This window comes from Neisseria sp. P0009.S010 (assembly GCF_051958545.1).
In the GTDB taxonomy this organism is placed as follows: domain Bacteria; phylum Pseudomonadota; class Gammaproteobacteria; order Burkholderiales; family Neisseriaceae; genus Neisseria; species Neisseria subflava_A.
On record NZ_JBQCVH010000001.1, the window covers coordinates 1 to 113560 of the forward strand.

At 49.2% G+C, this 113560-nt stretch carries 103 protein-coding genes, 2 tRNA genes, 2 pseudogenes and 1 riboswitch (1 of these 108 cut by a window edge); of the genes and pseudogenes, 58 read left to right on the forward strand and 49 right to left on the reverse strand.

All coding sequences use genetic code 11. From position 1 onward, the window contains the following. Nucleotides 1-190 precede the first annotated feature (190 nt). From ACTHSN_RS00005 to metK, 6 genes are all read right to left on the reverse strand, one after another. Nucleotides 191-1015 carry an undecaprenyl-diphosphate phosphatase gene (locus tag ACTHSN_RS00005; RefSeq protein WP_107792448.1) on the reverse strand — a complete coding sequence of 275 codons (825 nt, stop codon included), beginning with the start codon at nt 1013-1015 and terminating at the stop codon, nt 191-193. Between the two features lie 44 nt (nt 1016-1059). Continuing rightward, nucleotides 1060-1701 carry a thiol:disulfide interchange protein DsbA/DsbL gene (locus ACTHSN_RS00010; RefSeq protein ID WP_107810874.1) on the reverse strand — a complete coding sequence of 214 codons (642 nt, stop codon included), beginning with the start codon at nt 1699-1701 and terminating at the stop codon, nt 1060-1062. 11 nt (nt 1702-1712) lie between these two features. Continuing rightward, on the reverse strand, nt 1713-2801 hold the full coding sequence (locus ACTHSN_RS00015) for an SPOR domain-containing protein (protein WP_107810865.1): 1089 nt from the start codon (nt 2799-2801) through the stop codon (nt 1713-1715). Nucleotides 2802-2955: 154 nt separating this feature from the next. Further along, a complete protein-coding gene (locus ACTHSN_RS00020; protein ID WP_295710140.1) occupies nt 2956-4452 on the reverse strand; it encodes a YifB family Mg chelatase-like AAA ATPase in 1497 nt (498 codons plus the stop codon). Nucleotides 4453-4465: 13 nt separating this feature from the next. Beyond that, nucleotides 4466-4786: an accessory factor UbiK family protein gene (locus ACTHSN_RS00025; RefSeq protein ID WP_003684455.1), complete on the reverse strand. Its 321-nt coding sequence runs from the start codon at nt 4784-4786 to the stop codon at nt 4466-4468. Between the two features lie 109 nt (nt 4787-4895). Further along, a complete protein-coding gene (gene metK / locus ACTHSN_RS00030; protein WP_049351011.1) occupies nt 4896-6065 on the reverse strand; it encodes a methionine adenosyltransferase in 1170 nt (389 codons plus the stop codon). A gap of 173 nt (nt 6066-6238) precedes the next feature. After that, nucleotides 6239-6349, reverse strand: a riboswitch (SAM-I-IV-variant riboswitch). Between the two features lie 108 nt (nt 6350-6457). Here metK and ACTHSN_RS00035 point away from each other — a divergent pair. After that, entirely contained in the window at nt 6458-7339 is an 882-nt protein-coding gene (locus ACTHSN_RS00035) for a lysophospholipid acyltransferase family protein (RefSeq protein ID WP_440364980.1), read from the forward strand. A 48-nt stretch (nt 7340-7387) separates the two neighbouring features. On the opposite strand, the gene ACTHSN_RS00040 is transcribed toward ACTHSN_RS00035, so the two are convergent. Beyond that, a tRNA-Pro gene (locus ACTHSN_RS00040) sits at nt 7388-7464 on the reverse strand. Between the two features lie 199 nt (nt 7465-7663). On the opposite strand from ACTHSN_RS00040, the gene recC reads away from it, so the two are divergent. Together recC and ACTHSN_RS00050 are read left to right on the forward strand one after the other, a co-directional pair. Continuing rightward, nucleotides 7664-10963, forward strand: a complete 3300-nt coding sequence (gene recC / locus ACTHSN_RS00045; protein WP_440364981.1) for an exodeoxyribonuclease V subunit gamma — start codon at nt 7664-7666, stop codon at nt 10961-10963. Nucleotides 10964-10966: 3 nt separating this feature from the next. Beyond that, nucleotides 10967-11473: a thioredoxin family protein gene (locus ACTHSN_RS00050; RefSeq protein ID WP_070645421.1), complete on the forward strand. Its 507-nt coding sequence runs from the start codon at nt 10967-10969 to the stop codon at nt 11471-11473. A gap of 114 nt (nt 11474-11587) precedes the next feature. Here ACTHSN_RS00050 and lapB read toward each other — a convergent pair whose 3' ends face one another. Both lapB and ACTHSN_RS00060 read right to left on the reverse strand, forming a co-directional pair. Further along, nucleotides 11588-12757, reverse strand: coding sequence for a lipopolysaccharide assembly protein LapB (gene lapB, locus ACTHSN_RS00055; RefSeq protein ID WP_440364982.1), 1170 nt, complete (start codon nt 12755-12757; stop codon nt 11588-11590). A gap of 25 nt (nt 12758-12782) precedes the next feature. Next, entirely contained in the window at nt 12783-13106 is a 324-nt protein-coding gene (locus tag ACTHSN_RS00060) for a LapA family protein (RefSeq protein ID WP_070589943.1), read from the reverse strand. Between the two features lie 218 nt (nt 13107-13324). On the opposite strand from ACTHSN_RS00060, the gene ilvE reads away from it, so the two are divergent. Both ilvE and ACTHSN_RS00070 read left to right on the forward strand, forming a co-directional pair. Next, nucleotides 13325-14323 (forward strand): branched-chain-amino-acid transaminase, encoded by a 999-nt coding sequence (gene ilvE / locus ACTHSN_RS00065; protein WP_285070809.1) that lies wholly within the window; start codon nt 13325-13327, stop codon nt 14321-14323. A 1067-nt stretch (nt 14324-15390) separates the two neighbouring features. Further along, the gene (locus ACTHSN_RS00070; protein WP_440365024.1) at nt 15391-17631 is read left to right on the forward strand and encodes a right-handed parallel beta-helix repeat-containing protein; all 2241 of its coding nucleotides are present in this window, start codon (nt 15391-15393) and stop codon (nt 17629-17631) included. A gap of 92 nt (nt 17632-17723) precedes the next feature. Here the strand turns inward: ACTHSN_RS00070 and metE are convergent, their stop codons facing one another. The 3 genes from metE to iscX all read right to left on the reverse strand — a co-directional run bounded on the left by metE (nt 17724) and on the right by iscX (nt 21340). Next, on the reverse strand, nt 17724-20000 hold the full coding sequence (gene metE / locus ACTHSN_RS00075) for a 5-methyltetrahydropteroyltriglutamate--homocysteine S-methyltransferase (RefSeq protein WP_293206156.1): 2277 nt from the start codon (nt 19998-20000) through the stop codon (nt 17724-17726). 89 nt (nt 20001-20089) lie between these two features. Then, complete coding sequence (gene metF / locus ACTHSN_RS00080) at nt 20090-20971, reverse strand: methylenetetrahydrofolate reductase (protein ID WP_049323818.1); 882 nt, start codon at nt 20969-20971, stop codon at nt 20090-20092. Between the two features lie 171 nt (nt 20972-21142). After that, nucleotides 21143-21340: a Fe-S cluster assembly protein IscX gene (iscX, locus tag ACTHSN_RS00085; RefSeq protein WP_003682097.1), complete on the reverse strand. Its 198-nt coding sequence runs from the start codon at nt 21338-21340 to the stop codon at nt 21143-21145. Nucleotides 21341-21652: 312 nt separating this feature from the next. On the opposite strand from iscX, the gene ACTHSN_RS00090 reads away from it, so the two are divergent. Further along, nucleotides 21653-22273, forward strand: a complete 621-nt coding sequence (locus ACTHSN_RS00090; protein ID WP_440364983.1) for a hypothetical protein — start codon at nt 21653-21655, stop codon at nt 22271-22273. A 75-nt stretch (nt 22274-22348) separates the two neighbouring features. Here the strand turns inward: ACTHSN_RS00090 and fdx are convergent, their stop codons facing one another. The 3 genes from fdx to hscA all read right to left on the reverse strand — a co-directional run bounded on the left by fdx (nt 22349) and on the right by hscA (nt 25083). Continuing rightward, on the reverse strand, nt 22349-22690 hold the full coding sequence (gene fdx / locus ACTHSN_RS00095; protein ID WP_003686005.1) for an ISC system 2Fe-2S type ferredoxin: 342 nt from the start codon (nt 22688-22690) through the stop codon (nt 22349-22351). A 92-nt stretch (nt 22691-22782) separates the two neighbouring features. Then, nucleotides 22783-23145 carry a TIGR02328 family protein gene (locus tag ACTHSN_RS00100; protein ID WP_440364984.1) on the reverse strand — a complete coding sequence of 121 codons (363 nt, stop codon included), beginning with the start codon at nt 23143-23145 and terminating at the stop codon, nt 22783-22785. A 78-nt stretch (nt 23146-23223) separates the two neighbouring features. Further along, entirely contained in the window at nt 23224-25083 is a 1860-nt protein-coding gene (gene hscA, locus ACTHSN_RS00105; RefSeq protein WP_440364985.1) for a Fe-S protein assembly chaperone HscA, read from the reverse strand. Nucleotides 25084-25328: 245 nt separating this feature from the next. On the opposite strand from hscA, the gene rpsF reads away from it, so the two are divergent. From rpsF to mltB, 5 genes are all read left to right on the forward strand, one after another. Further along, a complete protein-coding gene (rpsF, locus tag ACTHSN_RS00110) occupies nt 25329-25700 on the forward strand; it encodes a 30S ribosomal protein S6 (protein ID WP_003686150.1) in 372 nt (123 codons plus the stop codon). Continuing rightward, entirely contained in the window at nt 25697-25999 is a 303-nt protein-coding gene (gene priB, locus ACTHSN_RS00115; RefSeq protein ID WP_440365025.1) for a primosomal replication protein N, read from the forward strand. The genes rpsF and priB overlap by 4 nt, the downstream gene beginning before the upstream one ends. Before the next feature lie 6 nt (nt 26000-26005). Next, nucleotides 26006-26236 (forward strand): 30S ribosomal protein S18, encoded by a 231-nt coding sequence (gene rpsR / locus ACTHSN_RS00120; protein ID WP_003678863.1) that lies wholly within the window; start codon nt 26006-26008, stop codon nt 26234-26236. Between the two features lie 16 nt (nt 26237-26252). Then, nucleotides 26253-26705, forward strand: a complete 453-nt coding sequence (gene rplI, locus ACTHSN_RS00125; protein WP_003678862.1) for a 50S ribosomal protein L9 — start codon at nt 26253-26255, stop codon at nt 26703-26705. 207 nt (nt 26706-26912) lie between these two features. Next, a complete protein-coding gene (gene mltB / locus ACTHSN_RS00130) occupies nt 26913-27992 on the forward strand; it encodes a lytic murein transglycosylase B (protein WP_070461317.1) in 1080 nt (359 codons plus the stop codon). A gap of 60 nt (nt 27993-28052) precedes the next feature. Here mltB and ACTHSN_RS00135 read toward each other — a convergent pair whose 3' ends face one another. After that, complete coding sequence (locus ACTHSN_RS00135; RefSeq protein ID WP_070461503.1) at nt 28053-28766, reverse strand: aldose epimerase family protein; 714 nt, start codon at nt 28764-28766, stop codon at nt 28053-28055. Between the two features lie 198 nt (nt 28767-28964). Here ACTHSN_RS00135 and dnaX point away from each other — a divergent pair, with 198 nt between their 5' ends. Both dnaX and ACTHSN_RS00145 read left to right on the forward strand, forming a co-directional pair. Further along, the gene (gene dnaX / locus ACTHSN_RS00140) at nt 28965-30956 is read left to right on the forward strand and encodes a DNA polymerase III subunit gamma/tau (RefSeq protein WP_107792444.1); all 1992 of its coding nucleotides are present in this window, start codon (nt 28965-28967) and stop codon (nt 30954-30956) included. Between the two features lie 90 nt (nt 30957-31046). Continuing rightward, nucleotides 31047-31382, forward strand: coding sequence for a YbaB/EbfC family nucleoid-associated protein (locus ACTHSN_RS00145; protein WP_003678854.1), 336 nt, complete (start codon nt 31047-31049; stop codon nt 31380-31382). Nucleotides 31383-31531: 149 nt separating this feature from the next. Here ACTHSN_RS00145 and ACTHSN_RS00150 read toward each other — a convergent pair. After that, nucleotides 31532-31607: transfer RNA gene (locus tag ACTHSN_RS00150), tRNA-Asn, on the reverse strand. Nucleotides 31608-31746: 139 nt separating this feature from the next. Further along, the gene (locus tag ACTHSN_RS00155) at nt 31747-32232 is read right to left on the reverse strand and encodes a NemA protein (protein ID WP_293194735.1); all 486 of its coding nucleotides are present in this window, start codon (nt 32230-32232) and stop codon (nt 31747-31749) included. A gap of 180 nt (nt 32233-32412) precedes the next feature. Here ACTHSN_RS00155 and dapF point away from each other — a divergent pair, with 180 nt between their 5' ends. From dapF to ACTHSN_RS00175, 4 genes are all read left to right on the forward strand, one after another. Next, nucleotides 32413-33264 (forward strand): diaminopimelate epimerase, encoded by an 852-nt coding sequence (gene dapF, locus ACTHSN_RS00160; protein WP_440364986.1) that lies wholly within the window; start codon nt 32413-32415, stop codon nt 33262-33264. Continuing rightward, on the forward strand, nt 33261-33863 hold the full coding sequence (locus ACTHSN_RS00165) for a hypothetical protein (RefSeq protein ID WP_440364987.1): 603 nt from the start codon (nt 33261-33263) through the stop codon (nt 33861-33863). Before dapF ends, ACTHSN_RS00165 begins: the two co-directional genes overlap by 4 nt. Before the next feature lie 106 nt (nt 33864-33969). After that, complete coding sequence (gene cysK / locus ACTHSN_RS00170) at nt 33970-34902, forward strand: cysteine synthase A (RefSeq protein ID WP_440364988.1); 933 nt, start codon at nt 33970-33972, stop codon at nt 34900-34902. Between the two features lie 154 nt (nt 34903-35056). Then, complete coding sequence (locus ACTHSN_RS00175) at nt 35057-35557, forward strand: membrane lipoprotein lipid attachment site-containing protein (RefSeq protein ID WP_371444493.1); 501 nt, start codon at nt 35057-35059, stop codon at nt 35555-35557. 84 nt (nt 35558-35641) lie between these two features. On the opposite strand, the gene ACTHSN_RS00180 is transcribed toward ACTHSN_RS00175, so the two are convergent. After that, entirely contained in the window at nt 35642-36025 is a 384-nt protein-coding gene (locus ACTHSN_RS00180) for a YkvA family protein (protein WP_039861948.1), read from the reverse strand. A 464-nt stretch (nt 36026-36489) separates the two neighbouring features. Here ACTHSN_RS00180 and sdhC point away from each other — a divergent pair, with 464 nt between their 5' ends. The 16 genes from sdhC to ACTHSN_RS00260 all read left to right on the forward strand — a co-directional run bounded on the left by sdhC (nt 36490) and on the right by ACTHSN_RS00260 (nt 52359). After that, nucleotides 36490-36867, forward strand: a complete 378-nt coding sequence (gene sdhC, locus ACTHSN_RS00185) for a succinate dehydrogenase, cytochrome b556 subunit (protein WP_004519263.1) — start codon at nt 36490-36492, stop codon at nt 36865-36867. Beyond that, nucleotides 36861-37202: a succinate dehydrogenase, hydrophobic membrane anchor protein gene (gene sdhD / locus ACTHSN_RS00190; protein ID WP_004519264.1), complete on the forward strand. Its 342-nt coding sequence runs from the start codon at nt 36861-36863 to the stop codon at nt 37200-37202. The genes sdhC and sdhD overlap by 7 nt, the downstream gene beginning before the upstream one ends. Before the next feature lie 2 nt (nt 37203-37204). Continuing rightward, the gene (sdhA, locus tag ACTHSN_RS00195) at nt 37205-38968 is read left to right on the forward strand and encodes a succinate dehydrogenase flavoprotein subunit (RefSeq protein ID WP_070461322.1); all 1764 of its coding nucleotides are present in this window, start codon (nt 37205-37207) and stop codon (nt 38966-38968) included. 119 nt (nt 38969-39087) lie between these two features. Then, complete coding sequence (locus ACTHSN_RS00200) at nt 39088-39795, forward strand: succinate dehydrogenase iron-sulfur subunit (RefSeq protein WP_002241462.1); 708 nt, start codon at nt 39088-39090, stop codon at nt 39793-39795. A 3-nt stretch (nt 39796-39798) separates the two neighbouring features. Continuing rightward, a complete protein-coding gene (locus ACTHSN_RS00205) occupies nt 39799-40047 on the forward strand; it encodes an FAD assembly factor SdhE (RefSeq protein ID WP_003678830.1) in 249 nt (82 codons plus the stop codon). A gap of 124 nt (nt 40048-40171) precedes the next feature. Then, on the forward strand, nt 40172-41455 hold the full coding sequence (gene gltA, locus ACTHSN_RS00210; protein WP_070645446.1) for a citrate synthase: 1284 nt from the start codon (nt 40172-40174) through the stop codon (nt 41453-41455). A 209-nt stretch (nt 41456-41664) separates the two neighbouring features. Continuing rightward, nucleotides 41665-44493, forward strand: a complete 2829-nt coding sequence (locus ACTHSN_RS00215; RefSeq protein WP_107792443.1) for a 2-oxoglutarate dehydrogenase E1 component — start codon at nt 41665-41667, stop codon at nt 44491-44493. A gap of 99 nt (nt 44494-44592) precedes the next feature. Beyond that, on the forward strand, nt 44593-45774 hold the full coding sequence (odhB, locus tag ACTHSN_RS00220) for a 2-oxoglutarate dehydrogenase complex dihydrolipoyllysine-residue succinyltransferase (protein ID WP_002217383.1): 1182 nt from the start codon (nt 44593-44595) through the stop codon (nt 45772-45774). A gap of 258 nt (nt 45775-46032) precedes the next feature. Beyond that, nucleotides 46033-47466, forward strand: coding sequence for a dihydrolipoyl dehydrogenase (gene lpdA, locus ACTHSN_RS00225; protein WP_002225317.1), 1434 nt, complete (start codon nt 46033-46035; stop codon nt 47464-47466). A gap of 124 nt (nt 47467-47590) precedes the next feature. Next, nucleotides 47591-47878 (forward strand): hypothetical protein, encoded by a 288-nt coding sequence (locus tag ACTHSN_RS00230; protein ID WP_004519272.1) that lies wholly within the window; start codon nt 47591-47593, stop codon nt 47876-47878. A 71-nt stretch (nt 47879-47949) separates the two neighbouring features. Beyond that, the gene (gene sucC, locus ACTHSN_RS00235) at nt 47950-49116 is read left to right on the forward strand and encodes an ADP-forming succinate--CoA ligase subunit beta (protein WP_003675098.1); all 1167 of its coding nucleotides are present in this window, start codon (nt 47950-47952) and stop codon (nt 49114-49116) included. A gap of 10 nt (nt 49117-49126) precedes the next feature. Next, nucleotides 49127-50017, forward strand: a complete 891-nt coding sequence (gene sucD / locus ACTHSN_RS00240; RefSeq protein ID WP_002244992.1) for a succinate--CoA ligase subunit alpha — start codon at nt 49127-49129, stop codon at nt 50015-50017. A gap of 188 nt (nt 50018-50205) precedes the next feature. Next, entirely contained in the window at nt 50206-50574 is a 369-nt protein-coding gene (locus tag ACTHSN_RS00245) for a DUF883 family protein (RefSeq protein ID WP_070608049.1), read from the forward strand. A 110-nt stretch (nt 50575-50684) separates the two neighbouring features. Then, nucleotides 50685-51092 carry a phage holin family protein gene (locus ACTHSN_RS00250; RefSeq protein WP_049330957.1) on the forward strand — a complete coding sequence of 136 codons (408 nt, stop codon included), beginning with the start codon at nt 50685-50687 and terminating at the stop codon, nt 51090-51092. Then, the gene (locus ACTHSN_RS00255) at nt 51073-51339 is read left to right on the forward strand and encodes a hypothetical protein (protein ID WP_296186421.1); all 267 of its coding nucleotides are present in this window, start codon (nt 51073-51075) and stop codon (nt 51337-51339) included. The genes ACTHSN_RS00250 and ACTHSN_RS00255 overlap by 20 nt, the downstream gene beginning before the upstream one ends. Nucleotides 51340-51564: 225 nt before the next feature. Then, nucleotides 51565-52359: a phosphatidylserine decarboxylase gene (locus tag ACTHSN_RS00260; RefSeq protein ID WP_296186425.1), complete on the forward strand. Its 795-nt coding sequence runs from the start codon at nt 51565-51567 to the stop codon at nt 52357-52359. A gap of 84 nt (nt 52360-52443) precedes the next feature. On the opposite strand, the gene znuD is transcribed toward ACTHSN_RS00260, so the two are convergent. From znuD to ACTHSN_RS00285, 5 genes are all read right to left on the reverse strand, one after another. Next, nucleotides 52444-54732: a TonB-dependent zinc receptor ZnuD gene (znuD, locus tag ACTHSN_RS00265; RefSeq protein WP_440364989.1), complete on the reverse strand. Its 2289-nt coding sequence runs from the start codon at nt 54730-54732 to the stop codon at nt 52444-52446. A 480-nt stretch (nt 54733-55212) separates the two neighbouring features. Beyond that, on the reverse strand, nt 55213-55656 hold the full coding sequence (locus ACTHSN_RS00270) for a hypothetical protein (protein WP_070461331.1): 444 nt from the start codon (nt 55654-55656) through the stop codon (nt 55213-55215). Further along, nucleotides 55649-56530: a hypothetical protein gene (locus tag ACTHSN_RS00275; RefSeq protein WP_141743138.1), complete on the reverse strand. Its 882-nt coding sequence runs from the start codon at nt 56528-56530 to the stop codon at nt 55649-55651. The genes ACTHSN_RS00270 and ACTHSN_RS00275 overlap by 8 nt, the downstream gene beginning before the upstream one ends. Before the next feature lie 136 nt (nt 56531-56666). Further along, on the reverse strand, nt 56667-57152 hold the full coding sequence (locus ACTHSN_RS00280; RefSeq protein ID WP_070461333.1) for a cupin domain-containing protein: 486 nt from the start codon (nt 57150-57152) through the stop codon (nt 56667-56669). Nucleotides 57153-57252: 100 nt separating this feature from the next. Continuing rightward, nucleotides 57253-58662, reverse strand: coding sequence for a leucyl aminopeptidase (locus tag ACTHSN_RS00285; RefSeq protein ID WP_107810218.1), 1410 nt, complete (start codon nt 58660-58662; stop codon nt 57253-57255). Between the two features lie 158 nt (nt 58663-58820). Here ACTHSN_RS00285 and lptF point away from each other — a divergent pair, with 158 nt between their 5' ends. The 4 genes from lptF (at nt 58821) to hflX (ending at nt 63548) form a co-directional block, all read left to right on the forward strand. Beyond that, the gene (gene lptF, locus ACTHSN_RS00290) at nt 58821-59936 is read left to right on the forward strand and encodes an LPS export ABC transporter permease LptF (protein WP_107810858.1); all 1116 of its coding nucleotides are present in this window, start codon (nt 58821-58823) and stop codon (nt 59934-59936) included. Next, nucleotides 59933-61003 (forward strand): LPS export ABC transporter permease LptG, encoded by a 1071-nt coding sequence (gene lptG, locus ACTHSN_RS00295; RefSeq protein ID WP_070461336.1) that lies wholly within the window; start codon nt 59933-59935, stop codon nt 61001-61003. Before lptF ends, lptG begins: the two co-directional genes overlap by 4 nt. 119 nt (nt 61004-61122) lie before the next feature. Then, nucleotides 61123-62343, forward strand: coding sequence for a glycosyltransferase (locus ACTHSN_RS00300; protein WP_234396194.1), 1221 nt, complete (start codon nt 61123-61125; stop codon nt 62341-62343). A gap of 44 nt (nt 62344-62387) precedes the next feature. Continuing rightward, nucleotides 62388-63548: a GTPase HflX gene (hflX, locus tag ACTHSN_RS00305; protein ID WP_440362457.1), complete on the forward strand. Its 1161-nt coding sequence runs from the start codon at nt 62388-62390 to the stop codon at nt 63546-63548. Between the two features lie 68 nt (nt 63549-63616). Here the strand turns inward: hflX and ACTHSN_RS00310 are convergent, their stop codons facing one another. Beyond that, entirely contained in the window at nt 63617-63742 is a 126-nt protein-coding gene (locus ACTHSN_RS00310; RefSeq protein WP_003678791.1) for a hypothetical protein, read from the reverse strand. Between the two features lie 360 nt (nt 63743-64102). Between ACTHSN_RS00310 and ACTHSN_RS00315 the strand changes: the two genes are divergently transcribed. Together ACTHSN_RS00315 and ACTHSN_RS00320 are read left to right on the forward strand one after the other, a co-directional pair. Further along, nucleotides 64103-66589 (forward strand): heavy metal translocating P-type ATPase, encoded by a 2487-nt coding sequence (locus ACTHSN_RS00315; protein WP_440364990.1) that lies wholly within the window; start codon nt 64103-64105, stop codon nt 66587-66589. 37 nt (nt 66590-66626) lie between these two features. Beyond that, complete coding sequence (locus ACTHSN_RS00320; RefSeq protein ID WP_070461505.1) at nt 66627-67067, forward strand: DNA polymerase III subunit chi; 441 nt, start codon at nt 66627-66629, stop codon at nt 67065-67067. Nucleotides 67068-67145: 78 nt separating this feature from the next. Here ACTHSN_RS00320 and ACTHSN_RS00325 read toward each other — a convergent pair whose 3' ends face one another. Both ACTHSN_RS00325 and rph read right to left on the reverse strand, forming a co-directional pair. Further along, nucleotides 67146-68366 carry an aspartate kinase gene (locus ACTHSN_RS00325; RefSeq protein ID WP_107768890.1) on the reverse strand — a complete coding sequence of 407 codons (1221 nt, stop codon included), beginning with the start codon at nt 68364-68366 and terminating at the stop codon, nt 67146-67148. Between the two features lie 171 nt (nt 68367-68537). Continuing rightward, nucleotides 68538-69266, reverse strand: coding sequence for a ribonuclease PH (gene rph, locus ACTHSN_RS00330; RefSeq protein WP_107768889.1), 729 nt, complete (start codon nt 69264-69266; stop codon nt 68538-68540). 139 nt (nt 69267-69405) lie between these two features. Between rph and ACTHSN_RS00335 the strand changes: the two genes are divergently transcribed. Together ACTHSN_RS00335 and ACTHSN_RS00340 are read left to right on the forward strand one after the other, a co-directional pair. After that, on the forward strand, nt 69406-70293 hold the full coding sequence (locus ACTHSN_RS00335; RefSeq protein ID WP_440364991.1) for a YicC/YloC family endoribonuclease: 888 nt from the start codon (nt 69406-69408) through the stop codon (nt 70291-70293). A gap of 205 nt (nt 70294-70498) precedes the next feature. Further along, a complete protein-coding gene (locus ACTHSN_RS00340) occupies nt 70499-71449 on the forward strand; it encodes a bile acid:sodium symporter family protein (RefSeq protein WP_107696963.1) in 951 nt (316 codons plus the stop codon). 68 nt (nt 71450-71517) lie between these two features. Here the strand turns inward: ACTHSN_RS00340 and ACTHSN_RS00345 are convergent, their stop codons facing one another. Next, nucleotides 71518-72063, reverse strand: a complete 546-nt coding sequence (locus tag ACTHSN_RS00345; RefSeq protein ID WP_004519303.1) for a TIGR00645 family protein — start codon at nt 72061-72063, stop codon at nt 71518-71520. A 196-nt stretch (nt 72064-72259) separates the two neighbouring features. Here ACTHSN_RS00345 and ACTHSN_RS00350 point away from each other — a divergent pair. Together ACTHSN_RS00350 and ACTHSN_RS00355 are read left to right on the forward strand one after the other, a co-directional pair. Next, nucleotides 72260-72758: pseudogene (locus ACTHSN_RS00350) on the forward strand (sulfite exporter TauE/SafE family protein); the annotation flags it as partial. Then, nucleotides 72745-72915, forward strand: a pseudogene (locus ACTHSN_RS00355) (IS3 family transposase); the annotation flags it as partial. The pseudogenes ACTHSN_RS00350 and ACTHSN_RS00355, both read left to right, overlap by 14 nt. A gap of 24 nt (nt 72916-72939) precedes the next feature. On the opposite strand, the gene copM reads toward ACTHSN_RS00355, so the two are convergent. From copM to ACTHSN_RS00380, 5 genes are all read right to left on the reverse strand, one after another. Then, complete coding sequence (gene copM / locus ACTHSN_RS00360; protein ID WP_070504502.1) at nt 72940-73323, reverse strand: CopM family metallochaperone; 384 nt, start codon at nt 73321-73323, stop codon at nt 72940-72942. A 241-nt stretch (nt 73324-73564) separates the two neighbouring features. Then, a complete protein-coding gene (locus ACTHSN_RS00365) occupies nt 73565-75160 on the reverse strand; it encodes a peptide chain release factor 3 (protein WP_070645472.1) in 1596 nt (531 codons plus the stop codon). A 213-nt stretch (nt 75161-75373) separates the two neighbouring features. After that, nucleotides 75374-76516: an NADH-dependent flavin oxidoreductase gene (locus ACTHSN_RS00370; protein WP_296186744.1), complete on the reverse strand. Its 1143-nt coding sequence runs from the start codon at nt 76514-76516 to the stop codon at nt 75374-75376. Nucleotides 76517-76634: 118 nt separating this feature from the next. Next, nucleotides 76635-77699 carry a 2,3-butanediol dehydrogenase gene (locus ACTHSN_RS00375; protein WP_440364992.1) on the reverse strand — a complete coding sequence of 355 codons (1065 nt, stop codon included), beginning with the start codon at nt 77697-77699 and terminating at the stop codon, nt 76635-76637. A gap of 233 nt (nt 77700-77932) precedes the next feature. Continuing rightward, nucleotides 77933-78991: a histone deacetylase family protein gene (locus tag ACTHSN_RS00380; protein ID WP_070461342.1), complete on the reverse strand. Its 1059-nt coding sequence runs from the start codon at nt 78989-78991 to the stop codon at nt 77933-77935. Between the two features lie 177 nt (nt 78992-79168). Here ACTHSN_RS00380 and yajC point away from each other — a divergent pair, with 177 nt between their 5' ends. The 4 genes from yajC to ACTHSN_RS00400 all read left to right on the forward strand — a co-directional run bounded on the left by yajC (nt 79169) and on the right by ACTHSN_RS00400 (nt 83509). Continuing rightward, a complete protein-coding gene (gene yajC, locus ACTHSN_RS00385; protein ID WP_003678762.1) occupies nt 79169-79435 on the forward strand; it encodes a preprotein translocase subunit YajC in 267 nt (88 codons plus the stop codon). Between the two features lie 75 nt (nt 79436-79510). Beyond that, entirely contained in the window at nt 79511-81364 is a 1854-nt protein-coding gene (gene secD / locus ACTHSN_RS00390; RefSeq protein ID WP_070461343.1) for a protein translocase subunit SecD, read from the forward strand. A 3-nt stretch (nt 81365-81367) separates the two neighbouring features. Further along, nucleotides 81368-82303 (forward strand): protein translocase subunit SecF, encoded by a 936-nt coding sequence (secF, locus tag ACTHSN_RS00395; protein WP_003686183.1) that lies wholly within the window; start codon nt 81368-81370, stop codon nt 82301-82303. Between the two features lie 324 nt (nt 82304-82627). Beyond that, nucleotides 82628-83509, forward strand: a complete 882-nt coding sequence (locus ACTHSN_RS00400) for a carbohydrate kinase family protein (RefSeq protein WP_070645479.1) — start codon at nt 82628-82630, stop codon at nt 83507-83509. A gap of 79 nt (nt 83510-83588) precedes the next feature. Here the strand turns inward: ACTHSN_RS00400 and ACTHSN_RS00405 are convergent, their stop codons facing one another. The 5 genes from ACTHSN_RS00405 to rimP all read right to left on the reverse strand — a co-directional run bounded on the left by ACTHSN_RS00405 (nt 83589) and on the right by rimP (nt 92216). Beyond that, nucleotides 83589-84146, reverse strand: coding sequence for a nitroreductase family protein (locus ACTHSN_RS00405; protein WP_070645481.1), 558 nt, complete (start codon nt 84144-84146; stop codon nt 83589-83591). Between the two features lie 110 nt (nt 84147-84256). Further along, nucleotides 84257-86995 (reverse strand): calcium-binding protein, encoded by a 2739-nt coding sequence (locus tag ACTHSN_RS00410; protein ID WP_440364993.1) that lies wholly within the window; start codon nt 86993-86995, stop codon nt 84257-84259. Between the two features lie 350 nt (nt 86996-87345). Further along, a complete protein-coding gene (infB, locus tag ACTHSN_RS00415; RefSeq protein ID WP_107792455.1) occupies nt 87346-90240 on the reverse strand; it encodes a translation initiation factor IF-2 in 2895 nt (964 codons plus the stop codon). 11 nt (nt 90241-90251) lie between these two features. Further along, nucleotides 90252-91757, reverse strand: coding sequence for a transcription termination factor NusA (gene nusA, locus ACTHSN_RS00420; protein WP_440364994.1), 1506 nt, complete (start codon nt 91755-91757; stop codon nt 90252-90254). A gap of 27 nt (nt 91758-91784) precedes the next feature. Further along, on the reverse strand, nt 91785-92216 hold the full coding sequence (gene rimP / locus ACTHSN_RS00425; protein ID WP_003685973.1) for a ribosome maturation factor RimP: 432 nt from the start codon (nt 92214-92216) through the stop codon (nt 91785-91787). Between the two features lie 343 nt (nt 92217-92559). On the opposite strand from rimP, the gene serC reads away from it, so the two are divergent. Next, nucleotides 92560-93666 carry a phosphoserine transaminase gene (serC, locus tag ACTHSN_RS00430; protein WP_440364995.1) on the forward strand — a complete coding sequence of 369 codons (1107 nt, stop codon included), beginning with the start codon at nt 92560-92562 and terminating at the stop codon, nt 93664-93666. Between the two features lie 63 nt (nt 93667-93729). Here the strand turns inward: serC and ACTHSN_RS00435 are convergent, their stop codons facing one another. The 3 genes from ACTHSN_RS00435 to rnhA all read right to left on the reverse strand — a co-directional run bounded on the left by ACTHSN_RS00435 (nt 93730) and on the right by rnhA (nt 96155). Continuing rightward, on the reverse strand, nt 93730-94923 hold the full coding sequence (locus ACTHSN_RS00435; RefSeq protein WP_004519319.1) for an LD-carboxypeptidase: 1194 nt from the start codon (nt 94921-94923) through the stop codon (nt 93730-93732). Nucleotides 94924-94997: 74 nt separating this feature from the next. After that, nucleotides 94998-95396 (reverse strand): HIT family protein, encoded by a 399-nt coding sequence (locus tag ACTHSN_RS00440; protein ID WP_107810229.1) that lies wholly within the window; start codon nt 95394-95396, stop codon nt 94998-95000. A 321-nt stretch (nt 95397-95717) separates the two neighbouring features. After that, nucleotides 95718-96155 (reverse strand): ribonuclease HI, encoded by a 438-nt coding sequence (rnhA, locus tag ACTHSN_RS00445; RefSeq protein WP_107768880.1) that lies wholly within the window; start codon nt 96153-96155, stop codon nt 95718-95720. 141 nt (nt 96156-96296) lie between these two features. On the opposite strand from rnhA, the gene ACTHSN_RS00450 reads away from it, so the two are divergent. Together ACTHSN_RS00450 and tehB are read left to right on the forward strand one after the other, a co-directional pair. Beyond that, nucleotides 96297-96686 carry a PH domain-containing protein gene (locus ACTHSN_RS00450; protein WP_003678731.1) on the forward strand — a complete coding sequence of 130 codons (390 nt, stop codon included), beginning with the start codon at nt 96297-96299 and terminating at the stop codon, nt 96684-96686. Nucleotides 96687-96698: 12 nt separating this feature from the next. Beyond that, nucleotides 96699-97568 (forward strand): SAM-dependent methyltransferase TehB, encoded by an 870-nt coding sequence (gene tehB / locus ACTHSN_RS00455; protein WP_199904667.1) that lies wholly within the window; start codon nt 96699-96701, stop codon nt 97566-97568. A gap of 56 nt (nt 97569-97624) precedes the next feature. On the opposite strand, the gene ACTHSN_RS00460 is transcribed toward tehB, so the two are convergent. Both ACTHSN_RS00460 and ACTHSN_RS00465 read right to left on the reverse strand, forming a co-directional pair. Next, nucleotides 97625-98125 (reverse strand): GNAT family N-acetyltransferase, encoded by a 501-nt coding sequence (locus tag ACTHSN_RS00460; RefSeq protein WP_107768878.1) that lies wholly within the window; start codon nt 98123-98125, stop codon nt 97625-97627. Between the two features lie 13 nt (nt 98126-98138). Continuing rightward, nucleotides 98139-98675, reverse strand: a complete 537-nt coding sequence (locus tag ACTHSN_RS00465; RefSeq protein WP_107768877.1) for an isochorismatase family protein — start codon at nt 98673-98675, stop codon at nt 98139-98141. 153 nt (nt 98676-98828) lie between these two features. On the opposite strand from ACTHSN_RS00465, the gene argS reads away from it, so the two are divergent. Then, nucleotides 98829-100547 carry an arginine--tRNA ligase gene (gene argS / locus ACTHSN_RS00470; RefSeq protein WP_440364996.1) on the forward strand — a complete coding sequence of 573 codons (1719 nt, stop codon included), beginning with the start codon at nt 98829-98831 and terminating at the stop codon, nt 100545-100547. A 153-nt stretch (nt 100548-100700) separates the two neighbouring features. On the opposite strand, the gene ACTHSN_RS00475 is transcribed toward argS, so the two are convergent. Beyond that, nucleotides 100701-101057, reverse strand: coding sequence for an STAS/SEC14 domain-containing protein (locus ACTHSN_RS00475; protein WP_070461355.1), 357 nt, complete (start codon nt 101055-101057; stop codon nt 100701-100703). Nucleotides 101058-101075: 18 nt separating this feature from the next. Continuing rightward, a complete protein-coding gene (locus tag ACTHSN_RS00480) occupies nt 101076-101966 on the reverse strand; it encodes a DMT family transporter (protein WP_107768875.1) in 891 nt (296 codons plus the stop codon). A gap of 174 nt (nt 101967-102140) precedes the next feature. Here ACTHSN_RS00480 and ACTHSN_RS00485 point away from each other — a divergent pair, with 174 nt between their 5' ends. Next, nucleotides 102141-102488 (forward strand): hypothetical protein, encoded by a 348-nt coding sequence (locus ACTHSN_RS00485; RefSeq protein ID WP_070461357.1) that lies wholly within the window; start codon nt 102141-102143, stop codon nt 102486-102488. A 73-nt stretch (nt 102489-102561) separates the two neighbouring features. On the opposite strand, the gene ACTHSN_RS00490 is transcribed toward ACTHSN_RS00485, so the two are convergent. Beyond that, nucleotides 102562-103314, reverse strand: a complete 753-nt coding sequence (locus ACTHSN_RS00490; RefSeq protein WP_070461358.1) for a CPBP family glutamic-type intramembrane protease — start codon at nt 103312-103314, stop codon at nt 102562-102564. A gap of 207 nt (nt 103315-103521) precedes the next feature. Between ACTHSN_RS00490 and ACTHSN_RS00495 the strand changes: the two genes are divergently transcribed. After that, complete coding sequence (locus ACTHSN_RS00495) at nt 103522-103920, forward strand: DUF350 domain-containing protein (RefSeq protein ID WP_199901827.1); 399 nt, start codon at nt 103522-103524, stop codon at nt 103918-103920. Nucleotides 103921-104121: 201 nt separating this feature from the next. Here ACTHSN_RS00495 and ACTHSN_RS00500 read toward each other — a convergent pair whose 3' ends face one another. Continuing rightward, on the reverse strand, nt 104122-104964 hold the full coding sequence (locus tag ACTHSN_RS00500) for an outer membrane beta-barrel protein (RefSeq protein WP_003745718.1): 843 nt from the start codon (nt 104962-104964) through the stop codon (nt 104122-104124). A 406-nt stretch (nt 104965-105370) separates the two neighbouring features. Between ACTHSN_RS00500 and ACTHSN_RS00505 the strand changes: the two genes are divergently transcribed. From ACTHSN_RS00505 to ACTHSN_RS00520, 4 genes are all read left to right on the forward strand, one after another. Further along, the gene (locus ACTHSN_RS00505; protein WP_070461359.1) at nt 105371-106384 is read left to right on the forward strand and encodes an SPFH domain-containing protein; all 1014 of its coding nucleotides are present in this window, start codon (nt 105371-105373) and stop codon (nt 106382-106384) included. Nucleotides 106385-106587: 203 nt separating this feature from the next. Next, on the forward strand, nt 106588-108273 hold the full coding sequence (locus tag ACTHSN_RS00510) for a DUF4178 domain-containing protein (RefSeq protein WP_070461360.1): 1686 nt from the start codon (nt 106588-106590) through the stop codon (nt 108271-108273). After that, entirely contained in the window at nt 108270-108632 is a 363-nt protein-coding gene (speD, locus tag ACTHSN_RS00515; protein ID WP_070461361.1) for an adenosylmethionine decarboxylase, read from the forward strand. The genes ACTHSN_RS00510 and speD overlap by 4 nt, the downstream gene beginning before the upstream one ends. Before the next feature lie 201 nt (nt 108633-108833). Beyond that, nucleotides 108834-110438: an NAD(P)-binding protein gene (locus ACTHSN_RS00520; RefSeq protein WP_070461362.1), complete on the forward strand. Its 1605-nt coding sequence runs from the start codon at nt 108834-108836 to the stop codon at nt 110436-110438. A 66-nt stretch (nt 110439-110504) separates the two neighbouring features. Here ACTHSN_RS00520 and ACTHSN_RS00525 read toward each other — a convergent pair whose 3' ends face one another. Together ACTHSN_RS00525 and edd are read right to left on the reverse strand one after the other, a co-directional pair. Continuing rightward, nucleotides 110505-111143, reverse strand: a complete 639-nt coding sequence (locus ACTHSN_RS00525) for a bifunctional 4-hydroxy-2-oxoglutarate aldolase/2-dehydro-3-deoxy-phosphogluconate aldolase (RefSeq protein ID WP_070461363.1) — start codon at nt 111141-111143, stop codon at nt 110505-110507. Between the two features lie 90 nt (nt 111144-111233). Beyond that, nucleotides 111234-113069: a phosphogluconate dehydratase gene (gene edd, locus ACTHSN_RS00530; RefSeq protein WP_070461364.1), complete on the reverse strand. Its 1836-nt coding sequence runs from the start codon at nt 113067-113069 to the stop codon at nt 111234-111236. 484 nt (nt 113070-113553) lie between these two features. Here edd and zwf point away from each other — a divergent pair, with 484 nt between their 5' ends. After that, nucleotides 113554-113560, forward strand: the start of a protein-coding gene (zwf, locus tag ACTHSN_RS00535; protein WP_070461365.1) for a glucose-6-phosphate dehydrogenase. 1439 nt of this gene lie beyond the right edge of the window; 7 of the gene's 1446 nt are visible here — the first part of the coding sequence; its start codon is at nt 113554-113556; its stop codon lies off the right edge, out of view.

A 113560-nucleotide genomic window follows, 5' to 3' on the forward strand; every position in this document is an offset into this window, starting at 1 on the left:
GAGTCGTTGACGGCGGTAGTGTGCGGGAAGATGAAGGTGAAGGGAAGCTGTACGGACGGTGAGGAGATATTTAGGGGTAATGATGCGGAGTGTAAACCATTTGGCGCATAGGGTGGTCGTCTGAAGGGATAAAAGAAAAAAGGGCAAAAGAAAAGGACGTGTGTGGACACGTCCTTTGGGGGGAGAGGGGTTATTCGCTCCAGCTGACCCAGCCCAGCATCCAAGTAAGGAGAATCAGACCACCAAATACGATGCGGTAGTAGGCAAAAGGCACATAGTTTTTACTGGAGACAAATTTCAGCAAAGCTTTTACTGCCAATAAACCGGCGATAAATGCTGCGATAAAACCGATGGTAATTTGTCCGACATCTTGCAAGGTAAAGAGTCTGTAGTTTTTTAAGATGTCGTAACCTGTTGCCGCAATCATCATCGGCACGGCAAGGAAGAATGAGAATTCGGTAGCTGTTTTACGTTCCAGCCCCCACAACATACCGCCCATGATGGTACTGCCTGAACGTGATGTACCAGGGATAAGGGCGCAAATTTGGGCGCATCCTACAACAAATGCGTCGATTGGGCGCATATCATCTACATGATTGACTTTAGGTTTGGCTGTTACTTGGCGTTTTTCAACCCATAAAATGAAGAAGCCACCGAGTACCAGCATGGTAGCAACAGTAATTGGGTTGAAAAGGTGTAATTTAATTTGTTTGCTGAATAATAGACCCACAATTGCGGCAGGTATGAAGGCAATAAATAAATTCAGTACAAAGCGATTGGCTGTCCGTTCTTTACCGAGTCCTTTTATGATATGGGTAAATCGTTGGCGGTATTCGAATACGACGGCTAATACGGCACCGAGCTGGATAGCAATTTCAAATACTTTTCCGTTGCTTTGAAAGTTCATTAAGTTACCGAATACAATCAAGTGACCGGTACTGGAAATAGGGAGAAACTCGGTTAAACCTTCGATAACACCGAGAATAAGTGCTTTGAATAAAATCAGAATGTCCATAAGTTTTCAGACGGCCTTGAGGCCGTCTTTCTTTTGTTGATTAGTTAAAGTGGTTTTGAGGATTGTTCGCGGCGGACTTTGACGATGAGCTCGTCTATGGTTTTCATACCGGCTTTCCAGTCGGTACCGTTGAAATTGACTTTGTATTTACCACCGACGATGACAGTTGGTGTGTTTTCAATTCGATAAGTTTCCGTCAATTGCTGCATTTTTGCAGCAGCCGATGCGGCAGTAGGACTGTTATAGGCTTGAAGCAGTTTTTGACTGTCAAAACTCGTCTGTTTACCCACCCATGATCGGAATACATTGGTATCAGCCAGGTTGATTTTTTGTTCGTAAACTGCTTTGAAGATGACTGGATTGGCTTGATATTTCAAACCTGAAAGATTAACGGCAGCGGCTACTTTGGCCAAGCCTAACATTTCAGGCATCCAAACGACGTGTTCTGTCCGCAAGGAAACATCTTTGGCAAAGGTTTTGCTGTGTTGCAACAAAACTGGATCGAGATGGTAACAATGGACGCAGAAGTAGCCGAAAAATTCTAGCACTTCAATTTTTCCAGCTTGTTGCTGCGGAATAGGGCGACTGAGGACAGTATAGTCCACGCCCTCGGTAGCAGCCTGCGCACTCAGACTGAGCAGGCTCAGGCTGAGTGCGGCAATGGTTTGTTTTATACGCTGCTTCATCAGTGATTCCATTATTTGGTAGAACGAATCAAGCTATTGATATTATGGCCTTGCAGGTTTTTTTGCAGTTTTACAGCGGCTTCCTGCGGCATGGTGTTACTTTGAACTCGGTAAATGGTTTTGTCGCCGTTTTGCGATTCAACCACTTTGGAAGAAACACCTAAAATAGCCAGTTTGGCACGTTGTGAGTCTGCGCTGGAGCGGTCTGCATATGAACCAAGTTGCAGGAAGGCTTTTTTACCGCTGTTGGCAGTCGCTTCGGCTTTTTCTGCTGACTGTTTACTGCTTTCTTTTGTTGCAGAGGCATTTGCGGCTTTACGTGCTTTTTCGATGCTGCCGCTGTTGAGGATTTGCTCAGGTGTCGGCTTGTTTTGCTTTTTGGCTTCAGCCGCTTTTTTCTCGGCCAATTTGCGCTCGGCACGCTCTTTTTGTTTGGCAGTCAGCTGGTCGGCTGCTTTTTTGTCTTTGGTAACTTTATCGGCAGCTTCTTTTTCTGCGCGTTTTTTCTCTAACTCGGCTTTTTTCTCAGCCAGTTTTTTCTTAGTAGCTTCTTTTTCTGCTTCAGCTTTTGCAGCTTTTTCTTTGGCTTCGCGTTCGGCTTTATCGGCAGCAGTTTTGTCTGCTCTTTCTTTGGCTTCACGTTCGGCTTGTTCGGCGGCGGCTTTTTCAGCTTTTTCTTTAGCTTCGCGTTCGGCTTTATCAGCAGCGGCTTTCTCTGCTTTTTCTTTAGCTTCACGTTCTGCTTGTTCGGCTTTTTCCTGAGCTTCTTTTTCCGCTTGAGCTTTTTCTTCAGCTTCTTTGGCAGCTTTTTCAGCCTCTTCTTTAGATTTTACTTCTTTCTCTGCCGCTTCTTTTTCTGCTTTGGCTTTTTCTTCATCTGCTTGGGTAGATGAAGTGTCGGTAGCTGGGCGTTTCTCTGCTTTGTCCTGAGGTTTCAGGATTTCAGGTTCTTCGCTTTGTTTAGGCTGAGTCAGCTCTTTGAAAACGTTTTGGTTGCCTTGGTTCAAGAAGAACAAAATACCGGCAATAATACCTGTTGCCAGTATTAGGCCGAAAAAGAAACCGGACAAGCCTTTACCATATTGTGTAGATTTTTTCATGACTTACCTTGTAATAATGTGTTCAGACGGCCTGAAGTGAGACTGTCTGAGTTTGGATTCGATATTTTATCAATAACCGTTATAGACGGCAAAATCCTGATGCTTTGTTTACTCTAGTTTTACTTAAACATAAAGATTCAGGCCGTCTGACAAGTTAAAGGGCGCGACGGAAGCCGATGGCTTTCATCACATGGGTTTTGCTGACTTCTTCGTCGCCTGCCAAATCGGCCAGCGTACGGGCGACGCGCATGATACGGTGGAAACTTCGGGCGGAAAGGGACAGTTTTTCGAGCATGGTTCCCAAGGCTTCTTGCGCTTCTTTTTGGATGCGGGCTTTGCCATCGAGCTCGCCGACACTCAGTTCTGCATTGACTTTGCCTTGCCGGTTGTATTGGATTTTGCGTGCGGCGGTAACGCGTTCCAATACGGTAGCACTGGATTCGCCTGCCTCTTGTTGCATCAACTCGGCAGCGGAAAGGCTGGGTACTTCGATAGTTAAATCAATACGGTCGAGCAATGGCCCTGAAATTTTGTTGCGGTAGCGGGCAACGCTTTCAGGCGTGCAGCGGCAAGGTTTGGACGGATGGCCAAGATAGCCGCAAGGGCAGGGATTCATGGCGGCGACGAGCTGGAACTTGGCCGGATAAACGGCTTGGCGTGCGGCGCGGGAAATATGGATTTCGCCGTTTTCTAAAGGTTCGCGCAACACTTCTAATACTTTACGGTCAAACTCGGGCAATTCGTCTAAAAACAACACACCGTGATGCGCCAATGAAATTTCGCCCGGACGCGGGTCTGAACCACCACCTACCATAGCAGCCGAGCTGGCGCTGTGATGAGGGCTGCGGAAAGGACGGTTGCTGTCGAGTTGCTGTTGATGGTTGGGCAGGAGCGAACGCAATGCCCATACTTCGACTAATTCGTCTTCGGTCAAAGGAGGAAGGATGCCAGGCAAACGTTGCGAAAGCATGGATTTGCCCGTTCCTGGCGGCCCCATCATCAACAAGCTGTGTCCGCCTGCCGCTGCGATTTCCAAGGCAAGGCGGGCAGTATGCTGGCCTTTAACATCGGCTAAATCAGGAATTTTACTTTGTTCAGACGGCCTTTGCGTCAGCTTGCATTCGGTTTGTGTCAACGGTTCGATGCCGTTTAAATGCGCGGCCACTTCGCCCAAAGAACGCGCACCATAAACCGCGATACCGCGCATAACGGCAGCCTGTTCGGCATTTTCTTGCGGCAAAACGAACGAACGGCCTGCCTGCATTCCCTGCCATGCCATGGCCAGCGCGCCGCGTACGGGACGCAGCAAGCCGGACAGCGCCAATTCTCCGGCAAACTCATATTGGGTGAGCTTTTCAGGGTTGATTTGTCCCGATGCGGCAAGAATGCCTAAGGCAATAGGCAAATCGAAACGGCCGGATTCTTTTGGGAGGTCGGCCGGTGCGAGGTTGACGGTAATTTTCTTGGCGGGAAAGTCGAAGCCGCTTTGGATAATGGCGGCACGCACACGGTCGCGGCTTTCTTTGACTTCAGTATCGGGCAAACCGACGATATTGAAATGTGGCAAGCCGTTGGCAAGGTGGGCTTCCACTTCGACCAACGGCGCATTCATGCCGCTTAAGGCGCGGCTGTAAACCAAAGCAAGCGACATGTTTCAGACGGCCTTATTCGGCAGCTTCGGTTTGTTGTTTGATTTCGGCAACAGCTTCTTCCGCAGCGGCTTCGGCAGCTTTCAAAGCAGCTTCTTCAGGCTCTTGAGCAGCTTCGAGTTTGGCCAAACGGGCTTCCAATTCGGCCAGTTTGGTACGGGTTTTAATCAAAACCTGTTGTTGGATGTCGAATTCCTCACGGGTCACCAAATCCATGCGGTTGAACGCGCTGCCGAGCATGGCTTTAACGTTTTTCTCCATGTCTTTGGCAGGGCTGTTGGCGATGGTTTCGCTGATTTTGGAGCTGACTTCTTCAAAAAGTTGTTTGCCGAACATAATCCGTATCCTTTATTCAGAATGTATATAGAAATTCAAGTGGCTATTGTATAAGGAAAAAGGCCGTCTGAAAACGTTTTGCTTTTCAGACGGCCTCAAATGCGGAAGTTTACACGCCTGCGGCTGCTTTTAATGCGGCTGCTTTGTCGGTGCGCTCCCAAGTAAATTCAGGCTCCTCACGGCCGAAGTGGCCGTAGGCGGCGGATTTGCTGTAAATTGGGCGCAGCAGGTCGAGCATTTGGACGATGCCTTTAGGGCGCAGGTCGAAATGTTCGCGAACCAGGGCAATCAGTTTTTCTTCGCTGATTTTGCCGGTACCGAAAGTATCGATGGAAATCGAAGTCGGTTCGGCAACGCCGATGGCGTAGGAAACTTGGATTTGGCATTGGGTTGCCAAACCGGCGGCGACGATGTTTTTCGCAACATAGCGGCAGGCGTAAGCGGCGGAACGGTCCACTTTGGACGGGTCTTTGCCGGAGAATGCGCCGCCGCCGTGCGGAGCTGCGCCGCCGTAGGTATCGACGATGATTTTACGGCCGGTCAAACCGCAGTCGCCTTGCGGGCCGCCGATAACGAAGCGGCCGGTCGGGTTGATCAGGTATTTGGTTTCGTCGGTCAGCAGTTCAGACGGCAGAACCGGTTTGATGATGTGTTCGATCACGGCGTTTTTCAGCTCTTCGTAACCGATAGACGGATCGTGCTGGGTAGACAGGACGACGGTGTCGATGCGTTTTACTTTGCCGGTTTCGCTGTCGTAAACCACGGTCAGTTGGGCTTTGGCATCAGGACGCAGCCAAGGCAGGCGGCCGTCTTTGCGCAATTCGCTTTGGCGTTGCATCAGGCGATGGCTGTAATAGATGGCAAACGGCATCAGGGTAGGGGTTTCGTCGCAGGCATAGCCGAACATCAAACCTTGGTCGCCCGCGCCTTGATTCAAGTCGATGCCTTCGCCTTCGTTCACGCCTTGGGCGATGTCCGGAGATTGTTGGTCGTAGTACACGCCGACTGCGCAGCCGTTGGCGTCAAAGCCCAGCTCGGAGGAGTTGTAGCCGATGCGTTTGATGGTTTCGCGTGCGACTTTGATGTAGTCCACTTGGGCGGTGGTAGTGATTTCGCCTGCCAATACGCACAAGCCTGTGTTGACCAAGGTTTCTGCAGCGACACGCGCTTTGGGGTCTTGCGCCAAGATGGCATCCAAAATCGCATCGGATACTTGGTCGGCAACTTTATCCGGATGGCCTTCGGATACCGATTCGGAAGTAAACAGATATTCGCTCATTGCTATTCTTTCATTAAAAACAGGCTGCTGTGTTTTCAGACGGCCTTTTATTTCGGACAGCGGAAATCATAACAAAAACTCCGCTTTTTCTCTATACAAGTGAGAAACATTCGCACTTGTCTGCTGTTTCGGAATCCTGTTGCGCGTTTCTTACAGGCAAAAAAATTCCCGCATTAAGCGGGTTTGGATTGCTCTGGCGAGCCACATCGGTTTTTCAACCGTCCACCTTACCTTTCTTTCTGAAAAGCAGGTTGGCATGGAATTCCCAACTCTTAATGCAGCGCGGATAGTAGCAGAAAAGCAGGTGTGCCGCAATATATTTGCCCGACGTCTGTTTTGTTCAGACGGCCTGTTTCGTTTACAATCTATCCACTTCATTTTGGTAAAACCTTATGCAAACGCTTGTTACCTTTGTTTTTAAATTTTTGGCCGCGCTGCCTTTGGCTTGGTTGCACAAATTAGGCAACCTGCTCGGCAGTTTGGGTTTCCGCGTGCTGTCGAAAGATCGCCGGCGTGTTTTCGAAAACATGACACTTGCCGGTTTGAACCCGACGGACGAGGCGGTAAAAAAAGTTTTCCGTGAAACGGCAAAAGGCGGCTTGGAATTGCCGGTGGCGTTTTTCAGACGGCCTGAGGAAATTGAAAACCTGTTTGTCAGCGTCAACGGTTGGGAACATGTTCAGACGGCCTTGAGCGCGGGTGAAGGTTTGCTGTTTATCACGCCGCACATCGGCAGCTATGATTTGGCCGGCCGCTACATCAGCCAGCAGCTGCCGTTTCCGCTGACGGCGATGTACAAGCCGCCGAAAATCAAGGCATTTGATGCGGTAATGCAGGCAGGGCGCGTGCGCGGTAAAGGCAAGACTGCACCGACCAGCATTCAGGGCGTCAAACAAATCATCAAAGCGCTGCGCGGTGGCGAAGCGACCATTGTGTTGCCAGACCATGTGCCGTCTCCGGAAGAAGGGGGCGACGGCGTGTGGGTGGACTTTTTCGGCAAACCTGCCTACACCATGACGTTGGCAGGCAAGCTGGCGCAAGTCAAAGGCGTGAAGGCTTTGTTTTTCTGCGGCGAGCGTTTGCCCGACGGTAAAGGCTTTGTCTTGCATATAGAGCCTTTGCGCGGCGAGTTGAACGGCGATAAGGAGAACGATGCGCGCGTGATCAATGAAAATACCGAATATTGGATACGCCGTTTTCCGGAACAATATTTGTTTATGTACAACCGCTACAAACATCCTGAAGGCGCGCCTTTCCCGCCGCCGGAAGTATAGGCTTGCCGAATGTAAAAAACCTGCTTGGACTCAAGCAGGTTTTGTATTTGGTCGGAATGAGAGGATTCGAACCTCCGACCCCTTCGTCCCGAACGAAGTGCGCTACCGGGCTGCGCTACATTCCGAATGTGGGAAATTATAGGATAGGAGAAGCCGGTTTGTACAGGGGTCGATAAATAATTAATAATTGGCTGCCGATGGGTTTGTTTTAGGCCGTCTGAAGCGATGTGTTTCAGACGGCCTGTGTTTTTGTTTGCCGCTTCTGCTGAAGCATTTGTCCTAATGGCATTATAATGTGGGCAATTGTTTTTTAGATTGTCTGCTATGTTTTATCTTTATCAGTCCGACCGTTTGGAAGCGCTTGCCGAAATGTGCGCGCATATTCATCAGGCCTTGCCCTTGGATTCTGTATTGGCGCAGGAAGAAGTGGTGGTGCAGAGCCAGGGGATGCGGCGGTATCTGAATGTGTTTTTTGCGCGCAAACTCGGCGTGGCGGCGAATTTGAAGTTCAGCCTGCCTGCCGGTTTGGCGTGGCAGCTGATGCGCAAATTGGTTCCCGATGTGCCGCCGCTCAGTCCGTTTTCGCCTGAAGTCATGCGCTGGCGTTTGCTGGATTTGTTCCGCAGCGAAGTGTTTCAGACGGCCCCGGAATACGAAAACGTACGCCTGAAGCTGGAAAGTTATTTGCACAGCTCGGCATCGGCAGATTATCAGCTTGCTGGACAAATGGCCGATATTTTCGACCAATATTTGGTGTACCGCCCGGATTGGATTGATGCGTGGCAGGCTGGTAAGCTGCTGGGTTTGGGCGATGATGAGGATTGGCAGGCGCGGCTGTGGCGTTATTTGGACGATGGCAGCCAATCTGCGCCGCACCGCGTGGCCTTGTGGGAAAAGCTGTTGGCACAGTTGGATAAATCGGTTTTGCCGCAAAGGTTGTTTGTATTCGGCATTTCGACAATGGCACCGATGTATCTGCAACTGCTGCACCAAATTTCCAAGCATTGCGATGTATTTGTGTTTGCGCTCAATCCGAGTAGCCAATATTGGGGCGAGGTCATCGACGAGGCGCAGATTTTGAAAAGGGGCGATGAGGCGGATTTGTCGCAGGCAGGGCATCCGCTGTTGGCTTCTTTGGGCAAGCAGGGGCGCGATTTCTTTGATTTTCTGTTGGAAGTGGAAACTGAGCAGGATATTCAGGTTTATGAAGAGGGAAAAGACGATACCTTGTTGCATTGCCTGCAAAACGATATTCAAAACTTAATCATGCCGTCTGAACGCTTGTATCAACAGGAAGAAGGCGAAGCAGGCGCGCAGCCGACTTTGTTTCAGGTTCACGATGCGGACGGCAATCCAGTGTGTGTCGAGCCGGACAAGCTGCTGAACGACGGCTCGGTCAAAATCGTTGCGGCACACAGCCCTTTGCGCGAATTGCAGATTTTGAAAGAAGAGCTGTCGCTGGTGTTGCAAAAAAATCCCGACTGGCAGCCGCACGATATTGCCGTGTTGACGCCGAACATTGAGCCGTACAGTCCGTTTATCGAAGCTGTTTTCGGACAGGAGCAGGCAGGCAGCCAGGCTTTGCCGTATTCGATTTCGGATGTGAAACTCAGCCGCCGTCAGCCGTTGCTGTATGCTTTGGCGCAAACTTTGGACTTGCTGGAGAGCCGGTTTGAAGTAGACAAGGTTTTGCCTTTGCTGGAAAGCCGGTTGGTGCTGCAACGCTTCGGTTTGAGCGAGGAAGATGTGCCACTGCTGCATGAGACTGTTGCCGGATTAAATGTGCATTGGGGTTTGGACCAAACCATGCGCGAGGGCAAAGACAACCTCTTTACTTGGCAACAGGCGGTAGAGCGTTTGGCCTTGGGCTGGATGCTGCCCGAAGGCGGCAACGGCATGTGGCAGGGCGTGAGCGCGTGGCATAGCAACGTCAACCAGTTGGACGTGTTCAGCGGTTTTGCCGAATTTGTCCGTACTTTGGCCGATATGGCGGCGCAATGGCAAGAGCCTGCCAATGTGGAAAGCTGGGTGCAGCGTTGTCGCGATTTGTTGGAGAAACTGTTTGCTCCGGATACGGACGACCAATACGCCAAGCAACAGTTTGAGCAATCTTTGGCGAAATGGCAGGAAGAGGCGCAGTTGGCCGAATTTGACGGATTGTTGCCGTGTAAAACCATTATCCGCCATATCCGCCGCTTTTTGGACAGCGAAAGCCAAGCCGGATTTTTGAGCGGTGGCATCACTTTTTGCAGTATGGTGCCGATGCGCAGCCTGCCGTTTAAAATGGTTTGCCTGTTGGGTTTGAATGACGGCGATTTTCCGCGCAATACCAAAGCGGCAGTGTTCGACCTGATTGCCAAGCATCCGAAAAAAGGCGACCGCGCCCGCCGCGACGACGACCGTTATCTTTTCCTTGAAGCCTTAATCAGCGCACGTGAAATGCTGTATTTGTCTTATATCGGCCGCGATATACGCAATGATGCCGAGTTTGCGTCGTCTTCGTTAATCAGCGAACTACTGGATACCATTGCCGCCATGACAGGGAAAAGCGGGCGCGAGTTGTCGGAGAAATGGGTGAAACATCATCCGTTGCAGGCGTTTTCACGCCGTTATTTCCAAAAGGACGCGCTTTCAGAGGGCCTCTTCAGTACGCGCCAAGATTACGCCGATGCGTTGAACCAACCGCAAGCGGAAGCGCAGCCGTTTTTCCTTGAGGCTTTAAGTCAGGAAGAGCCAGACAAGACCATTCATCAAGGCGAGCTCATCAGTTTTTGGCGTAATCCTGTCAAAGTTTGGCTGAAGAAAAATTTAAGCTGGGATCAGCCGTATCTGGACGGCGCATGGGAATCTGCCGAACCGTTTGAGCCGCAACATGAAGGTCGGATTGCCGATGCCTATTTGGATGCGCGGCGCAAAGGGGAAGACTTTGAAGATACGGCCATTCGGCTGAATGCAGAAAGCCTGATGCCGGTAGGCGAGTTGGGCAGTTTGTGGCAGAAGCAGTATCAAATATCTGCGAAAAACGTGGATGCCGAGCTGATACGCAGTAACAAAAGGCCGTCTGAACCTTATGAAGAACACTTTGACGATTTGGTTTTACAAGGCACCATCGGCAATCTTTATGAGTGCGGCCGCATTGTGTTCCTAAATCAAAAAGACAATGCACCCAACCGCATTGCCCGTTTATTGGAGCATTTGATTTTTTGCGCCATCGCCCCTAAATCCGTTGAAAGCCGACAAACCTATATTGTCAGCCTGGGACAGACCGAAACCTATGCCGCCATCGGGCAAGAGGTGGCGAGGGCACTTTTGAAAGAATGGTTGGTATATTTCCGAATCGGACAAAATACCCCCTTGCCGTTTTTTGCCAAAACCAGCCTTGCCGCTGCGGAGGAGTACAACAAGAAAGAGGATTGGGATGCTGCCTTGAGAAAAGCCCATGAGGTTTTTAACGGCAACAAAATGAGCAAAGGGCAGAAAGAATATACCGAAGTGAAGCTGGTGTTTGGCCATTCGGACGAATCGCCTCTTGATGAGCCGCTATTTGAAAACCTCGTCGTCAATCTGCTTGTTCCGCTTTTGACCGGTGTGGCAGGGAAAACCGATACAACAGAACAGGAGTAAAGCATGGCCAATTATGCAGAATATTTGGATTTTGATACTGAAGAAGACAAATTGAAACAGCAGCAACTCTATCAGGCAACCGAGCTGTCGGCGCAAACGGTAGCGGCGGTCAAAAAGATCAGCCGTCTGCAAAACTGGCTGCTTGCCGCTGCGCCATATTGCCCTGATTGCCGCGTGTTTGTGCCGTTTATTCAAAAAATGACGGAGTTGAATCCCAATATCCGCGTCAACTATATTGCCCGAAACGATTTTGGCGACAGCAGCCGTTTTGAGAATCCGCGCCAACAGGAAATCGTCCGCGCCAATCAAAAAATTCCTGCGCTGTTTTTGATGGGTCATGAAGAGGAAGGGCCTGTGTTTAACGAGTTTCCGCAAGTGGTGTTAAACCAAATTGCGGCAGATGAAACCCGTCGCACAGAATTGCGCGATGCGTACCGTGCAGGCGAGTTTAATGCCGATATTGAGGCTCAGATTGTAGCGGCGTTGGCATGGGCAGGGCAGCGTTGTTGACAGATATTGCTGGTGTGTACAGCCATGTTTTGAACCGCTTTGATATTTTGTTTCGTAATAAAAAGGCCGTCTGAAAAGATTTCAGACGGCCTTTTTTTAATGCTTAACGCTTGATCAAATCTCGATTTTATTCGGCGTAAAGGTTTGCCATTTATTGCAGGCAGGGCAGTGCCAGAAGAAGACTTGGGATTTGAAGTGGCAGTTGCGGCAGCGGTACATGACGCTTTTTTGCAGCTGGCGGCCGATAATCGAACGAATCATATCGGCATCGGCTTTCCACTCCGGATTCATATTGCTGAGTTTCAAACCAAGCAGGCGGTACACGCCGTTGAGGTCGGGTTTTTGGCGGACGAGTTCGACAGCGATTTGCGCCGCTTCGGTTTCGCCCTTAAGCAACAGAGCTTTCTCGTAGATGACGTTGATCAGGTCAAGCTCGGGGAAGGTTTGCATATAGCCGATAAGGCGGTTGAGGCCTTCTTCCTGTTTGCCTTGCGCGGCATAGGCTTCATAGAGTTTCTCGCCGACCATGCTCAGATAGGCGTGGTTTTGCTGCTCGATGGCGGAATACGCTTCCACTGCGGCAGGGAAATTGCCCTGACGGTATTCGATGTCGCCGAGGATGATGTTGGCGCGTGTACATTTTTTGTTGGCTTCGAGTGCTTTGCCGATGTTGTAGCGGGCGGCATCGAAGTTGGATTTGAACAGCGCGGCTTGGGCAATTTCGCAATAGAACTGGGCGATTTCAAACTGGTAGGTTTGTTCGTCATGGCTCAAGAGCTGTGCCATCTCGATGGCTTTTTCCCAATCACGATCCTGTTGGTAAATGCTCAAAAGGTGTTGGCGGGCTTCGCGTGCCATATCGCCTTCCTGCAAACCGAGGAAGATTTGTTCGGCACGGTCCACCAAGCCTGCGCTTTGGTAGTTTTGCGCCAATTCAAAAAGCACGCGCGCGCGTTTTTCGTTGACGGTGTCGGGCGAATCGAGCAGGGCGCGGTGCATATTGATGGCTTTATCGTTTTCGCCGCGTTGGCGGTAGAGTTTGCCCAAAGTCAGGTTTAAGTCGTATGACTGCGGCTGCTGGTCAATCACTTCCGCCAATTCACGCGCGGCACGGCCGCTGTTGCGGTCAACGAGGGCATCAAGGCTTTTGTAAAACCCTGCCGGTATGCTTTTGGCCTGTTTCAGGACGGTCTTCATATCGACGCGCGCGGCAAACCAGCCCATAGCGAAGAAAACGGGGAGGAGGACGATGGGCAGTAAGATGACCCACAATTCATTGTCCATGGTATTCCTTTATTGATTGGTGGCGTTACGCTTTAGGAGTGGTTTCGGAAGTCGTTGCCGGTGTCTCGGTTTTGACTGGAGTCAGGTCTTTTTCGGAAAGGTGGGCGTGTTTTTTCACTTCGGCGCGCAGACGGTTGTTTTCGCTGCGCAGGGACAACAGACGGCCGAAGAGGGCAAACATACCGAACACGATGCCGATAATAAATGCACCGAAAAGCACGACAATCAGCGGCAGATTGATGTTTTGGCCAGGCAGGTAGAAGAAGGATACGGTGTGGGTATTGGTGATGGCCAGCAGGAGGAAAACAAGAAGAATCAGGATTTTGATGATGGTAGAGATGAGTTTCATGGGTTACTCCGGGTTGGCTGCGGTTGGGGCAGGCCGTCTGAAAAATGGTATCAGTTTAAACGATTTGCCGGATTTCGGATAGGACGGCATGTTTCAGACGGCAGGGGGACGGTGTCTTTATGCTGACGGGTACTTGTCAAACCTATATTGAAAGGCGTATTGTTCAGTCTTTAATTAATTAATTTATTTTGCACATCAGAATAAGAAAGGCAATCATCATGAGCAGACCAGTTCCAGCCGTATTCGGCAGCGTTTTTCACGCTGAAATGCCCGTTATCGCTTATCGTGAAGGTAAATGGCAACCGGTAGAATGGCAATCTTCCAAAGACCTGACACTCGCCCCCGGCGCACATGCTTTGCATTACGGCAGCGAATGTTTTGAAGGTTTGAAGGCATTCCGTCAGGCAAACGGCAAAATCGTGATGTTCCGCCCGACCGCTAACATCGCGCGTATGCAGCAAAGCGCAGATATTCTGCACCTGCCGCGTCCTAAGACAGAGGCTTATTTGAATGCTTTGATCGAATTGGTCAAACGTTCCGCCGAGGAAATCCCTGATGCGCCTGCCGCTTTGTACCTGCGTCCGACTTTGATCGGTACCGACCCTGTGATCGGTAAAGCCGGTTCTCCTTCCGAAACTGCTTTGCTGTACATTCTGGCTTCTCCTGTCGGCGACTATTTCAAAGCCGGTTCGCCCGTTAAAATCTTGGTGGAAACCGAACACATCCGTTGCGCCCCACATATGGGTCGTGTGAAATGCGGCGGCAACTACGCTTCCGCCATGCCTTGGGTGTTGAAAGCCAAAGCTGAATATGGTGCAAACCAAGTGTTGTTCTGCCCGAATGGCGATGTTCAGGAAACCGGCGCGTCTAACTTTATCCTGATTAACGGCGATGAAATCATTACCAAACCGTTGACCGACGAATTCTTACACGGCGTTACCCGCGATTCTGTACTGACTGTTGCCAAAGATTTGGGCTACACTGTTACCGAGCGCAACTTTACTGTCGACGAGCTGAAAGCCGCGATTGAGAATGGTGCGGAAGCGATTCTGACTGGTACGGCTGCGGTTATTTCTCCGGTAACTTCTTTCGTGATTGATGGCGAAGAAATCGAAGTGAAGAGCCAAGAGCGCGGTTATGCAATCCGTAAGGCGATTACCGACATTCAATACGGTTTGGCAGAAGACAAACATGGCTGGTTGGTCGAAGTTTGTTAAATAGAACGCATTCAATAAAAAAGGCCGTCTGAAATATTTTTTCAGACGGCCTTTTTTATTGGATTTTAGAGAGGGAAGATAAATAATAAAATGCTAAATTTTACAAACAAACGGTAGCATTTTAAGATAATCGGTATATAATGCGCAATTATGTTGTAAAAATACACATTGAAAATATCGAATTTTATTGATTTTTCGATGAAGTTAAAAACATTTATAGATATTTATTTTGTAAATTTAGTTAAATGGGAAATGCTAAAAACATATTGTGTTAGAATTCCCCTCCTTTTTGGCTTCGCGGTATTAACTCTGTCACGCCAAAAAGAAAAACAATGCAAGATAAAACCATTTTTATTTTGCTATAAAAATCAAAAATAACTTAACTTTGGATGAACTAATTAATTAAAAAGGGACTCTGATACATTTTCCGTCAAAAATAACCGGACACATGGTACGCGGACAGATTGCCTATAAAAGCCATCCAAGGGTTCTGTCCAAACACCATTACCGTTTTCAATCAGAAAATCGGCAGAAGGGGAAACGCTGCCGAGTTTCTCAAAGTGGCTAGCTTTATACAGGCAATTGCTGTTACGACAGAATCCGTCTTACCTCTTTATTCATCGAACTTTTTTGTTGCACGCTTGTGCGGTGGAAAAGGACGATATTTGATACAAGGAAATACGCTGATTATGTCACATAAACTTGCCCCTCTTGGCCGTACCCATATCCGTCAAGGCTCCTCAACTCCTGAAACCACTTCCGAATCATCTTCTCCTCTAAAAGAATGGATACACACCCAAAATTTTGGGGGAAGTCCGTCTGTTTTTCCTGAACCCAAGCAATTAAGCGGTAAAAATACTGTAACGAGAGATGCGGTTCATGTGGCTGAGGCGGCAAGATTGAACAGTACCTCATCATCTTCAGACGGCGTTGTAACAAAAATGCGTGTCGTACGGGCCAGTGTTGCTTCTGCAAGTAGCGTTTCTGGTAAAAATACCATTGCGTCTAAAGTAACGGACAAACAGGTTGTTTCAAAAGAGCCGGTAAACAAACCGGTTAATCAATCGATGGAAAAAATTTTGGCTGAAAAGCAAAAAAAATACGAAGAGGCTAAAGCAAAAAAAATAGCCGAAGCCGCCACAGCCAAAGCAAACGCCGTCGAGCATGCAAAAGAAGCGCATAAAGCAGCAGTCGAAAAAGCGATTGCAGAGCGTAAAGCCAAACAAGACGCTGCCCGCAAAGAAAAAGAGGCAGAAGACAGAATTGCCGAAGGAAAAAAAACAGTCGAAATTGTGCATAAAAAGATTTTGAACGATTCAGACGGCCATAACAAAGTCGTGAGCGTTTCTTCCGGCAAAAAAACAGCCATGAGTCACGATAGCCACCTCAGTTCAGTCAAAGAAAACAAAATTGACGATTATGCCGAAAGCAGGGCCGGTGTCTCTGGAAAATACCGCGTGTATCAATCTAAAGAGTATGGTAATTATGTTCGTGTGAATGATTTTGGTGCCGATGCGCAGGGTAAAAAGGACAGCCTTCAGGCATTTAAAGCGGCTTTAGAGGCGGCTCATAAAGAAAAAGCCATGGTCTTCTTGGATGGTACCTACTATATTTCCAACCAGATTGTGATGGATAAAACCGTTTCCGGCGCACGCGGTTTGTTTGGTTCGGGGATGGGTAAAACCAAAGTAACGTTTGATAAGGCGCAGACAGGCGTGTTCAATCCGAACACCAACCATGATGACATTCGCCAATTTGCCGGTATCTTGATCGATGGACAAAACAATAAAACCATTGCCAACTTGTCGGTTCAATATACCAACCCTGATTTTTACCGCAAAGGCTTAAGCTATTTTGGCAAGGTAAACGGCATTTTGGTGAACGATGCGGACAATACTTTAATCAGTAAAGTAGAGGTTTCCGGTGCCAATCGTGCTGGTGTGATGTTCACGTCGACCGCTTCTTTGGAAAAGGAAAAAGGTCAAAAGCTGACCTTTAAAGAGCGCGTACAAAGCGGCGAAATTGATGAAAAATATGAAGCGCTGCCTTTGGGTGAAAACAACCGTATTGTTGATTCGTATCTGCACCACAACCGCGTTGCCGGTGCGCTGATCGGTTTCCAACAAAACTTTATCGGCGAGGGCAACCGTTTGGATTGGAACGGCCACGAAGCGGATGGCGGTACCGGCTACGGTATGGCTGTGGTTGCGGGCAGCTACAATTACGGTGTCACATACCGTAAAAACACGACCAACCACAACTACCGCAAAGGCTTGGATGTGCATGATGGTACAGGCATTGTCATTGAAGACAATGTGTTAACAGGTGACCGGCTGTATGGTATTGCTGCTTACAACCGCCAGTTTTCTATGGATAAAGTCAAAATTACCGGCAATACCATTATCCAAGACCCGAGCTTCCGTTTGAATGTTGATGATGACTTGGGCAAGTACTATCACATGTATTCAGGGATTCAGGTGCAAACCAATACCCAATACAAAGATTTGCACTCGGCTAACAAAGGCTATTTCGATATCAGCAATAATGTCATTAAAAATCTGACGGTTTATCAAAACAATATTCAGACTTACGCGATTGAGTTCCGTAACCATGAAAGCAAAATGGATTACACGCTCAATATGGCAAATAACAAGATCAGCGGCGAATCCACCAAATATCTGATTGCCGTCATCAACGATACCTACGACCGCGTTTTATCTAAAAACGGCATTGGCAGCGGTACTATTACCATTAGCGGCAATGATGCCGATATCGGCAAGATTATGAAAGGCGCAGTACCGGTTTATGTGGAAGAACACCATGGCAATGTCGCTATGCATGGTGCGGTGACAATTCACAACAACAAAATTTCCGTGCGTGAAAAATCTGACGGCTATGTCGAATTTGCTTATTTGAAAAGCAATGCCAAAGAGTACAACATCACTAATAACACATTGAAACTTGGTGGTGCCCTAGATGATGTTTTGGTAGACGTATACAGTACCAACCCTAAGGGCAAGGCATCTTTAAATGTAGCCAACAATAAAATCATGACGGACATCAAAGACGAACTGTATGATTCATGGCTGCGCTTTGAAAATAACATCAAAACGTATTCAGAAGGCAATAGCCATAATGGTGCAGCACTGACAAAGGTGAATACGACCGGCAGTAAAGTTGCCTTGAGCGATATCTTGTCAGAAGCAAACTATATTGTCGCAACAACTAAAGATGCTGTGTATCACCATACTAAGAATGTGTATACATCAGGAGTGGAAGAGCATCATACAACGACAGGGATTTTGTAAGCTGTTGAAGCTGTAATCTTTATGGTCTAAATATCGATAAATAAAAAAAGGCCGTCTGAAAATTTTCAGACGGCCTTTTCATCTAACTCACATTATTTAGCCAGTTCGGCACGCAGTTTGTGGGTTACGTTCATCATCACTTGGAGTTGTTCCAGAGTTTCTTTCCAGCCACGTGTTTTCAGGCCGCAGTCTGGGTTAACCCACAGACGTTCAACCGGTACAACCTCGATGGCTTTGCGCAACAGGTGCTCAACTTCAGCTTCAGTCGGTACGCGTGGGCTGTGGATGTCGTAAACACCTGGGCCGATGTCGTTCGGGTATTTGAACTCGCCGAACGCAGTCAAGAGCTCCATGTCGGAACGTGAAGTTTCGATGGTGATGACGTCAGCGTCCATGGCGGCGATGGCAGGCAGGATGTCGTTGAACTCAGAGTAGCACATATGAGTGTGGATTTGGGTGCTGTCTTCGCAACCGGTAGAGGACAGGCGGAAAGATTCACCGGCCCAGTTCAGGTAGGCATCCCAATCGGCACGTTTCAAAGGCAGACCTTCGCGGATGGCAGGTTCATCAATTTGGATGACTTTGATGCCGGCTTTTTCCAGGTCCAATACTTCGTCGTTCAGAGCCAGTGCGATTTGTTTGCACACGGTAGAGCGAGGAATATCGTTGCGGACGAAAGACCATTGCAGAATGGTTACAGGACCGGTCAACATACCTTTCATCGGGCGTTTGGTCAGGCTTTGAGCGTAAGTAGACCAAGCCACAGTCATGGCTTCAGGACGGCTTACGTCACCGAAGATGATAGGTGGTTTAACGCAGCGTGAGCCGTAGCTTTGTACCCAGCCGTATTGGGTGAATGCAAAACCGCTCAACAGTTCGCCGAAGTATTCAACCATGTCGTTACGCTCAGCTTCGCCGTGTACCAGTACGTCCAAGTCCAGTTTTTCTTGCTCTTCAACCACCAAGGCGATTTCTTTTTTCATCGCAGCTTCGTAATCGGCGGCAGACAGTTCGCCTTTTTTGAAGGCTGCGCGTGCTTGGCGGATTTCGGTAGTTTGAGGGAAAGAACCGATGTTGGTAGTCGGCAGCAGAGGCAGGTTCAACCATGCTTGTTGCGCTTTGATACGGTCGGCAAATGGAGATTTGCGTTGGTCTGCGTTGGCAGGCAAATCGGCCAGGCGTTTGGCAACGTCTGCACGGTGGATTTCGCTGCTGTTGGCACGGGAGTCGGCAGCAGCTTGGCTGGCAGCCAGTTCTTCGGCAACGGAATCACGACCTTCGTTTAATGCGGCTTTCAGAACGCGCAATTCTTGGGTTTTTTGCAGGGTGAATGCCAACCAAGAGTACAGGTCAGGTTTGTTGGCTTTCAGTTTTTCTTCAACTGACAAGTCAAATGGAGTGTGCAGCAGAGAGCAAGAGCTGGAGATCCACAAACGGTCGCCCAGTTTGGCTTGCAGAGGCTCAACAGTTTCCAAAACTTTGTTCAGGTTGGCGCGCCAAATATTGCGGCCGTCGATAACGCCGGCAGACAGAACTTTGTCGTAATCGGCAAATGCGTCCAGTTGCTCAGGAGCGCGTACCAAGTCGATGTGCAGGCCGTCAACAGGCAGGGATTTCAGCAAAGCAGCGTGTTCGGCAACAGAACCGAAGTAAGTGCTCAACAGGATTTTGGCGCTTACTTTGCTCAAAGTAGCGTAAACGTCTTTGTATGCTTCTACCCATTCTTTAGGCAGGTCGACAGTCAAAGCAGGCTCGTCGATTTGAATCCACTCGGCACCTGCTTCAATCAAAGCAGTCAGGATTTCAACGTAAACAGGCAACAGTTTAGGCAACAGGCTCAGACGGTCGAATTCAACAGCGCCTTTTTCTTTACCAACCCACAGGAAAGTCAACGGACCAACAACGGTCGGTTTGGCTTTCAGGCCCAAAGCTTTGGCTTCTTGCAGCTGTTGAACGTAGTGTTTGGCGTTGGCTTTAAATTCGGTATCGGCGTGGAATTCAGGCACCAAGTAGTGATAGTTGGTGTCGAACCATTTGGTCATTTCGATAGCGAATTGGTCTTTATTACCACGGGCCAGTTGGAAGAATTGTTCCAAAGACAGGTTTTGGCTGTCGAAGCCGAAACGGGCAGGGATGGCACCGGTGGCAACTTGCAGGTCGAGGATGTGGTCGTAGAAAGTGAAATCACCTGCAGCAACGAAATCAGCGTTGGCAGCAGCTTGGTGTTTCCAGTTTTTCTCGCGCAAGTCTTTAGCAACAGCCAGCAATTCTTGCTCGCTGATTTCTTTGCGCCAGTATTTTTCTTGTGCGAATTTCAATTCGCGGAAGGCACCGACGCGCGGGAAGCCTGAAAAATGCAATGTTGTCATGTTAACTCTCCTAGTTGGAATTTTTAATCAGGCCGGTATGGCCTGAATGTTCGATATTGTAAATCAGAATGGGGAGGCCGTCTGTTTTATTAACGGGGGCGTACACCCAAAATATGGCAGATGGCGTAAGTCAGTTCGCTGCGGTTGAGGGTGTAGAAGTGGAAGTCTTTGACACCTTCGCGAGAGAGGACTTTGACCATGTCGATGGCGATGCTGGCGGCAACAAGGTTGCGCGTGCCTTGGTCGTCATCCAAACCTTCGTACATTTTAGACAGCCAGCTTGGGATTTTGACATTGGTCACTTGGGCCATTTTGGTCAATTGCTTGAAATTGGTTACAGGCAGGATGCCGGGAACGATTTCAACGTCGATGCCCATCATCACGCAACGGTCGCGGAAGCGCAGATAGCTTTCCACGTCAAAGAAGAATTGGGTGATAACGTGGTTTGCACCCGCATCGATTTTGCGTTTCAGATTGATCAAGTCGGCTTGGGCGGATTTGGCTTCCGGGTGCACCTCTGGATAGGCCGCTACGGAAATATCAAAGTCGGCCACGGAGCGCAACAGTTTGACCAAATCTTCGGCATAGAAAGGTTTTTTCTCGTAGCCGGGCGGCTCGTCGCCACGTAGGGCAACAATACGGCGGATACCGCTGTCCCAATAGTCTTTGGCAATTTGACGCAACTCGTCAGGGCTGGCATCGATACCGGTCAGGTGGGGGGCGGCGTCAAGGCCGGTTTCTTGTTTGATGCGTTTGACGATACTGTGTGTGCGATCGCGTTCGCCGGAGTTTGCACCGTAGGTTACGGAAACGAATTTCGGATGCAAGGTTTGCAGGCGATGGATGGAATCCCATAGCATAGTTTCCATTTGTTCGTTTTTCGGCGGGAAAAATTCGAACGAAACATTGATGTCGCCTTTCAAATCAGAAAGGCTGTTGTTTAAAGCAGCGATTTCTCGAGCGTGATTCATGCTTATGCACCTTCTGCATATCTTTTATTTGTTGTCAGACTGCATAATAAATTTGAGGTCAGTATGAGTCAATTTCGAAATTTTCCGAAATTGTATGAATAGATTTAATAAAGACCTCAGGCCGTCTAAAAAACAGCCTGAGGTCTTGTTTGATAGGGAAGGGGGTAAAGATTATTCTGCTTCATCTATCCATGCTTGTTGCACGGCTTCAAGAATACGCTCGCCGCAACGCGCAGGATCATCGTCAAATTCAGGCAAAGCCATAATCAGATCACGCAGTTGGGTAAAGCGTACGGTTTTCGGATCGATGCTGTCGCCGTGTAAGTCGTAGAGTTCTTCGGCGATGCGTTGGGTATCTGTCCATTTCATGATGTGTTCCTTTATTGGGTTTGGGCTATTAGTAATTATTTTAATCAAGAAGAAGTCGGACTGCCAGATTGTTTTACGGAAGATGGGCAGATAAATAATGATGTTATTTTTTAACAAAATAGCATATTTGCGTTAAAATACGGCAAAACACTTAAAAACTTACGGCATATTCTCTTTGAATCTGCTGTTTTGCACTTTCTATTCCGTTTTGAATGATTTGGTTTTCGTGCAAAATTTACATTTAGCTATGCAACCAAATTTTTTGGAATAGCTCTTAAGAAAATCCATCGCTTAAAAATAAAAGGAAAAAAGATGAATAACGCACTCAACGCCAAATTGTCCAAACTGATTTACGCGCTTGCTTCCGATGATCCGGAGTATCTGTCTAAAGCAGGCGCATTTGACCGTTTGCTGTTGTTGGTTCGCGAATTTTATCGGATGCTGGACGAAACAGAAGGTTTGAAGCAGCTGGTGTTCCGTCTGTATTACGGCAAGCACTATGGCTTAATTAAACTGGATGCCGCTTCACCTAATGACGATGTAGGCGCATTGAGGTTGAAACGTTGGATGGTTTATTCGCGGATCGCAGAGCGTATCGAAAAGTGCGGCAAGCATTTGTCGGTCGTGCTTGAAGATGCGGTGTTGGAAAATGGCGCAAACAAATCTCATTATATAGATGAAGCCAATGCCATTATCGAGCGTTTCGGTTTGGTAAGGGATGAGGCTGCACTCTCGGCCATCGAGGCAGAGGAAGCGTTGAAAACAGAGCAAGAGTTGCAGGCGACAAGCGAGCCTCAAAAATCTGCTCCTAAGCATCACGGCAATCTGCATCAAATCAGAATTCAAGAAAAAATCGAAAATTATTCTGCTACTCAGAAAGTGGCTGCCATGCAGATTTCCCGTATGCGTTTTATTTTTCCTCATATCGAATAGTTTGGGAAGTAACCAAAAGGCCGTCTGAAACCATAACCACATGGTTTCAGACGGCCTTTTTCATTAAACCTTGTTTTAATGGTCTTCACGCGCGTGGTTGATGGTGTATTTGGGGATTTCGACCACCAAGTCTTCATCGGCAACCACCGCCTGACAGCTCAAGCGTGAATCAGCTTCCAAGCCCCATGCCTGGTCGAGCAGGTCTTCTTCCAATTCGGTCGGTTCTTCCAAGCTGTCGAAGCCTTTGCGGATAATCACGTGGCAGGTGGTACAGGCGCAGGATTTTTCGCAGGCGTGATCGACTTCGATATCATGGTCGAGCAGTACGTCAAGGACGGTTTGGCCTTCCGGTGCATCTTCGATAACCGCGCCTTCGGGGCATAATGTCGCGTGTGGGAGTACGGTAATTTTTGGCATTTTTATTGTCTCGGTTGTTTAAGAGTGGTTGTGGTTAATGTGGTTTCAGACGGCCTTGGGTATTCAATATTCAGGCCGTCTGAAAAATGGGTTTATAACATGATGCCTTTACTTCTTAAATTTTCCAGACATTCGTCCAAGTAGGCATCATCATGTTCGGCATAAATCGGCGAAGTAGCTGTTTCAGTCGCGTGCGAATGGTATGGGGCAACGACTTTGCCGCGATATAGCGGGTCTTTCCATAAAACGTCAGGCTTGTAGCCGCGCTTTTCCATCTCTTCCATAATCAGTGCGTGATACAGATAGAGCTTGTAAGGCGAATGGATGAAGACATAATTCACCGTCGCGTGCGGCCTGCCCCAGCCCGCCCCGCGTAAAGCGGCGCATTCACGGTGTTGCCCCAAAAGCTGGGCGCGGGGGAGTAGGGGAATAAGGGTTTGATGCCAGAGTCTCATAAAAGAAATCGTTTCGGTTTTTGGATATTAGATAGACGACCTTTGTATCTTTCGAGGCCGTCTGAAACTGTTTAGGCATCAAATATTATCAACGCTTTGACCTGTCAGCGCACGTTGGATGTTGCGGTTCATGCGCTTGGCGGCGAAGTTGTCGGTGCTGTGGCTGAGTTTGGCGACGGCGGCACGGATGTCTTCGGCTTTGCCGTCTTTCAGACGGCCTTGCAAAGCGGCGATGTCTTGTTGAATCTGTTGCAATTCTTCGGCTTCCAATAAATCGCTGTCCAACTCAAGGGCGGCGTTGACAGCGTCGGTCAGGCTTTCGGCTTCGACTACGGCTTCGGCGCGTGCGCGTGCGGCCATGTCTTCGGCGGCGTTGCTCATGCTGTCTTTGAGCATTTGGGTGATGGTGCCGTCGTCTAAGCCGTAGGAAGGTTTAACTTCGATTTGCGCCTGTACGCCGGTGCTTTGCTCTTGTGCAGAAACGGACAGCAAACCGTCGGCATCAACTTGGAAGGTCACGCGGATACGCGCTGCGCCTGCTGCCATGGGCGGAATACCGCGCAGGGTAAATTTGGCAAGGCTGCGGCAGTCGGAAACAAGTTCGCGCTCGCCTTGAACGACGTGTATCGTCATGGCAGTTTGACCGTCTTTGAAAGTGGTAAAGTCCTGCGCGCGCGCGGTAGGAATGGTGGAGTTGCGCGGGATAATTTTTTCGGCAAGACCGCCGTAGGTTTCCAGACCAAGCGACAAAGGTGTAACGTCAAGCAGCAGCCATTCGCCGTCGGTTTTGTTACCTGCAAGGACATTTGCCTGTATGGCGGCACCGAGTGCGACCACTTCGTCAGGGTTGAGATTGTTCAGCGGAGTTTGTCCGAAGAAGGTGGCGACCGCTTGTTGGACATGCAGCATACGGGTAGAGCCGCCGACCATAATCACGCCCTTGACATCGGCCTTGGTTACGCCGGCATCTTTCAAAGCCTGTTTGACGGGTTCGATGGTTTTTTGTACCAGATTTTGGGTCAGGTTGTGAAACTCTTGGCGGGTAATGACGGTATGAATTTTATGGCCGTCTGAAAGTGTGGTTTCGATGACGGCTTCGGTTTGAGTGGTCAGTTTTTCTTTTGCGGTACGAACAAGGGAAAGCAGAAGTTGGCTGTCTTGTTCGTTGAGTTTGGAGAGGTCGTTTTGTTCGAGCAGGTAGCAGAACAAACGATGATCGAAATCGTCGCCGCCCAATGCGCTGTTGCCGCCGGTGGCTTTCACTTCAAACAGGCCTTTGGTCAGTTGCAATACGGATACGTCGAATGTGCCGCCGCCCAAGTCATAAACGACAAACGTGCCTTCTGATGCGTTATCCAGTCCGTAGGCGATTGCGGCGGCAGTCGGCTCGTTGAGGAGGCGTAATACATTTAAGCCTGCCAAGCGTGCGGCATCTTTGGTGGCTTGACGTTGGGCATCGTCAAAATAGGCGGGTACGGTAATGACGGCACCGACCAAATCTCCGCCTAATGTTTCTTCAGCACGCGATTTGAGGGCTTTGAGGATTTCTGCCGATACTTCGATAGGCGTTTTTGCACCTTGACGGGTGTTTAACTCGACCACGCGCTCATTGGGTGTAAATCGATAGGGCAGGTATTGCGCCTCTTGTGCGAGGTCGGTAAGGGTGCGGCCGATCAGGCGTTTGGCAGAGCTGATGGTATTTAGCGGATCGGTTTTTTGGGCGGAAAGGGCGTTTTTGCCGACTTCAACTTCGCCATCCAAATAACGGACAACTGAAGGCAGGGTGGCGCGGCCGTCTGAATCGGGCAGGCAGACTGCGCTGCCGCTGCGGACGGTGGCAACCAAGCTGTTGGTTGTGCCTAAATCAATGCCTACGGCGAGGCGGTGTTGATGGGGGGCGGCGGACATGCCGGGTTCTGAAATCTGCAAAAGAGCCATGATTGTGTGCCTTTTGATGCTGTATTTATTAGGATGGGGCAGATTTTAGCAGATTTTTGGCAGATAGTTGAGTGGATTGCTAGGAAATAACCATAAGGCCTAATGTTGTTTTTTGATTGAAAAGAAAGTGGATTTTGAATCCGGACTTGTATTTTTTAAGAAATGCGGATAAAATTCAGCCTCTTTGCCTTGCCTTTTACTTCGCATGGTGAAAGGCTGTTTTTAATCATCCATAAGGAGATAACATGCGTCATTACGAGATCGTGTTTATCGTTCATCCTGATCAAAGCGAGCAAGTGCCTGCTATGGTTGAGCGTTACAAAACCATGATTACTGAAGCCAGCGGTAAAATCCACCGTTTGGAAGACTGGGGCCGTCGTCAATTGGCTTACCCAATCAACAAAATCCACAAAGCACACTATGTTTTGATGAATATCGAAACTACTCCTGAAGTGGTTGAAGAGTTGGAAACTGCTTTCCGCTTCAATGATGCCGTACTGCGTCACCTGACCATCAAAACAAAACACGCTGTAACTGAAGCTTCCCCAATGCTGGGCGGCGAAAAAGCAAAAAACTTGCTGAACGGTGCAGCTGAAGAAGTTGCAGCAGCCGAATAAGATTGGACAATCTGATTAAGCTTACCGCCCGTATCTTGCAGGTTCAGCCTTTGAGATATACGCCGGCAGGAATTCCTGTTTTAGATATTGTGTTGCAACATGAATCTTGGCAGGAAGAAAACGGACAGAAATGTCTGGTCAAATTTGAAATTCCTGCGCGGATTTTAGGTAAGCAGGCTGAGGAATGGCAGTATCGGCAAGATGCCGTCATCGAGTCGGAAGGTTTTTTGGCGCAACGTAGCCAACGCTTCCCCAAGCCGGTACTACGCATACAGAACATTAAAGAATATAAAGGTTAAACGACAATGGCTCGTCAATCATTCAAACGTAGAAAATTCTGCCGCTTTACGGCTGAAAAAATCCAAGAAGTTGATTACAAACAAGTTGATTTGTTGAAAGACTTCATCTCTGAAAACGGCAAAATCATCCCTGCCCGCATTACTGGTACTAAAGCACACTACCAACGTCAGTTGGCTACTGCTGTGAAACGTGCCCGTTTCCTGGCTCTGTTGCCTTACACCGATCAACACAAATAATTTTGGAGTTTAAATCATGCAAATTATTCTGTTAGAAAAAATCGGCGGTCTGGGTAACTTGGGTGACATCGTAACCGTTAAAAACGGTTACGCACGCAACTTCCTGATCCCTGCCGGTAAAGCAAAACGTGCAACCGAAGCCAACATGAAAGAATTCGAAGCACGCCGCGCTGAATTGGAAGCCAAACAAGCTGAAATCTTGGCTGATGCTAAAGCACGTCAAGAAAAACTGGAAGGCCAAACCATTACTGTTGCTCAAAAAGCCGGTGTTGATGGTCGTCTGTTCGGCTCTGTTACCAATGCTGACATCGCTGAAGCAATTGTTGCTGCCGGTATCCAAGCTGCTAAAGCAAACGTACGTCTGCCTAACGGCCCATTGAAAGCTGTTGGCGAATACGAAGTTGAAGTGGCTCTGCACACTGACGCTGTTGCTAAAATTACCGTTGCTGTTGTTGCAGCCGCTGAGTAATTGATTCATTCAAGGCCGTCTGAAAATCAAGGGTTTCCTTGGATTTCAGACGGCCTTGTCTATGTGCTTGAGTCGAAGCAAATAGGTACCGAGTTTCTATATTTTTTGGCTGATTAAAAAGATGGCAGTTGGCATAGAGAGATGATGTGTTGGACGAATATTCTTTCGTATTCGGATTTATCATAGTATTTAATAAAGAGATTATTTATGAATAAAATCAAAATCTTTGGGATGGGTCTGGCTGCTTTGGCTCTAGCTTCATGTAGTACCCCGCAAAAGCCTGCTGTCGATACAGCGAAACCTGTTGAGCCTGTTTCTTCTGCAAAACGCCCTGTATTTGATGCAGCGGCTGAATCTGTTGCCAGCAGCGGTTTTAATGAGAACGTCAATGTTCAGCAGTTTATCCAATATGAAGTAAAAAACCGCCGTTTCAGTGCGGAAGAGTTGCGCAATTTCTTTAATGGCGTGGTGTATAAAGGCAACATTATTACCATTATGTACCGCCCAAGCACTTCGCGTCCTTGGTATGAATTCCGCACCGGTAACTCTGGTGCAGCCAAATTTAACGGCGGCAGACAATTCTATGCGGCAAACCGTGCCGTAATCGATGATGTGGCACGCAAATACGGCGTACCTGCCGAATTGATTGTGGCGATTCTCGGTATCGAAACCAATTACGGCAAAAATACGGGTAGCTTCCGCGTTGCCGATGCCTTGAGTACATTGGCCTTTGATTATCCACGCCGTGCCGAGTTCTTCCAAAACGAGTTGAGCGAACTTTTGCAGATGGCAAAAGAAGAAAAAGAAAATATCTTTGACTTCAAAGGCAGCTATGCCGGTGCGATGGGTATGCCGCAATTTATGCCTTCAAGCTACCGTAAATGGGCGGTGGACTATGATGGTGATGGTCATCGCGATATTTGGAATAATGTCGGCGATGTGGCGGCTTCTGTCGCCAATTATATGAAACAGCATGGCTGGCAGACCGGCGGTAAGATGGTTGTGCCGGTAAGTCTGACGATTACTCCGCACTTGCAGGCGATTATCGATGAGAAAACTGCCTTGACGCGCACTGTCGCAGATTTCAAAGCTTTGGGTGTCGTGCCTCAAGCTGCTGTTGCGGATAATGAAAAGGCTGTATTGTATGCTTTGGAAACCAGCCCGGGCGTATTTGAATACTATTTGGGCCTGAATAACTTCTACACTGTATGGCAATACAACCACAGCCGCATGTATGTAACAGCGGTACGCGATATTGCGAATGCAATCAATAACAATGGCCTGTAAGCCATAAGAAAACCACCCATTTGGGTGGTTTTTAAGTATTTGGGGCTTTTACAGAACATTTTAAGCCATCAGTTTGATTTTCATGGCGTAACGTTTTTTGCTGTGCCCTGAAACAAACTGTCCGCCTTTTGCAGGGGATAAAAACGCATTGCCTTCTGCGGTTGGTTCTGCACAAGTATATTGGCCGTTTCTATCGCTCCAGAGGGCATACACAGGCAGATTGTGGGTGCGGATATCCAGTTTCAAGCCGTTAAATGCAACGTGTGCATCCTGGTCGGAGGAAACAAATTCGGTATGGGAGATATAGTCGGCATCGTATGGCGCGCCGTTGAAATCAAATTGTGTACCTGCGGCGGTAAAGTAGGGGTGGAATCCCGGAGACGTGCGGACGGGCGATTCGCCGTAATTGCAGACAGTTAGGATGGCGATGGCTTCATTTTCGTTAGGCAGACTGTAATCAAGCAACCATTCGACGTGTTCATAGCCTTTTTCTGTGCTGATTAATTTCAAGCCGATATCCGATTCATTTTGATGGCGGATTTCCCAGTCTGAAGTTCTGCCGAAACCATGTTGAGCTAGATGATTTTTGCTGTCCGGTCCGAATTGGGGTAAGCAGACGTGCATGCCGCCGCGTAATTTTGTATCATCGCCCACGTGGACGCTGGTTTTCGGAAACAAGACTTCCCGTCCTTTTAGAATCAGGGAGTCAATATATCCGCCCATTGTATTGACTTGCATAGTGGCTGATTGGTTGCGTAGTATGATTTCAGGCATAATGATTTTAGCTTCAAATTGTTTATCATTTGTGTGGCATTCTAACATTGCGATGACATGCTGTCGCTGCCAGCTTGATAGAAAATCCTTAATAAAAATCAAAAAAATGCTAGAATATATGCCATTTTCTGAGGCCGTCTGAAGAGCGGATAATTCTTTTCAGACGGCCTTCCGATTTATTTCCCGTAGAGAAACAACATGGCTTATCAAGTTCTTGCACGAAAATGGCGTCCGAAAACCTTTGCCGATTTGGTCGGTCAGGAACACGTCGTCAAAGCCCTGCGCAACGCGCTGGACGAAGGCCGTCTGCACCATGCCTATCTGCTGACAGGGACGCGCGGTGTGGGCAAGACCACGATTGCCAGGATTTTGGCCAAGAGCTTGAACTGCGAAAATGCCGTGCATGGCGAGCCGTGCGGTCAGTGTGAAAGCTGTACGCAAATCGACAGCGGCCGTTATGTGGACTTATTGGAAATCGACGCGGCATCGAATACCGGCATCGATAATATCCGCGAAGTATTGGAAAATGCGCAATACGCACCGACTGCGGGTAAATACAAAGTCTATATCATCGACGAAGTGCATATGCTTTCCAAAAGCGCGTTCAATGCCATGCTGAAGACTTTGGAAGAACCGCCTGAACACGTTAAATTCATTTTGGCGACCACCGATCCGCATAAAGTCCCCATTACCGTATTGAGCCGCTGTTTGCAGTTTGTTTTGCGCAACATGACAACCCAACAGGTTGCCGAGCATTTGGCACATGTCTTGGACCGTGAAAACGTTCCTTATCAGCCGCAGGCTTTGCAGCTTTTGGGACGTGCCGCCGCCGGTTCGATGCGCGATGCGTTGAGCCTTTTGGATCAGGCGATTGCCATGGGTTCGGGTAAAGTTGCCGAACAAGATGTCCGCCAGATGATCGGAGCGGTCGATAAACAATATTTGTTTGAATTGCTTGAAGGAATCATCAATCAAAACGGTGAGGCCTTGCTGGAAAAGGCTCAGGAAATGTCCGCCAGAGCGATTGGTTTTGACAGCGCCTTGGCAGAATTGGCTATGTTGTTGCAACGTTTGGCTTTGATTCAAACCATTCCTTCTGCCTTGGCAAATGACGACCCTGAGCGTGAAACTTTGCTGCGATTAAGTCAGGCTTTGAGTGGCGAGCAGGTTCAGCTTTATTATCAATGTGCTATTCATGGTAAACAGGATTTGCCGCTGGCTCCGGACGAGTATGCCGGTTTTGTCATGACGCTTTTGCGCATACTTGCATTTGCGCCGTTGGCTGCTTCGGGTTGCGATACGCAAAGTCAGATTGAACACACGGATTTGCATTCCGACCATCAGAAAGCTGAGGCCGAAAAAAAGCCTTTTCAGCTGCCGAAATCTGAACCGATAGCAGCACCGGTGGTTGAGAAAGAGGCTGTTCCGACCAAACAGGATATCGTTGAAAGGCCGTCTGAAGAAACTATTCAGTCTGCTCAACAACAGACGGATGTACCGCCTTGGGAAGACATGCCGAGCCAAGTATCGGCTGAGCCGCCTCAAATTCAAGCGGCGCAGAAGCAAGAAGCTGCGGAGCCATTGCCTGTTGCAAAAGTTCAGACGGCCCCTGAGCTGGAAGAATATCCGCACATGGATGAGGAAATTCCGCCTCCGTATTTTGATGAAGCATATACATATGAAGATTCGCATCATGCTGATGTGATGGAAGTACCACAGCCGGTTGTGTCTGAAGAAGAGGAGGGAGATGAAGAAGAGCTTCAGTTCGCTCCTTTGCCTGAGTTTAAAACTGAGAATTGGCACAGCATTATCGAACGCTTTGCCCGTAAATTAGGCGCGGCGCAGATGTTAGCGCAAAATGCGGCATGGACGAGTTATGATGCGGAAGCAGGTTTAATCATGCTGTCGTTGACGGATGAGGCCAAAGCTACTGCCAATAAAGAGCGCTTGGACAAAATCTGCCAGACGTTGAGCGAGGCTTACCATCTTGGCAATTTAAGGCTGCAAACTGAGCCTTGGCAGGATGATAAAGGCTGGGAAACGCCGGTGATGCGCCGCAAACGTATTCAAGAAGAAGGGCGGCAGCAGGCGCAAGATTTGCTGGAAGCGGATACAACGGCGCAGAAAATCTTGCAAACCTTTGAAGCGCAATGGCTGCCGGATTCTTTAGAGTTGGCAGGACATTCTTAAAATACTGATATACAAGGCCGTCTGAAAGGCAATAGCGTTTTTCAGACGGCATGAGTGAAACCCATTTATTCAAACCCATAGGAGTAAAACATGTTCGGAAAAGCCGGATTAGGCGGCCTGATGAAACAGGCTCAACAAATGCAGGAAAACATGAAAAAGGCACAAGCCAAGCTGGCTGAAACCGAAGTTGAAGGTGAAGCAGGCAATGGTTTGGTGAAAGTTGTGATGACGTGTTCGCATGTTGTCCGCAAACTTGAAATCAGCCCTGATTTGATTCAAGAAGCCGCTGACGACAAAGAAATGCTGGAAGATTTGGTATTGGCCGCCATTAATGCCGCTTCTGAAAAAGCCGAAGAAACCACCAACAAAACCATGGGTGCATTCACCCAAGGCCTGCCTGCCGGTATGGGCGATTTCTTCCGTTGATTTAAAAATAAATAAAAGGCCGTCTGAAGCCAGATTTGGGTTTCAGACGGCCTTTTTTATTATGAGGACTCATGGGCTTTCTTTGGGAAAGAACAATCGTTCCTTATTGATGTAAAAAAGCCTGAACAGAAGTTCAGGCTTTTTAAATTTGGCTCCCCGACCTGGGCTCGAACCAGGGACCTGCGGATTAACAGTCCGTCGCTCTACCGACTGAGCTATCGGGGAATGGGGCGTATTATAATGGCTGGAAAAAATGTGTCAATCCATATTTTCAAGAAAATGGTGCAAAATATTTCAAATGTTTGAATGTTAAAAATATTTTGTAATCAAGTTTCACATGCTTCCCAGCTGTTTCAGACGGCCTTTAGTATTTGGCGTTAACCAATTTGCCATTTTGGAACACTTGCTGCTGCATCACGGTGCCGTTGTAGGCGTAAGTGGTCAGCGAGCCGTTGCTTGGCGTGGCGCGGAACTGCATCAGTTGGTTGCGGCTGAGGACATAGGGATCGGTGCGTTTTTGGCTGTTGTCGCTGTAAAAGTCTTGGACGACATATTCGTTGTTACGTTTGCTGATCAGTTGGCGATGGAAGCCGCCTTTGACTGCACTGTTGCTGGGTGTGCCGTGTGCATCGAAATAGGTCACGATTTGTTCTTCTGAGATACGGATGCCGTCCGAATCCGTGCCTTTGGTGGTTTTGTCCAAGCCAACAGGGATGTTGATGGATGTGCCCAGGCCGACATGGCGGCCGATGCTGGTGCCGACGCCTAAGCCGACGGAAACACCTGGCGTGCCGACTGTACATGCGCTGAGTAAAGCTGCCAAAAGGGCTGGTAAGAGAACTTTTTTCATAATGTGTATCCTTGTAATAAGAAATGTTTGTAATGTGGGAAGTATAGTATTTTTGCGGGATGGCTGGTGTTAGTATTGGTAAAAGGGCGCAAGGCCGTCTGAAAAACAAGATAGAAACGAATATATCATTCTGGTGTAGAATGTGCCGAAATAATGATTTAATAAGAATGTGAATGAATAATGAAAACTTTGAAATTTACGAAGATGCACGGCTTGGGCAATGATTTTATGGTGGTCAATGCCATCGAGCAGGACTTTGATCCGTTGGCTGCGCCGCTTGCCCAATGGGCAGACCGCTATCGCGGCGTGGGTTTTGATCAGTTTTTGGTAGTGGAGAAGCCTTCTTCTGATGCGGTCGATTTTCGGTACCGCATTTTCAATGCCGATGGTCGGGAAGTAGAGCAGTGCGGCAATGGAGCGCGTTGTTTTGCGCGTTTTGTCGCGGATAAGGGTTTGACGGATAAAACGGAAATTTTGGTCGAAACGGCCAAAGGGATTATTGTGCCGAAGCTGTTGGATAACGGTTTGGTTACCGTCAATATGGGTAAACCGCGTTTCATGCCGTCTGAAATTCCGTTTGTGCCTGCACATGGTGAAAATGAAGATGCGTTGACACATATTGTCTTGGTCGGTTTGGAGTCTGTACCGGTAAGCTGTGTGAATATGGGTAATCCTCATGCAGTAATTTTGGTTGATAATGTTGAAACCGCACCGGTGGAGCATTGGGGCAGCACTATTGAATCGCACGAGCAGTTCCCTGAACGGGTCAATGTCGGCTTTTTGCAGGTCGAAGATGAATTGTCAGTTCGCCTGCGCGTGTTTGAACGTGGGGTGGGGGAAACTCAGGCTTGCGGCACTGGAGCGTGTGCGGCCGTGGTGGCCGGCGTGCGCAATGGCTTGCTGAAAGCGGGTGTGCCTGTGCGTGTTACTTTGCCTGGCGGCGAATTGTTTATCAGTTGGGAAGAAGGCGGCGATGTGCAAATGACCGGCCCTGCTGAAACCGTTTTTGAAGGCGAGTTGCAGTATTCATGATGGTTTCTTTGGATTTTTGGTTTGCCGTCGCGTATGCTGCGGTATCGTTGGCATTTATTTTTCGCGCACAGCGGTTTCAATGGCTTTGGGCTACGGTGTTATTGTGGCTGGGGATTTCGGCACTGGGCGCACGCTTTTTGCCCGGGATGTGGGGTTTTACGCATACGGGCCCTTTGTTCATCCCTCATTTTTATCTGACAATTGCCAGTATTTTCTTCTTTATTGATGACTGCAGTAAAACGGAAGACAAAAAGTTTTGGTCGGCAGGCGAATATGCCGGTTTGACCTTATTTGCGGTTTCCAATGTCGTCATGACTTTGGCTTTTGTTTTCTTGGCAGGCGTGGTTTATTTCATCTTGCCGCTGGCAGGCTCGGTTTTTGCATGGGTGGCCTTGTTGAAAATTTATGCCTTGAAACCGATTTATTGGTTTGTCTTGCAGGGCGTGTTGATGCTGGTGTTTTATCTGCACCGTGTGGTTGTTTGCAAGCAGTCTGCCTCTCTTTTCAGTATGCGGCAGATGTGGGCAGGCTGGATGGTTGCCGTCGTGATGCAGGCTGTGGTTGCCGTTGCATTGATTTTTGAGCGCAGTGGATATTGACCGCGCTTGAACCAAAAGTTATAAAGAAAGAAATTTTCGATATTGGTTTTTCAGACGGCCTGAGTTTAATATGCAGGCTGTATTACATCTAAATCAGGAGCAGGAAATGAAAATTGCAAATAATATTACCGAGCTGATCGGCAACACACCTCTGGTGAAATTAAACCGTCTGACCGAAGGTTTGAAAGCGCAAATTGCCGTTAAACTTGAATTTTTCAATCCGGGTAGCAGCGTGAAAGACCGTATTGCCGAATCTATGATTGAAGCGGCCGAGCAAGCCGGTAAAATCAATAAAGATACCGTTATCGTTGAGGCAACCAGTGGCAATACCGGTATCGGTTTGGCCATGGTGTGCGCGGCCCGCGGTTATAAATTGGCCATCACTATGCCTGAAAGCATGAGTAAAGAACGCAAAATGCTGCTGCGTGCGTTTGGTGCTGAATTGATTTTGACTCCTGCTGCCGAAGGCATGGCAGGCGCTATTGCCAAAGCCCAATCTTTAGTGGACGAACATCCGGGCACTTATTTCATGCCGCGCCAATTTGATAATGAGGCCAATCCTGAAGTTCACCGTAAAACCACTGCCGAAGAGATTTGGCGCGATACAGACGGTAAAGTGGATATTTTCGTGGCCGGTGTGGGTACGGGCGGTACGATTACCGGTGTGGGCGAAGTGTTGAAAAAATACAAACCCGAAGTTCAAATCGTGGCCGTCGAGCCTGAAGCTTCTCCGGTATTGAGTGGTGGCGAAAAAGGCCCGCATCCGATTCAAGGTTTGGGCGCAGGCTTTATCCCCAGTGTTTTGAATACGGCTATTTACGACAGCATTGTCAAAGTACCTAACGAAGCAGCGTTTGAAACTGCGCGCGCTATGGCTGAAAAAGAAGGCATTTTGGTAGGTATTTCTTCCGGTGCTGCGGTATGGAGCGCATTGCAACTGGCTAAAAAACCTGAAAACGAAGGCAAGCTGATTGTTGTCTTGTTGCCATCGTATGGCGAACGCTATCTTTCTACGCCTCTGTTTGCCGATTTGGCATAATATAGGATTGTTGTTAAAAGGCCGTTTTCAGACGGCCTTTTTTGCGTATGGGCTTGAGATATCATATGAAATCTGTTGTAATTCAGTTAATGAGCTTTGAATACCGTTATTCAAAAGTTGGTTTCTTCAACGAATCATGCTTATAATGCGCATTATGAAAAAATACATTCTTCCTATCCTTGCTGTGGCGGCACTTGCCGGTTGTGAATCGATTTATGTTCCAACATTGAAAGAAGTGCCAGTTCGACCAACCAACGTCAAGAAACCTAAGGCTGATTCACAAGTTTCAGCTACCGGTTATCATTTGGCTCCTTCGCATTGGGCAGATGTTTCCAAGATTCATGATGAAGCACGTCGCTTGAGTACCCAAGTGAGCCAAGGTAGTCTGACCAAAGTCCAGGCTGCCCAATATTTGAACCGCTTCCGTATCCAACAAGTGGGACGCAACTCCGTCGATGACAGTATGTACGAAGTTTATCTGCGTTCTGCCGTTGACAGCCAACGTGGTGAAATTACTACCGAGCAATCCAAACAGTACATTCAAGGTGCTTTGCGCGGTTGGCAGCAACGTTGGAAGAACATGGATACCAAGCCAAGCAATCCTGCGTTTACCAATTTCCTGATGGAAGTTATGGGTATGCAGCCTTTGAAATAAAAAAGTCATAAACTGAGAAGGCCGTCTGAATATTCAGACGGCCTTCTTTTTGTATTTATATATGTGTAGTCGAATTGTATCCAATTAAGAACCAAACAACTTGTCAGCCGCTTGACGGGCTTTTTCTTGAATATCTTCGGTCAGATAGTTTTTCATCTGAGAATAAACCAGCGCAATGACGGCAATGTCATCGCTGAAGCCAAATGGAATCAGAAGGTCGGGAATGCTGTCGATAGGGCTGAGGAAATAAACCAGTGCGCCGACAATAATCATTTTAGCCCGTTTGGGCGTGTGTTCGGATTCCCAAAGGTAATAAAGTACATAAAGCTGTCGGACGACAGGTTTGCCCAGGCGGCCGGCAAAGCGTCCGAGTTTTTTCATAAAACCGGATGTGTCCAAGTTTCGACGGCGGAAGGAGGGGATGTAGTCTTCCGGATCGGGTGTGTTTTGATGAGGGGAGTGTGTCATGATGCAGCTTCCTTATAAGGTATGGAAACATTGTTGGTGTTGTGCTGTATTTTAGTCCATCTAGGGATAGATGAAATGTCTTTGAATGTATAACTATGTAAGAGTAGTAGTAATAATGCAATAGTAATAAGTTAAAAATGGCTTATGCCTTTGTAAAGATTAGGTATCAAGAGTGAGAATTTATCTCGCAATAGATACGATTCTCAAATCATAATGATGTTATTGTAAGTGCTTTGATGGGGAGATGGCTTAATTGCAGGAAAGTAACAAAAAAGGCTAGCCACGCAAAAAAAAAAATCTAAGAATGATTGTTTGATTTTATTAGTCTTTTGGTAAAAATCATTAGAGCATTCATAAATTGCACTGTTCAAAATGAGATAAAACAGGTAAATTATGGTTTATGTAGCTTATTGTAGTGCTGAGCTATAGGTTTTGAGCTGATAATAAATCTAGAGGAACTGACCATGTCCGCCAAATCACGCCCGGTATTTTTGGAAATTCCGAATATCCGATTGCCCATACCGGGGATTGTATCTATTCTTCACCGTATCAGCGGCGTCGGCTTATTTGTGATGCTGCCTGTTCTCTTGTATTTCTTCTCTGGAACGCTGGATCGCGAAGCGTCGTTTGAAGCATATCGTTCTGCTATTTCCAATCCGTTTGTGAAGCTGATCCTTATCGGTCTGTTGTGGGCATATCTGCACCACTTTTTTGCCGGTATCCGCTTTCTGTTTTTGGATGTGCATAAAGGCCTGGAATTAAATACTGCCCGTACTACTGCTAAAGTTGTATTTGCTTCTGCTTTGATTCTGACCGTCGTTTTGGGAGCTTTGTTATGGTAGAACGTAAATTGACAGGTGCGCATTACGGTTTGCGCGATTGGGCAATGCAACGTGCAACTGCGGTCATCATGCTGGTGTACACCGTGGTTCTTTTGGTTGTTTTGTTTACGTTGCCTAAAGAATATTCGGCATGGCAGGCATTTTTTGATCAAACTTGGGTGAAGGTGTTTACCCAAGTGAGCTTCTTGGCCGTATTCCTGCATGCATGGGTAGGTATCCGTGATTTGTGGATGGACTACATTAAGCCTTTCGGCGTGCGTTTGTTTTTACAAGTTGCCACCATCGTTTGGTTGGTAGGCTGCTTGGTGTATTCAGTTAAAGTAATTTGGGGGTAAATATGGGTTTTCCTGTTCGCAAGTTTGATGCCGTGATTGTTGGCGGTGGTGGTGCAGGTTTACGCGCAGCCCTCCAATTGTCTAAATCCGGCCTGAATTGTGCTGTTTTGTCTAAAGTCTTCCCAACCCGTTCTCATACTGTAGCGGCTCAAGGTGGTATTTCTGCTTCATTGGGTAATGTGCAGGAAGACCGTTGGGATTGGCATATGTACGATACCGTAAAAGGTTCCGACTGGTTGGGCGACCAAGATGCGATTGAGTTTATGTGTCGCGCAGCGCCTGAAGCTGTAATTGAGTTGGAACACATGGGTATGCCTTTTGACCGTGTGGAAAGTGGCAAAATCTACCAACGTCCTTTCGGTGGTCATACTGCAGAACACGGTAAACGCGCGGTAGAACGTGCATGTGCTGTTGCTGACCGTACCGGTCATGCGATGTTGCATACTTTGTACCAACAAAACGTCCGTGCCAATACACAATTCTTTGTGGAATGGACAGCGCAAGATTTGATTCGTGATGAAAACGGCGACGTAGTCGGTGTAACCGCCATGGAAATGGAAACCGGCGAAGTTTATATTTTCCACGCTAAAGCTGTGATGTTTGCTACCGGTGGTGGCGGTCGTATTTATGCTTCTTCTACCAATGCTTATATGAATACCGGTGACGGTTTGGGTATTTGTGCCCGTGCAGGTATTCCGTTGGAAGACATGGAATTCTGGCAATTCCACCCGACTGGTGTAGCCGGTGCCGGTGTATTGATTACTGAGGGTGTGCGTGGTGAGGGCGGTATTCTGTTGAATGCCGACGGCGAACGCTTTATGGAACGTTACGCACCAACCGTAAAAGACTTGGCTTCCCGTGACGTGGTTTCCCGTGCGATGGCGATGGAAATTTACGAAGGTCGCGGCTGTGGTAAAAACAAAGACCATGTATTGCTGAAAATCGACCATATCGGTGCAGAAAAAATTATGGAAAAACTGCCGGGCATCCGCGAGATTTCCATTCAGTTTGCCGGTATTGACCCGATTAAAGACCCGATTCCTGTTGTGCCGACTACCCACTATATGATGGGCGGTATTCCGACTAACTACCATGGCGAAGTTGTTGTTCCGCAAGGTGAAGATTATGAAGTGCCTGTAAAAGGTCTGTATGCGGCAGGTGAGTGCGCATGTGCTTCCGTACACGGTGCGAACCGCTTGGGTACCAACTCCCTGTTGGACTTGGTGGTATTCGGTAAAGCTGCCGGCGACAGCATGATTAAATTCATCAAAGAGCAAAGCGACTGGAAACCTCTGCCTGCTAATGCCGGTGAATTGACCCGCCAACGTATCGAGCGTTTGGATAATCAAACTGGCGGCGAAAACGTTGATGCATTGCGTCGCGAACTGCAACGCTCCGTACAACTGCACGCCGGTGTGTTCCGTACCGATGAGATTCTGAGCAAAGGCGTTCGAGAAATCATGGAGATTGCCGAGCGCGTGAAACGTACTGAAATCAAAGACAAGAGCAAAGTGTGGAATACCGCGCGTATCGAAGCTTTGGAATTGGATAATTTGATTGAAGTAGCGAAAGCGACTTTGGTGTCCGCCGAAGCGCGTAAAGAATCGCGTGGCGCACACGCTTCAGACGACCATCCTGAGCGCGATGACGAAAACTGGATGAAACATACCCTGTATCATTCAGATACCAATACTTTGTCTTACAAACCGGTACATACCAAGCCTTTGAGCGTGGAATACATCAAACCGGCCAAACGCGTTTATTGATGAGTTTTCAGACGGCCTTTATCTTAAAGGCCGTCTGAAACCTAACCATACCCACATTGAACTGCTTGAATTCATAATACAAAATCATTGGGCAGTTTATGAGAAAAGGAACACTTCTCATGGAAAAAATGAGTTTTGAAATTTACCGTTATAACCCGGACGTTGATGCCAAACCTTATATGCAACGTTACGAGTTGGAATTGGAACCAACGGACGTTAAACTTTTGGACGCTTTGGTGCGTCTGAAAGCACAAGACGATACATTGTCTTTCCGCCGTTCTTGCCGCGAAGGTATTTGCGGTTCTGACGGTATGAACATCAACGGCAAAAACGGCTTGGCATGTCTGACCGATCTGCGTGGTTTGAAACAGCCGGTTAAAATCCGCCCTCTGCCAGGTCTGCCTGTTATCCGCGACCTGATTGTGGATATGACCCAATTCTTCAAACAATATCACTCCATCAAACCTTACGTTGTCAACGATAACCCTATCGATGCGGACAAAGAGCGTCTGCAAACTCAGGAAGAGCGTAAAGAGTTGGACGGTTTGTACGAATGTATTTTGTGTGCTTGCTGCTCGACTGCCTGCCCGTCATTCTGGTGGAACCCTGATAAATTCGTTGGTCCGTCTGGTTTGCTGAATGCTTACCGTTTCATTGCGGATAGCCGTGATACCATTACTAACGAGCGTTTGGATAATCTGAACGACCCATACCGTTTGTTCCGTTGCCACACCATTATGAACTGCGTAGACGTATGTCCTAAACACTTGAATCCGACCCGAGCCATCGGTAAGATTAAAGAGATTATGTTGAAACGAGCCGTTTAAGAAATGATGGTTTTTGACGATATTGCCAAACGGAAAATCCGTTTTCAAACCCGCCGGGGATTATTGGAATTAGATTTAATCTTCGGCAGGTTCATGGAAAAAGAATTCGAGCACCTGAGTGATCAGGAGTTGTCCGAATTTTCCGAAATCCTCGAATTTCAAGACCAAGAGTTGCTTGCCTTGATTAACGGACATTCGGCGACGGACAAGAAACACCTGATTCCCATGCTTGAAAAAATCAGACAGGCATGACGTGTTATAGAGCTTGTTTGCGATGCCAATCCGAACAAGCTCTTTCCATACGGAGGCCGTCTGAAAAAAAGGACCGTGCCGCTTGGGCGGCAACGAAAGCCCCAACTTACAAAGGAGTTTAAGAATGTCTAAATCAGTCAAGCTCACCACCCCAAATCAAGAGACCTTGGAACTGCCAGTATTGGAAGCAAGTATCGGCCATGATGTGGTTGATATTCGTGCTTTGACAAAAAATACAGGTCTGTTTTCCTTCGACCCCGGATTCGTGTCAACTGCAAGTTGCGAATCCAAAATCACTTATATTGATGGCGATGAAGGTCTGTTGTATTACCGTGGTTATCCTATCGAGCAGTTGGCCGAAAAATCCGATTACTTGGAAGTTTGCTACCTGTTGATTTACGGCGAACTGCCTACCCCTGAACAGAAAAAAGAATTTGATGCCACAGTCGGTCGCCATACTATGCTGCATGAGCAGCTGACTTGGTTCTTCCGCGGTTTCCGTCGCGATGCGCATCCGATGGCGATGATGGTTGGCGTGGTTGGCGCTTTGTCTGCTTTCTATCAAGACAGCTTGGATATTGCCAATCCTGAACACCGCAAAATTGCGATTTACCGCTTAATCTCCAAAATCCCGACAATTGCAGCAATGTGTTACCGTTATTCCAACGGTCTGCCGTTCAATTATCCAAAAAATAACCTTTCCTATGCTGAAAACTTCTTACACATGATGTTCGCAACACCATGTGAAGAATACAAACCTAATCCAGTATTGGCTCGCGCGCTCGACCGCATCTTTATTTTGCATGCCGACCACGAGCAAAACGCCTCTACTTCGACTGTACGTTTGGCCGGCTCTTCAGGCGCAAACCCATTTGCCTGTATCGCTGCCGGTATCGCCTGTCTGTGGGGTGCTTCACATGGCGGTGCAAACGAAGCTGTGTTGAAGATGCTGGACGAAATCGGCGACGTATCCAATGTTGCCGCATACATGGAAGGTGTGAAACAACGCAAATATCGTCTGATGGGCTTCGGTCACCGCGTATACCGCAATATGGACCCACGAGCCAACATCATGCGCGAAACCTGTTATGAAGTCTTGAAAGAATTGGGCTTGGAAGACAGTCCTAAATTTAAGCTGGCGATGGAATTGGAACAAATCGCACTGAAAGATCCATTCTTTGTTGAGCGCAAGCTGTATCCAAACGTCGATTTCTACTCCGGTATCGTCTTGTCCGCATTGGGCATTCCAACTGAAATGTTTACCGTTATCTTCGCATTGTCGCGCAGTGTAGGTTGGATTTCTCATTGGCATGAAATGATTAGCGATCCGGCACTGAAAATCGGTCGCCCACGTCAACTGTATACCGGTGCAGAGCGTCGCGATTACGTTCCGGTAGATAAACGCTAATAAACAATACATTAATATATTGTTGAAAAGTCGTTTGAAAAAATCGAATTGCCGTTTTCAATGAGGTTGGTCGTAATTAATTAAGTTGATAGCAGGTAATTTGATTTGAAATAGGGTAGAATAAAGTGTCATTTCAGACGGCCTGAATTCCGTTCGGAGAACACGGGATTCTACCCTTTGTTTATATTTTAAAGAAAAGAGCTCACGCCATGATGGACGAAAAACTCAATTTCTCTTATCTGTTTGGTTCTAATGCGCCATACATCGAGGAGTTGTATGAAAAGTTTCTGGATAATCCGGAATCTGTCGATGAAAAATGGAAACAGTACTTTACCGATTTGAGTAAACAGCCGGGCGCAGTCGCTGTCGATGTTGCCCATACACCGATTCGTGAATCATTTGCCACTTTGGCTAAAAAGAAAATTGCCGCAGCCGTCGCAGGCGGTGTGGATGAGGCAATGATGAAAAAGCAAGTCAGCGTTTTGCGACTGATTTCTGCCTATCGTATCCAAGGCGTGGGTGCAGCCCAACTTGATCCGCTCAAACGTATCCCTCCTCAAAATATCGAAGCTCTCGATCCTAAATTCCATGGTCTGTCAGATGCCGATATGGCACTTCAGTTCAATATGGGCGAGGGTGATTTTTCCGGTCAGAGCAAACTGCCTCTGTCCCAAATCATCAGCAACCTCAAACAAACCTACTGCGGTCATATCGCGGTAGAGTACATCTACATTCCAAATACCGAAGAGCGTCGCTGGGTTCGCAATTATTTTGAAAGCGTACTGTCTACACCAAGCTACAACGTTGAACAAAAACGCCGTATCTTGAAAGAAATGACTGCTGCCGAAACTCTGGAACGCTATCTGCATACCAAATATGTCGGTCAAAAACGCTTTGGTGTCGAAGGTGGCGAAAGTGCCATTGCCGGTTTGAACTACCTGATTCAAAACGCCGGTAAAGATGGTGTGGAAGAAGTCATCATCGGTATGGCACACCGTGGCCGTCTGAATGTTTTGGTTAACATTTTGGGCAAAAAACCGGCTGATCTGTTTGCCGAATTCGAAGGCCGAGCCGAAATCAAATTGCCTAGCGGCGACGTGAAATACCACATGGGCTTCAGCTCCGACATCGCCACTCCGCACGGCCCAATGCACGTTTCTTTGGCATTTAACCCGTCACACTTGGAAATTGTTAACCCAGTAGTGGAAGGTTCTGCGCGCGCCAAACAAAAACGTTTGGGAGAAAACGGCCGCGATAAAGTTTTGCCAGTATTGATTCACGGTGACTCCGCATTTATCGGTTTGGGTGTTAACCAAGCAACATTCAACCTGTCTAAAACACGCGGCTATACCACCGGCGGTACTGTTCACATCGTGATCAACAACCAAATCGGCTTTACCACTTCCGATACCCGCGATACCCGTTCTACCGTATACTGTACCGATATCGCGAAAATGGTTTCCGCTCCGGTTATCCACGTGAACGGCGATGACCCTGAACGCGTTTGCTTTGCCATTCAAGCCGCTTTGGATTACCGCAAAAAATTCCATAAAGACATCGTGGTCGACGTTGTCTGCTACCGTAAATGGGGCCACAACGAGGGCGATGATCCGACCTTGACCCAACCGATGATGTACAAAAAAGTATCGCAACACCCAGGTGCGCGTGCTTTGTACACCGAGCAACTGATTGCCGAAGGCGTGGTAACTCAAGCTGAGGCTGACGGTTACATCCAAGCCTACCGTGATGCTTTGGACAAAGGCGAACATGTTGAACAAACAACTTTGAGCAACTTCCAACGCACACAAATCGACTGGAGCAAATACCAAGGCAAAGATTGGCGCGAAAAAATCGAAACTGGTTTGCCTGCCGCCGACATCGAGCGCCTTACCGAGAAATTTACCGCCGTACCGGAAGGCTTTGCCCTGCATCCGACTGCAAAACGTGTGATCGAAGCGCGTAAAGCCATGGCATCCGGCAAACAAGCCATCGACTGGGGTATGGCCGAAACCCTCGCATACGCAAGCCTGCTGACCAAAGGTCATGGCGTGCGTATCTCCGGTGAGGACTCCGGCCGCGGTACATTCTCACACCGTCATGCAGTATTGCACGATCAAAACCGTGAAAAATGGGACGACGGTACTTATGTTCCTCTGCGCCATATGGGCGAAGGCATGGGCGAGTTCCTAGTTATCGACTCCATTTTGAACGAAGAAGCCGTGATGGCGTTCGAGTACGGCTTTGCCTGCTCCGCTCCTGACAAGCTGACCATTTGGGAAGCTCAATTCGGTGACTTCGCCAACGGCGCGCAAGTGACTATTGACCAATTCCTGTCTTCAGGCGAAACCAAATGGGGTCGTTTGTGCGGTCTGACCACCATCCTGCCGCACGGTTACGACGGTCAAGGCCCTGAGCACTCTTCTGCACGCGTAGAACGTTGGTTGCAACTGTGTTCAGAGAACAATATGCAAGTCATCATGCCGTCTGAAGCATCGCAAATGTTCCACCTCTTGCAACGTCAAGTCTTGGGTTCATACCGCAAACCGCTGGTGATTTTCATGTCCAAACGCCTGTTGCGCTTCAAAGGTGCAATGAGCCCGCTGGAAAACTTCACCGAAGGTTCGACTTTCCGTCCGGTTATCGGTGATACCGCCGAACGCGCAAGCAACGACAGCGTGAAACGCGTGGTATTGTGTGCCGGTCAGGTTTACTATGACTTGGAAGCAGGCCGTACCGAGCGTAAACTGGAAGATGATGTTGCTATCGTCCGCGTTGAGCAGCTGTATCCGTTCCCATATGAAGAGGTTAAAGCTGAACTGGCGAAATATCCGAATGCAAAATCTGTGGTTTGGGCGCAAGAAGAGCCGAAAAACCAAGGCGCGTTCTACCAAATCCGCCACCGCATCGAAGACGTTATCAGCGAAGAGCAAAAACTGTCTTATGCCGGTCGTCCAAGCAGTGCATCGCCTGCAGTGGGCTACTCAAGCAAACATATTGCTCAATTGAAACAATTGGTTGAAGACGCTTTGGCGTTGTAAACCAAGTAGCATTCCGTCTGAGGCTGCTCAGGCGGAATGCCCATATGCAGAATTAAAAACACACAACAGGCCGTCTGAAAGGGCCATTGGAGACACAAAATGATTATTGATGTAAAAGTACCTATGCTGTCTGAAAGCGTATCTGAAGGCACGCTCTTGGAATGGAAGAAAAAAGTTGGCGAAGCAGTTGCCCGTGACGAAATCCTGATCGATATCGAAACTGACAAAGTGGTTTTGGAAGTACCTTCTCCACAAGCCGGCGTATTGGTTGAAATCGTAGCGCAAGACGGTGAAACCGTTGTTGCCGACCAAGTTTTGGCACGCATCGATACAGCTGCTACTGCCGCTGCTGAAGCACCAGCCGCCGCGCCTGCCGAAGCTGCCCCAGCCGCTGCTCCTGCTGCTGCACAAAACAACGCCGCTATGCCTGCCGCCGCCAAACTGGCTGCCGAGACCGGTGTTGACGTGAACGCATTGCAAGGTTCTGGCCGTGACGGTCGCGTATTGAAAGAAGACGTACAAAATGCCGCTGCCAAACCTGCAGCAGCCGCAGCCCCTGCCGTTGCACTTCCTGCCGGCGCACGTCCTGAAGAACGCGTACCAATGAGCCGTCTGCGTGCCCGTGTTGCAGAACGCCTCTTGGCTTCTCAACAAGAAAACGCCATTCTGACTACATTCAACGAAGTCAACATGAAACCAATCATGGACTTGCGTGCGAAGTACAAAGAAAAATTCGAGAAAGAACACGGCGTGAAATTGGGCTTTATGTCCTTCTTCGTTAAAGCCGCTGTTGCCGCCCTGAAAAAATATCCGGTTGTGAATGCTTCTGTTGACGGCAAAGACATCGTTTACCACGGCTACTTCGACATCGGTATCGCAATTGGCAGCCCACGCGGTTTGGTTGTACCAATCCTGCGCGATGCCGACCAAATGAGCATTGCCGACATCGAACAAGCAATTGTTGATTACGCGAAAAAAGCTAAAGACGGCAAAATCGCTATCGAAGATCTGACCGGCGGTACATTCAGTATTACCAACGGCGGTACTTTCGGTTCTATGATGTCTACCCCGATCATCAACCCGCCTCAATCTGCGATTTTGGGTATGCACGCCACTAAAGAACGTGCCGTGGTTGAAAACGGCCAAGTTGTTGTCCGTCCAATGATGTATCTGGCTCTGTCTTACGACCACCGTATTATTGACGGCCGTGAAGCTGTATTGACCTTGGTAGCCATTAAAGACGCGTTGGAAGACCCAGCTCGCCTGTTGTTGGATCTGTAATCGTTTCAGACGGCCTTTTATTTGTTAATGAAAAGGCCGTCTGAATTTTTATTTAGATGTAGCGTAATGTAGTATCGTGCTACAATAGGCTCAACGAACGATTGAGGCCGTCTGAAACATTTGATTCGAATGAATCGGCAGATATGGACTTTCAGACGGCCTTTTCTTAAAACCATCAAAACGCAGTCATTCAAAATAAAAAAGAAACAAAAAGTATCGTTTTTATTTTGAGATACTGCAAAAGCAAAGGATGACACGATGTCTCAATATGATGTAGTAGTGATTGGTGCAGGCCCGGGCGGATACGTTGCCGCCATCCGTGCCGCGCAACTCGGTTTCAAAACCGCTTGCGTTGACGCAGGCGTTAACAAAGCAGGCAATGCCCCTGCATTGGGCGGTACTTGCTTGAACGTAGGTTGTATCCCTTCTAAAGCCCTGTTGCAATCCAGCGAACATTTCCACGCTGCGCAACACGAGTTTGCCGAACACGGTATCACTGTCGGCGACGTAAAATTCGACGCGGCCAAAATGATTGAGCGCAAAGATGCCATCGTAACCAAACTGACCGGCGGCGTGAAATTCCTGTTCCAAAAAAACAAAGTAACCAGCCTGTTCGGTACTGCTTCCTTTGCCGGTAAAAATGGCGATGCTTACCAAATCGAAGTCGATAACAAAGGCGAGAAAACCGTTATCGAAGCCAAACACGTCATCGTAGCCACCGGTTCCGTACCGCGTCCGCTGCCACAAGTCGCTATCGACAACGTGAATGTATTGGACAACGAAGGTGCATTGAACCTGACTGAAGTACCTGCCAAACTCGGCGTGATCGGTTCCGGCGTGATTGGTTTGGAAATGGGTTCCGTATGGAACCGCGTGGGTGCAGAAGTTACCATTCTTGAAGCCGCGCCGACCTTCCTGGCTGCCGCAGACCAACAAATCGCCAAAGAAGCCTTCAAATACTTTACTAAAGAGCAAGGTTTGAGCATCGAATTGGGCGTGAAAATCGGCGACATCAAATCCGAAGGCAAAGGCGTTTCCGTTGCTTACGAAACTGCTGCCGGCGAAGCCAAAACTGAAGTATTCGACAAACTGATCGTTGCCATCGGCCGTATTCCAAACACCAAAGGCCTGAACGCGGAAGCCGTAGGCTTGGAAAAAGACGAGCGCGGCTTTATCAAAGTAGATGGCGAATGCCGTACCAACCTGCCTAACGTATGGGCAATCGGCGACGTGGTCCGCGGCCCGATGTTGGCACACAAAGCCAGCGACGAAGGCGTTGCCGTTGCTGAGCGCATTGCCGGTCAAAAACCGCATATCGACTTCAACAACGTACCATTCGTGATTTACACCGATCCTGAAATCGCTTGGGTGGGTAAAACCGAAGAGCAGCTCAAAGCCGAAGGCGTGGAGTACAAAAAAGGTACTTCAGGTTTCGGTGCAAACGGTCGCGCATTGGCAATGGGCAAAGCCAAAGGTACGGTTAAAGTGTTGGCAGATGCCAAAACCGACCGTATCTTGGGCGTACACATGATCGGCCCGGTTGTCAGCGAATTGGTTACCGAAGGCGTGACTGCGCTCGAATTCTTCGCCAGCAGCGAAGACATCGCCCGCATTATCCATGCCCACCCAACCTTGTCCGAAGTGGTTCACGAAGCTGCATTGGCGGCCGACAAACGCGCTTTGCACGGTTGATAGACATTAAGGCCGTCTGAAACTTTTCAGACGGCCTTAAGGCCTCCGACAAATTGAATGTTTCGAGAGCTTCGTTTTCTGATTTATAATTCCGTCAGACAAACAAACAGCATTTACATTCATTATGAACAAAGAAATAGTCGGTATTTTCTTTATACCGATGGGCATCATCAGCATGTGTATGGCCGCATTGTGGCAGATGTATGTGATGATGACCGAAACTTATACGCTCAACCGTTTCAAAGATAAAGAATTGGTTTGGCGCGTGGCATTGTTGTTTATCAGTTTCAGCCTTGCCGTTTATCTGCTCTGCCCGAATTCGCGTAAAAAAGGCATCGTCTTTTTTATTCTCGGGGGAGGCGGTGCAACCATGTATCTGCTGGCGCGGATGTGGTTGCCCTTCAGTAAATAGTAGGGCCGTCTGAAAATATGGGATTGGCCGCAGGGCGATTCCTAAAACCCACTCACCTTAAGGAGAAATCCATGAATTTACACGAGTATCAGGCTAAAGAACTGCTGGCTAGCTACGGTTTGCCCGTACAAGGCGGTATTTTGGCACACAACGGCGAAGAAGCCGCTGCAGCTTACGACAAATTGGGCGGCAAATTCGCTGTTGTCAAAGCACAAGTACACGCCGGCGGCCGCGGTAAAGCGGGCGGCGTAAAAGTCGTTAAAAGCCGCGAAGAAGCTAAAGAAGTGGCTGAAAGCCTGATTGGCACCAACTTGGTAACTTACCAAACCGATGCCAACGGCCAACCTGTCAACAGCGTTTTGGTTTGCGAAGACATGTATCCGGTTCAAACCGAGCTGTACTTGGGCGCAGTGGTTGACCGTTCTACCCGCCGCGTTACATTCATGGCTTCTACCGAAGGCGGCGTGGAAATTGAAAAAGTTGCTGCCGAAACTCCAGAAAAAATCTTCAAAGTAACCGTTGATCCGCTGGTCGGCCTGCAACCTTGCCAAGCTCGCGAAGTTGCCTTCCAACTGGGCTTGAAAGACAAACAAATCAACGAGTTCGTCAAACTGATGACCGGCGCGTACAAAGCGTTTATCGAAAACGACTTTGCCCTGTTTGAAGTAAACCCATTGGCAGTTCGCGAAAACGGCGCACTGGCTTGCGTGGACGGCAAAATCGGTATCGACAGCAACGCGCTCTACCGCCTGCCAAAAATCGCTGAATTGCGCGACAAATCTCAAGAAAACGAACGTGAGCTGAAAGCTTCTGAATTCGACCTGAACTATGTTGCCCTGGAAGGCAACATCGGCTGTATGGTTAACGGTGCCGGTTTGGCGATGGCCACTATGGACATCATCAAACTCAAAGGCGGCCAACCTGCCAACTTCTTGGACGTTGGCGGCGGCGCAACCAAAGACCGCGTGGTTGAAGCGTTCAAACTGATTTTGGAAGACAAATCCGTTAAAGGCGTATTGATCAACATCTTCGGCGGTATCGTACGTTGCGACATGATTGCGGAAGCCATCGTGGCAGCCGTTAAAGAAATCAACGTCAACGTTCCTGTCGTTGTTCGTTTGGAAGGTAACAACGCCGAACTCGGCGCGAAAATCCTGAACGAATCAGGTCTGAAACTGACTTCTGCAGACGGCCTGAATGACGCAGCCGAAAAAATTGTTGCAGCCGTAAACGCCTAAGGAGAAAAGAATGAGCGTATTGATTAATAAAGACACCAAAGTATTGGTTCAAGGTTTCACCGGTAAAAACGGTACTTTCCACTCCGAACAAGCTCTGGCTTACGGCACTAAAGTTGTCGGCGGCGTTACCCCAGGCAAAGGCGGTCAAACCCATCTGGACCTGCCTGTATTCAACACCATGAAAGAAGCCGTTAAAGAAACCGGCGCTGACGCATCTGTAATTTACGTTCCCGCTCCGTTTGTTTTAGATTCTATCGTTGAAGCCGTTGATTCCGGCGTAGGCTTGGTCGTTGTGATTACCGAAGGCGTGCCTACTCTGGACATGCTCAAAGCCAAACGTTATTTGGAAACCAACGGCAACGGTACCCGCTTGGTCGGCCCTAACTGCCCGGGCGTGATTACTCCGGGTGAGTGCAAAATCGGTATTATGCCGGGCCACATCCACACTCCGGGCCGCATCGGTATTATTTCCCGTTCCGGTACATTGACTTACGAAGCTGTGGCACAAACCACCAAACTGGGCTTGGGTCAATCAACCTGTATCGGTATCGGCGGCGACCCGATTCCTGGTATGAACCAAATCGACGCACTGAAACTCTTCCAAGAAGACCCAGATACCGACGCCATCATCATGATCGGTGAAATCGGCGGTACTGCGGAAGAAGAAGCAGCCGAATACATCCAATCCAACGTAACCAAACCTGTTGTAGGTTACATCGCTGGTGTTACTGCTCCTAAAGGCAAACGTATGGGCCACGCCGGTGCGATTATTTCTGGCGGTAAAGGTACTGCCGAAGAAAAATTCGCCGCTTTCGAAAAAGCCGGTATCGCTTACACCCGCAGCCCTGCCGAGTTGGGCACTACCATGCTGGAAGTGTTGAAAGCAAAAGGTTTGGCATAAGACTTAAGTCTTTAAGCTGAATTGAAAAGGCCGTCTGAAGTTTTCAGACGGCCTTTTTTAATTTCATTGGGTTGTTTTCGTTATAGGAACTTAATTTAATTTAAATTAACGTTTATTTGGAAATAAATGGTTATAATACTATTAACAGATAAACAATCTGTAATCATATCAATCTATAGGAGAGTAGTATGAAAAAACATAATTTTGAAAAACGTCGTGATGCTTTGTTGGAAGATATCCGAGAAGTAATGGATGATGTGGACGAACTGTACCGCAATGGTGTTGAAGCCGGTTCGGAAGAAGGTAGTAAAATTCGCGCTAAATTGGAAGCAAAATTGGCAGAAGCCAAAGAGCGTTTTAGCAGCTTCGAAGAAGAAATTAGCGAACGATTTAAAGATGGTAAAGAGCTTTTTTCCGAATTAGAGTCAGATGCTGGTGCACGCTTGAAACGCGGTGCCAAACAAGCTGATGAAGTGGTGCATGAAAAACCATATTATGCAATGGGTTTTGCCGCATTGGCCGGTTTGGTTGTCGGTGTGTTGTTGAACCGCCGTTAATGCGAATATGTTAAGGCCGTCTGAACAGGTGTGTATATGAAATCATGGATTTCATTGCGCCGTGCAGACGGCCTCTGCCTTATGTTTTCCTGAAAAAAAGGATAGTTAAGATGGGAATTCGCCAGCGTTTTGAACATGGCAAGGCTTTGTTGAATCAGGGCGCGGATTTGCTGTTGCTGCGTTTGCAGGTATTGAGCTTGGATTTGACGCGTCAGGCGGAGAATGTGTTCCGGTTGGCGATCTGGCTGGTGTTGTCCGGCGCGCTGTTGATGGTGGGCTTGGTCGGTTTGCTGTTCGGATTGAACCGCGTGCTGTCGGATGTGGCCGCTTTGTGGGTGTTTTTCGGCATTTTCTTCGTGAGCCTGCTGATTATTGCCGTATTGTTCCGCAAAGTATCGGCAGATTATCGGGAGCAGGGCAGCCGTGTGGCTGAGACCTTGCAGGATATTCGATCGGATATTGCGTATTTGCGCGGTGAGATAGACAAGGATACGGACGATGAAGCGACAGGAGTATGAAGAAGCGCGCGAGCTACTGCTTTTAGAGGCCAAGCTGGTGCGGCTGCGGATTGAAGCGGAAAATTTGAAACTGCGTAAAGCGGAAGAAAGCAAAACACGACAGGGCAATCAGTTGATTAAGCTCGCAGATGTGGCGTATCAGTTGAGCCAAACGCGTTTGCTGTCTCAACGCTCTTTGTTCTCTACATCACGCCGTCGGCATTGGATTTGGCTGGTATTGGCGGTCATACTGGGCTTGTCGAGATAATCGAGGGCGGAGGTTTGGTCTAAATGATATTTGCAGCGTATTGTTGGCTCGTGTGAGCCGCTGGTTGAGGACGCTGCGTCATTGTGTTGCCGAAACTGAAACTTTATCTATATTGAGTATTTTTTACAAAAGACACCGGCCGTCTGAACATTTCAGACGGCCTCAATATTTGGAGTTTCAGATATAATGGTGGCAATTTTGAAATTATTAAATGAAGGATAAGTGATGAACCGTTTGTATCCCCACCCGATTATCGCCCGTGAGGGCTGGCCGATTATCGGCGGCGGTTTGGCTTTGAGCCTGCTGGTGTCGATGTGCTGCGGCTGGTGGTCTTTGCCGTTTTGGGTGTTTACCGTATTTGCCCTGCAGTTTTTCCGCGACCCTGCGCGTGAGATTCCGCTAAATCCTGAAGCGGTGTTGAGCCCGGTTGACGGCCGTATCGTGGTGGTCGAGCGCGCACGCGATCCGTATCGTGATGTCGATGCTTTGAAAATCAGTATTTTTATGAACGTGTTCAACGTGCATTCGCAAAAATCGCCTGCCGATTGTACGGTAACGAAAGTGGTCTATAACAAAGGCAAATTCGTGAATGCGGATTTGGATAAGGCCAGCACGGAAAATGAACGTAATGCGGTTTTGGCGACTACGGCTTCAGGTCGTGAAATTACTTTTGTTCAAGTGGCCGGTTTGGTGGCGCGCCGTATTTTGTGCTACACCCAAGCAGGTGCGAAACTGTCTCGCGGCGAACGCTATGGCTTTATCCGTTTTGGCTCGCGCGTGGATATGTATCTGCCTGTCGATGCGCAGGCGCAAGTGGCGATTGGCGATAAAGTTACCGGCGTCAGCACTGTATTGGCGCGTTTGCCGCTGACTGCGCCGCAAACTGAATCTGAGCCTAAAGCCGCAGCTTCACAAGCGGCTCCGGTTGAGACAGTGGCAAGTCAATCTACCGAACAGCAGCAAATCGAAGCAGCGGCGGCCAAGATTCAAGCGGCTGTGCGCGATGTGTTGAAAGATTAATAGTTAGTTTTAAATGATTGGTTAAAACAAGAAAAAGGTTTTCAGACGGACGTCTGAAAACCTTTTTTGTTTGCCTGTCCGATTTTAAAACTTCACGTTCACGCCGCCGGTAAAGCTGCGACCCATTTGCGGCGTATCAGAGAGGAAGCTGCTGTGGGCGTAAACGGATTGGTTGAGCAGGTTGTCGGCTTTGACGTACCAATTCCACTCGCCATAGCGCGTATTGCGGCGGTAGTTTGCACCGAGGTTGAGCATATGGTGTCCGGGCGTACGCGTTTCGTAGCGGGCGAGTTTGTTTTGGGCGAACACGCGGTAGTAGTCCAAGTTGGCATCGATACGGTCGGTCAGCGAGGCTTTCAGGTGGACACCGAGGCGCGCAGCCGGAACGCGAGGGGCGTTTTGGTCGTCCTGTGCGATGAAAGGACGGTTGCCGTAGGCATCTTCCCTGCCGGGCAGGGAAGGCAGGTTTTTCAGACGGCCTCGTACATAGTCGCCGGAAACGCCGATGCGGTAGCGCGGTGTCGGTTTGAAGTAGATTTCGCCTTCCGCGCCGTAGAAGTCGGCGCCGGATTGGTTGTAGCGCACGAGCTTCATTTCGCTGTCGTCTTCGATGGATTTGGGGCCGCGTCCGTCGTTTAAGGTTTGGGCGTAAATGTAGTTGCCGAAGCGGTTGCGGTAGAGTGCCAGATTGTATTGCCAGCGGTCGCCTTCGTAGCCCAGCGCGAGTTCGATATTGTTGGAACGCTCTTTGTTGAGGTGTTTGTTGCCGACTTCAAAGGTGTTGGTGGCAACGTGTTTGCCGTGTGCGTACAGTTCTTGCGTTGACGGCAGGCGTTCCTGATGGGAGGCGGTCAGGCTGAGTTTATGGTGTGGCGTGAAATACCAGTTGCCCGAAAGTGCGAACGAGTGGGCGGTTTGGCGGTGCGCACCGAGGTCGGGCAGGGGCTGGTTGTAGTAGTTTTCCCGATCAATCAATGCTTTGTCGTACTGGATGGAAGCTTTTTGTTTTTCCACGCGTACGCCACCTTCTAGCGTGAAATTGTCCCAGTTTGCCTGTTCTACACCGAAAAAGCTGTAATGGCGCACATTGTTGTCAATCAACATCGGTTGTTGGACGGTTTCGGGAATGGCGGAAAGCGCGCTGGATTTTTGTCCCAAATATTGCACGCCCCAGCTGCCTTTCAGACGGCCTATGGGTTGGTGGCGCAACTCGATACGGGCGTTGTGTGTTTTGTTGTTGAAGAAGTTTTCTACTGCATCGCCTGCTTTTTCGTCGTGGTGGTAGTCGTTGCGGTTTAGGTGTACGCGCAGGGCTTCAAAACCAGGGAATGGCTGCTTCCATTCGGCGCGGAGTTCGTAGCGTTTGTTGCGCAGGTCTATCCAAGGTTTGCCGTTGTGGGCATGGGCGTGTGCATTATCATCGTCGTGGAAGCCGCAGCTCAAGCCTGGATTGTCGTAATCGACGTCTTCTTCGGTCAACAGGTGCGGATAAAGCTGTAAATAGCGTTTGTTAATCAAACTCTTTTGCCAAATAATGTCGGCGTGGCAGTCGTCGTAGAGATGGCTGTGGGCAGGCAGGCCGTAGCGGTCGCGACGGTCGCTGTACGCTACGCCGAGGAAACCTTTATCCCCAACCCAAGACAGGCCGATGCTGCCTGTTTTTGAATCGGCATGGCTGTCGGGCAGTCGTTTCAGACGGCCTTCTTCTTTTTGATAGCGCGGTACGGCATAATCGCCCGATTTGCGGTATAAGCCTTCGGTATGCAGCACGAAGTTGTTGCCCAGTCCGATATTGATGCCTGCGGATGTCAGTTTTTCCAAATTGCCGCTGCTCAAACGCAATCCGGTTTCGCCCGATACGCCGTTTTCAGGCATTTTTTCGGGGATTTTGCCATCGGCAACATCGACCAAACCGGCTACATTGCCCGAGCTGTACAAGAGCGTAACCGGGCCGCGCAGGATTTCGACCTGTTGCGACAAGGCGCTGTCCACCATCAAGGCATGGTCGGGCGAGAAGTCCGCCATGTCGCCCGTTTCGCCGTGATGGTTCAAAACTTTAATCCGTCTGCCTGTTTGACCGCGAATAACGGGAGCGGACGCGCCGCCGCCGTATTGCGAGGCATGAATGCCCGGTACGCCGTCTAAAGCATCGCCCAAGTTGACGGCTTTTTGGCGCAAGGTATCGCCGGAGATGATTTTGTCGGAGGCGGTCGAAGTGTGCAACAGCCCCGAAGTGGCGCGCGGACGGCTTTTGCCGACAACGGTAACCTCGTCCAAGTCCACCGACTGATCGGTTTCATGCGCTTGGGAGAGAATGGGGGTGCTGATTAAAAGAATAGATAAAACAATGGGTTTGAGTGTGGTTTGTGTCATTTTAGTTTCTCATCATATTTCGAAAGGCTGTTATTATATAACATTTCATCATTAATATAACAAGAATTTAAGAAGTAAATCGCATTTGATGCTGAAAAACAGTCAAGCCAAAGCTCATACAAACAGTGAAAAACCAAAGGTCGTCTGAAGCCCAATATCTTGAAAATGATAAAAAAGATGGAAACAACGGCGGCGCACCATCCCCCCGTTTGCTTGGAACGAATCATGCTGCCTAAACAGCAAAAAAGGTCGTCTGAAAACGTAATATGGTTTTCAGACGACCTTGTCGGTTTGATAACTGCTATTTGGCGGCTTGGGCGGTTTAGATCGGGAAAAAACGCGCTTCGTAATTTTCGATGTTCAAATGAGTTCAAGGGATTTAGACATAAAAGTCCTTAACAGTTGGTTAGACATTGTATAAATCAATGTTTAACCAACTGTTAAGGGGTGCTTGCTGACTATTTAACAGATACTAGAAAGTTATTGATAAAATTCTAAAACAGCTTTAGCAGTGTCATACAATATAAACAATGCATAAATAAATACTGTTAATAACAAAATTTCCAAACTGGCATTAATAATAGTCGGATTCCAAGCCCAATCTATTTTTTTCGATAAAATAGAAAGAACTAGACCACTACCTATCAAAGCAATTTGTTCACGAATAGACAACAACATTTGTGATTTGGTAGCACCAAAGATTTCATTAACTTTTTTTTGATGTTCTCGACTGATTTCATACATTTTTGACAAAATGACAGCTATTGTTGCAGTGTTAATAGCCATCAAAGTAACCAGAATATTGAGCAAATTGTCCTGCATGAATTCTCTGACAAAAGAAATCCCAAATAATGCTTGAATGGCACAAATAACCACAGCAATGACAAAAGATTTGGCAAAGGTGTCAGCAATAGTTTTAATCATTTTCTCTACAAGAATCTTGAATTTTGTCAACAAGGTTATAGGGGTGATATTCAATAGTAATCTCATCAACCGTTAAACTAGAGTGTTCAGTTTTGACGTTGGTAATTGCTTTGACACCTTTATACTTTACTCTAATATTTCCACCTCCTTTACTGCTGTAATCTACCAGTTCAGGAAGTTGCGGCATACTGGGTGAAATATTCAAAGTACCATTTTCGGGAGCAGTCAAAGTCAATTCTGTTGTGGCAGAATTGGACATTTTAGCTATGGCTTTTAATTCTTCACTTAATGACTGAGAAATAGAAGCCATGTTAGGTGTAACTATTTTGAAGATAACCTTTTCTAAGTTGCGACCTTCAATAAATTCCCAAAAGGATTTCTTATCAAATATCGGATTGATTTGCACATTTAAATTATGAATAGCAAGTATTTCATTTAAACGTTTTTCCAAGGTTGCTGCTAATGAATTAGTACTATGAAATGCTATTGGTCGATATTCAATAGCAATAATTTGTTGCTCTGGGTCATTCCAAATAAGTACAAACGCACTTGGCCAATTTTCTTCGGAAACCGATTCAAAATTTTCTGTTTCTCTCTTCAATCGCTTACGTGTAGCAACTTTAAATACAAAAAGTTGCTCACTTTCATCTGCATGGGTACTTGGGAAAATTTGCTTAATTCTTATCTTTCTAGTCGTTTCTTCATATAAATTCAAATCACTCTGCAGGATAAGATTATTAAAGGCTTCGATAAAAAATGCATTTTTATTTTGGATTACTTCTTCAACTGTCATATCCCCAAAAGGCAGACGTTCTTGAATGCGTTCATTCGAAATAATTTGATAGCGATATAAGTGAAAAAGACGGTTAGCCATAATTGATTGAACTCAAGAATAAAACAAGTTCAATCATAACATGATTTAATATAGAAACAATGGTTACTCTAACCCGATTACAGTACCTGAAGCAGCCGAAATCTTGTGTCTAGGTTTCGGCTGTTGGATAAATGGGTTATTTTGTAAAGGTCTTAGTTTGGGCAGCAGCAGTTTCGGCAATCAGATCAAGGAAGACCAACGGCTTTTTGCCGATATTTTTGAGTGCGTGGGACTGGCCGGGGCGGGCGATGGTAATGTCTCCGGCGCCGACTTCGGTTTGTTTGCCTTCGCTGTCGGTAAACAGGCCTTTGCCCGATACGATGATGTAGACGTCTTCATTGCCGGTATGTTTGTGCTGACCGATGGAAGCGCCCGGCGGCAGTGTCAGCCAGCCGATTTCTTTGAATGCGTCTTGGTCGGCGGTTTGATGGCGCGTGAAGGCAAAGCTGCCGAGCAAGGGGCCTTGGCCTCCGGCTGCGTTTTCGCGGTTCCATTCAGTTAAGTCGGCTTTTTTGTACACTTGGATGCTGCGGTCGGTGGGGGCGGTTTGTTCGGTAGCTTGAGCGCTTATGGATGTGCCGAGCAGAAGGGCAACAGATAATGCGGCAAATAGTGGTTTCATGGTGGTTCTCCGTTTGTCAGGTTGAGTCAGATAATGCGGATTCCGTTTTCAGACGGCCTGCGGGGTTGAAATGTGTAACCCCGCAGGCTTTCCCCAAGATTTATTTCACATTGCGCAGATAGTTCAACAATAAAGGAACAGGGCGGCCGGTCGCGCCTTTTTCTCCGCCGGATTTCCATGCGGTACCTGCGATGTCGAGGTGTGCCCATGGATAGTCTTCGGTAAAGTAAGACAGGAATGTTGCGGCGGTAATCGTGCCTGCACCCGGCGTACCGATGTTTGGAATGTCGGCAAAGTTGGATTTGAGTTGGTCTTTGTAGGTTTCAAAGAGCGGCAGTTGCCATGCTTTGTCGTCCACGTTGCGGGAAGCAGTCAGCAGGCTGTCGACCAAATCTTGATTGTTGCCCATCACGCCGCTGACGTCATGACCCAGGGCGATGATGCACGCGCCGGTTAGAGTGGCGACGTCGATGACGGCTTTGGGCTTGAACTGCTCGGCGTAAGTGAGCGCGTCGCACAAAATCAGACGGCCTTCGGCATCGGTGTTCAACACTTCGATGGTCAAGCCTTTCATGCTTTTCACGACGTCGCCCGGTTTGTTGGCCGCGCCGGAAGGCATGTTTTCACAAGTGGCGACGACGGCAATCAGGTTGATCGGCAGTTGCAGTTTGACGGCGGCGCAGAAGGTGCTGATGACGGTTGCCGCGCCGCACATGTCGAACTTCATTTCGTCCATGTTCAGGCCGGGTTTGAGGGAAATGCCGCCGGTATCGAAGGTAATGCCTTTGCCGACCAATACCACAGGCGCGGCTTCTTTGTCGGCCGCACCGAAATAGCTCAGTTCGACTAAATATGGATCCTCGACACTGCCTTTGGCGACAGACCAGAACGAACCCATGTTTTCTTTGATGTAGTCTTTTTCAATGATTTTGGCGTGTGCACCCAATTTTTCGGCTTCGGCTTTGGCGGTACGCGCGAGGAATTCAGGCGTGCATTCGTTCGGCGCGGCATTGCCCAAGTCGCGGCAGAGGCTTTGTCCGTAAACTTGCGCTTCGGCAATGCGCAGGGCTTCTTTGACGGCGGCTTCGTGTGCGCTGTGGAACACGGCTTCTGCAAATTTGGCCGGTTTGGCTTCTTTTTTGTAGCGGTCGAAACGGTAGGCGGCATTGCCGAAAGCAATCGCAAACGCTTCGGCAACGGCGGCGGCTTGCGCTTCTTCAAAGGCGTGAACGTCCACATTGACCGTTTCTTGATTTTGCGCCCATTTGGCGGCTTCGGCTGCAGCTTTGTTCAATGCGGCGCGGTCGGTTTTTTCGAGGCGGGCGATGGCAATGGCCTGCAAACCGTTGTCCGTCGGGATTTTGGTGTCGGCGAAATTTTGACCTTCTTCAAGGGAAGCGAAGAGGGCGAGGGCAGTCGGGTTGTTCAGTTGCGATGCTTCGGCGCAGACAAATAATTGCGCACCTGCCTGTTGAGCCTGCAAAGTTTCGGCTTTTGTGCTAAATTTCACGTTTATTCTCCTGATTGGAACGGTTGTCGGTTGTTCAGACGGCCTGTTGACCAACCGTCCGAACAGATGAAAATCATTGTACTCCATTTGTGTCATGCCGTCTGAAGCCTTATTAATAAATATAGGTTTCCCATAAACCGTATACCACGCTCAATCTTATGATTTACCAAAGAAACTTTATTAAAGAACTTTCCTTTACCGCCGTCGGCATCTTTGTCGTCCTCTTGGCGGTATTGGTGTCCACGCAGGCCATCAACCTGCTTGGCCGCGCAGCCGACGGGCGTGTCGCCATCGATGCCGTGTTGGCCTTAGTCGGCTTCTGGGTAATCGGCATGACACCGCTTTTGCTGGTGTTGACCGCATTTATCAGTACGTTGACCGTATTGACCCGCTACTGGCGCGACAGCGAGATGTCGGTTTGGCTTTCCTGCGGATTGGCATTGAAACAATGGATACGCCCGGTCATGCAGTTTGCCGTGCCGTTTGCCATTTTGATTGCCGTCATGCAGCTTTGGGTAATGCCGTGGGCAGAGTTGCGCAGCCGCGAATATGCCGAAATTTTGAAGCAGAAGCAGGAGTTGTCTTTGGTGGAAGCCGGCGAGTTCAATAGCTTGGGTAAGCGCAACGGCAGGGTTTATTTTGTCGAAACCTTCGATACTGAATCCGGCATCATGAAAAACCTGTTCCTGCGCGAGCAGGACAAAAACGGCAACGACAACATCGTTTTTGCCAAAGAGGGCAATTTTTCGTTGACCGACAACAAACGTACGCTTGAATTGCGCGACGGCTACCGTTACAGCGGTACGCCCGGCAAAGCCGATTACAACCGCGTTTCCTTTCAAAACCTCAGCCTGATTATCAGCACCACGCCCAAACTTATCGACCCTGTTTCACATCGCCGTACCATTCCGACCGCCCAACTGATTGGCAGCAGCAATCCCCAACATCAAGCGGAATTGATGTGGCGTATTTCCTTGACCGTCAGCGTTTTGTTGTTGTGTCTGCTTGCCGTGCCGCTTTCTTATTTCAATCCGCGTAGCGGCCATACCTACAATATCTTGATTGCCATCGGTTTGTTTTTGGTTTACCAAAACGGGCTGACCTTCCTGCGCAATGCTGTGGAAGACGGCAAAATCCATTTTTGGCTCGGACTGCTGCCTATGCACATCATCATGTTTGTGATTGCCGTCGTCCTGCTACGCGTGCGCAGTATGCCCAGCCAACCCTTCTGGCAGGCGGTTGCCAAAAGTCTGACATTGAAAGGCGGAAAATGAACCTGATTTCACGTTACATCATCCGTCAAATGGCGGTTATGGCGGTTTACGCCCTCCTTGCCTTCCTCGCTTTGTACAGCTTTTTTGAAATCATCAACGAAGTCGGCGATCTTGGAAAAGGCAGCTATAACGGCGCAAAATTGGGGCAGTATGTTTTAATGCAGATGCCTGCGCGCGCATATGAACTGATGCCGCTTGCCGTTTTGATCGGCGGCCTGATTTCCCTCAGCCAACTGGCTTCCGGCAGCGAGCTGACCGTTATCAAAGCCAGCGGCATGAGCACCAAAAAACTGCTGTTGATTCTGTCGCAGTTTGGTTTGATTTTCGCCATTGCCACCGTCGCTCTTGGCGAATGGGTTGCTCCCACTCTGAGCCAAAAAGCCGAAAACATCAAAGCTGCGGCCATCAATGGCAAAATCAGTACCGGCAATACCGGCCTTTGGTTGAAAGAAAAAAACAGCATTATCAACGTGCGCGAAATGCTGCCCGACCATACGCTTTTGGGCATCAAAATTTGGCAGCGCAACGATAAAAACGAACTGACCCAAGCGGCAGAAGCCGAATCAGCCGTTTTGAATCCCGACGGCAGTTGGCAGCTGAAAAATATCCGCCGCAGCATATTGGGCGAAGATAAAGTCGAGGTCTCCACTACCACCGAAGAAAACTGGCCGATTTCCGTTAAACGCAACCTGATGGATGTATTGCTCGTCAAGCCCGACCAAATGTCTGTCGGCGAATTGACCACCTACATCGACCATCTGGAAAAAAACAACCAAAATACCCAAGTCTATGCCATCGCATGGTGGCGCAAGCTGGTGTATCCCGTTGCCGCATGGGTGATGGCGCTTGTTGCCTTCGCCTTTACGCCGCAAACCACGCGCCACGGCAATATGGGCTTGAAACTTTTCGGCGGTATCTGCCTTGGTTTGCTGTTCCACTTTGCCGGACGGCTCTTCGGCTTTACCAGTCAGTTGTACGGTGTGCCGCCGTTTTTGGCGGGCGCATTGCCGACGGTTTTGTTTGCACTGTTGGCGGTGTATCTGATACGCCGTCAGGAAAAAAGATAAGGCAAAATAAACTTCAGGCCGTCTGAAAGGCAATCTTCAGACGGCCTGAGTATTTTGTGTGCAAAAAACAAAATGCTAAAGTAAAATAATACCTTTCCAAACCAATGCGGCTATTGAAAATGTCCCAAACCATCTGCTTGAATATGATTGTTAAAAACGAAGCGGCAATCATCGAAGAAACACTGGCCAACATCACCGACCACATCAAACTTGACTACTATGTCATCAGCGACACCGGCTCGACCGATGATACCGCCGGCGTGATCCGCCGCTTTTTCGATGCAAAGGGCATCGCAGGCGAGATTCATCATGATGGTTGGCAAAATTTTGCATACAACCGCAATCAAGCGTTGAAACACGCAAAAGACAAAACCGATTACGTGTTGATTTTTGATGCGGACGACCGCTTTGAAGGCAAATTGGAATTGCCCGAGCTGACCGCCGACCGCTACCGCCTCCGCATGAGAAATGCCATGGGCAGCGTGGTTTATTATCGTCCGCTGTTGTTGCGCAATGACGGCACATTCTACTGGCGCGGCGTGTTGCACGAATTTATTGAAACCGACAAACAAGATACCAGCGAAGCCACGCTTCATGGCGACTATACGGTACTCAGCGGCCGTTTCGGCGCGCGCAGCAATATGGCGAACAAATACCTGCTTGACGCCGTTTCTTTGGAAAAAGCGTTTTACAGCCCTGAAGATGAAGACCTGAAACCGCGTTACGCCTTTTATGCGGCACGTTCTTATTGGGATTCTGATATGCCCGAGCGTGCGAGCGAATGGTTTAAAAAACGCATCGAGTTGGGCGGTTGGATCGAGGAAGTGTCGGTTTCTTACCAACAGCTGGGCGAGTGCTACAAATTAATGGGCAAACGCGATGAAGCCTTGGCGACTTGGTTGGCAGGCTATGATTACAACCCGCGCCGTGCCGAATGTCTCTACCTTGCGCAAACCATGTTGCGCCAGGAAGGGAAATACCGCATTTCCCATGCGATCGGTCTGATGGCGAAACGTATCCCGTTCCCAACAGACGATATTCTTTTTGTCCAAAGCAATGTTTATCAGTTGGACATCGATTATGAATTGTCGGTTACCGCCTATGCGGCCGGCGATTTGCGCCAAGGCTATGAATCTTGCCGCCACTTGCTCTTGCTTAATGTACGCGAGGCATTGACCACGGTGACCATGCAAAATATGTGGCTCTACCGCGAACACGCGCAAACCGAAACGCGCGAAGTGTTGGAGCAGCTGGTGGCCGTAATGCAGCCTTATGCCGCGCAAGGCGGACGTTTGGCAGAAGTGACCGAATATTTTGCCGATATTTTGAAAAACCGTTAATTAGCACTTTGACCCAGCCATAAGGCCGTCTGAAAGGAAATTTTTTGAGCAAGCGCAATCTGTTTTCCGTCGATAAATCTTTGGAGCAGCCCGAACGCGTCCTCTTGGTCGGCGTAATGCTGACGGCGGACTATTCTGGCGCAAATGAAACGCGCGAGCGCGGCTTTCAGACGGCCTTGACCGAAGCGGCAGAATTGGTGAGCGCGGCCGGAGGCGATTTGGTTTCTATCGAAACTTCACGCCGCGACAAACCGCATCCGGCTTTGTTTGTCGGTACGGGTAAGGCGGAAGAGTTGGCGGCAGTGGTCAAACAGCATGATGTCGGGCTGGTCGTGTTCAACCACGAACTCACGCCGACACAAGAGCGTAATCTGGAAAAAGAGCTTCAATGCCGCGTCCTTGACAGAGTAGGTTTGATTTTGGCAATTTTTGCCAAACGCGCCCAATCGCAGGAAGGTAAGTTGCAGGTGGAGTTGGCCCAGTTGAACCATTTGAGCGGACGGCTGGTGCGCGGTTATGGACATTTGCAAAGCCAAAAGGGCGGTATCGGCTTGAAAGGGCCGGGTGAAACCCAGTTGGAAACCGACCGCCGTTTAATCGGACAAAAAATCACGGCATTGAAAAAACAGCTTGCCGATGTCCGTAAACAACGCGCCACGCGCCGTAAATCGCGCATGAGCGGCCGTCTGAAAACCTTTGCCATTGTCGGCTATACCAATGCCGGAAAATCCAGCCTGTTCAACCGCTTGACCAAAGCGGACGTATTGGCGAAAGACCAGTTGTTCGCCACTTTGGATACCACTGCGCGACGGCTTTTCCTGTCGCATGAGGCGAGTGTGATTTTGACCGATACCGTCGGCTTCGTCCGCGATTTGCCGCACAAGCTGGTGTCGGCGTTTTCCGCCACCTTGGAAGAGACGGCGATGGCGGATGTGCTGCTGCACGTTGTTGATGCGTCCAATCCCGATTTTGAACGGCAGATGGACGATGTCAACGAAGTCTTGGAAGAAATCGGCGCGCATGAAATTCCGCAATTGGTGGTGTACAACAAAGTTGATTTGCTGCCGTCGGGTGTGCGTGAAGCAGGCATTTTGCGCGACAATTCCGGACATGCCGTCGGCGTGAATGTTTCCGTCGCCGAAAGTTTGGGCTTGGATGGTTTGCGCGAAGCGATGATTGAATTGGCCGTACAGCCAAGTGATTGATAGTATGGAATGAAACAAGGCCGTCTGAATATTCAGACGGCCTTACCGTAAAATTTTAAATCCGAGGATTATGCCGACAGAGGGCTTTTCTTTTTGAACACGCTTTCGTAAAGCATCCAAGCGGCGAGGCTCAGGTATACGGTGCTGGATAAAATGCCGATAACGGCAAAGATAGGCATAAGGCGATCAATCATGGTGAGGTTTCCCAATAAGTTAGTTTTATAAGTAAATGTGTGTTTTTTATTTCCGTCTTCGCGGAATGCCTAAAGTATGCTGCTTAAATGGATTGAGGTCAATAAAAAATATATTTGAATTTTTAAAAAAGTTCCATTTTTACATTAAAATAATTGGAAGTTTTTAAAGATAAACGGTATTTATATGTTACCGTTCATCATATGATAAACGGTCAATGCTTTGTTTTCCATATTTTTTATAAAACTCGACAGTCTATTAATTCAAAAGTAAATGAAATGAGGCGGAAAAACGCTTTTTGCTAAAATGTAACACCCTGAAACGATTGTTTCAGGCCGTCTGAAAAATAAATCGAACACATTATGACATCTTCCACACATCCCCAAAAAAACTGTTTCCATTGCGGACTTGAAGTCCCGGAACATCTGCATCTGACGGTTCGTTTTGAAGACGAAGAACACGAAACTTGCTGCGCCGGTTGCCAAGCGGTGGCGCAGAGTATTATTGATGCAGGTTTGGGCAATTATTACAAACAGCGTACTGCAGACGCGGAAAAATCTGAATTGCCGCCGCCGGAAGTGTTGTCGCAATTAAAGCTATATGATTTGCCCGAAGTGCAGGCTGATTTTGTCGAGGTTGGCGCAGGGGATGAGCGCGAGGCGGTGTTGATGCTGGGCGGCATTACCTGCGCCGCGTGTGTGTGGCTGATTGAACAGCAGTTGTTGCGTATGAAGGGCGTGGTGCGCGTGGATTTGAATTACAGTACCCACCGCTGCCGCGTGGTGTGGGACAGCGCCCACATTGAATTGTCGGACATTTTGCTGAAAATCCGCCAAACCGGTTATACCGCCGCGCCTTATGACGCGCAAAAAATCGAAGTGCAGGCTCAGAAAGAGCGCAAACAGTTTATCGTCAGATTGGCTGTGGCCGGTTTGGGTATGATGCAGACAATGATGTTTGCCCTGCCGACTTATTTTTACGGCGGCGACATCGAGCCGCTTTATTTGGAAATCCTGCATTGGGGCGGCTTTTTGATGGTGTTGCCCGTTGTGTTTTATAGCGCGTTGCCGTTTTATCGCGGCGCATGGCGCGACTGGAAAAACCGCCGTGTCGGCATGGATACGCCGATTGCCATTGCCATTGTGATGACCTTTATCGCTGGTATTTACAGCTTGGCTACCAACGCAGGGCAGGGCATGTATTTTGAATCCATCGCCATGCTGCTGTTTTTCCTGTTGGGCGGGCGTTTTATGGAACAGATTGCCCGACGCAAAGCCGGCGATGCGGCGGAGCGGTTGGTCAAACTGGTTCCGGCATTCTGCCACCGTTTGCCGTCTTATCCTGAAAGCGAAGCCATCGAGGAAGCCGCGGTCGTCCGCCTCAATATCGGCGATACGATTGTTGTGAAGCCCGGCGAAGTCATTCCGGTGGACGGTACGGTTTTGTCCGGCGAAAGTGAAGTTAACGAAGCCATGTTGACCGGCGAAAGCCTGCCCATTGTGAAAAGGCCGTCTGAAAAAGTAACCGCCGGCACGCTTAACACCAGCAGCCCTTTAATCATCCGCACCGACCATACCGGCGGCAACACGCGCCTGTCCCATATCGTCAAACTGCTCGACCGTGCGCTGGCGCAAAAACCGCGTGCCGCCGAGTTGGCCGAAAAATACGCGTCCAGTTTTGTGTTTAGCGAGCTCTTGCTTGCTATTCCCGTTTTTATCGGCTGGGCGTGGTATGCCGATGCGCACACTGCCTTGTGGATTACCGTTGCCCTGCTGGTCATTACCTGCCCGTGTGCCTTATCGCTTGCCACTCCGACCGCACTGGCTGCTTCTACCGGTGCGCTTGCCAAAGACGGCATTCTCATCAGCGGCAAACAAAGCTTGGAAACGCTTGCTCAAATTGACGATGTCGTGTTCGATAAAACCGGTACGTTGACCAAAGGGCAGCTTTCCGTCAGCCGTATGTTGTCCGCAGGCCGTCTGAACGAGGCCCAAGCCCTTGCCGTTGCCCAAGCATTGGAGCAGCAATCCGAACACCCCATCGCCCGTGCCATTTTGAACCATACGCTTTCAGATGGCCCCATATCCGCGCTTGATGTGAAAGTGCAGCAACGGATCAACCGTATCGGACACGGCGTCAGCGCGCAAATCGAATTTGATGGCGAAACCCAAGTTTGGGCTTTGGGCAAAGCGGCGTTTGTTTCGGAAATTGCCGGTAATCTGCCCGAAGCCTTTGCCCATATCGACCACACCGGCGGCATTATTTTCTTGGGCAATCAAAGCGGTTTTCAGACGGCCTTTTTGTTGGAAGACCAAATCAAAGACAGCGCCGCCGAAATGTTGCAAAACCTAAAACAACACGGCATCCGTCTGCACCTTTTAAGCGGCGACCGTCAGGCTGCCGTAGCCCAAGTCGCGCAAGAGCTGGGTTTGGATGCCTATCGTGCCGAAGCCACGCCTGAAGATAAGCTGGCTTATGTAGAAAATCTGCAAAAACAAGGGCGTAAAGTCATGATGATTGGCGACGGTATCAACGATGCCCCCGTCCTTGCCCAAGCCGACGTGTCTGCCGCCGTGGCCACGAGTGCCGATGTGGCGCGAGACGGTGCGGATGTGGTTTTGCTCAATGATGATTTGAACGTTTTGCCCGTGATGATGGAACAGGCACGCCGTACCCATCAAATCATCCGCCAAAACCTGACTTGGGCGAGCGCATACAATCTGGTTGCCGTTCCGTTGGCCGTGTTTGGTTACGTTACCCCGTGGATAGCCGCGCTCGGCATGAGTTTCAGCTCGCTGCTGGTGTTGGGCAATGCCTTGAGATTGTTGAAAACCAAAAAGGCCGTCTGAAAACGGCCAATCCATTGCTCAAACGAAAGAATACACCATGCCTAAAGCCACTTTTTATACACACGTCGCCCAGCCGGCCGCCTTTGCCTGCCGCCTGATTGCCCGCGCCATACGCGATGGCGGGCAGATTTTGGTATGGTCGGATTCTGCTGCGGCCATGCAGCAACTCGACATTGATTTGTGGCAGCAGATTCCCGAAAGCTTTATTCCGCATGAAGTCTGGCTGCCTACCGACCCCATGCCGTCTGAAACGCCGGTATTGCTTGCGTTTGGAAACTCATTGCCGAATATTTCGCAAGATTGCACGGTTTTGAACCTGTCTGCCGATTTCTGGAGCCAAGCCCCGGCCATTCCAAATCGTATCCTTGAGATTGTGGGCAATAGCTTAGAAGATTTGGCCGAAGCCCGAGACCGTTTTCGAGCTTATCGTCAGAGCGGATTTGAGATTGAGCATTTTTCGAGAGAAGGGAAGGATTGAGTATTGAAACAGCAAGGTTTTAATATAAAAGGCCGTCTGAAACAATAAAGTTTCAGACGGCCTTTTGATTGGCTGGAATTAGTTGCCCAAGTCGAATGCTTTATGTAGAACGCGGGTGGCCAGTTCCATGTATTTTTCGTCAATCAGGACGGATACTTTGATTTCGGAAGTTGAAATCATTTGGATGTTGATGCCTTCTTCTGCGAGGGTGCGGAAGATTTTGGCGGCTACGCCGACGTGTGAACGCATGCCCAAGCCGACTGCGGAGACTTTGCATACGGTGTCGTCGCCGTCGATGTAAGCGGCGCCGATGCTGTCTTGGCGTTGTTGCAGGAGTTCGATGGTTTGTTTGTAGTCGCCGCGTGGAACGGTGAAGGAGAAGTCGGTTGTGCCTTCACTGCCGACATTTTGGATGATCATGTCGACTTCGATGTTGGCATCGGCAACTGCGCCGAGGATTTGGTAGGCAACGCCGGGTTTGTCAGGTACGCCGCGTACGTTGATGCGTGCTTGATTTTTGTCGAATGCGATACCGGTTACGGCTGCTCTTTCCATGTTGTCGTCCTCTTCAAAGGTAATCAGGGTGCCGTTGCCGCCATCTTGCAGGCTGCTGAGTACGCGCAGGCGCACTTTGTATTTTCCGGCGAATTCTACGGAGCGGATTTGTAAAACTTTTGAGCCAAGGCTGGCCAGTTCGATCATTTCTTCAAAAGTGATCGTGTCCATGCGGCGCGCTTCGGGTACGACGCGCGGGTCGGTGGTGTAAACACCGTCCACGTCGGTGTAAATTTGGCATTCGTCGGCTTTGAGGGCTGCGGCGATAGCAACGGCGGAGGTATCCGAACCGCCACGGCCGAGGGTTGAGATATTGCCTTCGCTGCTGATGCCTTGGAAACCGGCTACGATAACGACTTTACCGTCGGCCAAATCGGCACGCATTCTTTCGTCGTCGATATTTTCGATGCGGGCTTTGGTGTGGGAAGTGTCGGTTTGGAGGGCGACTTGCCAGCCGGTGTAGCTCTTGGCGTCAACGCCGATGTCTTTCAGAGCCATGGCCAGCAGGCCGATGGTCACTTGTTCGCCGGTAGCGAGAACGACGTCGAGTTCGCGCGGATCGGGATGCTCTTGCATTTCGTGCGCCAGTGCGACCAGTCGGTTGGTTTCGCCGCTCATGGCGGATACGACGACTACGATGTCGTGTCCTTCAGCGCGGGCTTTGGCGACACGTTTGGCTACGTTTTTGATGCGTTCGGGCGAGCCTACTGATGTGCCGCCGTATTTATGTACGATTAACGCCATGTTTCGTGCTTTCTTGTGGGGGTTGTCGGGCAGCTTGGTTTGCTGGAAAAAGGGTTATTATTACTATTTTTTACATGGAATTCAAGGATAGAACGCGCTTTTTTGAGTAAATACGCATAAAGGGGTTTGGTTAAAAAAGGCCGTCTGAAAGTTTTCAGACGGCCTTGCTGATTATCGGGCCAAAAGGGCGGCCTGCTGGTGTTGAACCAATTCGGTAATGCCTTTGTGCGCCAAGGCAATCAGCTTGCCCAATTCTTCTATGCTGAAGGGTGCGCCTTCGGCCGTACCTTGGATTTCGATGATTTTGCCGGATGCGGTCATGATGATGTTGACGTCGCTGTCGCAGCCTGAATCTTCAGGATAGTCCAAGTCCAAAAGCGGTACACCGCCCACCACGCCGGCGGAAACGGCAGCAACGGCTTCACGGATCGGGTTTTCGCTGATAAGGCCGTCTGAAAGGAGTTTGTCCACGGCGATTTGCAGGGCAACGTAGGCGCCGGTAATGGAGGCGGTACGCGTGCCGCCGTCGGCTTGGATAACGTCGCAGTCAATCAGGATTTGGCGTTCGCCAAGTTTTTCCATATCGACAACGGCGCGCAGCGAGCGGCCGATCAGACGTTGGATTTCTTGTGTGCGGCCGGACTGTTTGCCTGCGGCGGCCTCACGGCGCATACGGGAGGCGGTGGAAGCAGGCAACATGCCGTATTCGGCCGTTACCCAGCCTTGTTCTTTACCGCGCAGGAACGGTGGGACATTTTCGTCGATGGAGGCAGTGCAAATCACTTTGGTGTTGCCGCACTCAATAAGGCAGGAGCCGTCGGCATGGGGGAGGAAATTGGGGGTAATTTTGATGTCGCGCAGGCTGTCGGCGGCGCGGCCGGTGCGGGTGTAGTCGCTCATGATGATCCTTTGGGGCGGAATGAAAAATAGGTTGCCTTGAATTATAGAGGAATTTGGCATCAAAGGCCGTCTGAAAATCGTCGGTCGGGTGTGTTATAGTGTCCATACTTTCACTCGTATTTGGAAACGGAGTAAAACCATGGCTACAAGACGAAATATTCAAATCCACAGCATGACCGGCTTTGCCAATGCCGCAGGCGAATGCGGCGGCAAGCGGATTAATTTGGAAATCCGCGCAGTCAACCATCGTTATTTGGATGTCCAATTCCGTATGCCGGAAGAGTTGCGCTATTTGGAAGGCGCATTGCGCGAGCAGATTGCCGCGGCTGTGGCTCGCGGTAAACTGGAATGCCGTGTTCAGCTGCAAGATGCGGCTTCTGGCGGTCAGACTTTGGAAGTCAATCAGGATTTGGTCTCACAGCTGGCGCATTTGAACAAAGAATGGCGCAAGGAACACAATTTCGGCAAGCTGAGCGTGGCCGACGTTTTGCGTTTCCCCGGCGTTTTGGCAGGTCAGAGCGAAGACTCCGAGGCCTTGGCGAAAGGTGTCAAAGATTTATTGACCGGCGCGTTGAAAGAGTTCACAGCTGCCCGAAAACGCGAAGGCAAAAAACTGGGCGAACACCTGCTGCAACGCCTGGACGGCATGGAAGAGATTGTGGACGCTTTGAACGAATTGTTCCCAAGTCTGCTGCAGGCGCATATGGACAAAGTTAAAGCCCGTTTGGCCGAAGCCGTCGGCAATATCGACAACGACCGCTTGCAACAGGAATTTGCTTTGTTTATCCAGAAATCTGATGTGGATGAGGAATTCAGCCGTTTGCGCACCCATATCGCCGAAGTGCGCCGCATCGTTACCGAAGGCAAGGGCAGCGTAGGCAAACGTTTGGATTTCTTGATGCAGGAACTCAACCGCGAGGCCAATACATTGGGCAGCAAAGCCATTGCTGCCGAATGCACGCAAGCGTCGGTAGAACTGAAAGTCTTAATCGAACAAATGCGCGAACAGGTTCAAAATATCGAATAAATCGATAACGAACGGATAGGATAAGGCCGTCTGAAAAGTTTCAGACGGCCTTTGTGTCGATATGGGACGGAACCGGTTGAGTTTATTTTTAAACATTATTGGATGGCGGATTTCCTGTTTCGTTACTGTCATTGCGCTAAAGAGTTAACATGTGTTAAATTATGGCAATTATTGTCATGATAAAAACATACAAAGGAGTAAAAACATGAACTTTCTGACCGCTATCAGTCGGCAAATGACCCGCTTCACCGCCCTGATTATCGTCCTTGCCTCCATCATCGCCTTTATCGAACCTGCCACTTTTTCGTGGGTAAAAGGCGATACGCAAGTCGTCGTACTCGGCATCATCATGCTCGGCATGGGCATGACTTTGGGTAAAGAAGATTATCAAATTCTGGCGCAACGTCCGCTCGATATTTTCATTGGCGCCATCGCCCAATACACGATTATGCCCCTGCTTGCCATCGGCATTGCCAAAGCCTTTGACCTTTCGCCCGGATTGACACTGGGTTTGGTTTTGGTCGGTACTTGTCCGGGCGGTGTTTCTTCCAATATCATGAGTTTTTTGGCTAAAGGCGATGTTGCCTTTTCGGTCGGCATGACCACGGTCTCCACCGTCCTCGCGCCTGTGATGACGCCGTTGTGGATGACTTATTTGGTCGGACAAACCGTCGAAATGGACGGCTGGGGCATGTTTAAATTTATGTTGCTCGTTACCCTGTTGCCGGTCGTTATCGGCTCTGCCGCCAATATCTTGCTGCACAAAAAACATTGGTTTGAAGACGTGCGCGCAATTATGCCTGCCGTTGCCGTTGTCGCGTTTGCCTGCATCGTCGGCGGCGTTGCTGCCGTTCACGGCCACCGTTTCGCCGAATCCGCCTTCGTGATGGTACTTGCCATCGCTGCCCACAACATCGGTGGCTACATCCTCGGCTATTACAGCGGCGCACTGACCGGCATGAACACCGCCAAAAAACGCACCCTTGCCATCGAAGTCGGTGTACAAAATGCCGGACTTGCTACCGGTTTGAGTGCTAAATTCTTCCCCGGTAATGCCGAATCTGCCGTTGCCGCCGCCGTTGCCTGCGTTTGGCACTCTGTATCGGGAACGGTTTTGGGCAATTTGTTTGCCTGGTGGGACAAGCGTAAGCAATAAGCTGTAAACATTGCCAGATAACAAAAGGCCGTCTGAAACACTTCAGACGGCCTTTTGATTGCCTTTTATCAATGCGCTTTATGCGTCGTGCTGTACACGATTTTGTCCGTTAAAGCCATGGCGAGGGCGGAAATCAGGAAACAGATGTGGGTAATACATTGCCACATAATTTGTTTTTCCGACAGATTGGCGGCGTTGAGGAAGGTTTGCAGCAGATGGATGGAGGAAATGCTGATGATGGACATCGACAGCTTAACCTTCAAAACCGAAGCATTGACATGGCTGAGCCATTCGGGCTGGTCGGGATGTTCGTCAACATGGAGACGGGAAACGAAGGTTTCGTAGCCGCCGACAATGACCATGGTCAACAGGTTGGCAATCATCACGACATCAATCAGGTTCAATACGGCGATCATGATGGTGTTTTCATCCATGATGCTGAAATTGGATACCAAGTGCCACAATGATTTGAGGAACTTACAGGCATAAATGACTTGGGCGATAATCAAGCCTATATAAATCGGCAGTTGCAGCCAGCGGCTGGCGAAAATGAAATGCGCGAAGATGCCCATTCGGTCGTGGGCTGTGCGTTTGGTCGGGGTGGAATGTTCCATAAAATGTGTTGTGTGTAGGAAAGATAAGGGGCGGCATTTTAATGGAAAAGTTTTTAAGCTGCAATTTGAGTGGCTGAATTTAAAAAGAAAGGCCGTCTGAAAACAGGATATGGCTCCTTGTTTTTCAGACGGCCTTGTAGGTTGTCAGGACAGGCAAACACGCGCAAAATCGCTTTGCTTTTTAGAGATGGACATTATGCTTGCAGATTCGTTTTTTTATTATCTGGTATTGGTCGGCTTTGCCGCAGGGCTGATGGATTCGGCGGTTGGTGGCGGAGGGCTGTTACAGATTCCCGGATTGTTCAACCTATTGCCAAACGCTACGCCTGTGGCCTCGGTGATGGGTGTCAATAAATTTGCTTCCTGCTGCGGTACGTTGACTGCGACGGGGCAATACCTGCGCCGAATTCCCGTGCCGTGGAAAATGCTGTTGCCTGCCGCGGCGTTGGCGTTTGCCACTTCATACTTGGGCGCGAAAACGGTGGTGTATTTCCCCGTGCAATACATGAAACCGGCAATGTTGGTCATCATGATTGCCATGTGTCTGTACACTTTTTTGAAAAAAGACTTGGGGCAGACGGCGCGACGGCGTGTTCGGGCCGGGAACGGGCAGCCTGCTAGCTTTTGTGTTCGTCCGCTTTTACGGCTATGATTTTTTAGCGGCCAACGCTTCGGCAAAGGTCATCAATTGGACGATTAAAAATGGAATGTTATTACGGTAAATGATTTGAGACGTTCTAACAACTGGAAAAAACGATTCATGAGTACATTCATTATTACAACCATGAGCGCATTCAGGGGAAACTAAAAGGACTGAGCTCTGTGAATTACAGAACTCAGTCCTTGAACTAAATCAGTCTAACTTTTGGGGTCAGATCATTTTACGGAGCTTTTTTTGTTGTGTGCTTTAAGCCATTTTTGCATTTGTTCAATTTCCGCTTGTTGTGCGTTAATAATATCCTCAGCAAGCTTACGCATCTCAGGATCCTTTCCGTATTTTAATTCAACTTCCGCCATTTTTACTGCGCCAATATGGTGTGGCAACATACCTGCTGCAAAAGCAACATCAGGATCTTTATATTGCGCAGCTGCCATCATGTCTTGATTCATTTGATTCATACCTTGCATTAATTCTTGTTGCATTGCAGAATCTGTCGACATTGGCATATTCATGTGTGCTTGATGCGATTGTTCATTAGCTTGGGCATAATTTGAAATTGCAACAGCGCTAAGTGTGATAAAAGTCATAAGTTTTTTCATGTTTTTCGCCTATGTGATAACTGAAGGAGCACAAATTATAAACTTTGACCTAAGGTTAAAGTAAACATTTATTCCGAAAATGTTTGGTGAGGTACTAAAAGCTAAAATAAGACAATATTTGAGCTGCGTTACGGATTTATGTTGCTGCTGTGCCTGACCATTGGGAAGTTTGCTTGGGATTTATTGGGTTGATATCGAATGAAAAAAAGGCCGTCTGAATGTTTCAGACGGCCTTTGCGTTTTACAGTTTAACCGAATGCTCGCGTGTTTCGTGGAACACGATGTCCGGCCAGCGTTCTTGTGTCAGATTCAGGTTGACACGGTTAGGCGCGAGGTAGGCGAGGTTGCCGCCTGCGTCTATCGACAAATTGCCTGCATTGGCTTTTTCAAATTCTGCCAGCTTTTTCTTGTCTTCGCACGATACCCAGCGCGCCGACCAGATGGATGCGCTGTCGAACACGGCTTCTACGCCGTATTCGTTAGCCAGCCGCGAGGTAACGACTTCAAACTGCAACACGCCGACCGCGCCTAAAATCAAATCCGCGCCGCTCATCGGTTTGAAAACCTGTACCGCGCCTTCTTCGCCGAGCTGTTGCAAACCTTTTTGCAGTTGCTTGATTTTCAGCGGGTTTTTGATGCGTACGCTGCGGAACAGTTCGGGCGCGAAGAATGGGATGCCGGTAAACGCCAGTTGTTCGCCTTCGGAGAAGCTGTCGCCAATTTGGATGTTGCCGTGGTTCGGGATACCGATAATGTCGCCCGCGTAGGCTTCTTCCACCAGCTCGCGGTCGTGCGACATGAAGGTTACCACGCTGGAGGCGGCGATTTCGCGGTTGATACGCAGGTGTTTCATCTTCATGCCGCGCTCGAATTTACCGGAGCAGACGCGTAAGAACGCGATACGGTCGCGGTGTTTCGGGTCCATATTGGCTTGGATTTTGAAGATAAATCCGGAGAACTTCGGCTCGTCCGGTTCGACCATGCGTACGGTCGCGTCGCGCGGTTTCGGCGCAGGCGCCCATTCAATCAATGAATTGAGGATTTCCTGAATACCGAAGTTGTTAATCGCCGAGCCGAAGAACACGGGCGTGAGTTCGCCGGCGAGGAATTCGTCGAGATTAAACTCGTTGGAAGCCGCCTGTACCAATTCGATTTCGTCGCGCAACTGCTGGATTTCCAATGGAAAGCGTTGTTCCAATTCGGGATTGTCGATGCCTTTGATGATGTCGAACTCGTGTGGCAGACGTTCGCCGCCGGCGTCGAAGAGATAGATTTCATCGTTCAGGATGTGGTACACGCCTTTGAAGTTCTTGCCCATGCCGATCGGCCAAGTAACGGGCGCGCAGCGGATTTGCAGGATGTTTTCTACTTCGTCCAAGAGTTCCAGCGAATCGCGCACTTCGCGGTCGTATTTGTTCATGAACGTTACAATCGGCGTATTACGTAGGCGGCAGACGTTCAAGAGTTTGATGGTTTGCGCTTCCACGCCTTTTGCCGCGTCGATGACCATCAAGGCGCTGTCGACGGCGGTCAATACGCGGTAGGTATCTTCGGAGAAGTCTTGGTGTCCCGGCGTGTCCAAGAGGTTGACAGTATGGTCTTTGTAGTCGAACTGCATTACAGACGAGGCCACGGAAATGCCGCGCTGCTTCTCGATGTCCATCCAGTCTGAGGTGGCGAATTTGCCGGTTTTCTTGCCTTTTACCGTACCCGCGCTCTGAATCGCACCTGAAAACAGCAAGAGTTTTTCAGTCAGCGTGGTTTTACCCGCGTCGGGGTGGGAGATGATGGCAAACGTGCGGCGGCGGCGCACTTGGTCGAGGATTTCTTGGGACATGGTTTTCTTTGCAAAAAGTTTCAGGCCGCTTTTTCAGACGGCCTGAAGGATATGGGTGTTGGAAAACAGGCTAAAATAAGGGCGTGTGCAACACGCCCTGCAATAGATTGAAAGATGCGGAATTGTACAAAAAAATGCTTGATAATTCAATGTTTGTACCCAAACAAAGGCCGTCTGAAAAGTTTCAGACGGCCTTTGTTTATGAATCGATGATTAAATATCCATCGGTTTCCATTCTGCGCCTTTTACCGGCGGCAGCCATGATTGCGTACCGCTGGAGGCAAATCCCCACAAGGTGTCTGGGAGGCCGTAATGGTCGGCGCGCGTCGGATCGAGTTGCGTTTCGATTTCATCTTCGCGGCCTTCACGGATTTGCGTGGCGATGTGCGGATTAATCATTACGGTTTTGCCCAATGCGATAAATTCTGCCCAGCCGGTTTCATAGGCGGCCAAAATTTGGTCGGCGGTAAACAGGTTGCCCACGCCGATAAGCGGCAGTTTGCCGTTGATGCGTTCGTGGATAAACTGCATACGGGTTTGGGCGGCATCGCCGCCGCGACGGATTTTTTTATCAAATTCCCACAAGGAAACGTGCAGATATTGCAGCGGTTTTTGTACCAATGCGTCAATCAGTGCGCCGGTTTCGGTCATGGTTAAGCCGTCGTCGCCCGGCTCTTCGGGGGAGAAGCGGTAGCCGATGATGAAGTCGTTGCGCTGGTGTTTTTCACGGACAGCAACTACTGCATCGATAACGGCAAGCGGGAAGCGCATTCTGTTTTCCAAGCTGCCGCCCCATTGGTCGTTGCGGCGGTTGCTTTGGGCGGAGTAAAACTGTTGGATTAAATAGCCGTTCGCACCGTGGATTTCCACGCCGTCAAAACCGGCACGAAGCGCCAAATCGGCGGCTTGCGCATAAGAGGCGATGAGTGCTTCGACTTCTTCTGCGGTCGCTTCGCGTGCGTGTTCGGCTTCGCTGGCGGAAGCGCTGATTTTGTCGAGACCGTCCAAAAGGTCATCAATGGCTTTGGAACCGCCGTGATGGATTTGCAAAATCGCTTTTGCGCCTTGCTGTTGCAGGATTTGTGCAGTTTCTTTCAGGCTGTCGAGGCAGTGTTCGCCTGTGGCCTCAGGTTGGCCGTGAAAGGCTTTACCGTCTTTTTGAACCAAAGTGGCGGCAGTGATAAACAGGCCCATATCGCCTGCACGGTTGCTGAGGAAGGTACGCTCTTGGTCGCTGATCAAACCGTCGGCTTGTGAGCCGAAATGGGTCATGGGTGCGACGACAAGGCGGTTTTTGATGGTTACGCCGTTATTAAAGGTGTATGTTTGGAAGAGTGGGGCGTATTTTGGATTCATGAGATTTTGCTCTTGATAAGTGAATGGTTGGCAGAGAATTGGGCCATTCGGGAAATTATCAAGTAAACAGGCTGTCTGAAAAGTTTCAGACGGCCTGTTTATTCTTTAAACCTTAGGATTAAAGATTAGGATTGACAATGATTTTTACTGCGGATTCGTTGTTGTGGATCAAGCGCTCGAAGCCTTCGGAAATCAATTCGTCCAGTTTGATGCGTTGGGTGATGAAAGGCTCAAGGTTGATTTTGCCTTCTTCAACCAATTTGATGGTTTCGGCGTGGTCGTTGCAGTAGGCGATGGTGCCGCGCACGTCCAGCTCTTTCATCACAACGCTGTGGACGTTGATGGTGGCGGGGTGGCTCCAAATGGATACGATGACGACTTTCGCAGTCGGACGGCATGCTTCGACCATGGTGTCCAGCACTTTGTTGACGCTGGTGCATTCGAATGCGACATCTACGCCTTCGCCGTTGGTCAGTTTTTTCACTTCTTCGACGACATCGACTTCGGACGGGTCGAGGATGTAGTCGGCCACGCCGGCTTCGCGTGCTTTGTCTTTGCGTGCTTTGCTCAATTCGGTGATGATGACTTTGATGCCTTTGGCTTTCAGTACGGCAGCCAACAGCAAACCGATTGGGCCTGCACCGCCGACCAATGCGACGTCGCCTTCTTTCGCGCCGCTGCGTACATAAGCATGATGGCCGACAGACAGAGGCTCAATCAAAGCAGCTTGGTCTAATGGGATTTTGTCGGAAATAGGGTGTACCCAACGGCGTTTGACGGCAATTTTTTCAGACAAGCCGCCACCGCAGCCACCTAAACCGATGAAGTTCATGTCTTTGGAGAGGTGGTAGTTGCTGCCTTCGCCGGTCGGTACATCGTCGCGGATGATGTAGGGTTCAACGACAACGTGTTGGCCGACTTTGATGTCGTCCACGCCTTCGCCTACGGCATAAACCACGCCGGAGAACTCGTGCCCCATGGTTACAGGGGCTGACTCGCCGGAGATTGGGTGCTGATGGCCGCAAGGCGGAATGAAAATCGGGCCTTCCATGAATTCGTGCAGATCGGTACCGCAGATACCGCACCACGCAACATTAATGCCGACAGTACCCGGAGCGACGGTTGGCTCTGGAATGTCTTCGATGCGGATGTCACCTTTGTTGTAAAAACGTGCTGCTTTCATTGTAACGCTCCTTTTTTTAAAGTGGAGGCCGTCTGAAAAAGACGGTCAATTAGGGAAAGGGAAGCAGTGTGGCGTGTGAAATATTTTTATTGATATGTTTTATATTTGTTATTTTACTACTGATAATATGAAAATGGTTTGTCTTTGCTCAAATTAAAGTTTGTAAATGAAAAAAAGGCCGTCTGAAATGGATAATCTATTTTCAGACGGCCTGGGGCAATAGTTTGAATACGTTATGGTGTAGGATTGTTACTTTTGCCGCGCTTCAGATGCTTTTGGTAGGCGATGACGTAGTCGGCCTTGCTTAAGCCTGCCAATACGCGGATGTGGGCGGCGGCAGATTTAGACATGGATTCCAAGGTATATCCGCCCTCCAGCACGGAAACGATACGTCCTTGACAGCTTGCTGTTGCTTGGACGATTTTGTGTGTCAGCCAGGCAAAATCGGCTTCATGCAGGTTCAGACGGCCTGTTTCGTCTTGTTTGTGCCCGTCAAAACCGGCTGAAAGCAACACCAACTCGGGGCGGAAGGCCGTGAGCTTGGGAAGCCATTGTTCGCGGATGGTCGTACGGAAGATACGGCTGCCTGTGCCCGGTTTGAGGGGCGTATGCAGCATATTCTTATTGCCGGCGTATTGTTCCGCCTGAGGGAAGGGAAAGATGTCGGTTTCAAACAGGTTGAAAAACATCACGCGCGGATCGTCTTGGAGAATCTCCGCCGTACCGTCGCCGAAGTGGACGTCGAAATCGATGACGGCGATGCGTTGCAAGCGGTATTGGGCAATGGCGTGCATCACGCCGGCGGCGGTGTTGTTAATGAGGCAGAATCCGCCGGCGCTGTTGCTGTGGGCATGGTGGCCTGGCGGGCGGATGGCGCAAAAAGCATGCCAGGCTTTTTTGTTCATCACCATATCGACTGCCTTGATGACGGCGCCGGCCGCAAAACGGGCGGCTTGGAGGGAGTCGTGGCAGATGACGGTATCGTCGTCGATACGGTGGATTTTACCGGGGAGCGGCTGGGCGGCTTCCAACTCGTGCAGATAGTTGCGCGAGTGGACCAATGCCAGCTGCGCATCTTTGATTTCCGGTGCTTCGGTGGTTTGCAGGCGACGCCAAATGCCTTCTTGTTTTAAGGCGGTTTGAATGGCGCTGATGCGTTCGGGCCTGTCGGGATGGTTGGGTCCCGGCTGGTGCTGTAGGAATATCGGATGCGAAATCCATACGGTGCGGGCGTTTTTGCCGAGTAGTCGACGCAGCAGGGTACGCACGCGCCAAATGATTTTTTTAAGCATGGAAAGTGTGTATCGAACGAGTCGCACGGACTGCTAAATATGGTTAATAAATACGGAAATGCTTGGAAATTTTTCAGACGGCCTTTAGAATAGCTCAATTTTACAGTCCGACCAACTGCGTTTTGGACTGTATGCAGTTTTTTACTTTATCTTAAAACTCAAAAGAACGGATATATTATGAATCAAGCTGTGGCTCAATTTGCCCCTTTACTGTTGATTATGGTGGTGTTTTACTTCCTGATTATGCGTCCTCAACAAAAGAAATTCAAAGCACATCAAGCTATGCTGGCTGCTTTGAAAGTAGGTGATAAAGTCGTTTTGGCTGCAGGTTTCAAAGGCCGTGTGACCAAAGTCGGCGAGCAATTCTACACTGTCGACATCGGCCAAGGTGCGAGAATCGAAGTAGAAGTGGAACGCAACGCGATTGCCGCGAAAGCCGAATAATCCGTTTTTTTGCGAAAAGCCGCCTCATTTTCCGAGTGCGGCTGTTTGCCTTTATAAATAAAGCAAAGGTTTACCATGAACCGTTATCCTTTATGGAAATACCTACTGATTGCGTTCACGATTGTGGTTGCGGCTGTATATTCGCTGCCCAACCTTTTCGGTGAAACGCCTGCCGTACAGGTATCAACCAACCGACAAGCCATCGTTATCAATGAGCAAACCCAGTCTAAAGTGTCTTCTGCGTTGCAAAGCGCAGGTATTCAGACTGACGGTATGTTCATTGTCGATAACTCGCTGAAAGTGCGTTTTAAAGATACTGAAACGCAACTGAAAGCGCGTGATGTCATTGAAAACACTTTGGGCGAAGGCTATATTACCGCGCTCAACCTTTTGGCGGACAGTCCTGAGTGGATGGCGAAAATTAAAGCCAATCCGATGTTCTTGGGTTTGGACTTGCGTGGCGGCGTGCATTTCACCATGCAGGTGGACATGAAAGCCGCGATGCAGAAAACGTTTGAACGTTACGCCGGCGACATCCGCCGCGAATTGCGCCGCGAAAAAATCCGTACCGGTACGGTGCATCAGGCTGAAAATGGTCTGACTGTGCCTCTGCAAGATGCCGCCGATGTACAAAAGGCCTTGCCTCAGTTGCAAAAGATGTTTCCTGAAGCCACTTTGCTTGCGGACGGCAACAATATTGTGCTGACTCTGTCTGAAGAGGCGATCAATAAAGTACGCTCTGATGCAGTGAAACAAAACATCAACACTTTGCACAACCGTGTGAACGAATTGGGTGTGGCAGAACCGGTTATCCAACAATCCGGTCTTGACCGCATTGTTGTACAGCTGCCGGGCGTGCAAGATACTGCCAAAGCCAAAGACATTATCGGTCGTACCGCGACTTTGGAAGTACGCATGGTGGAAGACGATCCGATTAAACTTCAAGAAGCCTTAAACGGTAATGTACCGACTGGTTATGAGTTACTGTCAAGCGGTGGCGATCATCCGGAAACTATTTTGGTCAACAAACAAGTTGAATTGACCGGCGACAACATCAACGACGCGCAACCTAGCTTTGACCAAATGGGTGCGCCTGCCGTGAGCCTGAGCTTGGACAGCGCAGGTGGCAGCATTTTTGGCGAATTGACTTCGGCCAATGTGGGTAAACGTATGGCTATGGTGTTGATCGACCAAGGTAAATCCGAAGTCGTGACCGCGCCTGTCATCCGCTCCGCCATTACCGGTGGTCGTGTAGAAATTTCCGGCAGCATGACAACTGCCGAAGCCAACGATACTTCATTGTTGCTGCGTGCCGGCTCGCTGGCTGCGCCTATGCAAATTGTTGAAGAACGTACCATCGGTCCGTCTTTGGGTAAAGAAAACATTGAAAAAGGTTTCAATTCCACTTTGTGGGGCTTTGCCGCTGTTGCTGCGTTTATGGTGGTTTACTACCGCCTGATGGGTTTCTTCTCTACCATCGCTTTGAGTACCAATATCTTGTTCTTGGTAGGTATTTTGTCTGCCATGCAGGCAACGCTGACCCTGCCGGGTATTGCCGCGTTGGCATTGACATTGGGTATGGCGATTGACTCTAACGTATTGATTAACGAGCGTATCCGTGAAGAATTACGCGGAGGCATACCACCTCAACAGGCCATCAACCTCGGTTTCCAACATGCTTGGGCAACCATTGTCGACTCTAACTTGACCTCTCTGATTGCTGGTATCGCTTTGTTGGTATTCGGTTCCGGCCCGGTACGTGGTTTTGCTGTTGTGCACTGTATCGGTATTCTGACCTCGATGTACTCGTCTGTGGTCGTGTTCCGTGCTTTGGTCAACCTGTGGTACGGCCGCCGTCGCAAATTGCGGAATATTTCCATTGGTGCGGTATGGAAGCCGAAAGCTGAAATGGCAGAAGGCAAGGAGTAAAACATGGAATTATTTAAAATCAAACGCGATATTCCGTTTATGAGCTACGGCAAACTGACGACCTTTATTTCGTTGGTTACGTTTATCGCCGCCGTGTTCTTTTTGGTAACCAAAGGCCTGAATTTCTCCGTCGAATTTACCGGCGGTACGGTGATGGAAGTCCAATATCAGCAGGGCGTGGATGTTAATAAAACACGCGAACGCCTCGATACGCTGAAAATGGGTGATGTACAGGTTCAGGCATTGGGTACGAACAAGCACATCATGATTCGCCTGCCGAACAAAGAAGGCGTAACGTCAGCCCAGCTGTCCAACCAAGTAATGGATTTGCTGAAAAAAGATAATCCTGACGTTACCTTGCGCCAAGTCGAATTTATCGGCCCTCAGGTTGGTGAAGAATTGGTTACCAATGGTTTGATGGCATTGGGATTCGTGGTGGCAGGTATTATTATTTACTTGTCCATGCGTTTTGAGTGGCGTTTTGCAGTGTCCGCGATTATTGCGAATATGCACGATATCGTGATTATTCTCGGCTGTTTCGCCTTCTTCCAATGGGAATTCTCTCTGACTGTCTTGGCAGGTATTTTGGCGGTTTTGGGTTATTCCGTGAACGAATCTGTGGTTGTGTTTGACCGTATTCGTGAAAACTTCCGTAAGCCGCATATGCGCGGCCACACTGTGCCTGAAGTTATCGACAACGCGATTACCGCAACCATGAGCCGTACCATCATTACCCACGGTTCGACCGAGGCAATGGTTGTTTCTATGCTGGTGTTCGGCGGTGCAGCCTTGCACGGTTTCTCTATGGCGCTGACCATCGGTATTGTGTTCGGTATTTACTCTTCCGTATTGGTTGCCAGCCCGCTCTTGCTGATGTTTGGCTTGAGTCGTGAGAACATTGCCAAAGAAGTGAAGAAAAAAGAAGAAGTTGTAGTTTAATCGCTGCAATGCTGCGATAAAGGCCGTCTGAAAATTGATTGAATCAGTTTTCAGACGGCCTTTTGTATTTAAATTTCAGAATATTTTGTTTTAATGAAATGAGAGGGGATAAATGTGAAAGAAAAAGAAAAAATAGGGACAATATAATTTTGTGATGAATCAAGTTTATTGTCTGATATGCCCTTAATTGCTTGTCAGTCCCAATATTTTAAAACATAATACTTTTGCCCCCGATGCTGGAGTTTTACTACAAGTACATGATTTGCAAAAAATCTGTCGGGTGTGCAGACCCTGCCAATCAACCTCAAATAAGGAAGGTTAAGAATGAAAGTAACCAGTTTCGGCGAAGTGCTGTGGGACGATTTTCCAAACGGAAAGGTATTGGGTGGTGCACCCCTGAATGTTACCGTTCGTTTGCAGTCTTTGGGTATCGATACTGCCATTATCAGCCGTCGCGGCGATGATGCCGATGGCGAAGAATTGCTACGCCAGATTCAAAGCAAAAACGTCAACACTGATTATTTGCAGGTTTGTCACGAATGTGCGACCAGCTTGGTGAAAGTACACTTGGACAAGTGTGGCAGCGCGTCTTATGAGATTGTTTATCCTTGCGCGTGGGACAGGATTGCGGTTGATGATGCGGCAATCAAACGTGTAGCAGAATCCGATGCTTTCGTTTTTGGCAGCTTGGCAACCCGTGATGAAGTTTCGCGTAAAAGCTTGGCAGTTTTGCTGAAAGAAGCCAAATTCAAAATTTTTGACGTTAATCTGCGTAAGCCACATTACGATATTACCCGCTTGCTGGAGACCATGAAACAGTCTGATATGGTCAAACTCAATGATGATGAGCTGTATGAGTTGGCTGCGGCTTACGGTTCTCCTTATCACAGTATCGAGCAAAATATCAGCTACCTCGTTGAGCTGACCGGCGTCAAAATCCTTTGCGTGACTTTGGGCAGCCATGGCGCGGTTTTGTATAAGAACGGCGAGTTATACCGTCATTGCGGTTTCCGTGTCAAAGTGGTGGATACCGTCGGCTCCGGCGACAGCTTCCTTGGCGGTTTGACTTACAAACTGTTGAACAATGCGCCTCCTCAAGAAGCCATTGCTTTTGCTTGTGCACTGGGAGCGTTGGTTGCTTCACGTCATGGTGCAACGGCAGATATTTCTTTGGAAGAAGTTGAAGCGTTTATGAATCCTGCTTGATATTTTGACAAGAGACATAAAAAGGCCGTCTGAAAACCATTAAATCAGGTTTTTCAGACGGCCTTAGTATTTTCAGGCTTTACCAATAAGTTGTAAAACATTCTAAGTTGGTATTTTTCGGGCCGCTTCCTTCTTCGGTCGGCGAACCAATCATCATCAGGCCAATGATTTTGTCTTTGTAGGTACACTCAAATGCTTCGCGCAACAATGGGCTGTTGACCCACATGCCCGTAATCCAAACATTGTCGAAGCCTTGAGCAGAAGCAGCCAGTTGTAAAGCATAGGCGGCGCAGCCGGCAGTCAACATTTGTTCCCATTCAGGTTTGGGTTTTGCCACTTCACGGTTCGGCGTGAATGTAACGCCGATAATCATAGGCGCCATGTTGCCGACGCGTTCGGCTTTTTTCATGGCATCATCGCCGAAGTTGAGTTCGGTAACGGTCTTGCTCAAAAGCTCGCGGAAACGTTGCAAACCGGCTTCGCTTTGAATTACAGTAAAGCGGTAAGGGCGCATATTGCCGTGATCGGGTACTTGTGTTGCCGCTTGCAGCATTTGTTCCAGTTGCTCGGCATTGGGTGCCGGAGCAGTCAGTTTTTTGGAAGAGCGACGCGTGGTGAGGAGATTTAAGGCATCCATTTTTATTCTTTCTTGTGAATTCGAATGAGAATAATTATATAGCAGAACGATAAATAAATCAGCAAAGGACAAAGGCCGTCTGAATTAAGGTTTCAGACGGCCTTTGAGTTTTACAGGATACCGTTGTTTTGTGTATTTTCAGTAATCAGTGCTTTGTTGATTTCGTCGGCGGTGTAGCTCTTACCGTTTCCGAATACAAAGCTGTCGACATTATTGTTGGCAATGTCATGGATGGTCAGGGTGTCGCCTGTATCTTTGATGGTTAAGACCCAATCATCGCCGGTTTTCAACTGTAAATCTTTCAGCGTCAGCCCTTCTTTGAAAAGGACTTGGGTATCGCTGCCACCATACGGATTAAAGGTATCATTGCCGCTGTTTCTACCAAACATGATAACGGTGTTTTCGGCACCCGGGTCGGTAATGGTATCGTTGCCGCTGGCTGTATCGACGATGTTGATGCCTCGACCCAAAGTAATGGTTTCATCGCTGCGATTGCCCCTGTATTCGACAACAGAAGTGTAACGCGACAAATCTAAATCGCTGTTGTCGCTATCGGCGTGGATGGTGTGGTTAAAGTTGTTGTACACATCACGGTTGAGTTCTTCAACGGGTTGGCCGGTGTATTGGACGACGTTTGTGTTGCCGATCATGTGCGGGATAGGTAGTTTGAAGTGGTTGATTAGCTCGCCCGTGCTGTATGAGGTATTGCCGTCAAACTGAAATTCAGAAATCGCACCATAAATACCGCTTTGGTTTTTGATAGTCAAAACATCGTCTGTGCCTTTAATGCGGATATGCCAAGTATCGCCATCCAACAGGGGATTGGATACAAATTTGTTGCTGTCAGGCATGTTGGCAATACTGGTTTTGTCGTAACCTTTTTTAACGGTAATTTCGAGGTCGTCAAGGGTAATGCCGCCGGAAAATTTAACGACATTAGCGTTGAGTCTGTGTAGGCTTGCCTCGCTATCAAAACCGAAGTTGAAGTCAAAAATGGTGTCGTGACCGTAACCCTTTCCGAAAACATAGGTATCGTTGTGTTCGCCGCCTTCCAGATAATCATTGCCTGCGCCGCCGTCGAGTAAGTCTGCGCCTACATGGGCATAGAGTTTGTCGTTACCGTTGCCGCCGTAGAGTTTATCGTCGGAATCTGGCTCAGTGCTGTAATAGGTTTCACTGTGTTCGCGCAAGATGTCATCGCCGTCGTGGCCATAGAGGGTGTCATGGCCGTCGTTGCCGCCGTCGATTTCATTGTTGGCTGCATTACCATGCAAAGTGTCATCGCCGTCAGTACCGGCAAATTTAATGGTTTCAGCTTTCACAGGTTGAAAGGCTTGTTGGAACTGAGTGGCAGTGTAAGTTTGGTCGTTAAACTGGAAGCGGTCGATAGAAATGCTGCCATCCGCACCGATTTGGTTTTGAATCAGGGCAGAACCTTGTTCGGAAGTAATTTCCCAGCTTTGGCTGCCATCATCGTTATGAATGGTCTTCAGGTTGAGCTTGGCATTGTTCAGGCCGTCTGAAAACTTGAGGGTATTGATTCCTTGGTTGTCGATAATGGTATCGTTGTCGCCGTAGATATAGGTATCGTTTCCGGCGCCGCCTTTCAGAATGTCTTTACCGTTGCCGCCCACCAAAATGTCGTTGCCTGTATCACCGTTGATGACATCGTTGCCGTTGCCGCCATCCAGATAATCATTGCCCTCGCCGCCATTGAGGTTGTCGTTGCCACCCATGCCGTAAACGGTATCATCACCGCGTCCGCTATTGAGGCGGTTGCGGCCTTCGTTACCGGTCAGGATGTTATTGCTGTTGTTGCCGGCGGCAAAAATATTGGCTGAGCCGGTCAGGGTAACATTTTCGACGTGGGTAGCGGCAGTATGGGAAATGCTGCTGAATACGGTATCTTCGCCGCCACCAGCCTGTTCAATCACCACGTCTTTTACATCATCAACGTAGTAAGTGTCATTGCCGTCCCCACCTTCCATAATGTCGGCATCGGCTTTGCCGTCGATCATATCATCGCCGGATGTGCCGATCAGGTAGTCATTGTCGTCGCTGCCATCGATGGTCTGACCGATTTCGGTATGCTCAGCCAGGGAAATATCGAAATATTTGGCAAAGTTGTTTACATCCAGTTTTTGTGTGCCAATGATGAAGTGGGAGACTGCCGGTGTTGTACCGTTTTGAGTGTATTGGTTTTTGATGGTTAAAACGGCGTTGCTGTTTTTTACGGCAATCAGCCAGTCTTTACCACCGGTTTCGTTGTTTTGGACTTCAACGGTTAAATCGTTAAGGCTTAGATCGGTATGAAAGCGGATGCTGTTGTGGCCTTGATTGTCGATGATGGTGTCTTGCTCGTTTTTGGCAGAGAAAAGGTAGGTATCGTCGCCTTCGCCACCTTCAAGCACATCGTTGCCTGCTTCGCCGTTGAGGATGTCATTGCCTGTTTCGCCGAAAAGAAGGTCGTTGCCTTCGCCCCCATTGATGACATCGTTGCCACCGCCGCCGTAAACGATGTCGTCACCGCGCCCGCTGTTGAGGCGGTTGCGGCCTTCATTGCCGATGAGGATGTTGTTGCTGTTGTTGCCGGCACCGAAAATGTTGGCTGTACCGGTCAAAACAAGGTTTTTAACGTGGTTTGGAAGGGTATAGCTGACGTTGCTGCAAACCGTATCATCGCCACCATTTGGGTTTTCAATGATTGTATCGTCACTGAGGGTTACATAATAAACGTCATCTTCCGACGTTCCTATCGTTACTTGTTCAAAGACGGAAGGTTGTAATTGCTCTAAATGTCGTAATTCAAATTGCGCATTGGGGGTGCGCATTGCTTTTTCGATTGTCATGATATTTTCTTTAGATATTGATGAGAGTAACAAGGAAGTAAACGTATCCGGCATATGGCCGGTATTGCTTAATTTGTATTGTGTTTAGGCTGTATATACTAGTGCTGAAATTTGATAAAAACAACAGAAACGTTAAGATATGACAATATATAGAGAGCTTTATCAGGCTTTGTCTGCCGTCTATTCCTTTGCTAAATGGCTTTGCCTTGTATGTCTGTTTTGTTTCTTATATACCACACATCAATTTTCATAGTTTCAAACTATGAATGGTTGTAAAAAGGCCGTCTGAAAAAAAGAAGCAGGTTTCGCATTGCAAAACCTGCTTCTGATTTTTCAGACGGCCTGTCTGATTACAGAGTACGGGCAACTTCGACGATGTCGAAACATTCGAGTTGGTCGCCTTCCATAATCTCGTTGTAGCCTTTGAGCATCAGACCGCACTCGAAGCCCATGCGGACTTCTTTGACGTCGTCTTTGTAGCGTTTCAAAGAAGACAGCTCGCCGGTATGGATAACCACGTTGTTGCGGATGAGGCGGACATGGGAATCGCGTTTGACCACGCCGTCGGTAACCATACAGCCTGCAATGTTGCCGACTTTGGAAACGGAGATAACCTGACGGATTTCGACCGTGCCGGTTACTTGCTCTTTCTCTTCCGGAGAGAGCATACCGCTCATGGCGGCTTTCACGTCGTCGATGGCATCGTAAATGATGTTGTAGTAACGGATTTCCACGTTTTCATTTTCAGCCAGTTTGCGTGCGGAAGCATCTGCACGGACGTTAAAGCCGATGATGAATGCGCCGGAAGCGATGGCCAAGTTGACATCAGATTCGGTAATGCCGCCAACGCCGCTGTGCAACACGTTCACTTTCACTTCGTCTGTGGACAGTTTTTTCAGGCTGCCCGCCAAAGCTTCGTAAGAACCTTGTACGTCTGCTTTGATGATGACGGACAAGGATTGGGCTTGGTTTTCGCCCATGTTGTTGAACATGTTTTCCAGTTTTGCGGCCTGTTGTTTGGCCAAGCGCACGTCGCGGTATTTGCCTTGACGGAAGAGGGCGATTTCGCGCGCTTTTTTCTCGTCGGCCAATACCATTGCATCTTCGCCTGCGTTCGGAACGTCGGACAAGCCGAGGATTTCGACAGGGATAGACGGACCGGCTTCATTGATGGCTTTGCCGTTTTCGTCAACCATTGCACGGATTTTACCGAATGCAGTACCGGCCAGCAGCATATCGCCCTTTTTCAGCGTACCGCTTTGTACCAAGAGGGTGGCAACCGCGCCGCGGCCTTTGTCCAAACGTGCCTCTACGATGATACCTTTGGCAGGTGCATCGACTGGGGCAGTCAGTTCCAAAACTTCGGCTTCGAGCAAGACGGCTTCGAGCAATGCATCGATGTTCAGGCCTTTTTTAGCGGAAACGTCGATAAATTGTACATCGCCGCCCCATTCGTCCGGCACGACTTCGTGCGCGGTCAGCTCTTGGCGGATACGCTCTGGGTTGGCGGCTTCTTTATCGATTTTGTTGACGGCAACCACAATTGGTACGCCCGCAGCTTTAGCATGGGCAATCGCCTCGATGGTTTGCGGCATCACGCCGTCGTCGGCTGCTACAACAAGAATCACGATATCGGTTGCTTTCGCACCGCGCGCACGCATGGCGGTAAACGCTTCGTGACCCGGAGTATCCAAGAAGGTAATCACGCCGCGAGGGGTTTCAACGTGGTATGCGCCGATGTGTTGGGTAATGCCGCCCGCTTCGCCTTGTACCACTTTGGCGCGGCGGATGTAGTCCAGTAGGGAAGTTTTACCGTGGTCAACGTGACCCATCACGGTAACAACCGGAGGACGCGGCAATGCTTCGGCTTCTACTGCTTCAACGCCTTCATCCAAGAAGGCTTCAGGATCGTCGGCGGCGGCAGGTTTGCCGATGTGGCCGAGTTCTTCCACAACAATCAGGGCAGTGTCTTGGTCGATGGATTGGTTGATGGTTACCATCATGCCCATTTTCATCAGGGCTTTAACCACTTCGACGCCTTTAACGGCCATTTTGTGTGCCAAGTCGGCAACGGTAATGGTTTCAGGCACTAAAACTTCGTGTACGACAGGTTCGGTCGGCGCTTGGAAGGCGTGTTGGTTTGGCTCAAGTTTGAGTTTTTTGCCTTTTTTGCCGCCGCGTACGCGCTCGTCGTCGCCAGTGCGTGTATTGTTGCGGTCGCGACCACCTTTGCCGCCTTTGCCTTTAGCATTGCGGCCTTGAGTGTCTTCATCACGCTCACGACGGTCTTCTTTTTTACTGCGCGCGTTGTGTTCGGATTTGCCTTCGCCGGATGCTGCTTTAGCTTTCTCGGCAGGTTTACTGCGTTCGCCTGATTTGGCTTCTTTAGTAGGTTTTGAGTCTTTCTCGGCCTGTTGTTTTATGGCTTCACGGCGTGCTTGACGCTCTTGTTTTTCTTTCAACAAGGCTTCTTGATGCGCACGCAGGGCGGCGGCACGACGGGCTTCTTCATCGCGTTGAGCCTGTTCTTCCACGCTGACGACAGGTTGCGGTACGGCAGGAGCGGCAGGTTTAGCTGCCTTTTTCGCTTCTTTGCCTTTGCCGCCTTTGTCTTGTTTGGCTTTGGCAGGTTTCTTGGCTTCGGCTGGTTTTTCAGCTTCAACGGATTTTTCAGACGGCTTGTTGTCTGCTTTAGCTTCAACTTTTACTTCGGTCTTGGCTTCTACAGCTTCAACCGGTTTGGCTTCTTCTTTTTTAGCTTCGGCAGGTTTGCCTTCCGCTTTTGGTGCGGCTTTGGCTGCTTTCAGTCTGGCTGCTTCGGCCTCTGCTTTGGCGCGGGCTTCGGCTTTTGCGGCTGCTTCTGCTTCAGCTTTGGCTTTTTCTTCGGCAGCTTTTGCGGCTGCTTTTTCTGCTTCGGCTTTTTGGTTTTCAGCCGCTACTTTGGCTTTGGCTTCCGCGGCCAATTCTTCGGAAGAAGGAATGGTAACGGCACGGCTGCGGCGGCGTGTTTCCACTTTTACGCCGTCAACGGTGCTGACTTCGGTTTTTTTGCGGCGGATGCTGATGGTGCCGCTGTTGCTGCCGTTTTTCTTTTGCAGGTAAGCGGTCAGCAATTGTTTGTCGTCAGTGGTCAGGCTGTCATTACCGCTGTTTTTGTTGACGCCGGCTTCTTTCAATTGTTTGAGCAAATCATCGACGGGGCGGTTTAGTTCGGCGGCAAATTGTGCTACGGTTGTATTACTCATTCAGTACCCCCTTAGTTGTTTTCTTCAGTAAACCAGTGTTCGCGTGCAGCCAAAATCACTTTTTTGGCTTCTTCTTCGTCAACACCGGTAATTTCGACCAATTCGTCAACAGACAATTCGGCCAGATCGTCGCGTTGGGTCACGCCTGCTTCGGCAAGCTTGCGCAACATATCGGAATCTACGCCGTCCAGATTGCGCATGTCTTCAGACACTTCGCCCAGTTTTTCTTCTGCCGCGATGGTCATGGTCAGGATCGCGTCGCGTGCGCGGTTGCGCAGGGTTTCAACGATTTCTTCGTCAAAGCCGTCAATGGCGAGCAATTCTGCCGCTGGAACGTAAGCAACTTCTTCCAAAGTGGCAAAGCCTTCTTCCACCAAGATATCGGCGGTTTCGTCGTCGATGTTCAAGTGGGTGGTGAAGAGGTTGCGGATAACGGCGTCTTCGGCGGCATTGCGCTCGTCGGCTTCTTCAACGGTCATGATGTTCAGCTGCCAGCCGGTCAGGATGGAAGCCAGGCGGACGTTTTGACCGCCGCGGCCGATGGCCAGCGCCAGTTGGTTTTCATCAACAATCACGTCAACGGCGTGTTTGTCTTCGTCAATCACGATGCGGCTCACTTCGGCAGGAGACAGCGCGTTCATCACGAATTGGGCTGTCTCAGGAGACCACAATACGATGTCAATGCGTTCGCCGGACAATTCGTTGCTCACGGCGTTAACACGGGAACCGCGCACGCCGATACAAGTACCTTGCGGGTCGATGCGTTGGTCGTTGGCTTTAACGGCAACTTTGGCGCGTTGGCCGGGGTCGCGTGCTACTTCGCGGATTTCCAACAGGCCGTCTGCAATTTCAGGTACTTCGTTGGCGTAGAGTTTGGCCAAGAAGTCGCCGCTGGTACGGCTCAAAATGACTTGTTTGCGGCCGGTATTGCCGATTTCGTCCACACGCAGGAAGAGGGCGCGGATGCGGTCGCCGCTGCGGAAGTTTTCGCGCGGAATCATTTCTTCGCGCGGAATCAGTGCGTCGAGTTTGCCCGCGACGACTTCAACGATGATGCCGTGGCGCTCGACACGTTTTACCGTACCGGAAACGATGTCTTCTTTAGAAGCGAGGAACTCGTTCAGGTTTTGCTCGCGCTCCGCATCGCGGATGCGTTGCAGAATGATTTGTTTGGCAGTTTGAGCTGCTTGGCGGCCGAAGCCTTCGTTTGGCAGCTGCTCTTCGTAGTATTCGCCGATTTGGATGGTTGTGCCGGGAATTTCTTCTTGGATTTCCTCGATGGTTTTTTCTACGTCAGGGTAGGTGTAGTCTTCATCGGCAACAATCAGCCAGCGGCGGAAGGTTTGGTATTCGCCGGTATCGCGGTCGATTTCGACGCGCACGTCCATGTGCTCACGGTCGGCTTTTTTCTTGGCAGCAGTAGAGAGGGCGAATTCAAGGGCTTTGAATACGACTTCCGTTTCAACGTTTTTTTCACTTGCCAGCGCTTCGGCCAGCTGTAACATTTCGCGACTCATTTTCTAGAATCTCCAAGTAATCGGTTTTTAAAATTTAAATTCGGGGCGCAAACGGGCTTTGTCGATGTTGCTCAATTCGATTTGGGCAGTTTTGCCGTCGAAAGAGACGGTAACGATGTCGTTTTCGCAAGATTCGATGCGGCCGATGAAGTTTTTCTGACCATCAATCGGCAGGCGTGTTTTGATTTTGGCGTTCTGGCCGGCAAAGCGCACGAAGTCGGCGGCTTTTTTCAACGGACGGTCAAGGCCAGGGCTGGAGATTTCCAAACGTTTGTAGTCGATGTCTTCAACCATAAACACGCGGCTCAGATGGTTGCTGACAGTGGCGCAGTCTTCGACGGTGATACCGCCTTCTTTATCGATGAAAACGCGCAAATCGCCTTGTGCGGTCAGTTCGAAATCGACCAGCTCGTAGCCCAAGCCGGGCAGGGTTTTATCAAGAATGCTTTGAATATCCATGCTTCTCCTGAAGTACATAAACAAAAAAATGGCCGCGCGGCCATTTTTCGTGTGATTTGAAAAATTGGCCTATTATAACTGTTTTCAAGATAAAAGAAAAGTGTTGATTTGGCGTGGATTTTTTGAAGTGATTGCTTAAATGTAAAGGGTAGGGTTGAGGCCGTCTGAAAAGGGAATTGTTGACAAGTTTTGATATGATAGTTTTGAAATTATTTTGGAAAACAAAGAATTGGTATTGCTTTGTTTTCAGACGGTCTTGAATTTCCGGATTTTTCGTGCTTGCACAATGTGCAAGGCGGTTCTACAATTTCTTCATACCCACCGAATAAGAAAGAAGGCCGCCATGTCTGCACATCCGATTTACAATTTTTCCGCCGGTCCTGCCGTATTGCCGGAAGCGGTATTGCGTACCGCACAACAGGAGATGCTCGACTACAACGGTACGGGATTCCCCGTGATGGCGATGAGCCACCGTTCGGATATGTTTTTGAGTATTCTGCATCATGCCGAACAAGACTTGCGCCAGCTTTTGAATATTCCGTCCAACTATAAAATCTTGTTTTTACAGGGCGGTGCGACCACGCAATTTAATATGGCGGCCATGAATTTGGCGCACGGTTTTGCGACTGCCGACGCGGTGGTAACGGGCAACTGGAGCCGTATTGCCTATGAACAGATGAGCCGTTTGAGCAATGCCGAAATCCGTTTGTCCGCGCATGGCGGCGAGCAATATGCCTATAAAAACCTGCCTGCGGTTGAGGATTGGGATGTCAACCCGAATTCTGCGTTTGTTCATTTTGCGATTAATGAAACCGTAAACGGCTTGCAGTATCAAAACGTCCCCAAACTTTCAGACGGCCTGCCGCCGTTGGTGTGCGATATGTCAAGCGAGATTTTGTCTCGTGAGTTTAATGTGTCCGATTACGGCTTGATTTATGCCGGCGCGCAAAAAAATATCGGTCCTGCCGGTGCAACCGTGGTCATTATCCGCGAGGATTTGCTGGAGCGTTGTCCAAACGATATTCCCGATGTGTTCAACTACCGTTCGCACATCAACCGCGACGGTATGTACAACACGCCTTCCACTTATGCGATTTATATGTCGGGTTTGGTGTTCCGCTGGCTGCAAACGCAGGGCGGTGTGAAAAAAATTGAAGCAGTCAATCGAATAAAGGCGCAAACCTTGTATGAGACGATAGACGGCAGCGGAGGTTTTTACATCAACGATATTCATCCTGATGCGCGCTCCAAAATGAACGTGGTCTTCAAAACCGCAAGCGAAGACTTGGACCGCCGTTTTGTGTTGGAAGCCGAGTTGCAGGGCTTGTGCCTGCTCAAGGGTTATAAAACCGTCGGCGGTATGCGTGCCAGCATTTACAATGCGATGCCGCTTGAAGGTGTGAACGCGTTGGCCGACTTTATGAAAGATTTCCAACGACGTTACGGTTAAGATGAAGATATAAAAAGGCCGTCTGAAACTGGGTTTCAGACGGCCTTTTGATTTGAACAAGCCTTATTCGGTCACTTCTTCAGTGATGCTGTCGCGGTAGATGGTGCTGTCGTAAGTCGGAACAGGAGGCGGCAGCAGGCTGTCGAGTGTCAGCGCGGACGGGTTCAGCGTAGGATAGCCGCTGAAGGTTACGGAATAACCGCCGTTGCCGGTACTGCGGACTTTGGTATGCGCGCCCAAAGGGAAAGTGGTTTTGTTGGTGATGTGGCCGAATGGGAAACCGGTCAATACAGGAATCTTGGCGGTGCGCGAAATGTGGTTGACGACGGCGGAGAAGTCGTAGCTGGAGTCGTACACGTCGCGGATGGTGCCCATGCGGAAATCGCCGAAGATGATGGCGCGTTGTTTTTGCAAAACACCTGACAGATAAAGCGTATTGAGCATACGCTCGATGCGGTAAGGCTGTTCGCTGACGTCTTCGATAAAGAGGATGCCGCCTTGAATATCGGGCATGTAAGGCGTACCGGCGAGGGAGGCGAGAACGCTGAGGTTGCCGCCCCATAATGTGCCTTCGACGTTGACATCGGCGCGTTGGATGGTCGGAACATCAACGATGTTGACGTTGTTGGTCGTGCCGCGGATGAACGAATCCATGGTAAAGACGCTGGGGTCTGCTTTGCCGAATTCGCTGTACACCATCGGGCCTGCAAAGCTCATCATATTGCCTTTGGCCAACAGGGCGAGTTGGACGGCGCACACGTCGCTGAAACCGAAGAACAATGTGCCGCGTTCGCGCATTCTGGCGCCGAGTGAGGCAAAGTCGATTTGCGGCAGGATGCGTGCTGCGCCGTAGCCGCCGCGCAGGCCCATCAAGACTTTGGGCGTTTCGACGCGGCCGCTGGCAACGTCTTGGAAGTCGGCGGCGCGTTGGGCGTCGCTGCCGGCAAAGCGTTGGTAACGGCGGCTGCCTGCCTGTTGGTTGGTCACGGTAAAGCCTGCGTTGTAGAGGCGGGTCAGGCCGGTGGTCACGCGGTTGGAGTCTTCGGCGAAGCCTGACGGCGCAACAACGCGCAGGAGGTTGTCGCCGGAACGTGGCGGATGGGGTTGCTTAGGTTGCACGGTTTTGGCTTTCGCGGTGGTAGATGTGGTTTTAGTTTGCGGCGTGGTGGTCGTGCCTGTGCCGCAGGCTTGCAACAACCCTGCGCCTGCCGCGGCAGAGCAGGTACGCAGGAAATGGCGGCGCGTGGTGGAGTTCATTGAGGTTTTCCTTTCGTTATATGTTCAGACGGCCTGAAGCTTGGCGTGTTGGACCTTACAGGCCGTCTGAAAGTTTAAGCGATTAAGTTTTTGATTTGTTCCGGCCAATTTTCGGGCAAGGTCATACCGTGTTCGCGGACGGGTGCGGCCCAAATCGGCGCGGGGAAGTTGGCGTCGTTTTCAAAGCGGGCGATAACGTGCCAATGCAGATGGGGCACAACATTGCCGAGGCTGGCCAAATTGATTTTGGCCGGGCGGAAGACTTGGCGCATTGCGGCTTCAACTTGATACACCATTTCCATGATTTCGTTGCGTTCGGCAGGGGAAAGGTCGGTCATCTCGGAGACATGGTCATTCCAAATCACGCGGCAGAATGCCGGTGCGCCGGCTTCGTTGTGGACGGCGATAACGCGCAGGTTGGGCGTTTGCAGCAAAATATCTTCGTTGTCGGCAGTGCAGATGGGGCAGGTCATGGTTTTCTCTTTCTCAGTCTGAATAGGAATCGGATGATTTCAATCAGGATTTTTAGAATTAGGTAAATAGCAGTCAGCGTGATGAATGCGAAAAACCACGGTTTGAGTATAAACCACCAAAATCAATAGGCGGGCGTGATTAAGTCGGCACATTCTTCGGCACTCTTAACGTGGTCACACAATCCAAATTTAAAAAAATCATTGACATCATGAAAGGGCGAATAGGCGAACATCAGCGTTATGGGTGTCACACAAATCAATGCAATGACGGCAATCCAAAAGAATGGTTTGAGATGTTTGAGTACATTCATGGATGAAGTGTCATACAAATTTTGCCGCCCCTTGATTGGCAAGCTCGTCGGCCTTTTCGTTTTCAGGGTGTCCGGCGTGGCCTTTTACCCACGTCCAACGGACATCGTGTTGTTGAACCAGGCTATCCAGTTCTTTCCATAAATCGTCGTTTTTGACCGGTTTTTTGGCGGCGGTTTTCCAGCCGTTTTTTTTCCAACCGTGTATCCAGCTTTCCATGCCGTTTTTGACGTATTGCGAGTCGGTGCAGATGATGACTTGGCAGCGGCGTTTTAAGGATTTCAGTCCTTCGATGACGGCGGTCAGCTCCATGCGGTTGTTGGTGGTTTCGGCTTCGCCGCCGAACAATTCTTTTTCGTGTGTGCCGTAGCGCATAAATACCCCCCAGCCGCCTGCGCCGGGGTTGCCTTTGCATGCGCCGTCTGTGTAGAGGTAAACGGGTTTATCCATGGGCATGTCTTTGTCGAATAAGGCGGTATCATAACATAAGGCCGTCTGAAATATCGGCAAATGCCGTCTGAAATATCGGCAAATACGGTTTGCGCGTGTAAAATACCCTGCACTTATCACTCGTATAGAAAGCAGGCAGATATGGGATTATTCAGCGGCCTTTTGGGCAATGCTTCGCAAAAAGACGCCGATGCGGTGGAACGCGATTTGGCGAATATCCTGATTGATGGCGAACAGGTAAAAATGGCATTCAGCCTGGTGCGCGATTTGATTGTGTTTACCGAATATCGGCTGGTGTTGGTGGACAAGCAGGGATTGACCGGCAAGAAAGTGTCTTACCGTTCGATTCCGTATCGTTCCGTGTCACGCTTTTCGGTGGAAACCTCGGGCCATTTCGATTTGGATGCCGAGCTGAAGATTTGGGTTTCTTCTGGCGAAGCGCCGACCGAAACCTTGCAGTTTAAAAGCGACAAGAGCGTGATTGCCATTCAAAAAGCTTTGGCAGAAGCTGTGTTGAAACCGTCAAAATAGAAAGGAAACATGATGAGCAAACAGCAAGAATTGTTTTGTTACAAACAGATGCCGGTGTGGACGGCGGACGAGATTCCCGAAGCCTTGTTGTCCAAACACAATACTGCCGCCGGTACTTGGGGCTGCCTCAATGTCCTCCAAGGCCGTCTGAACTTCAACGAAGTGGACGAGGCGGGTAATATTACGGCTACGTACGAGTTGACGCCTGAAAGCGATGATTGGATTATCCATCCGCAAGCATGGCACTTTATCGCGCCGCAAACGCAAGACACGGAAATCCAACTGTCGTTTTACTGCGAGGCGGCGGACTATTTCAATAAGAAATACGGCATGAGCGCGACACATTCGGCCGTCCGTGCCGCCGAGGGCATCGTACCTGTCGGCAAGGTTTTGGATATGGGCTGCGGTCAGGGGCGCAATGCGCTGTATTTAGGTTTGAAAGGTTTTGACGTTACCGCTGTCGATAATAATCCCCATGCGGTTCAAAACGTGGAAGAGCTGGCGCGTATTGAAGAATTGAATGTCCGCGCGTTTGAATACGACCTCAACGCCGCCAATATTCAGGAAAACTTCGATTATATGGTGGCGACCGTGGTGTTTATGTTCCTGATGCCGCGTTACGTTCCTGACGTGATTGCCAATATGAAGGAACACACCAACCCCGGCGGCTACAATTTGATAGTGTCTGCGATGGATACGGAAGATTTCCCTTGTCCGATGCCGTTCCCATTCAAATTCAGTGAAGGCGAGCTGCGCGAATACTATAAGGATTGGGAATTGGTGGAATACAAGGAAGAGCTGGGCTCGATGCACGCGAAAGACGAATTTGGCAATCCGATTCAGTTTAAATTCGTCACCATGCTGGCGAAGAAACCGGAATAAAGGTTTTGCCGTCAAAAGGCCGTCTGAATTCAGTTTTCAGACGGCCTTTGCCGTAATCAATCCACAATCCTTTTGCCCAAAATCACAACGTCTGCCAACATGGTTTCCAAATCGCAGACTTGCGGCAGCCGCCCCCATTCTTCAAAACCGAAACGGTGAAACAGGTTCAGGCTCGGATAGTTGTGGCCGAACACAAGCGCGATGACGTTGCGGATGTCTAAGGACGGCGCGCGTTCGAGCATATGCCGCAACAGGATTTTGCCCACGCCTGCGCCGCGCATATCGTGGCGGACATAAACGCTGACTTCCGCACTGATGTGGTAGGCGTAGCGCGGATGGTAGTCGCTGAAACTGCCCCAGGCCAATACGGTGCCGTCGGTGTCGTAAAGGGCGTAGATCGGGCGTTTGTCCGTGTGTGCGGCAAACCATATTTCGCGTTCGGCAACCGTGGTCGGCGACAAATCGGCCGTGGATTGGCGCGTGGCCACGGTGCTGTTGTAAATATCGACGATGGCGGGCAAGTCTTGGCGCAGGGCAGGGCGGATGGTGTATTGCATTTCAGACGGCCTGTTATTGAATCAGTTTGGAGATAGTCTTAAAGGCCGGATGTTTGGCATCGCCGAGCAGTTGGAACAAAATACTTTCGACATTGGAAACGGTAATGCCCTGACGGCTCAGTTGCGCCAAACCATTGTCGCGGTTGGCCGTTGTGCGAGAGGCGGTGCATTCAAAAGGCAAGGATACGGCGTAACCTTGCGCCTTCAAATCCAAGGCCGTCTGAAGCATACAGATATGCGCTTCCGCACCCACCAAAATAACGTTTTTGATGTCGTTTTTGCGTAAGATTTCCTGAATTTCGGGCAAAAACGCCGAGAATCGGGTTTTCTCGATAACAGGCGTACCTTCGGGCAATAGCAACGATACGGCGGATACGGTGTTGCCCAAACCTTTCGGGTATTGTTCGGTTACGGCAAAGGGTACGTCCAAGGCCGTCAAGCCTTGAATCAGCAGGCGGCAGCGTTCCAACATTTCGTCCGCGCCAGAAAGGGCGGGCAACAGGCGTTCTTGAATATCGACAATCAGACAAAGTGTATTTTGGGGGTTCATGGCTTTTCCTTTCAGACGGCCTTTACAGCAAAATCGTTGAATCAGAATACAATCATATAACAAGCCGCTGGAAAAGTATTGCAGCTTGCCCTGTTTTAAAGCCCGAAATTCTTTTAAAATACCGCCTGATTTGAATTGATAGAGACCGACAACATGAATTTATACCAAACCGTCGAACGTGAAGCCCAAGCAGCCTTTGCCGCTGCAGGCATTGCCGACAGCCCCGTTGTTTTGCAGCCGACCAAGAATGCCGAACACGGCGATTTCCAAATCAACGGCGTAATGGGTGCGGCGAAAAAAGCCAAACAAAATCCGCGCGAGTTGGCGCAAAAAGTGGCCGAAGCATTGGCCGACAATGCCATGATTGAAAGCGCGGAAGTCGCCGGCCCGGGCTTTATCAACCTGCGCCTGCGTCCTGAGTTCCTCGCCCAAAACATTCAGACGGCCTTGAACAACGCGCGTTTCGGCGTAGCAAAAACCGACAAACCGCAAACCGTCGTCATTGACTACTCTTCGCCCAATCTGGCGAAGGAAATGCACGTCGGCCACTTGCGTTCCAGCATCATCGGCGACAGCATTTCGCGCGTATTGGAATTTATGGGCAACACCGTCATCCGCCAAAACCACGTCGGCGACTGGGGTACGCAGTTCGGCATGTTGGTTGCTTATTTGGTTGAGCAGCAAAAAGATAATGCCGCGTTTGAGTTGGCGGATTTGGAGCAGTTTTACCGCGCTGCCAAAGTGCGCTTTGACGAAGACCTTGTCTTTGCCGATACCGCGCGCGAATACGTTGTGAAGCTGCAAGGCGGCGATGAAACCGTGTTGGCGTTGTGGAAACAGTTTGTCGATATTTCGCTCTCGCACGCCCAAGCCGTTTATGACACGCTGGGCTTGAAACTGCGTCCTGAGGACGTAGCGGGCGAATCGAAATACAACGACGATTTGCAGCCCGTGGTTGATGATTTGGTTCAAAAAGGTCTGGCGGTCGAAGACGACGGCGCGAAAGTCGTGTTCTTGGACGAGTTCAAAAACAAAGAAGGCGAACCCGCTGCGTTTATCGTGCAAAAACAAGGCGGCGGCTTCCTTTACGCTTCCACCGATTTGGCGTGTCTGCGCTACCGCATAGGCCGTCTGAAAGCCGACCGCCTGCTGTACGTCGTCGACCACCGCCAAGCCCTGCACTTCGAACAACTTTTCACCACTTCCCGCAAAGCAGGCTATCTGCCGGAACATGCAAAAGCCGAGTTTATCGGCTTCGGCACGATGATGGGCAAAGACGGCAAACCGTTCAAAACGCGCAGTGGTGACACTGTAAAACTGGTTGACCTGCTGACCGAAGCCGTTGAACGCGCCACTGCTTTGGTGAAAGAAAAAAATCCCGAATTGGGTGCGGATGAAGCCGCTAAAATTGGCAAAACCGTCGGCATCGGCGCGGTCAAATACGCCGATTTGAGCAAAAACCGCACCAGCGATTATGTGTTCGACTGGGACGCCATGCTCTCGTTTGAAGGCAACACCGCCCCCTACCTGCAATACGCCTACACCCGCGTGCAAAGCGTGTTCCGCAAAGCCGGCGAATGGGACGCAACCGCGCCAACCGTTTTGACCGAACCGCTGGAAAAACAGCTTGCCGCCGAGCTTCTGAAATTTGAAGACGTGCTGCAAAGCGTGGCAGATACGGCGTATCCGCACTACCTCGCCGCCTACCTCTACCAAACCGCCACCCTGTTCAGCCGCTTCTATGAAGCCTGCCCGATACTCAAAGCCGAAGGTGCAACCCGAAACAGCCGCCTGCAACAGGCGAAGCTGACCGGCGACACGCTGAAACAAGGTTTGGAGTTGTTGGGTATTGATGTATTGGATGTGATGTAAGTTTTTGAATGAAAACAATGAAAGGCCGTCTGAAACTTTGCGGATTGCAAGGTTTCAGACGGCCTTTTTATGCTTTGAAAAATATTGTGATACCGTTGTTTGACCTAAGCGGTTTTGAATTTGCTCAGGTAATGCGTTCAGACGGCCTTATCTTTATTTCAAATTGCTTGCCAACAGCCAAGCCTGTGCTTCAGTGGCGTCGCTGAAATATTTGGGATGTTGGTTGGTCAGGAGGCTGGAAAGGCGCGCGCCGAGTCTGATCCAGATGTCGTCGGTAATGACGGCAACGCGGCCGAAGTCGGTTTCGTGTTGGTTGAGGAATTTGATTTGTTCGACCGCCATATCGATGGTGAAGTCTTTCAACATGGACAAGTCCAACAGGATGTCGGGCAGATGGATTTTTTGTTTTGCGGCCAACAAGGCTTCTTCCAATTGGCGGAAATCGTCCAAAGTGAACTCGTTGTACAGCGCTACGTTTAAGCCGTAAGATTGTTCGCGGATGGAAATCATGGTGTTCTCCTTGTTAAATTATTGCTTCATCAGAAATTTTTTGATTGAGGCCGGAGTAAAACTGCTGAACACGCCGCCTGCAACAATGATAACCATGCCGGCGGCTTCCTGCCAAGTGATTTTATCGCCGAAAAGCAGTACGCCGGACAGGGCGGAGAAAACGACAGCCAGGTAGGAAAGCGAGGCAACGGTAAATTTCTTGCCGACCTTATAGGCGCGGGTCATGGCAAGTTGGGCAATCATGGCGGAGATGCCGATGCCGGCCAGATAGGGCAGGGAAGACACGGTCAGCGGATGCCAGCCGGTAAAGCAACTCCAAATGGCAGACATAATCAGGCCGGTAAGCGACAGATAAAACACCACGCGCCAGCCCGGCTCGCCCAAAAGCGAGAGTTCGCGCACCTTCAAATACGCCCAGCCCGACATGGCGCCGCCTGCTAAGCTGACCAGCGCGGCAAATTCCTGTCCGCCTTGAAAAGATGGGTTGAGCAACAGGATAACGCCGATAAAGCCCATAACCAAAATGGCTTGGGTATAAAGCGTAATTCTTTCTTTTAAAATGAAAAATGAAAAGATGGCAAGCCAGATGGAGGACGTGTAGTTGAGTGTGACGCCTGTTGCCAGCGGCAGATGCATGACGGAATAAATCGTGCACATCATAGCAAGCGTGCCGATGACGCTGCGGTTAAGATGGGTTTTCCAATGCGGCGTGGAAAATGTGTTGCCTTGCGCTTTGGCCATGATGCCTAAGAACAGGGTGGAGACCAGCATGCGCCAAAAGACCAGCTCGCCGCTGGAAAAGCCGAATTGCGTTGAGGCGGCTTTGACGGAGAGGTTCATGACGGTAAAGCCGAGCGCGGCAATAACCATCCATGCTGAGCCGAGCGGATCTTTTCTGACGGTTTCCATTTGATGGGTGTGTAAAGCGGTTTTATTAATAAGAAAATATTATACAGGTCAATCAGGCCGTCTGAACAATATCGTTGGGTTTCAGACGGTCTTTTTATTAGAAAATGAGAATTATTATTGAAGAATAAAGTGGATTTTTATAGAATGGAAGCCCTGTTTTAAGAAAGGCTTGTCATGAAAGTTTCCAATATTTCCGCTGTATTGCTGTCTGCTTTGTTTTCCGTTGCCGTTTCTGCCGCGCCTTTGGGGGAGGTTTCTTCCGAAAACGGTAAGATTTTCAGCGGCGAAAATTACATGGTCGTTAAGAAAGACATGAAGAAAGGGGAGCAGATTAAGCCGCACGATCATCCGGGTTTTAAAACGCTGATTTTTGCCGTTGGAAAAGGAAGCTTTGACGTGACGTTGAATCAGACTGAAAAACATACTGTCGGCGCAGGCTCGGTGTTGAGGTTTGGCAGCGATGCAGTGATTGAGGCAATTGCAACCGAAGATGCGGATGTGGCAATTACTTTGATTAAGTAAACCGATAGATGATAAAAGGCCGTCTGAAAAATGATGTTTCAGACGGCCTTGTTTATTCATTCAACTATTGCCATTAAGCGCAAATCAAATAGATGAAGCCGGAGCCGAAGATATCTGCCAAGGCGTGAATCAGGAAAAACGGCAACAGGTTTTTGACTTTGTATTTGTAGAAGAAGTAGTACATCAAGCCGAAAACAACGCCGATAACGGTCGCCCAAAGCATGCCTTGGTAAGTATGGAAGGAGACACGTACCAAGGTTGAATAGGCCAATGCCTGCCATTTGTATTTGTCTTCCACGCAGGTTAAAAGGCCGAGGAAACAGAATTCTTCGTAAAAGCCGTTTAAAAGGCCGTAGAGGATGGCCATCGGCGCAAGGGCAGCGAATTTGTCGAAGATGGATAATGGTTTGATGTATTGGAAGATTTCAGTGGTAAAGTAATTGTAGCCGCCGCTTAACGAAGTTACCGCATCGGCGGTCAGACCCATCAGGATAAAAATCACAGGCGTCCAAAACAACACGCCTAAGTTAAAACGAATCGGCAACTGTTTGAAGTCGAAACGGCGGATAACGAGGTAAATCAGAGCAATAGCAAGCAGCATCAACTGCAGGCTCATGTTTTCCGAATAAGCCACGCCGGTTACCGCAGTATCGCGCACTTCTTCGGCAACCGCGGCCGTTTCCACTTGCGGCATCAGGCTGGCAATATAAAGTTGGGTAGAACGGTAGGCAAATTGACCGAACAGGATAGCGGTAACAATCAGCATGTCAAACCAGCGCAGATTGCGCAAAGGCTCTTTAGGGCGGATAGCGGCGAGTATGCTCATAATTCTCCTCTTTACTCTAATTAAATGGTAGTGCGCAATAGTTACATAAACATACAAAAATCGTCAACAATTATCACAATAAAACATGAATTAAAAAATCAGGCTGTTTCAGACGGCCTGAAGCGCTTCTAAAATGCCGTATTTTCCGAAGGGTTTATCTTCAAAAATATGGCATAATCACTTTATTGCAAACTAAGGAATCTTATCGTGAGTATTTCTCTGCCCCAATATCTGCTCTACCTGCAATACATGTTGGCAGGTGTCGCCATGACTGTAGTTTTTGGTGCCGTATATCTGCGGATTACCCCCGCCGAAGAATTGCGCCTGATTAAAAACGGCAACCTTGCCTGCGCCTTATCATTTGGCGGCGCGTTGGTCGGTTTCTGTCTGACACTGGCTTCAAGTATTGCCCACAGCGTCAGCTTCATCGATTTTATCCTGTGGGGACTTGCCGCAGCAGTGATTCAGATTTTTGTCTATTTCGCTGCAACAATGATGATTAAAGACGCTACCCCAGAACTTATCGGCAACAATGTCGCCGTCGGCGCGCTGTTTGGTGCAGTGTCCATCTCGATCGGCATTTTGAACGCTGCTTGCTTGACTTGATTTTGATGGTTGGTTGGATAGCAAAAGATGTGCTGATCCTGACTCCTGCCTGGAAAAATTATCGGTAGATTTTTTTGACTGATAAGGTCTTATGTCTGATGGTATTGGCGTTATAGTGAAATTCTGAAAGCATCAAAAAATTCAGACGGCCTGTTATATACAAGGCCGTCTGAAACGTTTTAACTACTTAAACTCATCAAATTAGAAAGAGTATTGCAATCTTACGCCCGCTTCGTGGGTGTGGTTTTTAGGTTCTATAGATCCCAATCCATATGAGTCATACTCTTCCGTAACGGTAAGGTTCGATTCTTTAACTTTCCAGCCGCGATAGAATGGAGCGAGGCTGATTTTGGAGCCGTTCGCGAATTTTTTAGATATAGGCACTTCAACCTCAATACCTTGTCCGCCGCCTTGTTTCATTCGGGTTTCTACCTGGTCGGGTTCGTAAGAATATTGGCGGCCTTTCACGGCACGATTGTAGGCAATGCGGGGAGATATCTCAAAGTTTGCAGGAAGGGCGATATTTACTCCGGTATTGATTTGCGCATATGTGGTTCGGTTTTTGCGGTCATAATCATTTGGATCAATGCGGCTACTTAAGTCTCTCAGAACGCGGTGTCCCAAGCCGGCTCCGGCAGTAATGCTAAAGCGATCGTTAATCGGGAGTGTATATTCGTATAAGGCACGGATATCGTATGCGCGGCGTGGTGCATTTTTGAGTGTGGCTGAGCCATAACTTGCTGAATCGTCGATATAATCCTCAGTTATATATTGTACGCTTCCCGTGTAATCTGTTTTACCGCGCGAATAACGGCCTTCTAATTTTGCCGCATGGCGATCGTTGAAACGGTATTTTACGCCGGCATTAATAGACCATAAGTTGCCTTTTTGCTGCATTAAGCGACTACCATCTTTTTCGTATTCGCGATAGGTCTCGTTGTAATATTCGCTACCAACGGTAAATTCAACAGGGCGGGCAGCCTGTGTACTTACGGTAGCAGAGAGTACTAACACAGCAAAACAGAAATGAGCAGAATTTTTCATATAAATTCCTTTTACTTTATGAAAGCCAATGTGATAATTTGAAAATACAGCATGATGAATTTCTAGGATTTGATAAATATTAACAGGTGTAGTGAACGCTTGGTATGGTGTTTAATGATTTTCTACCTGTATTTGTCTTTTTTATGATATAGCGCAGGTAAAAGCAGAAAAATAGTGTAAAACAGAGTCTGCATGAATTTTAATGATATGTTAATGTTTCTGGGTGGGCTAGTGGGTTTAACACTAAAAATAGATAGAGCAACCCACTCTATTCCCAGGCATAAAGACATTTTGAATGTTAATATCGTATGACATTCTATTTATATAAAATAAGCGATATGACCAACCAGGCAAATTGACCTGACAGCCTATAAGTTATCCCTTCTTCTTCAAATAAGGAACTGCGATGTTCAACTTTATCAAGAAACAGTTTATCGACGTCATTCAATGGCCGAATCCCGATGACAGCCTGTTGATGTGGCGTTTTCCGATTGCCGATGAGGAGATCCAAAACGGTGCGAGCCTGACTGTGCGTGAGGCGCAGATGGCGATGTTTGTCGATGAAGGCGTAACCGCCGACGTGTTTGGGCCGGGGCGTTACACGCTCAATACGCAAACGTTGCCAGTACTGACCAACTTGAAAAACTGGGACAAGCTTTTTGAATCCCCGTTTAAATCGGATGTTTACTTTTTCAATACCAAACAACAGCTCGCACGTAAATGGGGGACGTCCCAACCAGTTACCGTACGCGATGCCGAGTTTGGCGCGGTGCAACTGCGTTCGTTCGGTATGTATTCTTACCGTATCAGCGATCCGGCAAAATTTTTCAAAGAAGTTAGCGGCGTGGCGGCGCAATACAGCGGCGTAGATTTGGAAAACCAGTTGCGCAATATTGCAGTCACCCAATTGGCGGCGGCGTTTGGCAGATCCGGTATCCCATTCTTGGATATGGCGGCGAACCAAGTTTTGCTGTCGCAAAAAATCGGCGAATTGCTCGGAGCGGAATTTGCCAAGCTGGGTTTGGCGCTGGAAAACTTCACTGTTGAAAGCATTACCTTGCCTGCGTCTATTCAGGCTGCGTTGGATAAGAAAATTTCAATGGGCGTTATCGGCGATTTGGGACGCTACACCCAATATCAAACCGCCGAATCTATCCCACTTGCGGCACAAAATGAAGGCGGACTTGCTGGAATCGGTGCAGGTTTGGGCGTAGGTGCCGGTATTGGTCAGGCGATGGCGGGTGCCATGGCGGGCATGATGCAGCCGAATACGCAACAGGCTCAGCAAAATGCTCAGCCGGCTGCCGAAGATCCGCAGGCTAAATTGGTGAAACTCAAGTCTTTGCTGGATGGCGGTTTGATTTCGCAAGAAGATTTTGATAAGGCCAAGGCTGAAGTGTTGAAGCAGCTGATTGGTTAATCAATTGAAGGCCGTCTGAAAAATATCATTCAAAGAAGCGTTGAGCTGCTTCTGTGAAAAGTTTTCAGACGGCCTTTCGAATCATTTGATTGAGTCCGTTCGGCGATTTGGTTTGTTTCTAATCTGAAATCATTGATAAAACCAGTTGATAGAAACGCTAAGGCCGTCTGAAACATTCCAACCCATTCTGTAAAAGCAAACCCATGTCTCAAACTCCTTTCTTTAAAACCGACTGCCCAAGCTGCGGCGCACCGGTCGAAGCGCATTCTGCTTCTGCCGTGACGCTGGTGTGCGGCTATTGCAACAGCATGCTGGTGCGGCAAGATAACGGCGTTGTCGACTCCGGCCGCGATTCCGCATTGCTGGAAGATTTTAGTCCGCTGCAAATCGGAACCAGCGGCACATTTGTCGCTCAACGCTTTACCTTGGTCGGACGGCTTCAGGTGCAATACGACGATGGTGCGTGGAATGAATGGTATGCGTTATTTGACGACAGCAGAGCAGGTTGGCTTTCTGAGGCGGGCGATTTGTATGTGATGACTATGCCGGTCGAAATCGATAATCCGCCGAAATTTGAAGACACGCGAGCCGGATTTAGCGAGCTGACTTTTCAAGATAAGCACTATATCGCCTCCGATGTCCGCAAAATCAGTTTGAAACACGCCGCCGCGCAGGGTGAATTGCCGTTTGTTTTGAAAGAGGATACAGAAAATCGGGTTTCCGACTGGCGTTGCGAAAACCTTTTCATCACGCTCGATTACAGCAACAAAACACCCGAAGCCTTCTTCGGGCGGATGGTAAACCTAGATGATTTGAAGCTGGAAAACACGCGCCACGAAGATGAAATTAAAGAAAGCGCAGGCCGTCTGAAAGGCAGTATTACTTCAGAAAACTGTCCTAACTGCGGCTCATCCATTCATTGGGTAAACGGTCTGACTTCTCATCTGAACTGTCAAAGTTGCGGCAGCGAATTGGCAGTCGGCAAGGATAAAGCGGAGCTTATTACCGCGAACAATCTGCGTTTGTCGCAAAATACGATGTTTACTTTGCCTGTCGGCTCGACAGGCCGTCTGAAAAATAAAGAGTTTCATGTTATCGGCGCAATCAGATATTTAGAAACAGATGCGCAGGAAACATTTGATAACTTGTTCAAAGGAGCCAAACATACATTGGCACCAGAAGGGCAGTGGACAGAGTATCTGCTTTACAACCCAACTCAGGGTTTCTTATGGCTGGTTGAAGCTGATGAAGGTTGGAATATTTCCGAAACCTTGAACGATTGGCCGCGCCTCGACCGCAACCGCCAACCGCAAGGCTATGGCAAACTTTATGACTATGGCGGACGGGTCAGGGTTGCCAGCGGAGCGTTTTATTGGCGTGTCCGAAGCGGTGATTTGAACTATTACAGCGATTACCGAGATGGACAAAGCCGTAAGATTGGCTCCGAACTAAACAGTCACGAAATGGCATGGACTAGAAGTGCCCCAATTGCTTATCGGGAAATTGCAGATGCGTTTAATCTGACCAATAAAATATCATCTTATACCGTGAAAATGAGTGCGGATGATATCGATGAAAAATTACGACTTCTGATGATTGCTATTTTGGTTATCGTCAATATTCCGTCATTGTTTATGAATGGCTTCGATGCACTGTTCGATATATTTCTTATCGGTTGGGGTGTCTATGCTCTTTTTATAGTTGGACGGAAGAGAGATGAAAATGGCGAACAGAGTATTTCCCGAGTGGGATATGTTATTTGTGCAATGGCTTTGATTGTTTTTGTTACGATGATGAATTATGCAGATTTGGATGATGACAGTAGCCGAGTTCATTCAGGAGGAAGCTACGGCGGTTATTCAAGCGGCTATTCCGGAGGCCATAAATGACCCATGCCCCCGGTAACCATGGCCTATTGGACTTATATGGCTGCGATGAAGCCATCTTAAAAGATGAAGGCCGTCTGAAAACCGCTTTGGTAGCAGCCGCACAGGCAACAGAAGCGACTATATTAACCGAACATTTCCACACCTTCGGCGGCGCAGGCGGCGTAACCGGCGTTTTGCTGCTCGCCGAGTCCCATATCAGTATCCATACTTGGCCGGAACACCGTTTTGCTGCTATAGACGCATTTATTTGCGGCGGTATGAAATTGGAAAAAGTGAAGGAAATCTTGTGCAGGGAATTGGCGGCGGAACAGGTGGATTGGACGGTTGTAAATAGAGGCAGTGATTTGACTTTATTTTAGTTTTATCAATATTGGCAAGAGGGGCAAAAGTTCAACGCCAAGCATACGCCATTTGATATTTCAGGAGATGTTAATTTATTGCTGGTTAAGTAAGTGTTATCGGTTCTATAACATGAAGGCATTTGGAAATAATGGGTATCTTACAGAGAAAAGGGTGTATGACTTGCTTTCCTAAAAAATACTGAAAAGCAATAATTTATTATGCTAACCCGCCGTCAATTTCTCAGCTATACCGCCGCGCTTGGCGCTGCTTCTGCTTTTTCTTGGCAGACTTACAAATACCTCAACCATAAACCGCCGGTTTCTATTAACCGTGTCGGCTTGCCGTTGGGGCATTTGTTGCGTGACGGGGAATTGCTCAATCAGCCGACCCGTCGTTATGAATGCAATACGTTGATACTTGGCGGCGGTGTGGCGGGTTTGGGGGCGTTGTGGTATTTGGCGAAGCATAATCACTGCGATGTATTGTTGGCAGAAGGGTTTGAACGCAATGGCAACAATGCTGCCTATACGTCTTCAGACGGCCTGAAAGCGCCGAGTGGCGCGCATTATTTGGCTTTGCCGTCGAAAGAAAGCGTGTATGTGCGCGAGATGTTGGCGGATTTCGGTATTTTGCAGTCGGACGGCAGCTTTAGGGAAACAGATTTGGTCTATGCGCCCGAGTCGCGCCTCTTATATCAGGATAAATGGGTGGAACATTTATTGCCGAAAGAAGATGCGGATTCCAAACGGTTTTTTGATTTGATAGGCCGTCTGAAACAGGCTTACGGCAATGACGGTAAGAAAATTTTTGCCATTCCGATTGTGCTGTCATCGGCAGATAAAACATGGCGCAAACTTGATGATTTGACGTTCAAACAATGGCTTGAGCAAGAGGGCTACACCTCGCCCGAGCTTTTATGGTATCTCGATTATTGTTGCCGCGACGATTACGGACAGGGCATAGCGCAAGTATCCGCCTTTGCCGGACTGCATTATTTTGCCGCCCGCAACAGCGCGGAAACCGTCCTCACTTGGCCCGAAGGTTTGGCGCATCTTTCTGAAAACCTACGCCGTCATGCCGGTTTGCAGGAAGGCTGGCAATGGCCGTCTGAAAACCGTATCCGTTTGGAGAAGCCTGCTTCAATTAATGCTTCCGCCGTCAAAATCAAACCGCTTTCAGACGGCCGGATTGAAGTGTGGCTGCGTGATAATGCAAAAGGGGAAACCGTTGCCGTCACTGCGCAACACGTTATCTCCGCCATGCCGCTGATGGTTGCCGCCTGCATTATTGAATTTCCCGAACAATTTGGTCTGGACATCCCAGAATACGCGCCATGGCTGGTTTCTAATTTTGAACTGCACAGTTTCCCGAAAGAAAAAAACAACAGCGAACTTGCGTGGGACAATGTGGTTTACGGCAGCCAAGGGCTGGGCTATGTTGTTGCGACCAACCAGTTTATCCGGGTTGCCCGTCCTGAACGCACGATTTTTACCGCCTACGCCGCGCTCAATCACGATGCGCCACAAGTCGTCCGCCGCCAGCTGCTTGAAGCAAGCGACGAAGAGCTGCTCCAGCTTGCCGCCCAAGATCTGCTTACCGCTTACGGCGAAGGCTTTTGGCGGCACGTTTCCCATGTTGATATTACCGTTCGCGGGCATGGTATGAGCGTGCCGAAGCCCGGCTATTTAAGCGATGAGGCTTTATTAAAAATCAGAAACCGAAATGGCGGATTGTTGTTTGCACACAGTGATTTAAGCAGCTATTCGGTATTTGAAGAGGCTTTGTATTGGGGTGTGGAAGCGGCACGGAAAGTGTTGGCTTAATTGATATAAAAAGGCCGTCTGAAATCATATTCAGACGGCCTTTTCTCTTTTAACTTAATAACCTGATTAGGCTTTTGGTTTCAAAGCGGCAGCTTCGCGAGCCAGACGGGTGATGGTATCCCAGTCTTTGTTTTTGATGGCTTCTTTCGGAGTCAGCCATGAGCCGCCGACGCACAAGACATTAGGCAGCGCTAAGTACTCGGGTGCAGTTACCAGGCTGATGCCGCCGGTCGGGCAGAAGCGAACGTCGGCATAAGGGCCATAGAGTGCTTTGAGCATGGCTTTGCCGCCAACGACTTCGGCAGGGAAGAGTTTGAGGGTGTCGATACCGTGTTCCAAAGCCAGTTGGACTTCGCCCGGAGTGGCAACGCCGGGAATCAGGGGGATGCCGCTGTTGTGGCTGGCTTTGGCGAGGGATTCGTGCAAACCAGGGCTGATGGCGAAAACTGCGCCTGCGTCTTCGACGGCTTTGAGCTGTTCGGGATTGGTTACCGTACCCGCGCCGACGATGGCGTTAGGCACTTCTTTGGCAATCAGGCGGATGGCGTCGAGGCCGACGGGGGTGCGCAGGGTGATTTCGAGGGTGGGGATGCCGCCTTCGACAAGGGCGTGGGACAAATCGACGGCGGTGCTCAAGTCGTCAATCGCCATCACAGGCACAACTGCGCCGGCTGTCAGAATTTCACGAGGGGTCAGTTTGGACATTTTAGGTCTCCGTTGGGGACTGTATCGTAATAGGGTTGTTAACATGGTTTCAGACGGCCTGATTGTTTTAAAAGGCCGTCTGAAAATGGTTTAGGCAAATTCGCCGCCGAAGCTCATAGCACCGGTTTCTGCGCTACTGGTCATGCTGCGGAAGTTGGCGAAAAGTTCGCGGCCGCAACCTTGTTGGTTAGCGCTCAAATCGATGCGTTCGACTTCGCGGGCATTCCATTCGGCTTCGTTAATCAGGACGTTGAGTTCGCCGGTAACGGAGTCGAAGCGGATCAGGTCGCCGGTACGGATTTTGGCGATATTGCCGCCCATCAGGGCTTCAGGCGTCATGTGGATGGATGCAGGCACTTTGCCGGATGCACCGGACATACGGCCGTCAGTCAGCAGCGCCACTTTAAAACCGCGGTCTTGCAGGATGCCCAAAGGCGGGGTCAGTTTGTGCAATTCGGGCATACCGTTGGCACGCGGGCCTTGGTAGCGGACAACGCAGACGAAATCGCGTTCCAACTCGCCGCGTTCAAACGCAGCCAACACTTCGCGTTGGTCGTTGAATACGATGGCGGGCGCTTCAATGATGCGGCAACCTTCGCGCACGGCAGATACTTTAATCACGCCGCGACCGATGTTGCCTTTCATCAGGCGCAAACCACCGTCTGGGGAGAACGGATTGTCGGCTTTGCGCAGGATGTCATCGTTGCCGCTGGTTTCGGGGGCTTCGCGCCATTCGAGTTTGCCGTCGATGAGGAAAGGCTCTTTGGTGTAGTGGCGCATACCGTGTCCGACGACGGTATCGACATCGTCGTGCAATAAGCCTGCGTCCAGCAATTCGCGGATAACGAAAGGCAGGCCGCCTGCTGCGGTAAAGTGGTTCACGTCGGCTTTGCCGTTGGGGTACACGCGGATCAGCAATGGGATGATGGAGGAAATTTCGTCGAAGTCGTCCCAGTTCAAAATCACGCCTGCGGCACGTGCCATGGCAACGAGGTGCATGGTGTGGTTGGTCGAGCCGCCGGTTGCCATCAGGCCGATCAGGGCGTTGATGAAGGATTTTTCGGTCAACATTTCGCCCAATGGTTTGATGGTGCCGTTTTTGATGCCGCGTGCGAGGTGTCCGGCAGCGTAGCGGGTTAGGGCTTCGCGCAGGTCGGTATAAGGATGGACGAAGGCGGCGGCAGGCAGGTGTACGCCCATCATTTCCATCATCATTTGGTTGGAGTTGGCAGTACCGTAGAAGGTACAAGTACCCGGGCTGTGGTAAGAGCCCATTTCGCTTTCAAGCAAGGCATCGCGGCCAACTTTGCCTTCGGCGAAAAGCTGGCGGGTACGGGCTTTTTCTTTATTGCCGATACCGCTGGACATCGGGCCTGCGGGGACGAAGATGCCTGGAATATGGCCGAAAGACAACGCACCGATCATCAGGCCGGGAACAATTTTGTCGCACACGCCCATAAACAGGCTGCCGTCAAACATTTGATGCGACAGACCGATAGCGGTACTCATGGCAATCACGTCGCGGGAGAACAGCGACAATTCCATACCGGCATAACCTTGCGTGATGCCGTCGCACATGGCGGGTGTGCCGCCGGCGACTTGGGCGGTTGCGCCGTTTTTCTGTGCTTCGTCTTTGATTTGGTCAGGGAAGTCTTTAAACGGCTGGTGTGCGGAAACCATGTCGTTGTAGGCAGTGATGATGCCTAAGTTGGGGACGGTTTCCTGAAGCATTTCGATTTTGATGCTTTTAGGCATGGCGGCATAGCCGTGAGCCAGATTGCTGCAGCCGAGTTGGTTGCGCTCTAAGCGTCCCATCTGTTTGGCACTACGGATTTTCGCCAGATATTTTTCACGCGTCGGGCGGCTGCGCTCGATGATGCGCTCGGTAATCTCGGCGAGTTTAGGGTGAATCGGAGTGGGGTTCATGGGCTGTCTCCTGGCTAAACGATATGATAGGGATTTTGTTTGCGCGTTTCTGATTTTTGTATTGGGTGTTTTCTTCAGACGGCCTTGAGCTGTGGGAATGAATAATATGGGCCGTCTGAATATTTGAAGATTTTCTCTTCGAAGCGTCCGCATATTATAGTACAAAATCTGTAATTTTGTTACAAAATAATTTACTAAGTGGAAGAAATTTGATTTAAATCGAGGTATGGTCAATTCGTAAAATGGCAGGCTGCAAAAGTCATCAAACTTTTATGTTAAATCAAACAATTTGTAAAAATGAGAATAGACAAAATGTGTAGCCATGTGTAGTATTACTACTCATTAGCCCGCTTGTTTGAAATTTTGGTGCAGGCGATTGGTTTTTTACTGCTTATTGCTTAAAGGCTTTTGATTCTAATCGATTTTTATAGATGACGACAGTCCAAAAGTTTTGAAGCAAGCTTCCTCAACGAGAGATGAAACAATGAGTA

What these genes read in the sequence shown, in the direction of transcription:
- rph (WP_107768889.1), bottom strand. Translation starts at nt 69,266, where the DNA reads ATGAGCGACTACACCCGCACCGGCCGCGCCGCCGACAGCCTGCGCGAC.
- ACTHSN_RS00490 (WP_070461358.1), bottom strand. Translation starts at nt 103,314, where the DNA reads ATGAGCATACTCGCCGCTATCCGCCCTAAAGAGCCTTTGCGCAATCTG.
- ACTHSN_RS00090 (WP_440364983.1), top strand. Translation starts at nt 21,653, where the DNA reads ATGAATAACGCACTCAACGCCAAATTGTCCAAACTGATTTACGCGCTT.
- sdhD (WP_004519264.1), top strand. Translation starts at nt 36,861, where the DNA reads ATGGTAGAACGTAAATTGACAGGTGCGCATTACGGTTTGCGCGATTGG.
- ACTHSN_RS00100 (WP_440364984.1), bottom strand. Translation starts at nt 23,145, where the DNA reads ATGAGACTCTGGCATCAAACCCTTATTCCCCTACTCCCCCGCGCCCAG.
- ACTHSN_RS00145 (WP_003678854.1), top strand. Translation starts at nt 31,047, where the DNA reads ATGTTCGGAAAAGCCGGATTAGGCGGCCTGATGAAACAGGCTCAACAA.
- ACTHSN_RS00435 (WP_004519319.1), bottom strand. Translation starts at nt 94,923, where the DNA reads ATGAACTCCACCACGCGCCGCCATTTCCTGCGTACCTGCTCTGCCGCG.
- ACTHSN_RS00050 (WP_070645421.1), top strand. Translation starts at nt 10,967, where the DNA reads ATGGCCAATTATGCAGAATATTTGGATTTTGATACTGAAGAAGACAAA.
- ACTHSN_RS00440 (WP_107810229.1), bottom strand. Translation starts at nt 95,396, where the DNA reads ATGACCTGCCCCATCTGCACTGCCGACAACGAAGATATTTTGCTGCAA.
- ACTHSN_RS00015 (WP_107810865.1), bottom strand. Translation starts at nt 2,801, where the DNA reads ATGAAAAAATCTACACAATATGGTAAAGGCTTGTCCGGTTTCTTTTTC.
- ACTHSN_RS00475 (WP_070461355.1), bottom strand. Translation starts at nt 101,057, where the DNA reads ATGATTTCCATCCGCGAACAATCTTACGGCTTAAACGTAGCGCTGTAC.
- ACTHSN_RS00365 (WP_070645472.1), bottom strand. Translation starts at nt 75,160, where the DNA reads ATGTCCCAAGAAATCCTCGACCAAGTGCGCCGCCGCCGCACGTTTGCC.
- ACTHSN_RS00175 (WP_371444493.1), top strand. Translation starts at nt 35,057, where the DNA reads ATGAAAAAATACATTCTTCCTATCCTTGCTGTGGCGGCACTTGCCGGT.
- secF (WP_003686183.1), top strand. Translation starts at nt 81,368, where the DNA reads ATGGAATTATTTAAAATCAAACGCGATATTCCGTTTATGAGCTACGGC.
- rpsR (WP_003678863.1), top strand. Translation starts at nt 26,006, where the DNA reads ATGGCTCGTCAATCATTCAAACGTAGAAAATTCTGCCGCTTTACGGCT.
- metE (WP_293206156.1), bottom strand. Translation starts at nt 20,000, where the DNA reads ATGACAACATTGCATTTTTCAGGCTTCCCGCGCGTCGGTGCCTTCCGC.
- yajC (WP_003678762.1), top strand. Translation starts at nt 79,169, where the DNA reads ATGAATCAAGCTGTGGCTCAATTTGCCCCTTTACTGTTGATTATGGTG.
- ACTHSN_RS00275 (WP_141743138.1), bottom strand. Translation starts at nt 56,530, where the DNA reads ATGGCTAACCGTCTTTTTCACTTATATCGCTATCAAATTATTTCGAAT.
- lptG (WP_070461336.1), top strand. Translation starts at nt 59,933, where the DNA reads ATGAACCTGATTTCACGTTACATCATCCGTCAAATGGCGGTTATGGCG.
- ACTHSN_RS00135 (WP_070461503.1), bottom strand. Translation starts at nt 28,766, where the DNA reads ATGCCTGAAATCATACTACGCAACCAATCAGCCACTATGCAAGTCAAT.
- lptF (WP_107810858.1), top strand. Translation starts at nt 58,821, where the DNA reads ATGATTTACCAAAGAAACTTTATTAAAGAACTTTCCTTTACCGCCGTC.
- ACTHSN_RS00480 (WP_107768875.1), bottom strand. Translation starts at nt 101,966, where the DNA reads ATGGAAACCGTCAGAAAAGATCCGCTCGGCTCAGCATGGATGGTTATT.
- ACTHSN_RS00270 (WP_070461331.1), bottom strand. Translation starts at nt 55,656, where the DNA reads ATGATTAAAACTATTGCTGACACCTTTGCCAAATCTTTTGTCATTGCT.
- ACTHSN_RS00260 (WP_296186425.1), top strand. Translation starts at nt 51,565, where the DNA reads ATGAACCGTTTGTATCCCCACCCGATTATCGCCCGTGAGGGCTGGCCG.
- gltA (WP_070645446.1), top strand. Translation starts at nt 40,172, where the DNA reads ATGTCTAAATCAGTCAAGCTCACCACCCCAAATCAAGAGACCTTGGAA.
- rplI (WP_003678862.1), top strand. Translation starts at nt 26,253, where the DNA reads ATGCAAATTATTCTGTTAGAAAAAATCGGCGGTCTGGGTAACTTGGGT.
- ACTHSN_RS00510 (WP_070461360.1), top strand. Translation starts at nt 106,588, where the DNA reads ATGTCTCAAACTCCTTTCTTTAAAACCGACTGCCCAAGCTGCGGCGCA.
- metF (WP_049323818.1), bottom strand. Translation starts at nt 20,971, where the DNA reads ATGAATCACGCTCGAGAAATCGCTGCTTTAAACAACAGCCTTTCTGAT.
- ACTHSN_RS00520 (WP_070461362.1), top strand. Translation starts at nt 108,834, where the DNA reads ATGCTAACCCGCCGTCAATTTCTCAGCTATACCGCCGCGCTTGGCGCT.
- ACTHSN_RS00375 (WP_440364992.1), bottom strand. Translation starts at nt 77,699, where the DNA reads ATGAAAGCAGCACGTTTTTACAACAAAGGTGACATCCGCATCGAAGAC.
- ACTHSN_RS00465 (WP_107768877.1), bottom strand. Translation starts at nt 98,675, where the DNA reads ATGAACCCCCAAAATACACTTTGTCTGATTGTCGATATTCAAGAACGC.
- ACTHSN_RS00010 (WP_107810874.1), bottom strand. Translation starts at nt 1,701, where the DNA reads ATGAAGCAGCGTATAAAACAAACCATTGCCGCACTCAGCCTGAGCCTG.
- ACTHSN_RS00315 (WP_440364990.1), top strand. Translation starts at nt 64,103, where the DNA reads ATGACATCTTCCACACATCCCCAAAAAAACTGTTTCCATTGCGGACTT.
- ACTHSN_RS00245 (WP_070608049.1), top strand. Translation starts at nt 50,206, where the DNA reads ATGAAAAAACATAATTTTGAAAAACGTCGTGATGCTTTGTTGGAAGAT.
- recC (WP_440364981.1), top strand. Translation starts at nt 7,664, where the DNA reads ATGTTTTATCTTTATCAGTCCGACCGTTTGGAAGCGCTTGCCGAAATG.
- ACTHSN_RS00280 (WP_070461333.1), bottom strand. Translation starts at nt 57,152, where the DNA reads ATGAAACCACTATTTGCCGCATTATCTGTTGCCCTTCTGCTCGGCACA.
- ACTHSN_RS00460 (WP_107768878.1), bottom strand. Translation starts at nt 98,125, where the DNA reads ATGCAATACACCATCCGCCCTGCCCTGCGCCAAGACTTGCCCGCCATC.
- lpdA (WP_002225317.1), top strand. Translation starts at nt 46,033, where the DNA reads ATGTCTCAATATGATGTAGTAGTGATTGGTGCAGGCCCGGGCGGATAC.
- ACTHSN_RS00200 (WP_002241462.1), top strand. Translation starts at nt 39,088, where the DNA reads ATGGAAAAAATGAGTTTTGAAATTTACCGTTATAACCCGGACGTTGAT.
- ACTHSN_RS00525 (WP_070461363.1), bottom strand. Translation starts at nt 111,143, where the DNA reads ATGTCCAAACTGACCCCTCGTGAAATTCTGACAGCCGGCGCAGTTGTG.
- ACTHSN_RS00300 (WP_234396194.1), top strand. Translation starts at nt 61,123, where the DNA reads ATGTCCCAAACCATCTGCTTGAATATGATTGTTAAAAACGAAGCGGCA.
- ACTHSN_RS00250 (WP_049330957.1), top strand. Translation starts at nt 50,685, where the DNA reads ATGGGAATTCGCCAGCGTTTTGAACATGGCAAGGCTTTGTTGAATCAG.
- mltB (WP_070461317.1), top strand. Translation starts at nt 26,913, where the DNA reads ATGAATAAAATCAAAATCTTTGGGATGGGTCTGGCTGCTTTGGCTCTA.
- secD (WP_070461343.1), top strand. Translation starts at nt 79,511, where the DNA reads ATGAACCGTTATCCTTTATGGAAATACCTACTGATTGCGTTCACGATT.
- ACTHSN_RS00370 (WP_296186744.1), bottom strand. Translation starts at nt 76,516, where the DNA reads ATGAATCCAAAATACGCCCCACTCTTCCAAACATACACCTTTAATAAC.
- edd (WP_070461364.1), bottom strand. Translation starts at nt 113,069, where the DNA reads ATGAACCCCACTCCGATTCACCCTAAACTCGCCGAGATTACCGAGCGC.
- ACTHSN_RS00500 (WP_003745718.1), bottom strand. Translation starts at nt 104,964, where the DNA reads ATGAAAAATTCTGCTCATTTCTGTTTTGCTGTGTTAGTACTCTCTGCT.
- ACTHSN_RS00255 (WP_296186421.1), top strand. Translation starts at nt 51,073, where the DNA reads ATGAAGCGACAGGAGTATGAAGAAGCGCGCGAGCTACTGCTTTTAGAG.
- sdhC (WP_004519263.1), top strand. Translation starts at nt 36,490, where the DNA reads ATGTCCGCCAAATCACGCCCGGTATTTTTGGAAATTCCGAATATCCGA.
- ACTHSN_RS00005 (WP_107792448.1), bottom strand. Translation starts at nt 1,015, where the DNA reads ATGGACATTCTGATTTTATTCAAAGCACTTATTCTCGGTGTTATCGAA.
- nusA (WP_440364994.1), bottom strand. Translation starts at nt 91,757, where the DNA reads ATGAGTCGCGAAATGTTACAGCTGGCCGAAGCGCTGGCAAGTGAAAAA.
- ACTHSN_RS00310 (WP_003678791.1), bottom strand. Translation starts at nt 63,742, where the DNA reads ATGATTGATCGCCTTATGCCTATCTTTGCCGTTATCGGCATTTTATCC.
- argS (WP_440364996.1), top strand. Translation starts at nt 98,829, where the DNA reads ATGAATTTATACCAAACCGTCGAACGTGAAGCCCAAGCAGCCTTTGCC.
- ACTHSN_RS00345 (WP_004519303.1), bottom strand. Translation starts at nt 72,063, where the DNA reads ATGGAACATTCCACCCCGACCAAACGCACAGCCCACGACCGAATGGGC.
- ACTHSN_RS00340 (WP_107696963.1), top strand. Translation starts at nt 70,499, where the DNA reads ATGAACTTTCTGACCGCTATCAGTCGGCAAATGACCCGCTTCACCGCC.
- ACTHSN_RS00380 (WP_070461342.1), bottom strand. Translation starts at nt 78,991, where the DNA reads ATGCTTAAAAAAATCATTTGGCGCGTGCGTACCCTGCTGCGTCGACTA.
- ACTHSN_RS00335 (WP_440364991.1), top strand. Translation starts at nt 69,406, where the DNA reads ATGGCTACAAGACGAAATATTCAAATCCACAGCATGACCGGCTTTGCC.
- cysK (WP_440364988.1), top strand. Translation starts at nt 33,970, where the DNA reads ATGAAAATTGCAAATAATATTACCGAGCTGATCGGCAACACACCTCTG.
- hscA (WP_440364985.1), bottom strand. Translation starts at nt 25,083, where the DNA reads ATGGCTCTTTTGCAGATTTCAGAACCCGGCATGTCCGCCGCCCCCCAT.
- ACTHSN_RS00025 (WP_003684455.1), bottom strand. Translation starts at nt 4,786, where the DNA reads ATGTTCGGCAAACAACTTTTTGAAGAAGTCAGCTCCAAAATCAGCGAA.
- speD (WP_070461361.1), top strand. Translation starts at nt 108,270, where the DNA reads ATGACCCATGCCCCCGGTAACCATGGCCTATTGGACTTATATGGCTGC.
- ACTHSN_RS00405 (WP_070645481.1), bottom strand. Translation starts at nt 84,146, where the DNA reads ATGGATGCCTTAAATCTCCTCACCACGCGTCGCTCTTCCAAAAAACTG.
- ACTHSN_RS00205 (WP_003678830.1), top strand. Translation starts at nt 39,799, where the DNA reads ATGATGGTTTTTGACGATATTGCCAAACGGAAAATCCGTTTTCAAACC.
- copM (WP_070504502.1), bottom strand. Translation starts at nt 73,323, where the DNA reads ATGAAAAAACTTATGACTTTTATCACACTTAGCGCTGTTGCAATTTCA.
- dapF (WP_440364986.1), top strand. Translation starts at nt 32,413, where the DNA reads ATGAAAACTTTGAAATTTACGAAGATGCACGGCTTGGGCAATGATTTT.
- fdx (WP_003686005.1), bottom strand. Translation starts at nt 22,690, where the DNA reads ATGCCAAAAATTACCGTACTCCCACACGCGACATTATGCCCCGAAGGC.
- ACTHSN_RS00020 (WP_295710140.1), bottom strand. Translation starts at nt 4,452, where the DNA reads ATGTCGCTTGCTTTGGTTTACAGCCGCGCCTTAAGCGGCATGAATGCG.
- ACTHSN_RS00320 (WP_070461505.1), top strand. Translation starts at nt 66,627, where the DNA reads ATGCCTAAAGCCACTTTTTATACACACGTCGCCCAGCCGGCCGCCTTT.
- rpsF (WP_003686150.1), top strand. Translation starts at nt 25,329, where the DNA reads ATGCGTCATTACGAGATCGTGTTTATCGTTCATCCTGATCAAAGCGAG.
- znuD (WP_440364989.1), bottom strand. Translation starts at nt 54,732, where the DNA reads ATGACACAAACCACACTCAAACCCATTGTTTTATCTATTCTTTTAATC.
- ACTHSN_RS00060 (WP_070589943.1), bottom strand. Translation starts at nt 13,106, where the DNA reads ATGAAACTCATCTCTACCATCATCAAAATCCTGATTCTTCTTGTTTTC.
- metK (WP_049351011.1), bottom strand. Translation starts at nt 6,065, where the DNA reads ATGAGCGAATATCTGTTTACTTCCGAATCGGTATCCGAAGGCCATCCG.
- ACTHSN_RS00230 (WP_004519272.1), top strand. Translation starts at nt 47,591, where the DNA reads ATGAACAAAGAAATAGTCGGTATTTTCTTTATACCGATGGGCATCATC.
- rimP (WP_003685973.1), bottom strand. Translation starts at nt 92,216, where the DNA reads ATGGATATTCAAAGCATTCTTGATAAAACCCTGCCCGGCTTGGGCTAC.
- ACTHSN_RS00155 (WP_293194735.1), bottom strand. Translation starts at nt 32,232, where the DNA reads ATGAAAAAAGTTCTCTTACCAGCCCTTTTGGCAGCTTTACTCAGCGCA.
- dnaX (WP_107792444.1), top strand. Translation starts at nt 28,965, where the DNA reads ATGGCTTATCAAGTTCTTGCACGAAAATGGCGTCCGAAAACCTTTGCC.
- ACTHSN_RS00485 (WP_070461357.1), top strand. Translation starts at nt 102,141, where the DNA reads ATGAAAGTTTCCAATATTTCCGCTGTATTGCTGTCTGCTTTGTTTTCC.
- ACTHSN_RS00505 (WP_070461359.1), top strand. Translation starts at nt 105,371, where the DNA reads ATGTTCAACTTTATCAAGAAACAGTTTATCGACGTCATTCAATGGCCG.
- ACTHSN_RS00165 (WP_440364987.1), top strand. Translation starts at nt 33,261, where the DNA reads ATGATGGTTTCTTTGGATTTTTGGTTTGCCGTCGCGTATGCTGCGGTA.
- ACTHSN_RS00450 (WP_003678731.1), top strand. Translation starts at nt 96,297, where the DNA reads ATGGGATTATTCAGCGGCCTTTTGGGCAATGCTTCGCAAAAAGACGCC.
- sucD (WP_002244992.1), top strand. Translation starts at nt 49,127, where the DNA reads ATGAGCGTATTGATTAATAAAGACACCAAAGTATTGGTTCAAGGTTTC.
- ACTHSN_RS00215 (WP_107792443.1), top strand. Translation starts at nt 41,665, where the DNA reads ATGATGGACGAAAAACTCAATTTCTCTTATCTGTTTGGTTCTAATGCG.
- ACTHSN_RS00070 (WP_440365024.1), top strand. Translation starts at nt 15,391, where the DNA reads ATGGAAAAAATTTTGGCTGAAAAGCAAAAAAAATACGAAGAGGCTAAA.
- sdhA (WP_070461322.1), top strand. Translation starts at nt 37,205, where the DNA reads ATGGGTTTTCCTGTTCGCAAGTTTGATGCCGTGATTGTTGGCGGTGGT.
- tehB (WP_199904667.1), top strand. Translation starts at nt 96,699, where the DNA reads ATGAGCAAACAGCAAGAATTGTTTTGTTACAAACAGATGCCGGTGTGG.
- ACTHSN_RS00325 (WP_107768890.1), bottom strand. Translation starts at nt 68,366, where the DNA reads ATGGCGTTAATCGTACATAAATACGGCGGCACATCAGTAGGCTCGCCC.
- infB (WP_107792455.1), bottom strand. Translation starts at nt 90,240, where the DNA reads ATGAGTAATACAACCGTAGCACAATTTGCCGCCGAACTAAACCGCCCC.
- rnhA (WP_107768880.1), bottom strand. Translation starts at nt 96,155, where the DNA reads ATGGATAAACCCGTTTACCTCTACACAGACGGCGCATGCAAAGGCAAC.
- sucC (WP_003675098.1), top strand. Translation starts at nt 47,950, where the DNA reads ATGAATTTACACGAGTATCAGGCTAAAGAACTGCTGGCTAGCTACGGT.
- iscX (WP_003682097.1), bottom strand. Translation starts at nt 21,340, where the DNA reads ATGAAATGGACAGATACCCAACGCATCGCCGAAGAACTCTACGACTTA.
- ACTHSN_RS00410 (WP_440364993.1), bottom strand. Translation starts at nt 86,995, where the DNA reads ATGACAATCGAAAAAGCAATGCGCACCCCCAATGCGCAATTTGAATTA.
- lapB (WP_440364982.1), bottom strand. Translation starts at nt 12,757, where the DNA reads ATGGACAATGAATTGTGGGTCATCTTACTGCCCATCGTCCTCCTCCCC.
- ilvE (WP_285070809.1), top strand. Translation starts at nt 13,325, where the DNA reads ATGAGCAGACCAGTTCCAGCCGTATTCGGCAGCGTTTTTCACGCTGAA.
- ACTHSN_RS00035 (WP_440364980.1), top strand. Translation starts at nt 6,458, where the DNA reads ATGCAAACGCTTGTTACCTTTGTTTTTAAATTTTTGGCCGCGCTGCCT.
- ACTHSN_RS00180 (WP_039861948.1), bottom strand. Translation starts at nt 36,025, where the DNA reads ATGACACACTCCCCTCATCAAAACACACCCGATCCGGAAGACTACATC.
- ACTHSN_RS00400 (WP_070645479.1), top strand. Translation starts at nt 82,628, where the DNA reads ATGAAAGTAACCAGTTTCGGCGAAGTGCTGTGGGACGATTTTCCAAAC.
- serC (WP_440364995.1), top strand. Translation starts at nt 92,560, where the DNA reads ATGTCTGCACATCCGATTTACAATTTTTCCGCCGGTCCTGCCGTATTG.
- odhB (WP_002217383.1), top strand. Translation starts at nt 44,593, where the DNA reads ATGATTATTGATGTAAAAGTACCTATGCTGTCTGAAAGCGTATCTGAA.